This window comes from Arthrobacter sp. YD4 (assembly GCF_030410515.1).
Classification (GTDB): domain Bacteria; phylum Actinomycetota; class Actinomycetes; order Actinomycetales; family Micrococcaceae; genus Arthrobacter.
Genome location: NZ_JAUHHD010000005.1, coordinates 1 through 112462, shown reverse-complemented (window position 1 = coordinate 112462; position 112462 = coordinate 1). Strand labels below are relative to the sequence as shown.

At 70.2% G+C, this 112462-nt stretch carries 111 protein-coding genes and 1 rRNA gene (1 of these 112 cut by a window edge); 87 read left to right on the top strand and 25 right to left on the bottom strand.

The annotated features are described in order from the left end of the window. From ispG to QWJ39_RS13480, 5 genes are all read left to right on the top strand, one after another. Positions 1–845: the 3' portion of a flavodoxin-dependent (E)-4-hydroxy-3-methylbut-2-enyl-diphosphate synthase gene (ispG, locus tag QWJ39_RS13500; RefSeq protein WP_290258369.1), read on the top strand. The gene continues 322 nt to the left of window position 1, outside the view; only the last 845 of its 1167 coding nucleotides appear in the window; its start codon lies beyond the left edge, outside the window; it ends in the stop codon at positions 843–845. Continuing rightward, positions 808–1695, top strand: coding sequence for a DUF4081 domain-containing GNAT family N-acetyltransferase (locus QWJ39_RS13495; RefSeq protein ID WP_290258575.1), 888 nt, complete (start codon positions 808–810; stop codon positions 1693–1695). Before ispG ends, QWJ39_RS13495 begins: the two co-directional genes overlap by 38 nt. A gap of 490 nt (positions 1696–2185) precedes the next feature. Beyond that, positions 2186–3997, top strand: coding sequence for a proline--tRNA ligase (locus QWJ39_RS13490; protein WP_290258368.1), 1812 nt, complete (start codon positions 2186–2188; stop codon positions 3995–3997). Positions 3998–4006: 9 nt separating this feature from the next. Then, on the top strand, positions 4007–4801 hold the full coding sequence (locus QWJ39_RS13485) for a TSUP family transporter (RefSeq protein WP_290258367.1): 795 nt from the start codon (positions 4007–4009) through the stop codon (positions 4799–4801). A gap of 97 nt (positions 4802–4898) precedes the next feature. After that, a complete protein-coding gene (locus tag QWJ39_RS13480; RefSeq protein WP_290258366.1) occupies positions 4899–6347 on the top strand; it encodes a pyridoxal-dependent decarboxylase in 1449 nt (482 codons plus the stop codon). Between the two features lie 36 nt (positions 6348–6383). Here the strand turns inward: QWJ39_RS13480 and QWJ39_RS13475 are convergent, their stop codons facing one another. From QWJ39_RS13475 to QWJ39_RS13465, 3 genes are all read right to left on the bottom strand, one after another. After that, positions 6384–7421 carry an aminoglycoside phosphotransferase family protein gene (locus tag QWJ39_RS13475; protein ID WP_290258365.1) on the bottom strand — a complete coding sequence of 346 codons (1038 nt, stop codon included), beginning with the start codon at positions 7419–7421 and terminating at the stop codon, positions 6384–6386. Positions 7422–7444: 23 nt separating this feature from the next. Continuing rightward, positions 7445–8176, bottom strand: a complete 732-nt coding sequence (locus QWJ39_RS13470) for a VIT family protein (RefSeq protein ID WP_290258364.1) — start codon at positions 8174–8176, stop codon at positions 7445–7447. Between the two features lie 114 nt (positions 8177–8290). Then, a complete protein-coding gene (locus tag QWJ39_RS13465; protein WP_290258363.1) occupies positions 8291–9466 on the bottom strand; it encodes a DUF4439 domain-containing protein in 1176 nt (391 codons plus the stop codon). A 157-nt stretch (positions 9467–9623) separates the two neighbouring features. Here QWJ39_RS13465 and rimP point away from each other — a divergent pair, with 157 nt between their 5' ends. From rimP to QWJ39_RS13430, 7 genes are all read left to right on the top strand, one after another. Beyond that, a complete protein-coding gene (rimP, locus tag QWJ39_RS13460) occupies positions 9624–10238 on the top strand; it encodes a ribosome maturation factor RimP (RefSeq protein ID WP_290258362.1) in 615 nt (204 codons plus the stop codon). Then, complete coding sequence (gene nusA / locus QWJ39_RS13455; protein ID WP_290258361.1) at positions 10238–11218, top strand: transcription termination factor NusA; 981 nt, start codon at positions 10238–10240, stop codon at positions 11216–11218. Before rimP ends, nusA begins: the two co-directional genes overlap by 1 nt. 215 nt (positions 11219–11433) lie before the next feature. Further along, positions 11434–11775, top strand: coding sequence for a YlxR family protein (locus tag QWJ39_RS13450; RefSeq protein ID WP_290258360.1), 342 nt, complete (start codon positions 11434–11436; stop codon positions 11773–11775). 152 nt (positions 11776–11927) lie between these two features. Further along, positions 11928–14771 (top strand): translation initiation factor IF-2, encoded by a 2844-nt coding sequence (gene infB / locus QWJ39_RS13445; RefSeq protein WP_290258359.1) that lies wholly within the window; start codon positions 11928–11930, stop codon positions 14769–14771. Between the two features lie 356 nt (positions 14772–15127). Further along, positions 15128–15652 carry a 30S ribosome-binding factor RbfA gene (gene rbfA, locus QWJ39_RS13440; RefSeq protein ID WP_290258358.1) on the top strand — a complete coding sequence of 175 codons (525 nt, stop codon included), beginning with the start codon at positions 15128–15130 and terminating at the stop codon, positions 15650–15652. A gap of 168 nt (positions 15653–15820) precedes the next feature. Then, complete coding sequence (trxA, locus tag QWJ39_RS13435) at positions 15821–16270, top strand: thioredoxin (RefSeq protein ID WP_290258357.1); 450 nt, start codon at positions 15821–15823, stop codon at positions 16268–16270. After that, positions 16267–16614, top strand: a complete 348-nt coding sequence (locus QWJ39_RS13430) for a CU044_2847 family protein (protein ID WP_290258356.1) — start codon at positions 16267–16269, stop codon at positions 16612–16614. The genes trxA and QWJ39_RS13430 overlap by 4 nt, the downstream gene beginning before the upstream one ends. 45 nt (positions 16615–16659) lie before the next feature. Here QWJ39_RS13430 and QWJ39_RS13425 read toward each other — a convergent pair whose 3' ends face one another. Both QWJ39_RS13425 and QWJ39_RS13420 read right to left on the bottom strand, forming a co-directional pair. Beyond that, the gene (locus QWJ39_RS13425) at positions 16660–16857 is read right to left on the bottom strand and encodes a hypothetical protein (RefSeq protein ID WP_290258355.1); all 198 of its coding nucleotides are present in this window, start codon (positions 16855–16857) and stop codon (positions 16660–16662) included. A 59-nt stretch (positions 16858–16916) separates the two neighbouring features. Next, on the bottom strand, positions 16917–18125 hold the full coding sequence (locus tag QWJ39_RS13420; RefSeq protein ID WP_290258354.1) for a pyridoxal phosphate-dependent aminotransferase: 1209 nt from the start codon (positions 18123–18125) through the stop codon (positions 16917–16919). Between the two features lie 157 nt (positions 18126–18282). Here QWJ39_RS13420 and truB point away from each other — a divergent pair, with 157 nt between their 5' ends. From truB to QWJ39_RS13400, 4 genes are all read left to right on the top strand, one after another. Beyond that, entirely contained in the window at positions 18283–19203 is a 921-nt protein-coding gene (truB, locus tag QWJ39_RS13415) for a tRNA pseudouridine(55) synthase TruB (RefSeq protein WP_290258353.1), read from the top strand. Positions 19204–19205: 2 nt separating this feature from the next. After that, positions 19206–19559 (top strand): hypothetical protein, encoded by a 354-nt coding sequence (locus QWJ39_RS13410; RefSeq protein WP_290258352.1) that lies wholly within the window; start codon positions 19206–19208, stop codon positions 19557–19559. Between the two features lie 88 nt (positions 19560–19647). After that, positions 19648–20142 carry a hypothetical protein gene (locus QWJ39_RS13405; RefSeq protein ID WP_290258574.1) on the top strand — a complete coding sequence of 165 codons (495 nt, stop codon included), beginning with the start codon at positions 19648–19650 and terminating at the stop codon, positions 20140–20142. 499 nt (positions 20143–20641) lie between these two features. Further along, the gene (locus QWJ39_RS13400; RefSeq protein ID WP_290258351.1) at positions 20642–21070 is read left to right on the top strand and encodes a MarR family transcriptional regulator; all 429 of its coding nucleotides are present in this window, start codon (positions 20642–20644) and stop codon (positions 21068–21070) included. Between the two features lie 27 nt (positions 21071–21097). On the opposite strand, the gene QWJ39_RS13395 is transcribed toward QWJ39_RS13400, so the two are convergent. Next, positions 21098–21661: an NUDIX hydrolase gene (locus QWJ39_RS13395; protein ID WP_290258350.1), complete on the bottom strand. Its 564-nt coding sequence runs from the start codon at positions 21659–21661 to the stop codon at positions 21098–21100. A 439-nt stretch (positions 21662–22100) separates the two neighbouring features. Here QWJ39_RS13395 and QWJ39_RS13390 point away from each other — a divergent pair, with 439 nt between their 5' ends. After that, entirely contained in the window at positions 22101–23582 is a 1482-nt protein-coding gene (locus QWJ39_RS13390; protein ID WP_290258349.1) for an HNH endonuclease signature motif containing protein, read from the top strand. Between the two features lie 34 nt (positions 23583–23616). Here the strand turns inward: QWJ39_RS13390 and QWJ39_RS13385 are convergent, their stop codons facing one another. Beyond that, positions 23617–24039 carry a GNAT family N-acetyltransferase gene (locus QWJ39_RS13385; RefSeq protein WP_290258348.1) on the bottom strand — a complete coding sequence of 141 codons (423 nt, stop codon included), beginning with the start codon at positions 24037–24039 and terminating at the stop codon, positions 23617–23619. Positions 24040–24065: 26 nt separating this feature from the next. On the opposite strand from QWJ39_RS13385, the gene QWJ39_RS13380 reads away from it, so the two are divergent. Next, entirely contained in the window at positions 24066–24647 is a 582-nt protein-coding gene (locus QWJ39_RS13380) for an adenylate kinase (RefSeq protein WP_290258347.1), read from the top strand. 58 nt (positions 24648–24705) lie between these two features. Here the strand turns inward: QWJ39_RS13380 and QWJ39_RS13375 are convergent, their stop codons facing one another. Next, complete coding sequence (locus QWJ39_RS13375; RefSeq protein ID WP_290258346.1) at positions 24706–25134, bottom strand: hypothetical protein; 429 nt, start codon at positions 25132–25134, stop codon at positions 24706–24708. Positions 25135–25342: 208 nt separating this feature from the next. Here QWJ39_RS13375 and QWJ39_RS13370 point away from each other — a divergent pair, with 208 nt between their 5' ends. The 6 genes from QWJ39_RS13370 (at position 25343) to QWJ39_RS13345 (ending at position 33019) form a co-directional block, all read left to right on the top strand. Next, a complete protein-coding gene (locus tag QWJ39_RS13370) occupies positions 25343–26428 on the top strand; it encodes a bifunctional riboflavin kinase/FAD synthetase (RefSeq protein WP_290258345.1) in 1086 nt (361 codons plus the stop codon). A 28-nt stretch (positions 26429–26456) separates the two neighbouring features. Next, positions 26457–27311: a tryptophan 2,3-dioxygenase gene (gene kynA / locus QWJ39_RS13365; protein ID WP_290258344.1), complete on the top strand. Its 855-nt coding sequence runs from the start codon at positions 26457–26459 to the stop codon at positions 27309–27311. Beyond that, a complete protein-coding gene (kynU, locus tag QWJ39_RS13360; protein ID WP_290258343.1) occupies positions 27308–28564 on the top strand; it encodes a kynureninase in 1257 nt (418 codons plus the stop codon). Before kynA ends, kynU begins: the two co-directional genes overlap by 4 nt. A 231-nt stretch (positions 28565–28795) precedes the next feature. After that, on the top strand, positions 28796–29065 hold the full coding sequence (gene rpsO, locus QWJ39_RS13355) for a 30S ribosomal protein S15 (protein WP_290258342.1): 270 nt from the start codon (positions 28796–28798) through the stop codon (positions 29063–29065). A gap of 248 nt (positions 29066–29313) precedes the next feature. Beyond that, positions 29314–31545 (top strand): polyribonucleotide nucleotidyltransferase, encoded by a 2232-nt coding sequence (locus QWJ39_RS13350; protein WP_290258340.1) that lies wholly within the window; start codon positions 29314–29316, stop codon positions 31543–31545. Between the two features lie 130 nt (positions 31546–31675). After that, positions 31676–33019 carry a pitrilysin family protein gene (locus tag QWJ39_RS13345; protein WP_290258339.1) on the top strand — a complete coding sequence of 448 codons (1344 nt, stop codon included), beginning with the start codon at positions 31676–31678 and terminating at the stop codon, positions 33017–33019. Here the strand turns inward: QWJ39_RS13345 and QWJ39_RS13340 are convergent. Then, on the bottom strand, positions 33016–33525 hold the full coding sequence (locus tag QWJ39_RS13340; protein WP_290258338.1) for a DUF1579 domain-containing protein: 510 nt from the start codon (positions 33523–33525) through the stop codon (positions 33016–33018). The two genes, QWJ39_RS13345 and QWJ39_RS13340, sit on opposite strands and share 4 nt — an antisense overlap. Before the next feature lie 298 nt (positions 33526–33823). Between QWJ39_RS13340 and QWJ39_RS13335 the strand changes: the two genes are divergently transcribed. The 8 genes from QWJ39_RS13335 (at position 33824) to QWJ39_RS13300 (ending at position 42015) form a co-directional block, all read left to right on the top strand. After that, on the top strand, positions 33824–35017 hold the full coding sequence (locus tag QWJ39_RS13335; RefSeq protein WP_290258337.1) for a substrate-binding domain-containing protein: 1194 nt from the start codon (positions 33824–33826) through the stop codon (positions 35015–35017). An 80-nt stretch (positions 35018–35097) separates the two neighbouring features. Further along, positions 35098–35862: an ABC transporter ATP-binding protein gene (locus QWJ39_RS13330; protein ID WP_290258336.1), complete on the top strand. Its 765-nt coding sequence runs from the start codon at positions 35098–35100 to the stop codon at positions 35860–35862. Continuing rightward, complete coding sequence (locus tag QWJ39_RS13325; protein ID WP_290258335.1) at positions 35859–36665, top strand: ABC transporter ATP-binding protein; 807 nt, start codon at positions 35859–35861, stop codon at positions 36663–36665. The genes QWJ39_RS13330 and QWJ39_RS13325 overlap by 4 nt, the downstream gene beginning before the upstream one ends. Continuing rightward, positions 36662–37537, top strand: a complete 876-nt coding sequence (locus QWJ39_RS13320) for a branched-chain amino acid ABC transporter permease (RefSeq protein ID WP_290258334.1) — start codon at positions 36662–36664, stop codon at positions 37535–37537. The genes QWJ39_RS13325 and QWJ39_RS13320 overlap by 4 nt, the downstream gene beginning before the upstream one ends. Continuing rightward, positions 37534–38787 (top strand): branched-chain amino acid ABC transporter permease, encoded by a 1254-nt coding sequence (locus tag QWJ39_RS13315; protein ID WP_290258333.1) that lies wholly within the window; start codon positions 37534–37536, stop codon positions 38785–38787. The genes QWJ39_RS13320 and QWJ39_RS13315 overlap by 4 nt, the downstream gene beginning before the upstream one ends. Next, positions 38784–40433, top strand: a complete 1650-nt coding sequence (locus QWJ39_RS13310; protein WP_290258332.1) for an AMP-binding protein — start codon at positions 38784–38786, stop codon at positions 40431–40433. Before QWJ39_RS13315 ends, QWJ39_RS13310 begins: the two co-directional genes overlap by 4 nt. Further along, the gene (locus tag QWJ39_RS13305; RefSeq protein WP_290258331.1) at positions 40430–41110 is read left to right on the top strand and encodes a TetR/AcrR family transcriptional regulator; all 681 of its coding nucleotides are present in this window, start codon (positions 40430–40432) and stop codon (positions 41108–41110) included. Before QWJ39_RS13310 ends, QWJ39_RS13305 begins: the two co-directional genes overlap by 4 nt. Further along, positions 41107–42015 carry an alpha/beta hydrolase gene (locus QWJ39_RS13300; protein WP_290258330.1) on the top strand — a complete coding sequence of 303 codons (909 nt, stop codon included), beginning with the start codon at positions 41107–41109 and terminating at the stop codon, positions 42013–42015. Before QWJ39_RS13305 ends, QWJ39_RS13300 begins: the two co-directional genes overlap by 4 nt. Before the next feature lie 15 nt (positions 42016–42030). On the opposite strand, the gene QWJ39_RS13295 is transcribed toward QWJ39_RS13300, so the two are convergent. Next, positions 42031–42297 carry a MoaD/ThiS family protein gene (locus QWJ39_RS13295; RefSeq protein WP_290258329.1) on the bottom strand — a complete coding sequence of 89 codons (267 nt, stop codon included), beginning with the start codon at positions 42295–42297 and terminating at the stop codon, positions 42031–42033. Positions 42298–42304: 7 nt separating this feature from the next. Beyond that, positions 42305–43435 carry a GTP 3',8-cyclase MoaA gene (gene moaA, locus QWJ39_RS13290; protein WP_290258328.1) on the bottom strand — a complete coding sequence of 377 codons (1131 nt, stop codon included), beginning with the start codon at positions 43433–43435 and terminating at the stop codon, positions 42305–42307. Between the two features lie 142 nt (positions 43436–43577). On the opposite strand from moaA, the gene QWJ39_RS13285 reads away from it, so the two are divergent. The 7 genes from QWJ39_RS13285 (at position 43578) to QWJ39_RS13255 (ending at position 49490) form a co-directional block, all read left to right on the top strand. Beyond that, positions 43578–45254 carry a molybdopterin-dependent oxidoreductase gene (locus QWJ39_RS13285; RefSeq protein ID WP_290258327.1) on the top strand — a complete coding sequence of 559 codons (1677 nt, stop codon included), beginning with the start codon at positions 43578–43580 and terminating at the stop codon, positions 45252–45254. Positions 45255–45336: 82 nt separating this feature from the next. Then, entirely contained in the window at positions 45337–46566 is a 1230-nt protein-coding gene (gene glp / locus QWJ39_RS13280; RefSeq protein WP_290258326.1) for a gephyrin-like molybdotransferase Glp, read from the top strand. Next, positions 46554–47051, top strand: a complete 498-nt coding sequence (moaC, locus tag QWJ39_RS13275) for a cyclic pyranopterin monophosphate synthase MoaC (protein WP_290258325.1) — start codon at positions 46554–46556, stop codon at positions 47049–47051. The genes glp and moaC overlap by 13 nt, the downstream gene beginning before the upstream one ends. A gap of 65 nt (positions 47052–47116) precedes the next feature. Beyond that, positions 47117–47596 carry a MogA/MoaB family molybdenum cofactor biosynthesis protein gene (locus QWJ39_RS13270; protein WP_290258323.1) on the top strand — a complete coding sequence of 160 codons (480 nt, stop codon included), beginning with the start codon at positions 47117–47119 and terminating at the stop codon, positions 47594–47596. Continuing rightward, entirely contained in the window at positions 47586–48110 is a 525-nt protein-coding gene (locus QWJ39_RS13265; RefSeq protein WP_290258322.1) for a molybdenum cofactor biosynthesis protein MoaE, read from the top strand. Before QWJ39_RS13270 ends, QWJ39_RS13265 begins: the two co-directional genes overlap by 11 nt. A 127-nt stretch (positions 48111–48237) precedes the next feature. Beyond that, positions 48238–48996, top strand: coding sequence for a 4-hydroxy-tetrahydrodipicolinate reductase (gene dapB / locus QWJ39_RS13260; protein ID WP_290258321.1), 759 nt, complete (start codon positions 48238–48240; stop codon positions 48994–48996). Beyond that, positions 48996–49490, top strand: a complete 495-nt coding sequence (locus QWJ39_RS13255) for a hypothetical protein (protein ID WP_290258320.1) — start codon at positions 48996–48998, stop codon at positions 49488–49490. Before dapB ends, QWJ39_RS13255 begins: the two co-directional genes overlap by 1 nt. Here QWJ39_RS13255 and QWJ39_RS13250 read toward each other — a convergent pair. After that, positions 49487–50722: a heparan-alpha-glucosaminide N-acetyltransferase domain-containing protein gene (locus QWJ39_RS13250; protein ID WP_290258319.1), complete on the bottom strand. Its 1236-nt coding sequence runs from the start codon at positions 50720–50722 to the stop codon at positions 49487–49489. The genes QWJ39_RS13255 and QWJ39_RS13250 overlap by 4 nt on opposite strands. A 69-nt stretch (positions 50723–50791) precedes the next feature. Between QWJ39_RS13250 and QWJ39_RS13245 the strand changes: the two genes are divergently transcribed. The 7 genes from QWJ39_RS13245 (at position 50792) to QWJ39_RS13215 (ending at position 58808) form a co-directional block, all read left to right on the top strand. Next, positions 50792–51172, top strand: a complete 381-nt coding sequence (locus QWJ39_RS13245; protein WP_290258318.1) for a hypothetical protein — start codon at positions 50792–50794, stop codon at positions 51170–51172. A 58-nt stretch (positions 51173–51230) separates the two neighbouring features. Then, positions 51231–52139 (top strand): 4-hydroxy-tetrahydrodipicolinate synthase, encoded by a 909-nt coding sequence (gene dapA, locus QWJ39_RS13240; protein WP_290258317.1) that lies wholly within the window; start codon positions 51231–51233, stop codon positions 52137–52139. 60 nt (positions 52140–52199) lie between these two features. Further along, positions 52200–53888 carry a ribonuclease J gene (locus tag QWJ39_RS13235; RefSeq protein ID WP_290258316.1) on the top strand — a complete coding sequence of 563 codons (1689 nt, stop codon included), beginning with the start codon at positions 52200–52202 and terminating at the stop codon, positions 53886–53888. Between the two features lie 237 nt (positions 53889–54125). Beyond that, the gene (locus tag QWJ39_RS13230; RefSeq protein WP_290258315.1) at positions 54126–57035 is read left to right on the top strand and encodes a DNA translocase FtsK; all 2910 of its coding nucleotides are present in this window, start codon (positions 54126–54128) and stop codon (positions 57033–57035) included. Positions 57036–57060: 25 nt separating this feature from the next. Then, positions 57061–57699, top strand: a complete 639-nt coding sequence (gene pgsA, locus QWJ39_RS13225) for a CDP-diacylglycerol--glycerol-3-phosphate 3-phosphatidyltransferase (protein WP_290258314.1) — start codon at positions 57061–57063, stop codon at positions 57697–57699. Further along, positions 57696–58229, top strand: coding sequence for a CinA family protein (locus QWJ39_RS13220; RefSeq protein WP_290258313.1), 534 nt, complete (start codon positions 57696–57698; stop codon positions 58227–58229). Before pgsA ends, QWJ39_RS13220 begins: the two co-directional genes overlap by 4 nt. Positions 58230–58367: 138 nt before the next feature. Further along, positions 58368–58808, top strand: a complete 441-nt coding sequence (locus QWJ39_RS13215) for a helix-turn-helix transcriptional regulator (protein WP_290258312.1) — start codon at positions 58368–58370, stop codon at positions 58806–58808. A gap of 75 nt (positions 58809–58883) precedes the next feature. Here QWJ39_RS13215 and QWJ39_RS13210 read toward each other — a convergent pair whose 3' ends face one another. Beyond that, positions 58884–59405, bottom strand: coding sequence for a MarR family winged helix-turn-helix transcriptional regulator (locus QWJ39_RS13210; RefSeq protein WP_290258311.1), 522 nt, complete (start codon positions 59403–59405; stop codon positions 58884–58886). A gap of 53 nt (positions 59406–59458) precedes the next feature. On the opposite strand from QWJ39_RS13210, the gene QWJ39_RS13205 reads away from it, so the two are divergent. From QWJ39_RS13205 to QWJ39_RS13195, 3 genes are all read left to right on the top strand, one after another. Next, entirely contained in the window at positions 59459–59695 is a 237-nt protein-coding gene (locus QWJ39_RS13205; protein WP_290258310.1) for a DUF3046 domain-containing protein, read from the top strand. A gap of 252 nt (positions 59696–59947) precedes the next feature. Beyond that, entirely contained in the window at positions 59948–60997 is a 1050-nt protein-coding gene (recA, locus tag QWJ39_RS13200; protein ID WP_290258309.1) for a recombinase RecA, read from the top strand. 58 nt (positions 60998–61055) lie between these two features. Further along, a complete protein-coding gene (locus QWJ39_RS13195; RefSeq protein WP_290258308.1) occupies positions 61056–61559 on the top strand; it encodes a regulatory protein RecX in 504 nt (167 codons plus the stop codon). A gap of 24 nt (positions 61560–61583) precedes the next feature. Here QWJ39_RS13195 and QWJ39_RS13190 read toward each other — a convergent pair whose 3' ends face one another. Then, on the bottom strand, positions 61584–61856 hold the full coding sequence (locus QWJ39_RS13190; protein ID WP_290258307.1) for a helix-turn-helix transcriptional regulator: 273 nt from the start codon (positions 61854–61856) through the stop codon (positions 61584–61586). A gap of 43 nt (positions 61857–61899) precedes the next feature. Here QWJ39_RS13190 and map point away from each other — a divergent pair, with 43 nt between their 5' ends. From map to dapF, 4 genes are read left to right on the top strand one after another with little or no spacing between them, the layout of a single operon-like run. Next, positions 61900–62676 carry a type I methionyl aminopeptidase gene (gene map / locus QWJ39_RS13185; protein ID WP_290258306.1) on the top strand — a complete coding sequence of 259 codons (777 nt, stop codon included), beginning with the start codon at positions 61900–61902 and terminating at the stop codon, positions 62674–62676. Positions 62677–62710: 34 nt separating this feature from the next. After that, positions 62711–64276: a tRNA (N6-isopentenyl adenosine(37)-C2)-methylthiotransferase MiaB gene (gene miaB / locus QWJ39_RS13180; protein ID WP_290258305.1), complete on the top strand. Its 1566-nt coding sequence runs from the start codon at positions 62711–62713 to the stop codon at positions 64274–64276. Positions 64277–64280: 4 nt separating this feature from the next. Further along, a complete protein-coding gene (gene miaA, locus QWJ39_RS13175; RefSeq protein WP_290258304.1) occupies positions 64281–65237 on the top strand; it encodes a tRNA (adenosine(37)-N6)-dimethylallyltransferase MiaA in 957 nt (318 codons plus the stop codon). Further along, a complete protein-coding gene (gene dapF / locus QWJ39_RS13170) occupies positions 65230–66189 on the top strand; it encodes a diaminopimelate epimerase (RefSeq protein WP_290258303.1) in 960 nt (319 codons plus the stop codon). Before miaA ends, dapF begins: the two co-directional genes overlap by 8 nt. On the opposite strand, the gene QWJ39_RS13165 is transcribed toward dapF, so the two are convergent. Beyond that, a complete protein-coding gene (locus tag QWJ39_RS13165) occupies positions 66170–66784 on the bottom strand; it encodes a methyltransferase (RefSeq protein WP_290258302.1) in 615 nt (204 codons plus the stop codon). The two genes, dapF and QWJ39_RS13165, sit on opposite strands and share 20 nt — an antisense overlap. Before the next feature lie 496 nt (positions 66785–67280). Here QWJ39_RS13165 and hflX point away from each other — a divergent pair, with 496 nt between their 5' ends. Together hflX and QWJ39_RS13155 are read left to right on the top strand one after the other, a co-directional pair. Beyond that, complete coding sequence (hflX, locus tag QWJ39_RS13160; RefSeq protein WP_290258301.1) at positions 67281–68858, top strand: GTPase HflX; 1578 nt, start codon at positions 67281–67283, stop codon at positions 68856–68858. Further along, a complete protein-coding gene (locus tag QWJ39_RS13155; RefSeq protein WP_290258300.1) occupies positions 68851–70941 on the top strand; it encodes an ATP-dependent DNA helicase in 2091 nt (696 codons plus the stop codon). Before hflX ends, QWJ39_RS13155 begins: the two co-directional genes overlap by 8 nt. Before the next feature lie 152 nt (positions 70942–71093). On the opposite strand, the gene lexA is transcribed toward QWJ39_RS13155, so the two are convergent. Then, positions 71094–71843 carry a transcriptional repressor LexA gene (gene lexA / locus QWJ39_RS13150; RefSeq protein WP_290258299.1) on the bottom strand — a complete coding sequence of 250 codons (750 nt, stop codon included), beginning with the start codon at positions 71841–71843 and terminating at the stop codon, positions 71094–71096. A gap of 615 nt (positions 71844–72458) precedes the next feature. Between lexA and QWJ39_RS13145 the strand changes: the two genes are divergently transcribed. The 8 genes from QWJ39_RS13145 to QWJ39_RS13110 all read left to right on the top strand — a co-directional run bounded on the left by QWJ39_RS13145 (position 72459) and on the right by QWJ39_RS13110 (position 78824). Next, positions 72459–72764, top strand: coding sequence for a LysM peptidoglycan-binding domain-containing protein (locus QWJ39_RS13145; RefSeq protein ID WP_290258573.1), 306 nt, complete (start codon positions 72459–72461; stop codon positions 72762–72764). 118 nt (positions 72765–72882) lie between these two features. Beyond that, positions 72883–73992, top strand: coding sequence for a histidinol-phosphate transaminase (locus QWJ39_RS13140; protein ID WP_290258298.1), 1110 nt, complete (start codon positions 72883–72885; stop codon positions 73990–73992). Positions 73993–74162: 170 nt separating this feature from the next. Beyond that, entirely contained in the window at positions 74163–74789 is a 627-nt protein-coding gene (gene hisB, locus QWJ39_RS13135) for an imidazoleglycerol-phosphate dehydratase HisB (RefSeq protein ID WP_290258297.1), read from the top strand. Next, the gene (gene hisH / locus QWJ39_RS13130; protein ID WP_290258296.1) at positions 74786–75556 is read left to right on the top strand and encodes an imidazole glycerol phosphate synthase subunit HisH; all 771 of its coding nucleotides are present in this window, start codon (positions 74786–74788) and stop codon (positions 75554–75556) included. The genes hisB and hisH overlap by 4 nt, the downstream gene beginning before the upstream one ends. Next, entirely contained in the window at positions 75557–75715 is a 159-nt protein-coding gene (locus QWJ39_RS13125; RefSeq protein WP_290258295.1) for a hypothetical protein, read from the top strand. A gap of 43 nt (positions 75716–75758) precedes the next feature. Then, positions 75759–76505, top strand: a complete 747-nt coding sequence (gene priA, locus QWJ39_RS13120; RefSeq protein ID WP_290258294.1) for a bifunctional 1-(5-phosphoribosyl)-5-((5-phosphoribosylamino)methylideneamino)imidazole-4-carboxamide isomerase/phosphoribosylanthranilate isomerase PriA — start codon at positions 75759–75761, stop codon at positions 76503–76505. Positions 76506–76517: 12 nt separating this feature from the next. After that, positions 76518–77423 carry an SseB family protein gene (locus QWJ39_RS13115; RefSeq protein WP_290258293.1) on the top strand — a complete coding sequence of 302 codons (906 nt, stop codon included), beginning with the start codon at positions 76518–76520 and terminating at the stop codon, positions 77421–77423. A 78-nt stretch (positions 77424–77501) separates the two neighbouring features. Then, positions 77502–78824 (top strand): MFS transporter, encoded by a 1323-nt coding sequence (locus QWJ39_RS13110; protein ID WP_290258292.1) that lies wholly within the window; start codon positions 77502–77504, stop codon positions 78822–78824. Between the two features lie 90 nt (positions 78825–78914). Here the strand turns inward: QWJ39_RS13110 and QWJ39_RS13105 are convergent, their stop codons facing one another. Continuing rightward, a complete protein-coding gene (locus QWJ39_RS13105; protein WP_290258291.1) occupies positions 78915–79301 on the bottom strand; it encodes a DUF1844 domain-containing protein in 387 nt (128 codons plus the stop codon). A gap of 249 nt (positions 79302–79550) precedes the next feature. Here QWJ39_RS13105 and infC point away from each other — a divergent pair, with 249 nt between their 5' ends. The 4 genes from infC to QWJ39_RS13085 all read left to right on the top strand — a co-directional run bounded on the left by infC (position 79551) and on the right by QWJ39_RS13085 (position 82538). Further along, positions 79551–80681, top strand: coding sequence for a translation initiation factor IF-3 (infC, locus tag QWJ39_RS13100; protein WP_290258290.1), 1131 nt, complete (start codon positions 79551–79553; stop codon positions 80679–80681). A 115-nt stretch (positions 80682–80796) separates the two neighbouring features. After that, the gene (gene rpmI, locus QWJ39_RS13095) at positions 80797–80991 is read left to right on the top strand and encodes a 50S ribosomal protein L35 (protein ID WP_009358635.1); all 195 of its coding nucleotides are present in this window, start codon (positions 80797–80799) and stop codon (positions 80989–80991) included. A 118-nt stretch (positions 80992–81109) separates the two neighbouring features. Beyond that, positions 81110–81568, top strand: a complete 459-nt coding sequence (rplT, locus tag QWJ39_RS13090) for a 50S ribosomal protein L20 (RefSeq protein WP_290258288.1) — start codon at positions 81110–81112, stop codon at positions 81566–81568. Positions 81569–81638: 70 nt separating this feature from the next. Further along, on the top strand, positions 81639–82538 hold the full coding sequence (locus tag QWJ39_RS13085) for an RNA methyltransferase (protein WP_290258287.1): 900 nt from the start codon (positions 81639–81641) through the stop codon (positions 82536–82538). 117 nt (positions 82539–82655) lie between these two features. On the opposite strand, the gene QWJ39_RS13080 is transcribed toward QWJ39_RS13085, so the two are convergent. Further along, the gene (locus tag QWJ39_RS13080) at positions 82656–82922 is read right to left on the bottom strand and encodes a GlsB/YeaQ/YmgE family stress response membrane protein (RefSeq protein WP_056740672.1); all 267 of its coding nucleotides are present in this window, start codon (positions 82920–82922) and stop codon (positions 82656–82658) included. A gap of 227 nt (positions 82923–83149) precedes the next feature. Between QWJ39_RS13080 and QWJ39_RS13075 the strand changes: the two genes are divergently transcribed. After that, positions 83150–84070 (top strand): cation diffusion facilitator family transporter, encoded by a 921-nt coding sequence (locus QWJ39_RS13075; protein ID WP_290258286.1) that lies wholly within the window; start codon positions 83150–83152, stop codon positions 84068–84070. A gap of 74 nt (positions 84071–84144) precedes the next feature. Here the strand turns inward: QWJ39_RS13075 and QWJ39_RS13070 are convergent, their stop codons facing one another. Next, the gene (locus QWJ39_RS13070; protein ID WP_290258285.1) at positions 84145–85353 is read right to left on the bottom strand and encodes an MFS transporter; all 1209 of its coding nucleotides are present in this window, start codon (positions 85351–85353) and stop codon (positions 84145–84147) included. 174 nt (positions 85354–85527) lie between these two features. Between QWJ39_RS13070 and QWJ39_RS13065 the strand changes: the two genes are divergently transcribed. Further along, complete coding sequence (locus QWJ39_RS13065) at positions 85528–85962, top strand: (deoxy)nucleoside triphosphate pyrophosphohydrolase (RefSeq protein ID WP_290258284.1); 435 nt, start codon at positions 85528–85530, stop codon at positions 85960–85962. A 116-nt stretch (positions 85963–86078) separates the two neighbouring features. On the opposite strand, the gene QWJ39_RS13060 is transcribed toward QWJ39_RS13065, so the two are convergent. Then, positions 86079–87281, bottom strand: coding sequence for an Rv2578c family radical SAM protein (locus tag QWJ39_RS13060; RefSeq protein WP_290258283.1), 1203 nt, complete (start codon positions 87279–87281; stop codon positions 86079–86081). 167 nt (positions 87282–87448) lie between these two features. Here QWJ39_RS13060 and pcp point away from each other — a divergent pair, with 167 nt between their 5' ends. After that, a complete protein-coding gene (pcp, locus tag QWJ39_RS13055) occupies positions 87449–88090 on the top strand; it encodes a pyroglutamyl-peptidase I (protein WP_290258282.1) in 642 nt (213 codons plus the stop codon). A gap of 37 nt (positions 88091–88127) precedes the next feature. Here the strand turns inward: pcp and QWJ39_RS13050 are convergent, their stop codons facing one another. Then, on the bottom strand, positions 88128–88766 hold the full coding sequence (locus QWJ39_RS13050; RefSeq protein WP_290258281.1) for an SIMPL domain-containing protein: 639 nt from the start codon (positions 88764–88766) through the stop codon (positions 88128–88130). 7 nt (positions 88767–88773) lie between these two features. Beyond that, positions 88774–89349, bottom strand: coding sequence for a hypothetical protein (locus QWJ39_RS13045; protein ID WP_290258280.1), 576 nt, complete (start codon positions 89347–89349; stop codon positions 88774–88776). An 86-nt stretch (positions 89350–89435) separates the two neighbouring features. On the opposite strand from QWJ39_RS13045, the gene pheS reads away from it, so the two are divergent. Continuing rightward, a complete protein-coding gene (gene pheS, locus QWJ39_RS13040; RefSeq protein WP_290258279.1) occupies positions 89436–90497 on the top strand; it encodes a phenylalanine--tRNA ligase subunit alpha in 1062 nt (353 codons plus the stop codon). Between the two features lie 2 nt (positions 90498–90499). Continuing rightward, positions 90500–93043 carry a phenylalanine--tRNA ligase subunit beta gene (gene pheT, locus QWJ39_RS13035; protein ID WP_290258278.1) on the top strand — a complete coding sequence of 848 codons (2544 nt, stop codon included), beginning with the start codon at positions 90500–90502 and terminating at the stop codon, positions 93041–93043. Positions 93044–93169: 126 nt separating this feature from the next. On the opposite strand, the gene QWJ39_RS13030 is transcribed toward pheT, so the two are convergent. Then, positions 93170–94135 carry a quinone oxidoreductase gene (locus QWJ39_RS13030; protein ID WP_290258277.1) on the bottom strand — a complete coding sequence of 322 codons (966 nt, stop codon included), beginning with the start codon at positions 94133–94135 and terminating at the stop codon, positions 93170–93172. Positions 94136–94326: 191 nt separating this feature from the next. Between QWJ39_RS13030 and argC the strand changes: the two genes are divergently transcribed. From argC to QWJ39_RS12980, 10 genes are all read left to right on the top strand, one after another. Further along, positions 94327–95358 carry an N-acetyl-gamma-glutamyl-phosphate reductase gene (argC, locus tag QWJ39_RS13025; protein WP_290258276.1) on the top strand — a complete coding sequence of 344 codons (1032 nt, stop codon included), beginning with the start codon at positions 94327–94329 and terminating at the stop codon, positions 95356–95358. Beyond that, on the top strand, positions 95355–96521 hold the full coding sequence (gene argJ, locus QWJ39_RS13020; protein ID WP_290258275.1) for a bifunctional glutamate N-acetyltransferase/amino-acid acetyltransferase ArgJ: 1167 nt from the start codon (positions 95355–95357) through the stop codon (positions 96519–96521). The genes argC and argJ overlap by 4 nt, the downstream gene beginning before the upstream one ends. A gap of 56 nt (positions 96522–96577) precedes the next feature. Beyond that, positions 96578–97513 carry an acetylglutamate kinase gene (gene argB / locus QWJ39_RS13015; RefSeq protein ID WP_290258274.1) on the top strand — a complete coding sequence of 312 codons (936 nt, stop codon included), beginning with the start codon at positions 96578–96580 and terminating at the stop codon, positions 97511–97513. Positions 97514–97566: 53 nt separating this feature from the next. Beyond that, positions 97567–98820 (top strand): acetylornithine transaminase, encoded by a 1254-nt coding sequence (locus tag QWJ39_RS13010; RefSeq protein WP_290258572.1) that lies wholly within the window; start codon positions 97567–97569, stop codon positions 98818–98820. Positions 98821–98831: 11 nt separating this feature from the next. Further along, the gene (gene argF / locus QWJ39_RS13005; protein ID WP_290258571.1) at positions 98832–99824 is read left to right on the top strand and encodes an ornithine carbamoyltransferase; all 993 of its coding nucleotides are present in this window, start codon (positions 98832–98834) and stop codon (positions 99822–99824) included. After that, positions 99824–100354: an arginine repressor gene (locus QWJ39_RS13000; RefSeq protein ID WP_290258273.1), complete on the top strand. Its 531-nt coding sequence runs from the start codon at positions 99824–99826 to the stop codon at positions 100352–100354. The genes argF and QWJ39_RS13000 overlap by 1 nt, the downstream gene beginning before the upstream one ends. Positions 100355–100423: 69 nt before the next feature. Then, a complete protein-coding gene (locus tag QWJ39_RS12995; protein ID WP_290258272.1) occupies positions 100424–101629 on the top strand; it encodes an argininosuccinate synthase in 1206 nt (401 codons plus the stop codon). A 5-nt stretch (positions 101630–101634) separates the two neighbouring features. After that, a complete protein-coding gene (gene argH, locus QWJ39_RS12990; protein ID WP_290258271.1) occupies positions 101635–103062 on the top strand; it encodes an argininosuccinate lyase in 1428 nt (475 codons plus the stop codon). Positions 103063–103203: 141 nt separating this feature from the next. Continuing rightward, positions 103204–103725 carry a pyridoxamine 5'-phosphate oxidase family protein gene (locus QWJ39_RS12985; RefSeq protein WP_290258270.1) on the top strand — a complete coding sequence of 174 codons (522 nt, stop codon included), beginning with the start codon at positions 103204–103206 and terminating at the stop codon, positions 103723–103725. Positions 103726–103801: 76 nt separating this feature from the next. After that, entirely contained in the window at positions 103802–104542 is a 741-nt protein-coding gene (locus tag QWJ39_RS12980) for a maleylpyruvate isomerase family mycothiol-dependent enzyme (protein ID WP_290258269.1), read from the top strand. 19 nt (positions 104543–104561) lie between these two features. Here QWJ39_RS12980 and QWJ39_RS12975 read toward each other — a convergent pair whose 3' ends face one another. Next, positions 104562–105071: a methylated-DNA--[protein]-cysteine S-methyltransferase gene (locus QWJ39_RS12975; protein WP_290258268.1), complete on the bottom strand. Its 510-nt coding sequence runs from the start codon at positions 105069–105071 to the stop codon at positions 104562–104564. Then, a complete protein-coding gene (locus QWJ39_RS12970) occupies positions 105068–106597 on the bottom strand; it encodes an AlkA N-terminal domain-containing protein (RefSeq protein WP_290258266.1) in 1530 nt (509 codons plus the stop codon). The genes QWJ39_RS12975 and QWJ39_RS12970 overlap by 4 nt, the downstream gene beginning before the upstream one ends. Before the next feature lie 131 nt (positions 106598–106728). Between QWJ39_RS12970 and QWJ39_RS12965 the strand changes: the two genes are divergently transcribed. The 5 genes from QWJ39_RS12965 to QWJ39_RS12945 all read left to right on the top strand — a co-directional run. Then, positions 106729–107388 carry a DNA-3-methyladenine glycosylase gene (locus QWJ39_RS12965; RefSeq protein ID WP_290258265.1) on the top strand — a complete coding sequence of 220 codons (660 nt, stop codon included), beginning with the start codon at positions 106729–106731 and terminating at the stop codon, positions 107386–107388. A 123-nt stretch (positions 107389–107511) separates the two neighbouring features. Beyond that, positions 107512–108018 (top strand): adenine phosphoribosyltransferase, encoded by a 507-nt coding sequence (locus tag QWJ39_RS12960; RefSeq protein ID WP_290258570.1) that lies wholly within the window; start codon positions 107512–107514, stop codon positions 108016–108018. 159 nt (positions 108019–108177) lie between these two features. Beyond that, on the top strand, positions 108178–110406 hold the full coding sequence (locus QWJ39_RS12955) for an AAA family ATPase (protein ID WP_290258264.1): 2229 nt from the start codon (positions 108178–108180) through the stop codon (positions 110404–110406). Positions 110407–110437: 31 nt separating this feature from the next. After that, positions 110438–111748, top strand: coding sequence for a tyrosine--tRNA ligase (tyrS, locus tag QWJ39_RS12950; RefSeq protein WP_290258263.1), 1311 nt, complete (start codon positions 110438–110440; stop codon positions 111746–111748). A 504-nt stretch (positions 111749–112252) separates the two neighbouring features. Next, positions 112253–112462, top strand: a 16S ribosomal RNA gene (locus tag QWJ39_RS12945); the annotation flags it as partial.

Here is a 112462-nt window from a genome sequence, read left to right as displayed (position 1 = left end):
TCGAGGCCGGCTGCGCAGCGGTCCGGGTCAACCCCGGCAACATCCGCAAGTTCGATGACCAGGTCAAGGAAATCGCCCGCGCCGCCAAGGACCACGGCACCTCCATCCGGATCGGCGTCAACGCCGGCTCGCTGGAGCCCGGCATCATGAAGAAGTACGGCAAGGCCACCCCGGAGGCGCTCGTCGAGTCCGCCGTCTGGGAAGCCTCGCTGTTCGAGGAGCACGGCTTCCACGACTTCAAGATCTCGGTCAAGCACAACGACCCCGTCGTCATGGTGGCCGCCTACGAGATGCTCGCGGAAAAGGGTGACTGGCCCCTGCACCTCGGCGTGACCGAGGCCGGCCCCGCCTTCCAGGGGACCATCAAGTCCGCCACCGCCTTCGGCGCGCTGCTCTCCCGCGGTATCGGCGACACCATCCGCGTGTCCCTCTCCGCCCCGCCGGTGGAGGAGGTCAAGGTGGGCAACCAGATCCTGCAGTCGCTGAACCTGCGCCCCCGCAAGCTCGAGATCGTCTCCTGCCCGTCCTGCGGACGCGCCCAGGTGGATGTCTACACCCTCGCCGAGGAAGTCACCGCCGGCCTGGAGGGCATGGAGGTGCCGCTGCGAGTGGCCGTCATGGGCTGCGTGGTGAACGGACCCGGCGAGGCCCGCGAGGCTGACCTCGGCGTGGCGTCCGGCAACGGCAAGGGCCAGATCTTCGTCAAGGGCGAGGTCATCAAAACCGTCCCCGAGAACCAGATCGTCGAAACACTGATCGAAGAGGCTATGCGCCTCGCCGAAGAGATGGGGGAAGCCGATGGCGAAGATGCTGTCAAGGGTGGCCCCGTGGTTAGCGTTTCGTAAGGACGGTACCCAGGCCGGTGCCGCCGTCCGCCTCCTCGGCGCCGGCGACACCGGCACCCTCCGCGATCTCGCGCGGCGCGACCCCGTCGCGAACGTCTTCATCCTGTCCCACCTCGAATCCGCCGGCACCGCCGCGCCAACCGCCGGCGGCGCCAGCATCCTCGGCGTGTTCGACGGCGGGACCCTCGTCTCGGCGTGCTGGGCCGGGGCCAACCTGGTGCCGGTCGAACTGGACACCGACCTCGCGCCCCTCGTCGCGGCCGCGGCACACCGGGCCGGTCGCCGCTACGCCTCCATCTTCGGCCCCGCCGAGGCCGTACTGGCGCTGCACGCGGCCATGGAGGACCTGGGGCACACGGCCCAGGAGATCAGGGCGGACCAGCCGCTCATGACCATCAGCGGCACGCCGCTGATCGGGCCCAACCCGGCGTTGGGCTTCGGGCAGATGGCCGACTTCGACCGCATCCTCCCCGCCTGCGCCGCGATGTTCGAGGAGGAGGTGGGCTACTCGCCCTACCTCGGCGGCCGCGAGTTCTACAGCCGGCGGGTCAAGGGGCTGATCCGGGCCGGGCACTCCATGGTCCACCTCGGGCCCGACGGCGAGGTCATCTTCAAGGCCGAACTCGGCGCCGTCACATCCGCCGTCACGCAGGTCCAGGGCGTCTGGATGAACCCCACCCACCGCGGTCTGGGCCTCAGCGCCGGGTACATGGCCGCCGTCGTGCTCCTGGCCCAGCGGCTCGCGCCGGTGACCAGCCTCTACGTCAACGACTTCAACGTCCGTGCCCGGGCCAGCTACGAACGGGTGGGCTTCGAACAGGCCGGCAGCTTCGCGACGGTGCTTTTCTAAGTCCGTGCTCTTCTAAAACCGCGCTCTTCTAGGACGGTGCCGTCCACCCCGCCCGAGACACGTCATGTCACCGACTTGTGACAGAAATATAAGGGCACACTCTTGTTTTGGCGACGGGGATCACATAGGTTCTAGCTAGCCGCGCCGAGAAGGCGCGAGCGGTCTCAGGGGGAAACCACCAACTGGCCCCGCAGCCGCCCGGAAGGGCAGGCTCGAGCCAGGGTTAACAGCCTTGATAAAAGCGGCACTGGGGTCGCGGGGCCGCGCCACGACGGATGACCAGCCGGAAACGGCCAGGGGCTTCCACGCCGGGGCGCGGCCCTTCCCATTCCCTGACGCCTGCCGCCCCGGGGACCCGCGTCGTCCGGGAACCTGCCCCGGGAACCCGCGTCGTCCGGGAACCCGCCCCGCGGTGAGGCGGTAGATTGGTAGCTGGACATTTCGTGCCTCCCCGGAGGCCCCGCATTTCTCAGAAACGGATACCCCTCCAGTGGTCCTTCGACTCTCCCAGCTGTTCCTGCGCACCCTGCGTGAAGACCCCGCCGACGCCGAGGTGGCCAGCCACCGGCTGCTGGTCCGGGCCGGTTACATCCGCCGCGCGGCCCCCGGCATCTACACCTGGCTGCCGCTGGGCCTGAGCGTGCTGCGCCGGGTGGAGCAGATCATCCGCGAGGAGATGACGGCGATCGGCGCCCAGGAGGTCCACTTCCCGGCGCTGCTGCCGAAGGAGCCCTACGAGGCGACCAACCGCTGGACCGAGTACGGCGAGGGAATCTTCCGGCTCAAGGACCGCAAGGGCAACGACTACCTGCTGGCCCCCACGCACGAGGAAATGTTCACCCTGCTGGTCAAGGACCTGTACTCCTCGTACAAGGACCTGCCGCTGAGTATCTACCAGATCCAGAACAAGTACCGCGACGAGGCACGCCCCCGGGCGGGCCTGCTCCGCGGCCGCGAGTTCATCATGAAGGATTCCTACTCCTTCGACGTCGACGACGCCGGCCTGGACGCCAGCTACGCCGCGCACCGCAGCGCCTACCTGAAGATCTTCGAGCGCCTCGGCCTCGAGGTCGTCCCGGTCACCGCGACGGCCGGCGCCATGGGCGGGTCCAAGAGCGAGGAATTCCTGCACCCCACCGAGATCGGCGAGGACACGTTCGTCCGGTCCGCCGGTGGCTACGCGGCCAACGTCGAGGCCGTCACCACCGTGGTCCCCGCGGAGATCGACTTCACCAACGCCCCCGCCGCCGAGGTGCGCGACACCCCGGACACCCCCACCATCGACACCCTCGTGGCGGCCGCCAACGCCCTGTCGCCCCGCAGCGAAGCCGACGGCGGCGCCTGGACCGCCGCGGACACGCTGAAGAACGTCGTGCTCGCCGTCACCCTGCCCACCGGTGAGCGCCAGCTCGTCGTCATCGGCGTCCCCGGCGACCGCGGCGTGGACCTCAAGCGCGTCGAGGCCACCATCGGGACCTTCCTGCCGATCGCCGGTGAGATCACCCTCGAGGCCGCCAACGAGGAAGACCTCAAGAAGCAGCCGCTGCTGGTCAAGGGCTACATCGGCCCGGGCATGTCCCTGGACGCCCCGCTGCTCGGCTCTGAGGGCGCGTCAAAGCTGCTCTACCTGGTGGACCCCCGCGTCGTCAGCGGCTCCGCCTGGATCACCGGCGCCAACGAGGCCGGCAAGCACGTCTTCGGCCTGGTGGCCGGACGCGACTTCGGCTGGGACGGCGTCATCGAGGCCACCGAAGTCCGCGCCGGCGACCCCGCCCCGGACGGCTCCGGCCCGCTGGAAACCGCCCGCGGCATCGAAATGGGCCACATCTTCCAGCTCGGCCGCAAGTACGCCGAGGCCCTGGACCTCAAGGTCCTGGACCAGAACGGCAAGCAGGTCGTGGTGACCATGGGCTCCTACGGCGTGGGCGTCACCCGCGCGGTGGCGGCCCTGGCCGAATCGAACCATGACGAGAAGGGCCTGGTCTGGCCCCGCGCCGTCGCCCCGGCCGACGTGCACGTCGTCGCCGTCGGACGCGGCGAGGAGATCTTCGCCGCCGCCGAGAAGCTCGCGCTCGAACTGGAGGCCGCCGGCCTCGAGGTCATCTACGACGACCGTCCCAAGGTCTCCCCGGGCGTCAAGTTCGGCGACGCCGAACTCGTCGGCGTGCCCACCATCCTGGCCGTCGGCCGCGGCCTGGTGGACGGCGTCGTCGAGATCAAGGACCGCCGCAGCGGCAACGCCGAGAACATCGCCGTGGACCGGGCCGTCGACCACGTGGTCAACGCCGTCCGCAACGACTGACCCCCGGGGATGCTTTCGGGTCTTGAATCAATCCAGCTCACCACCCTGATCCTGGTGGTGGTTGCCGGATTCGCCGCCGGCTGGATCGACGCCGTCGTCGGCGGCGGGGGACTGATCCAGCTGCCGGTCATGCTCCTGGTGCCGGGCATCAGCCCGGTGCAGGCGCTGGCGACCAACAAGATGGGCTCCATCTTCGGCACCACCACCAGCGCGGTGACCTACTACCGCCGGGTGCGGCCGGACCTGCGCACCGCCATCCCCATGGCGGTGATCGCCCTGGCCGGCAGCTTCGGCGGGGCGATCCTGGCCGCCACCCTGCCGGCGAGCGTCTTCAAACCGATCATCGTAGCCGCGCTGGTGGCCGTGGCCCTGTTTACGGCGCTGCGGCCCAACGTTGGCGAGCTGACCAAGCTGCGCCACAACGGGCACCGCCACTACGTCATCGCCTGCCTGATCGGCGGCGTCATCGGGTTCTACGACGGCATGATCGGCCCCGGAACGGGGTCTTTCCTGATCATCGCGCTGGTGTCCGCCATGGGCTACGCCTTCCTCGAGGCCAGCGCCAAGGCCAAAATCGTCAACATGGCCACCAACGCCGGAGCCCTGCTGTTCTTCCTGCCGCACGGCTCCCTGCTCTGGGGCCTGGGTCTGGTCCTCGGCGGGGCCAACATGGCCGGCGGCTACCTCGGTGCCCGGACCGCCGTCAGCCGGGGCAGCAAGTTCATCCGGATCGTGTTCCTGGTGGTGGTGGGCGTGCTGATCATCAAGCTCGGCTCCGACGTCTGGCACGACACCCTCGGCTGAGACTTCGGCTAAGGGCTCCGTGCCGGGCTCCGGGCGCCGGGCTCCCGGGGACCGCAGGGCCCTGCCGCGGTGGCGGGGCCGGGCGTAGCATGCAGCTATGTCAGCACCCGGTGAGCGCTACCGCGACGCCCTGGCCGCCGCGGCCGGGCACGCCCGGCGGTGGCTGGAGAGCCAGCAGTCCCGTCCCATCGGCCCCGCCCGGAGCGCCGCCGAACTCGCGGCCGACTTCGGCGGCCCGCTCCCGTCCGGCGGCACCCCCGCTGTCGAGGTGGTGGACTACCTCGCGGAAAAGGCCGAACCCGGGCTGATGGCCATGCCCTCCGGCCGGTTCTTCGGCTGGGTGATCGGCGGGACGCTGCCCGCCGCCCTGGCCGCGGACTGGCTGGTCAGCGCCTGGGACCAGAACGCCGGGCTCCGTTTCGCCACCCCCGCCACCGCCGCCATCGAGGAGGCCGCGGGCCGGTGGCTGCTCGAGCTGCTGGGCCTGCCCCAGGAGTCGGGGGTGGGGTTCGCCACCGGCGCCACCATGGCCAACTTCACCGGCCTGGCCGCCGCGCGCTGGCGCCTGCTGCAGGACGCCGGTTGGGACTCCGACGCCGACGGCCTCTCCGGCGCGCCGCGGATCCGCTGCTTCGCGGGTGCCGAGCGCCACGACACCATTGACCTGGGGCTCCGCTACCTCGGGCTCGGCCGGCCCACCGCCGTGCCGGCGGACGCGGAGGGCCGGATCGACCCGGCGGCCCTGGACCGCGCCCTCGGGGCGGCGGTTGCCGAGGGTGGTCCGGGTACCAGATCCGTGCCGCTGCTGGTCTGCCTGCAGGCCGGCAACCTGCATTCGGGTGCCTTCGACCCGTTCCGGGAGGCCATCGCCGTCGCCAAGTCCCACGGCGCGTGGGTGCACGTGGACGGGGCCTTCGGTCTCTGGGCCGCCGCCGTGCCGGAACTGGCCGCCCTGACCGACGGGCTGGACAGGGCAGACTCCTGGGGGACCGATGCGCACAAGACCCTCAACGTGCCCTACGACTGCGGGATCGCGGTGGTCCGGGACGTCACCGCGCTCCGGGCGGCGATGGGCCTGCACACCAGCTACCTCATCCAGGCCGCCGACGGGGCCGCCGATCCGTTCGAGACCGTGCCGGAGCTGTCCCGGCGGGCCCGCGGCGTGCCGGTCTGGGCTGCGCTGAAGTCCCTCGGCCGCGACGGCGTCGCCGGGCAGGTCCGCGGGCTGGTGCTCCGTGCCCGCCAACTGGCCGAGGCGCTGGCCGCGCTCGAGGGCGTCGAGGTGCTCAACGACGTCGTCTACACTCAGGTCTCCCTGGCCTTCGGTGATGACGCCACCACCCGGGCGGTAACGGACCGGATCATCGCCGACGGCCGGGTCTGGATGTCCGGTTCGCGCTGGCGGGGCAGGGACATCCTGCGGATCTCGGTGAGCAACTGGAGCACCGACGACGGCGACGTGGCCACAGCTGTGGCGGCGGTCCGGGACGCGCTTGCCGCGGTCCGGGACGCCGGTGAGCAGGCGACTGAGCAGGCGGGCACCTAGCGCGGACGCCTGGCTAGGCAACCTCGTCGTTGTTGCCTAGCCGCGGGAGGGGCCGGAGGCGCCCGGGACCTGCAGGTCGGCGGGCATGGGCAGCCCGTCGAGGGTCCGCCCGGCGAGGGTGCTGGCGACCCAGAGCGAGCGCATCGGGCCGCCGTCGTTCCGTTCCTCCGTGTACCAGAGCGCATTCTCGACTTCCCGCGCCAGGGCCCATTGCCGGGCGACGTCGCCGTCGAGGCCCGCGGCGGCGCTGAACTCCTGGCAGCGCTCCAGCAGCGCCGCGGCCGGACCGGCGGCGGACAATTCGGCCAGCCGGTTCCAGAGCAGCGGCGCCACCGCGAACTCCGCCTCACCCACCAGCGGGTGCGGGTCGATGGCACGGTAATCGTCCGGATGCCCTGACCCGGCCGCTGTCCCGGGACGGGCCAGGATGTTCAGGAAGTGCAGGTCGGCGTGGACCAGGACGTCGACGCCGGAGCGCCGGCCCACCACGCCCCTGGTCTGGCAGACCTCCAGGGCGGCCTCCAGGAGCCAGCGGGGGAAGGGCCGGCCCAAGGCCTCCCAGCGCTCGGGAAACTCGTCGCTCCACCGCTCGGCCACGGCAGCGACCTGTTCGAAGCCGCGCCACGCAGGTCGGCCGTCCGGGGTGATCGAAAGCCGGCGGACCAGGCCGCCCCACACCGCGGTGGCCGCCGCCAGGGGCACCTCCTGCAGCGAACGGGTAGCCTCCAGCCGCTCCAGCACCAGCACGCCCGCCTCCGGGTCGGCGGCGATCAGCCGGACCGCGCCCCGGCCCTCCCAGAGCCCGAGGGCGAGATGTTCGGTCCGGTATTCCTCGTGCGGGTAGGCGGCCTTCAGTACACCGGGCGCGCCGTCGTTCAGCCGCACCGGGACGACCACGGCGCAGTGCCCGCTCCACGGTTCCGCGCCGGGCGCCAGGTCAAGGACCAGCGAAAACGCCTCAAGGGCGTCCGCGATCACGCCCGGTAGGGACGCCAGCCAGGCGCGGCCCTCGGCGGTCCGGGAGTATCTGCGGGTGAGGGCGGCGGGGATCGGGACGGGGCTGGGCGAAGTCACCGTCCCAGCGTAGTGTCGGCGATTCAGCCGGCGAAGCCGCTCGCGCCCAGCCAGTTGCCGATCAGGAAGGTCGCCAGCAGCGCCGCGGCGCCGCCGATCACCACGCGGATCGCGGCCTTGCCCTTGGAGCCACCGCCGATCCAGGCGCCAACGGCACCCGTGGCGGCCAGGGCGACCAGCACCGCGGCGAAGGTGAGCGGCACGCGGATGTTCTCCGGCGGCAGCAGGATCGCCAGCATCGGCAGGATGGCACCTGCCAGGAAGGCGATGGCGGACGCGAGGGCCGCGTGCCAGGGGCTGACGATGTCGGTCTCGTCGATGTTCAGTTCGGCCGCGAGGTGCGCGCCGAGCGCGTCGTGGGCTGTCAGTTCCCGTGCCACGGCGCCGGCGGTTTCGGGGCTGAGGCCCTTCGCCTGGTAGATGGCGGTGAGCTCGGCGAGCTCCTCCTCGGGCTGTTCGGCCAGTTCACGGCGTTCCTTCTCGATCAGCGCCTCCTGGCTGTCCTTTTGGCTGCTGACGGACACGTATTCACCCAGGGCCATGGAGATAGCACCTCCGACGACGCCGGCGGCACCGGCGATCAGGATGGGGCCGGAGTCGGTGGTCACGCCCGCGACGCCCACCACGATCGCGGCGACCGAGACGATCCCGTCGTTGGCACCGAGGACACCGGCGCGCAGCCAGTTAAGCCGGTGCGCGAGGTCGTTGCGGTGCGGTTCATTTTCTTGAAGGACGGGTGCCTGGCTGGTTTCCATGCGAACAGCCAACCATCAGGGCCGCAACCACTGCCAGTATCCGGAGGCTAAGCAAAGTAAGCCGCGCCTACCCTGAATCGTGGCACATCCAGGCTTATTCCCCGCCCGGCCAGCCTATTGTGCAGGCAGCGTGGGCAGTTCCGCGGGGTCCACCGACAGGCCCGGGGTCGGCTCCGGCGCGGCGCCCCAGGCGGCGGCGCGGCGGCCGGCCTCCAGCAGCCCGGACACGGCCCACTGGCGGGTGCTGCCGTCGCTGAGGCCCACCAGGTCGGCGTAGGTGGCCAGCGAGCCGGCCTCCAGCCCGCGTAGCCCGGCCGCCGGCGAGGCCAGGAACGCGGGGTCCAGCGCGTAGCCGGCCTGGCGCGGGGGAGCGGCCGCGCAGTGCTGCCGGACCAGCGCCTCGGCGGCCGCGGCGAGGTCCTCGTGGCGGGTCAGCCGGGTGGAGGCCGCGGCGGCCCCGGGGCCGTCCAGACGCGTGAGGGCCACCTGGTAGGCGTAAACGGTTTCCCGTTCGGTGCTGATCACCTCGGCGAGGGCGTTCGCCAGGTCCGCAGGCGCCGGTGACGCCGACGCGGAGGGGGCGGCAGAGGAGGAATCCGTCGCGGTCGGGCAGGCCGAGGGGGGCGGGGTCGCAGAATCGGTGGTTGGGGCGGCGGGAGCGGGGGCCAACGCCGGGGCGCCCGTCGATGCCGGGTCCGGCGTGCCGGTCGCGGCGGCCAGCGCGGAGGCCTGCAGCAGCTGGCCGGTGCCGATCGAGGCGAGCAGGCGGGCCGTCCCCGGGTCCGCTTCGGCGGCGTCGGCCAGGCGTTGCCGCCCGCTGGCGTCCAGTGCGGTGACGAGCGACGCGGCCGTCACGGGCGCGGCTGACGGGGACGCAGACGCGGGGGATTGGCCCGGGGACGCCGACGCGGTGGACGGGGACGGGGACGCGGTGGACGGGGACGGGGACGCCGCGCCGGAGGGCGCCAGAGACGGGGACGCCGAAGCGGTGGCCGACCCGGGCCGCCAGAGCGCCCTGGCCTGGGTTGTCAGGAAACTCACAGTGACGTCCGCGGCGGTCCCCGCGCCGGGGAGCCGTTCCGCGTCGGAACGGAGCTCCAGGGTGTCGGTAAGGGCGGCGGCCAGGGCCTTCTCCGACGCGGTCGGCGGAGCCGGTTCCGCGGGCTTGCCGGGGCGTACCACCAGCCCCAAAGTCAGCACCACCACGGCGAGGACGACGATCAACGCCAGCCGGGGAAGGTTGCGGGGCAGCCGGGCCCGCCGTCGTTCTCCGCTGGTCTCCTCATTCACAACAGACCATTTTGGCACGGCCCGCACGCGAGCCACGGCGGTGGGGGTCCGGAGAGGCCCGGCGGCGGTGCGGCGGCCGGAACCGGAGTGCGCCACCGGCCGCGATTGTCGCTACGCTAGTACTCACAACATCATCTAGCAGGAGGCGGGCGGCATCATGACCAACGCAGAAGCCACGACTTCGACAGGCCGGACCGGTTCGGGGAAGGCTGACGCCGCCCCCGCACACAACCTGGAGGCCGAGCGGCTCTACGCGCTCCTCGCCCCCGCGGTCCAGGCCAACCGGCTGTACCTGGAAGATGTCTCCATTCACATTGCCGGCGCCAACCGGGTGGTCCACGTCGTCGTCGACCTGCCCCAGGAGGAAACCGGCGGCGTCAGCCTCGACGTGATCGCGGAGATCTCCAAGACCCTTTCGGACATCCTGGACGAGGACCCCAGCACGGATTCCCGGCCGTACGAGCTCGAGGTGTCCTCGCCCGGCGTCGGCCGCCCGCTCACCGAAGAGCGGCACTGGCACCGCGCCCGCGGCCGGATGGTCACCGTCAACGTCATCCAGGGTGACAACGTCACCGGCCGGATCCAGTCCGTGGACAGCTCCGGCGTTACGCTGGTGCCCGAACTGGCCGTCAAGAAGGGGATGAAGCCCAAGCAGGGCGACCCCGTGAAGCTTCCTTTCGACAGGATCCGCAGTGGAAAAGTCGAGATAGAGTTCAGCCACCTCGAAGAGGCGCCGCTGGAGAACGACAATGGACCTTCCGAGGAGGCCTAATGGATATTGACATGAGCGCGCTGAGACTCCTGGAGCGTGAGCGTGAAATCCCGCTGGATCTCCTGATCCCCACCATCGAACAGGCCCTCCTGGTCGCCTACCACAAGACGCCGGGCGCCTTCGAGAAGGCCCGCGCCGAGCTGGACCGCAAGAGCGGCCACGTGACCATCTGGGCCACCGAGATCGACGACGACGGCGAACCCGTCGGCGAGTTCGAGGACACCCCGGCCGGCTTCGGCCGGATCGCCGCGAGCACCGCCCGCCAGATCATCCTCCAGCGCCTGCGCGACGCCGAGGACGACAACGTCCTGGGCCAGTTCAAGGGCCGCGAGGGCGAACTCGTCGCCGGCACCATCCAGCAGGGCAACAACCCGCACATGATCCAGGTGAACCTCGGCACGGTGGAGGCGCTGCTGCCGCCGCCCGAACAGGTCCCCGGCGAGAAGTACATCCACGGCAACCGGCTCCGCGCCTTCGTCATCGACGTGCACCGCGGCACCAAGGGCCCGTCCATCACGCTGTCCCGGTCCCACCCCGGCCTGGTCCGCAAGCTCTTCGAGCTCGAGGTCCCGGAAATCGCGGACCACTCGGTGGAGATCGTGGCGCTGGCCCGTGAAGCCGGACACCGCACCAAGATCGCGGTCAAGGCCAACATCCCGGGCGTCAACGCCAAGGGTGCCTGCATCGGCGAGATGGGCTCCCGCGTCCGCGCCGTGATGACCGAGCTGAACGAGGAAAAGATCGACATCGTCGACTACAGCGACGATCCGGCCACCTTCATAGCCAGCGCGCTCTCGCCCTCGCGGGTGAATTCGGTCACCATCACGGACGAGGCCACCCGGTCCGCCCGCGTGGTGGTCCCGGACTACCAGCTCTCCCTCGCCATCGGCAAGGAGGGCCAGAACGCCCGCCTGGCCGCCAAGCTCACCGGCTGGCGGATCGACATCGTCTCGGACGCCGCGGAGAACAAGGACAAGTAGTCCCTCCCGCATCCCCAAGTTCGGCCCCGGCGCAGCCCCTGCCCGGGGCCGAACGGCGTTTCCCCGGCCCCGCCCGTTTCGGGACAGGGGCGCCGGAGGGCTAGAATAGACAGTGACCGCGCCTTCGGGCCGGCATCCTTGTGCCCTCGGCGCGTGCGGCTTTCCCAGCGGACGTGCCCGGGCCGGCAGGTGATTACGGCAGGAAGATACTCGCAGTGGCAGAAACTCAGCAGCTCGGGAATCAGCCGCAACGTACCTGCATCGGGTGCCGAAAGAAGGGAACGCGGTCGGAACTGCTCCGGCTGGTCGCCGGCGCCGGCGGGTCAACCGCCGTCGTGGTCGACGAACGACGCCGGATGGCAGGCAGGGGTGCATGGTTGCACCCCAGCGAAAAGTGCCTGGCACTGGCGGTCAAGCGCCGTGCGTTCGGACGCGCCCTCAACGGCGCCGCCGGAACGGACGACGTCGAACGCCGGATCCTGGCAGGCACGCACGCTGCAGACACCCCGGTGGCCGCAGCAACAACCGTCCAACCTGAAAGCGGGTCAGAAAACTGATGGAAACCCGATGAGTTCCCAGCGATGAGTACGCAACGATGACAACTTTGTTGCGCTCTGCAATGGGCCTTTCAGCTGCACCCGCGGCGGAGGCCCGCAGTAAGAAGTAGACGGTTCGTGCCTGGCTCGGTGCGGACCGAGACAGGAGAAATGTGGCCAAGGTCCGCGTACATGAGCTCGCCAAAGAGCTCGGTATTACTTCCAAAGATGCAGTGACAAAACTGCAGGAACTGGGCGAATTTGTTCGCTCCGCCTCTTCCACCATTGAGGCACCGGTGGTGCGGAAACTCCGCAACGCCTTCCCCGACGCGCCTGCCGCTTCCAAGACTGAAGCGCCCGCGTCCGCCCCCAAGGCCAGCCCCGCCGCCAACCGCCCGGCCCCCGCGCCGGCTCCGGCCGCGCCCAAGGCCGAAGCTCCCGCAGCCCCCGCCGCTCCGGCGCCGTCGGCTCCCGCCCCGGCAGCCCCCGCTGCCGCTCCGGCCGCCGAGGCACCCGCCGCGCCGTCCACCGCTGCCAAGCCCGGCGCACGCCCGGCCCCCAAGGCTGAAGCGCCCGCCGCTCCGGCCCGCCAGGGTGGCTCCGCGCCGCGTCCCGGCGGTCCCCGCCCGGGCAACAACCCGTTCGCCACCTCGCAGGGCATGCCCCGCGGCCGTGGCGGCGACTCCGAACGTACCGCCCGTCCGGGCAACAACCCGTTCGCGCCGTCCCAGGGGATGCCGCGTCCGGGTGGCAGCCAGGGCGACCGCCCCGGCGGCCCCCGCCCCGCAGCCGGTGCCGGTGGACCCCGTCCGGGCGCCCCGCGCCCCGCCGGTGCTGCAGGTCCCCGTCCGGGCGCCCCGCGTCCGGCCGGTGCCCCCGGCGCCCGTCCGGGTGCCGGCGGAAACCGTCCGACCCCGGGCATGATGCCCAACCGCACCGAGCGTCCCGCACCCGCCGGTGCAGGCCGTCCCGGCGGCGGCCGCGGCCCGGGCCGTCCGGGTGCTCCCGGCACCGGCGGTCCCGGTGGCGGCGGCGCCCCGGCCGGCGGCGGCTTCGGCAAGGGTGGCCGCGGACGCGGTGGCACCCAGGGTGCCTTCGGTAAGGGCGGCGCAGGCCGCGGCAAGCAGCGCAAGTCGAAGCGCGCCAAGCGCCAGGAACTTGAGCAGATGAGCGCTCCGTCGCTGGGTGGCGTGAGCGTACCCCGCGGCGACGGCAACACCGTGGTGCGCCTGCGCCGCGGCTCGTCCATCACGGACTTCGCCGACAAGATCGAGGCAAACCCCGCCGCACTGGTGACGGTCCTCTTCCACCTGGGCGAGATGGCCACGGCCACGCAGTCCCTGGACGAAGAGACCTTCGCGCTGCTCGGCGAGGAGCTGGGCTACAAGCTGCAGGTCGTCTCGCCGGAAGACGAGGAGCGCGAGCTGCTCTCCGGCTTCGACATCGACTTCGACGCGGAGCTTGAGGCCGAGGGCGATGAGGAACTCGAGGCACGTCCTCCGGTTGTCACCGTCATGGGCCACGTCGACCACGGTAAGACCCGGCTGCTCGATGCCATCCGCAAGTCCGACGTCATGGCGGGCGAACACGGCGGCATCACCCAGCACATCGGTGCCTACCAGGTCACCCACAACCACGAGGGCACCGACCGGAAGATCACCTTCATCGATACCCCGGGCCACGAGGCGTTCACCGCCATGCGTGCCCGTGGTGCGAAGGTCACCGACATCGCCATCCTGGTGGTCGCAGCGGACGACGGCGTGATGCCGCAGACCGTTGAAGCCCTCAACCACGCCCAGGCGGCCAACGTGCCGATCGTCGTGGCCGTGAACAAGATCGACAAGGAAGGCGCCAACCCGGACAAGGTCCGCGGCCAGCTGACCGAGTACGGCCTGGTTCCGGAAGAGTACGGCGGCGACACCATGTTCGTGGAGGTCTCTGCTCGCCAGAACCTCAACATCGACGAGCTGCTCGAGGCCGTCCTGCTCACCGCGGACGCAGCCCTGGACATGCGCGCCAACCCGAACAAGGACGCCCGCGGTATCGCGATCGAAGCGAACCTGGACAAGGGCCGCGGTGCGGTTGCAACCGTCCTGGTCCAGTCCGGCACCCTGCACGTCGGCGACACCATCGTGGCAGGCACGGCCCACGGCCGCGTCCGTGCGATGTTCGACGACGACGGCAGCGCCCTGACCGAGGCCGGCCCGTCCCGCCCCGTCCAGGTGCTGGGTCTGTCCAACGTCCCGCGCGCCGGTGACACCTTCTTCGTGACCGCTGACGAGCGCACCGCCCGCCAGATCGCCGAGAAGCGTGAAGCCGCCGACCGCAACGCCGCCCTGGCCAAGCGCCGCAAGCGCATCAGCCTGGAAGACTTCGACCAGGCCGTCGCCGATGGCAAGATCGACACCCTCAACCTCATCCTCAAGGGTGACGTGTCCGGTGCCGTGGAAGCCCTCGAAGACGCGCTGCTCAAGATCGACGTCGGCGAGGGTGTCCAGCTCCGCGTCATCCACCGCGGTGTCGGTGCGATCACGCAGAACGACGTCAACCTGGCAACGGTCGACTCCGCAGTCATCATCGGCTTCAACGTCAAGCCCGCCGAGCGGGTTGCCGAACTGGCAGATCGCGAAGGCGTGGACATGCGTTTCTACTCCGTCATCTACGCAGCCATCGATGACATCGAGGCAGCCCTCAAGGGCATGCTCAAGCCGGAGTACGAAGAGGTCCAGCTGGGCACGGCCGAGGTCCGCGAGGTCTTCCGCTCGTCCAAGTTCGGCAACATCGCAGGCTCGATCGTCCGCTCCGGCATCATCCGGCGCAATGCCAAGGCCCGCATCAGCCGCGACGGCAAGATCATCGGCGACAACCTCACCGTTGAGACGCTCAAGCGCTTCAAGGACGACGCCACCGAGGTCCGCACGGACTTCGAGTGTGGTATCGGTCTTGGCTCGTACAACGACATCACCGAAGGCGACATCATCGAGACCTTCGAGATGCGCGAGAAGCCGCGCGTCTAAGGTGTCCGCCTGATGGCGAGCCAGCAGTAACAGGTGCGGGGCCGTTGGATTTTTTCCGGCGGCCCCGCCCTTTCCGCCGTTGTGGGGGCCCCGCCCCTGCGCTGGGCGGCCAACGTCTGACGCCGTTGTCCGCCCAGCTCCGGCAGCGGTCTCAGCCTTCCCAATGCTCGCAAGCTCGCATCGGGGCCCTCGGCTGCGACCTTGGGATGCCACTCCCGGGCCCCCACAACGGCTCCAAGGGCGGCGGGTAAGAGTCCCGTCCGTCGTAGACTCGCTTCAGGGCGTGGCATCAAACCGGCACTTGTACGGCGACCATTTCGGCGCCGTTGTACATCCAAAATTTTTTAGGAGTGGAAATGGCTGATCCCGCACGGGCTGCCAAGTTGGCGCAGCGGATCAAGGTTGTGGTTGCGGAGGCCTTGGGCCGACGGGTGAAGGATCCCCGGCTCGAAGGCGTGACCGTGACCGATGCGCGGGTGACCAATGACCTGCAGCACGCCACGGTGTACTACACAGTCTTCGGCGACGAGACGGCGCAGGCAGACGCCGCCAAGGGCCTCGAGAAGGCCAAAGGCGTGCTCCGCCAGGAAGTCGGCCGCAACATCACCGTCCGGCTGACTCCGACCCTGGAGTTCGTCGCCGACCAGATCCCGGTGGTGGCCTCCAACCTCGAGGAGCTGCTGCGCGAGGCGAAGAAGCGCGACGCCGAGGTGGCGGCCCTCGCGGCCGGCGCCAAGCACGCCGGCGATGCTGACCCGTACAAGAGCGACATCCCCGACGACGTCGAACTCGACGACGAGGACTTTGACGAGGACGACTTCGACGAGGAGAACCACGACCTCCGCGCTGACGGCGACATCGACGAGGACAGCAACAAGTAGTCCCGGCACGCCCCGGACCTCCGGCCGGACCCGTTCGCGGGTCCGGCCGCAGGCGTATCCGGGGCAGGCCGCCCGCCGCCCGCGGGGCCTTTGGACCCTAGGCGCTCCGGCGCCCGGAGGGTCCCATGGAACCATGACTCCGGGGCACCCGAACGACGGCGGCAGGCCATGACCACGGCGCTGGTGACGTGCCCGAACTGCGGCGCCACCAACCGCATCCCCGCCGCCGTGGCCGGCCACCCCCGCTGCGGCAAATGCCGGCAAGACCTGCCCTGGATCGTGGCCGCCGGAGACGCGGACTTCGCCGCGATCGCTGAGCAGTCATCGGTGCCGGCGCTGGTGGATTTCTGGGCCGCCTGGTGCGGACCCTGCCGCATGGTCAGCCCGGTGCTGGACCGGCTGGCGCGCGAGCGGGCCGGACGGGTCAAACTCGTCAAGGTCGATGTGGACACCTCCCCGGCCCTGTCCCGCCGCTTCGACGTGCAGGCCATCCCCACCATGCTGGTCATCATCGACGGTACGGTGGTGGCGCGCCAGGCCGGGGCGCCCCCGGCGGCCGCGCTGCGGTCCTGGCTGGACGAGGCGCTGGCCGCCCGGAACGAGGGGAGCCGGCGGTGACCGAGATCCTGCGCTACGAGGTGGGATCCGGGACCGTGCTGGTGGAGGTCGACGAGGGCAGTTTCGGCGTCGAGGGCCCGGCCCGCAACGAGATCGGCGTGCTGGAGGCCGGCCGCCGGCTCGAGGACGCCCTGGCTGCGGTCCGCCCGGCCGCCCGTGCCGCCGCGGAGGTGATGCGCGAACTCGCCCCGGAACACCTGCAACTGCAGTTCGGGGTGAAATTGGCCGGCGACGCCGGGGCGATCATCGCCCGCAACTGCGCCGAGGGACACTTCGTCGTCACCCTGTCCTTCACCGCACCGGCCGCGCCGGCGGTTCAGGACGAGAACGAGATCGTGCTCTGACCGCGGTGCTCTGATCGGGCCTGTCGCTACCGCTGGCGCGCCCCGTCAGCGCCGCCGTCGGGCGCCCAAGCGGCCCAGCAGCGGGGACCCCATGCCGAGCAGGAAACCGAAGTCGTACCAGTTGCCGGCCCGGGCAGTGTTGTAGAACGGGAATTCCTTCCATGCCCCGAAGACGTGGGCGATCAGGATGATCCAGGCCGTCAGCCCGTTCCAGATGCCCCACAACAGGTCCTGCCACCACATGCCGCCTCCGTTTTAATTGTCGTTGCCCGCCGCCGGCGGCTGGGGCGTGTCGGGTCAGGCTACTGCCTGGCCGCATCCCGCGGTAGGGACTCCGGGGCCGTGTCGTCCCCGGACCGGTCCCTGCCGGGCAGCCGCTCCAGCCCCTCGACCAGTTCCGCGGTGCCGCCGCACAGGGCGATCCGGATCCAGCCCTCGCCGATCGAACCGAACGCGGTTCCCGGGGCGAAGGCAACCCCCGACTCGGCCAGGAAACACCGCACCCAGGCCCGGACGTTGCCGCCGCTGACGTGGGACATGTCCGCCCACAGGTAGAAGGCACCCTGGGCGGTCAGGAAGGGGATGGCCTTCGCATCCAGGACCTGGGAGGCGGCGTCCCGGTTGGTCCGGTAGTGGGCACGGGCGTGGGACACGTAGTCTTGCGGGCCGGTGAGCGCGGCCAGGGCGGCGTACTGCGAGGGGGAGGCCACGCAGGAGACGATCGCCTCCATGACGTTGTTCATCTGCTGCTCCAGGCCGGGAGGGCAGATCAGCGCACCGATCCGCAGGCCCGTCAGCCCGTAGGTCTTGGAGAGCGTCAGCGACGTGAACACGCGTGCCTCGCCGGGGACGTCGCTGTCGAACCGGGCCGGGCTGACGTGCGGCACGTCGTAGGTGAAGGCCTCGTAGCATTCGTCCGAGATGATCCACAGGTCGTGCTTCCGGGCCAGTTCCACCAGCCGCCGCGTGAGGTCCTCGCTGAGCACGGCACCCAGCGGGTTCGAGGGGGAGTTGAGCACCAGCACGCGGGTCCGCGGAGTGATCAGCTCCTCGATGTCCTCGATCCGCGGCTGGAAGGCGTGGTCCGGGTACAGCGGGTAACGGACCGGGACAGCGTGCAGCAGGCTGGAGGTCATGGCGAACGTGGGGTAGCCGGGGTTGGGCACCAGGATCTCGTCGCCGGGGGAGAGCAACAGACTCATCGCGAAGTGCAGGCCCTGCTGGGCGCCGTCGACGACGTACACGCGATCCGCACCGACGTCGACGCCGTTGTGCTCCCGGAAGCGGGCGGCGAATGCCTCCCGCAGCGCGGGAATCCCGGCGTTGGGCGTGTAGTTGGTTTCGTCCCGGTCCAGGCACGCCATGCCGGCCTCGAGGACGTGACGGGGGAGCGCGAAGCCCGGCTCGCCGATGCTCAGCACGATCGCGCCGGGGGTGTGCCAGGCGGCCTCGGTGATCTCGCGGATCTGGTTGACGGGAACATCGCGGACATGGGCGGCTAGCTCTGGCATGGTTGCCATCCTAGCCGCCGGGTTGGCGACCGGGCCGGTGCCTGCCGGCTGTGGCTTCCCGGTGGCTTCCCGGTGCTGTGCTGGTGCTGCGCTGGTGCTGCGCACGGCCGACTCCCGGGCGGCGGGAGGCCGGTGTGCCGCGGATATACTGGGAGGCGTGCTTTCTGGACTGGTGATAGTAGACAAGCCGCAGGGTTGGACCAGCCACGATGTGGTTGGGCGGATGCGGCGGATCGCCGGTACCCGAAAGGTGGGCCATGCCGGCACCCTGGACCCGATGGCCACCGGCGTCCTGGTCCTGGGCGTCAACAAGGCTACCCGCCTCCTGACCTACATCGTTGGGACGTCCAAGACCTACACCGCCACCATCCGCCTGGGCGAGTCGACCATCACGGACGACGCCGAGGGCGAGGTCGTCAGCCGCACCAGCGCCGCCGGGGTCACCGAAGACGCCGTCCGTACCGGCGTCGCCGCCCTCACCGGGGAAATCCAGCAGGTCCCCAGCAGCGTGAGCGCCATCAAGGTCAACGGCGAGCGGGCCTACGCGCGCGTCCGCTCCGGCGAGGAGGTCAAACTCGCCGCCCGACCGGTCACCATCCACCGCTTCGCGATCCACGAGTTCCGGCGCAGCGCCGACGGCGCGGTGCTGGACCTGGACGTCACCGTCGAGTGCTCCTCCGGCACCTACATCCGCGCCCTCGCCCGCGACCTGGGCTCCGCCCTCGGCGTCGGCGGCCACCTCACAGCACTGCGCCGCACCCAGGTGGGACCCTACGGCCTCGACCAGGCCCACAGCCTGGAGGAGCTCGCCGAGGAGCTGGACTTGCTGGAAATGTCGCAGGCCGCGCGGGCGCTGATGCCCAACCGCGAACTCAGTGACGAGGAGACTGTCGAGCTTTCCTTCGGCCGGCGGATCGCCGCCGGTGCGCCGGCCGGTTCACCGGAGGCCGCGACGGCGGAGAATCCGGCGGCGGCCTTTGCCCCGGACGGCTCCCTCGTGGCGTTGCTTTCCGACGCCGGCAACTACGCCAAGCCCGTGCTGGTCTTCGCCCCGGACACCGGAAAGCCGGGTGCCTGAGGGTGGACGCGTATTTCTACATCATCCTGGTGGTGGGGCTGGTCTCCACCGTGCTCTGCGCCGGTGCCGGCATCCTGAAGAAGGCCCCGAACGACACGACCATTCTCTCCGTGGCCGCCGTGGAGCTGGCCCTGCTGGTCTATTTAGTGGGCTCGATCATCCGCGTGGCATCGGGCGAGCACATCGCGGGGGAGCCGTGGGAGTTCTGGGGCTACCTGTTCACGGCGCTGCTGCTGCCGGTGGGGGCCGTGTACTGGGCCATCGCCGAACGCACCCGGTGGAGCAACTTCGTGCTGGCGGCCGTGGGCGTGACCGCCCTGGTGATGGCCGCCCGGATGAATCAAATCTGGTACTGACGTGAAAGAGGCAAGGAAGAACATGGCGGCTTCAGAGCGGGGAACCGGCACCGCGGACAACGGCGGGGCAACGGACCCGTCCGGGGCCATTGGGGGCCGAGAAGCCGGCGCTGGCCGGCTCGGTGGGTTTGGCCGATCGGCGGGGGCAGGTCGGTCTAACCGGACCGCGAGGGATACCCGCAACACCGGTCCGGGGCGGCTGCTGATTGCGGTGTACGCGATCTTCGCCCTGTCCGCGACCGCGCGGGCCGGCTACCAGATCCTCACCAAGTTCTCCGAGGCGCCGCTGGCGTACCTGCTGTCCGCCTTCGCCGCGGTGGTTTACATCGTGGCGACCATTTCCCTCGCGAAGCCCGGGCCCACCTGGTTCAAGGTGTCCGTCACGGCCGTGGTGGTGGAACTGGTCGGCGTGCTGGTGGTCGGGGCCCTGAGCCTCTTCGACGCCGTGAACTTCCCGCACGAGACCGTCTGGTCCCTGTTCGGGCGGGGCTACGGGTTCATCCCGCTGCTGCTGCCGATTCTGGGCCTGATCTGGCTCTACCGCCGCCGCCCCTCGGCCCCGGTGGCTGCTTCCGCTGACTGAGGCGGTCCGCGGCATCCGGACGACGGCGGCGGCTTCGCTGCTGAAACCGCGCGCTCCGGAGTGATGCCGTTCGAGCCTGCCGACCGACGCCGGCTCCGCCGCTGGTTCCGCCCGTCCCCGACCGATGCGTACACGCGCTGGCGAGTGTGGCTGCCCTTTGAACCCCACGGCGCCGAGCCGTCGCCGGGCAGCCGAGACCGCCGTCGTCGTCCGCCATTTCCCGCGACCGTGCCCCGATCCTTCCCGCCGGAGTGCATGCTTGGCACCACGCCGCAGGCCCGCGATAATAAGTAAACTTGCGATTCATAGTAAGCATGCTTATTGTAGAACTCGGATGCGGGCAATGACGGTTTCGCTTCCTGCTGGTCAACCGAAGCGAGGGAGGCATCATGGGTACTATGAACGCCATTCCCGGAGCGACATGGGAATTTGAGGGCGCAGCCACGGGCGCAGCGCCGGTGGGCGAGGTCAGTTTGCGGCCGCTCCCGGGGTGCCTGGCATGAGCGCCGCCCCCGATTCCAGAAAATGGCGTACCGACCAGCTGCTGTCAATGGCCGCCAGGGTCGTTGAACGCCGTAAGGACAACGCCTTGGCCGCGCTGGGACTCACCCACGCCGGCGTCATTGCCCTCCAAGGCCTCGCGGCCGGACCGCTCAACCAGGAACAACTGGCGCGGCGCATTGCCGTGCAGAGCCAGACGCTGGGACGCGTCCTTGGCCGGTTGGAAGACTCCGGTCTGGTCACCCGCACCCGCGACGAACGCGACCGCCGGCAGTTCTCCGTGGCGCTGACGGACGCCGGCACCGCCGCGCTGGACGCGGCGCACAAGATCGAGCGCGAGGCACTCCCGGAGGATCTGGAGAACTGGACCCACCTGCAGCACGACCTCGGCCGCATCCTTTCGGCTTTCGAGACTCCCGGGCGCTAAGCGAGCTTTTATACTCGTTCGCCGGTTCTAGGACGCTTGCTCAAGCCGCCGGCGCAGTTCCGGCCAGGCGGCGGCAAAGCCGGGGTGCAGCTCATGCTCATCGACGTTGGCCGGCTGAATCCACTGCAGATCCAGGCTTTCCGGATCGCTGATCGCCGGGTCGAAAGGCTCGATCACTCGCGCGGCGACTGTCGTGTAGGTCCAGTAGCCGACGTCGAACACGGACGTGAACAGCACCTCCACCGCCTCCGGGGGCACCGCGGCCTCCTCTCTCGCTTCGCGAAGTGCACCGTTGACCGCGTCCTCGCCCTGGTGCAGGGCACCTCCGGGCAGGCCCCAGGTGCCGCCCTGGTCACTCCAGGTGGCACGGTGCTGCAGGAGGATGCCTTTGCCGGCGTCGTGGACCAATAGCCCGGCCGAACCGAACCTGCCCCAGAACCGCCCCTTGTCGCCCTCCACCCAGGCGTCGCCCGGATCGCGGGGGCCGTGCGGCCGGCGCGGCCCGAAGTAGGGGTTCTCCTGCTTTTCCTGCGTGTCCGGCGTGGGGGTTGGCTGCGGGGCGTCGGGCAGGGGAGCGGCTGAGCTGTCCATATCGCTAGTCTGCCACGGGGGCAGTTCGGCGTGACTCCGGGGAGGCGCACTCGAGGTCATAGGGAGTCACGCCACTGGGTTTCTTCTGCGGGTCTTTGAGGCGCGGTTAATTGTCAGAGGTCGGCGAGAGTATTGGGTCATGGACGCAACGGCTGCGCTTTCGTATCTACCGGCTCAACGGCCGACCGGTGACGGGCGCATGCGGCCCGCCTGGGTGAGGTTAATGGTCAGTGGTCGGCGGCAGGATTAACCCATGAACGCAACGGCTGCGGTTTCGTTTCTTCCGGCTCAACGGCCGACAGGTGATGGAAGCATGCGGCCCGCCTGGGCGAGATTAATTGTCAGTGGTCGGCGGCAGGATTAACCCATGAACGCAACGGCTGCGGTTTCGTTTCTACCGGTCCCCGGACCGGTAGCTGGCGGGCGCGGCGGTATTGCATTGGGGGATATCGCCGCCTCGCTCCGGGAGGTCTGCACGGCGGCGCTCGACGACGCCGGGGTGCTGGGTTTCACTGAGGCGGCGGCTTTCGCCGGGGACGTGGAGGAAATCGCCCGAGCCGTGGAATTCCTGCAGGTTGTCGCCGCAGGAGCGGTCGACCGAACGCGAACCCAGGCCGCCGCGGCCGATGCTTGTGATCGCTCCACGCCCGGGCCGGAAGGTGACGGGTATCGGCGGACCACGGACTTCCTGCGGGACCGCCTACGGATCACCACCGCCGAAGCCCACCGCCGGGTCTGCCTGGCGCAGGAAGTCCTGCCCCGTGTTGGGCTGACCGGCCAGCCGATCCCGCCCGTTCACGGGGAACTGGCCGCGGCGTTCGCGGGAGGGGAGGTCCCGTCCCGGTCCGCGACCATCATCACCCAGGCCCTGGACCGGGTCCGGCTCCTGTCCGCCCCTGCCACCGTGGCCCGGATGGAAGAAGCCCTGACCACCGTCGCGGCGGTTCACGACCCGGACTTCCTCACCCGGGTCGCCCGCCGCTGGGTCGACGGCCTCGACCAGGACGGTGCCGAGCCCACCGAGGAGCTCCTCCGCCAGTTACAGGGTGCGTTCATCCGCCGTCCCCGGCACGGTCTCCAGCACCTGGAAATCTTCGCGACCACCGACCAGTTCGAACACCTCCTCACGGTGATGAACACCGCGACCAACCCCCGCACCGCTGCGACCGTTCCCGGCGCAGTGGATGCCAGCGGGACCACCCCGGCCGCTGCCGACAAAGCCGCCGCTGAAGGCTGCATAGTTTCGCCGGAGGAGGCCTTCGCCACCGGACCGGGAGTCTCAGAGGAACGGCTGGATCTCCGGACCCGGCCCCAGCGCCTGCTCGACGGCCTGATCGGCGCCTGCAAGGCCGCCCTCGCCACCGGCGGGCTCCCCGCCGCGGGCGGATTCCGCCCTCAGGTCATGGTCACTATCGACTACAGCGACCTCCTCACCCGCCTCACTACCGCCGACGGTCGTGGCCCGCAGGACGGGTCAGCATCCGGCACCCTGGGTCTGGCCGGGACCGGGTCGCTGGCCTTCACCGGACCCGTCACCGCCGCCACCATCCGCAAGATCGCCTGCGACGCGGACATCATTCCCGTCCTCCTCGGCAGCGAGGGCCGGGTCCTGGACATCGGCCGGACCAGCAGGATCTTCCCGCCACACATCCGCAAAGCCATCACCGCCCGCGACAAGGGCTGCACCTTCCCCGGCTGCACCATCCCCGCCCCCTGGTGCGAGGCCCACCACATCGACTACTGGTCCCGCGGCGGCCTAACGAGTACAGACAACGGTGTCCTGTTGTGTTCTCACCACCATCACCTGATCCACAAAGAACAATGGACCATCCAATCCCGCGCCGGGACTCCCTGGTACATCCCGCCACCCCACCTCGACCCCCACCAAAAACCCCGACAAAACCACTACTTCAGACTGTGATTTCGGGAGATAGAGGGAGTGGCTGCAGGTGCCGCTATCGGAACAGTGTGAACACGCGCAGAGCGTGGGGCTTCGAGTCGCCGCCCTCGATGAATCCCTGCGACTCGTAGAAGGACCGTTGTTCCGGCTCGTCTTCGGTCAAAAGGACCGTTTGCCGCACGTGAGCGAACCGGTCCATGACCGCGGCCAGTAATTGTCGGCCGACACCCGAACGATGGAAGGAGGGTTGCACCAGGATGTCCTGGACGTAGCAAATAGTCTCGTCGTCGGACATAGCCCTTGCCAGACCCACCAAGGCGCCTTCTGCCCAGGCCGTGACGACAAAGGAGGACTTTCGAACGGCCCGTTCCAGCACCTCGGGTTCGTTGGTGTAGGCGGTCCAGCCCACGGAGTCGTAGAGGGCAAGCAGCTCCGACCAGGAGACAACGCGGCTCGCTGAGAGGCTGAACTCGGGCATCCGCCCAGTGTGGCATGCTGGGGCGAATGAACTCACCCACCCCGGCCCCGGGCCCCTCGCGTGTGCTTTTCTATGGTGTCACCGGGAGCGGAAAATCGTCGGCTGCCCGGGCCTATGCGGCACGCACCGGGCTTCCGGAGTTCTCCGCGGATGACGATATCGGCTGGCTGCCCGGGTGGCAGCAGCCTGGCGACGAGGAGCAACGCGAGACGGCCGCACGGATCGCCGCCTTGGACGAGTGGGTGCTGGACAGCGCCTACGGCGTGTGGCGGGATTTGATCGTTCCCCGGGCCGAACTCATCGTCGGGCTGGACTACCCCCGGTGGCTATCCCTGCTCCGCCTCGTTCGCCGGTCCATCCGACGGGTCGTCTCCAAAGAGACGGTCTGCAACGGAAACCGGGAGACGTTTCGCCGACTGTTCGCCAAGGACTCAATCATTGCCTGGCACTTCCGGTCCTTTACCCGCAAGCGGCGGGTTATGCGCTCCCTCGGCAGCGCCGGCGGCTCCGCCGAAGTGCTGATCTTCCGGCGGCCGCGGGAACTGGAGGCATGGTTGAACGGGTTGCCATCCGTACCACCGGTGGAGACGCGATCCCAGACAAGGTAGGGGAGCGTGTGGCTGCCGCGGTGCGCGAACGACGACGGGTTGCGGCTCAGGTCGGAACCTACCGGATCGGCTCGCCCGCCGCATCGACCCGGAAGTCGGCGATCACCTGACGGGTGGTGGTATCGATGATGACCACCGAGTCCTTCGGCCATGACGGGTCCGGGGTGACGATGTAATCGACGTCGCTAATCTTCGTGGGGCGGCCGGCCTCGTTGATGCTTCGGTTGAAGGCGTCCACCACCTGGTTGGTTCGGGTATTGATGGCGACCGTCTCCGCAGGTAGGCCATGGGCGTCACCGCTGGCCGGGGTCGAGTTCCACCAGCCTTCGTAACCGCCCACCGGACCAGGGGCCCGCCCGGCGTCCGTCGGACCTGCGGCCGCCGAACCGGCCTGCGCCGGCCCAGGCTGCACGGCGCCCGTGGGCTGCGCTGCGCACCCGCTCAGCGTCCCGGCGAGTATCGCCACCAGTGTCAAGGCGCCCGTCATTCCATATTTCATCTGTCCCCCAATTCGATGCCATGTCACTCCGTCGGCGTTAGGGGGACGCTACCACGGCGCCGATAGCGGGGGCCGGGTTCGGGGACCCACCCGGCGTCGGGGGCGCCGGATGAATGCGGGTAACCTAGGAGAGTTCCGGAGCCGGCCCTATCCCTCCGGGAAAAGTGTTTTGGCAGGCAGCAAAAAGGCGAGGTAGATGGTCCACATCTGGAACGATCCGTCCGAGGTCCCCACGGACTTCGGCCCGACCGTCGTCACGATCGGCAACTTCGACGGCGTGCACCGCGGTCACCAGCAGGTGCTCTCCCAGCTCATCCGCACCGCCCGCCTGAACCACGCCCGCGCCGTCGTCATCACCTTCGACCCGCACCCCGCCCAGGTACACCGGCCGGAGTCCGCACCCGAGCTGATCATGGGCCTCGAAGACAAGCTCGTCGCGCTCGGCGAGGTGGGCCTGGATGCCGTCCTGGTGATGAAGTACTCGCTGGAACTGGCCAGCCTCACGCCCGAAGAATTCGTCTCCTCCATCATCGTCGACACACTCAAGGCCAGCCACGTCGTCATCGGCCACGACACCCGCTTCGGCCGCGGCAACTCCGGGGACCTGGACACCATGAAGGATCTGGGGGAGAAGCTCGGCTTCGAAGTCCAGGTCATCAGCGAGTTCGGCGCCGAAGGCTTCCCGCTGCACGGCGCCGGAGGAGATAGTGCCGGAACGCACGGTGCCGAAACGCACGACGCCGGAACGCACAATGCAGGAACAGGCGACGCCGGAACCCCCGGAGACGCGGCCGAACACGGCGTCGGCGACCGCCGCTGCTCCTCCACCTGGGTCCGCGAAGCGCTGCGCGAGGGCGACGTCGCCACGGCCGCCGCCGTCCTCGGCCGCCCGCACCGGATGCGCGGCACGGTGGTGCACGGCGCCGCCCGCGGCCGCGACCTGGGCTTCCCCACCGCGAACCTCGCCGCCGACGCCACCGGCTACATCCCCGCCGACGGCATCTACGCCGGCTGGCTGGTGGATGAGGCCGGTACCCGCTGGCCCGCGGCGATCTCCGTAGGTTCCAACCCCACCTTCGACGGCGTCAGCCGCCAGGTGGAGGCGCACGTCATTGACCGGCCCCAGGAAGCCGTGGAGGACTTCGATCTGTACGACCAGACAGTCGTCGTCGAATTCGTGGCCCGGCTGCGCGGCATGGTCGCGTACCGTGGGCCGGAGGCTCTGATCGAGCAGATGCGGCTGGACGTCGTCCAGACCCACCAGATCCTGTTCGCCGGCTGAAACCCTGCCGGCGGGGAAGGCACCAGACGTGACACTTGAGAAGAACACCCGGGAGCTGGACAAGGACATCGTCCGCGACTTCAGCACCCGGATGAGCTACGCCTCGTACCTGCAGCTCCCCACGCTGCTCAGCGCGCAACAGCCGGTCAGCCAGCCGGAGCACCACGACGAGCTGCTGTTCATCATCCAGCACCAGACCACGGAGCTGTGGCTGAAACTCGTGCTGCACGAACTGCGCAGCGCCGCCGCGTGGCTCCGGAGCGACGACCTCGGCTCCGCCCTCAAAGCCATCGCCCGGGTCAAGCACATCCAGAAGACCCTCACCGAGCAGTGGTCCGTCCTGGCCACCCTGACGCCCACCGAGTACTCCCAGTTCCGCGGCTTCCTGGGCAACTCCTCCGGGTTCCAATCCAGCCAGTACCGGGCCGTGGAATTCCTGCTGGGAAACAAGAACCGCAAGATGCTGCCGGTCTTCGAATCGGACCCAGAGGCGCACGCGATGCTCCAGGAGCTGCTCGAGGCCCCCAGCATCTACGACGATTTCCTCGCCTACCTCAAGCGCCAGGGCTTCGACGTGCCCGAGTCGGTGCTGAACCGGGACGTCACCCGGGCGCACGAGTTCTCCGCCGAGCTGGTGCCGGTGTTCAAGTACATCTACGAAAACGCGGCGGACAACTGGGGCGCCTACGAGGCCTGCGAGGAACTCGTAGACCTGGAGGACAACTTCCAGCTCTGGCGCTTCCGCCACCTCCGCACGGTGCAGCGGACCATCGGCATGAAGTCCGGCACCGGCGGCTCCAGCGGCGCCGCATTCCTGCAGAAGGCCCTGGAGCTGACCTTCTTCCCCGAACTTTTCGCCGTACGAACGGAGATCGGCCAGTGAGCGAGAACCAGCAGGTACACAGCGGCGCCGACCCGTTGTGGCAGCGCGCCCTCGACCTCGACGCAGCCGATCCGCTGGCCGCCTACCGGGACCAGTTCATCGGCGCGGAATCCGAGCTGTCCTACCTGGACGGCAACTCCCTGGGCCGGCCGCTCAAGCGCACCGTCACGGACATCTCCGCGTTCATCGAACAGGGCTGGGGCGGCCGGCTGATCCGTGGCTGGGACGAGGAATGGCTGGACCTTCCACAGGCCATCGGCGACCAGCTGGGCCGGGCCGCGCTCGGCGCCGCCCCGGGGCAAACCATCATCGCCGACTCCACCACCGTGGTGCTCTACAAGCTCATCCGGGCCGCCCTCGCCGCCGTCACGGACCCGGCCCGCACCGAGATCGTGCTGGACACCGAGAACTTCCCCACGGACCGGTACCTGGTGGAGGGGATCGCCCGCGAGGAAAACCTGACGATCCGCTGGATCAAGGCGGACCAGGCCTCCGGCGTCACCGAGGAACAGGTGCGTGCCGCCACCGGCCCCGCCACCGCCGTCGTGGTCCTGAGCCAGATCGCCTACCGCTCCGGCCACCTGGCGGACCTGCCCGGGATCACGGCCGCCATCCACGACGTCGGCGCGTTGGTGGTTTGGGACCTCTGCCACTCCGCCGGCTCGGTGGAGATCGCCCTGGACGCCGCGGACGTGGACTTCGCCGCCGGCTGCACCTACAAGTACCTCAACGGGGGACCGGGATCGCCCGCGTTCGCGTACGTCAACGCCCGGCACCTGCCCGGCCTGCAGCAGCCCATCTGGGGCTGGATGGGCCGCAAGGACGCCTTCGAAATGGGTCCCGGCTATGAGGCGGCCCCGGGCATCCGCGGTTTTCTCAGCGGCACTCCCGCGATCTTCGGCATGCTCGCCATGCGTGGAACCCTGGACCTGATCGAGGATGCCGGGATGCCGGCGATCCGGCGCAAGTCCGAGCTGCTGACCGCCTATGCCCTGGAGCTCTTCGACGCCTGGCTGGAACCCTCCGGCGTGAAGCTCTCCACCCCCAGGGACCCGGCGCGGCGCGGCAGCCACATCACCGTGGACCACCCGGCGTTCCGGGAAATGACCGCAACGCTGTGGAAGCAGGACGTCATCCCGGACTTCCGCGCCCCGCACGGCATCCGGCTGGGCCTTTCCCCGCTGAGCACCTCGTTCGCCGAGCTCTACCGCGGCGTGCTGGCCATCCGCGGGCTGCTCGCCGACGCCGCCTGATCGCCGCAGGTCGACGCCGCCTGATCGCCGCAGGTCGACGCCGGCGCGACACCGGCGCAGGGCCGGTTTAGACAACGTCCGCGGCGTGCCCGTAAACTAAACGGTGGGTCCGGCTGCAGTCCGTGGTTGCTGGGCCCTGCCGCGTGATACCGCTTTGGTGGAAATACGCGTCCGGCATCCCCGGCAGTGAATTACTGATTCGGGCCTCACGGCACATCTCAAGGAGTTATTGTGGCACTTGAAGCCGCTGTAAAGCAGTCCATCATGAAGGATTTCGCAACGTCCGAGGGCGACACCGGTTCGCCGGAGGTCCAGGTTGCAGTCCTGACCCAGCGGATCAAGGATCTGACTGAGCACATGAAGGTGCACAAGCACGACTACCACACCCAGCGCGGTCTGCTGGCCATGGTTGGTCGCCGCAAGCGCATGCTCACCTACCTCAAGAACACTGACATCAACCGCTACCGTGCGCTCATCGAGCGCCTCGGCCTGCGCCGCTAGTCAGCTTTAGGGGCGGCCCCTTTCCGTGCGGAAAGGGGCCGCCTTCTTCAAAAAAACTCAACAGGAGGATCAACCGCATCACGCATTCGCGGTCCTCGGTAGTGACCTCCGGGAAGGGCTTCAAGGAACCGAAGCCCGGGCCCGTGGGTCTCGATCGATGACCGGGTGCAGTGCAGTCCAGGTAGACAGATGCCGGACTGGGTTGATGCGGCTGGACTCCGTGACACAAGAAACGGAGGTGACTCTCTATGGAGGGTCCCGAAATCCAGTTCTCGGAAGCCGTCATTGACAATGGCCGCTTCGGCAAGCGGGTCATCCGCTTCGAAACCGGCCGCCTTGCCAAGCAGGCCGCCGGTGCCGCGATGGTCTACATCGACGAAGAAACCGCTCTGCTGTCGGCCACCACGGCCGGCAAGCACCCGCGTGAAGGCTTTGACTTCTTCCCGCTGACCGTCGACGTCGAAGAGCGCATGTACGCCGCCGGCCGCATCCCGGGCTCGTTCTTCCGCCGCGAAGGCCGCCCGTCCACCGAAGCGATCCTGGCCTGCCGCCTGATGGACCGCCCGCTGCGCCCGGCCTTCATCAAGGGCCTGCGCAACGAGGTCCAGATCGTCGTTACCGTGCTCTCCATCAACCCGGACGAGCTCTACGACGTCGTCGCGATCAACGCGTCCTCGATGTCCACCCAGCTCTCCGGCCTGCCGTTCTCCGGCCCGATCGGCGGCGTCCGCGTTGCCCTCGTCGCCGACGAGCAGGGCTCCCAGTGGGTTGCCTTCCCGAAGCACTCCCAGCTGGAGAACTCGGTCTTCAACATGGTCGTCGCCGGCCGCGTTGCAGGTGACGACGTCGCGATCATGATGGTCGAGGCCGAGGCCACCGACAACTCCTGGAACCTGATCAAGGAACAGGGCGCCACCGCCCCGACCGAAGAGGTCGTGGCCGAGGGCCTCGAGGCTGCCAAGCCGTTCATCAAGGCTCTCTGCGACGCCCAGTCCGACCTTGCCGCCCGGGCCGCCAAGCCCACGGTCGAGTTCCCGGTCTTCCTGGACTACGAGGACGACACCTACGCCGCCGTCGAGTCCGCCGCCGCCGAGAAGCTTGCCGCGGTCTTCCAGATCGCCGACAAGCAGGAACGCGATGCCGCCTCCGACGCGCTCAAGGACGAGGTCCTCTCCTCCCTGGCCGGCCAGTTCGAGGGCCGCGAGAAGGAACTCTCCGCAGCCTTCCGCTCCGTCACCAAGCAGGTCGTGCGCCAGCGCATCCTCAAGGACCAGGTCCGTATCGACGGCCGTGGCCTGACGGACATCCGCCAGCTCACCGCCGAGGTCGAGGTCCTGCCCCGCGTCCACGGTTCGGCCATCTTCGAGCGCGGCGAGACCCAGATCATGGGTGTCACCACGCTGAACATGCTGAAGATGGAACAGCAGATCGACTCGCTGTCGCCGGTGACGCGCAAGCGCTACATGCACAACTACAACTTCCCGCCGTACTCCACCGGTGAGACCGGCCGCGTCGGTTCGCCGAAGCGCCGCGAAATCGGCCACGGTGCCCTGGCAGAGCGCGCCATCGTGCCCGTGCTGCCGTCCCGCGAGGAGTTCCCCTACGCCATCCGCCAGGTCTCCGAGGCTCTCGGATCCAACGGTTCGACGTCGATGGGCTCCGTCTGCGCCTCCACCCTGTCGCTGCTGAACGCCGGTGTGCCCCTGAAGGCCGCCGTCGCCGGTATCGCCATGGGCCTGGTCTCCGACCAGGTTGACGGCCAGACCCGCTACGCCGCCCTGACCGACATCCTCGGCGCCGAAGATGCCTTCGGCGACATGGACTTCAAGGTCGCCGGTACCTCCGAGTTCGTCACGGCCATCCAGCTGGACACCAAGCTCGACGGCATCCCGGCCTCCGTGCTGGCAGCGGCCCTCAAGCAGGCCCGCGAAGCCCGCCTCCACATCCTGGACGTCCTGAACTCCGCGATCGACACCCCGGACGAGCTTTCCGAGTTCGCTCCGCGCGTCATTGCGGTCAAGATCCCGGTGGACAAGATCGGCGAGGTCATCGGCCCGAAGGGCAAGATGATCAACCAGATCCAGGAGGACACCGGCGCGGATATCTCCATCGAGGACGACGGCACCGTCTACATCGGCGCCACCAACGGCCCGTCCGCGGACGCCGCCCGTTCCGCGATCAACGCCATCGCCAACCCGCAGGTCCCGGAAATCGGTGAGCGCTACCTGGGTACGGTCGTCAAGACCACCACCTTCGGCGCCTTCGTTTCCCTGACCCCGGGCAAGGACGGTCTGCTGCACATCTCCGAGCTGCGCAAGATCGCCGGTGGCAAGCGCGTGGACAACGTCGAGGACGTCGTCTCCGTCGGCCAGAAGATCCAGGTGGAAATCACCAAGATCGATGACCGCGGCAAGCTCTCCCTCTCGCCCGTCGTGGCCGAGGAAGAGGGCGCCGACGCCGCCGCGGAGTCCGCGGAGTAGTCCCTCCCGATCAACGGCCGCGGGGCCGGTGGATTCGTCCACCGGCCCCGCTGCCGTTAACTGCCGCCGCCGCGGGTAGGATGGCAGGCAGATTTGGCACCCTTCCAGCACGGTTTTTTGAAAGGCCTTAATGACTCTCGTCCCGCTGCCGCTCGAGCAGAACCAGCACGCCGACACCCTGATCCACGGGGCCGACGGCGGTTCGGAGGTGCGGCGTTCGGTGCTCCCCGGCGGCGTCCGGGTGCTGACCGAGGCGATGCCCGGCCAGCGCTCCGCCACGATCGGTTTCTGGGTCGGCGTCGGATCCCGGGACGAGGCCCCCGGCCAGCACGGCTCCACCCACTTCCTGGAACACCTCCTCTTCAAGGGCACCCGGAAGCGCACCGCCCTGGAGATCGCCTCCGCCTTCGACGAGGTGGGCGGCGAATCCAACGCGGCCACCGCCAAGGAAAGCACCTGCTACTTCGCCCGGGTCCTCGACACGGACCTGCCGATGGCGATCGACGTCATCGCCGACATGATCACCGGCGCCGTCCTCGACCCGCAGGAGATGGAGCAGGAACGCGACGTCATCCTCGAGGAGATCGCGATGGACAGCGACGACCCCACCGACGTCGCCCACGAGCACTTTGTCGCCGCGGTCCTCGGTTCCCACCCGCTCGGCCGCCCCATCGGCGGCACTCCCGAGGCCATCCGCGCCGTTGCCCGCGACTCGGTCTGGGACCACTACCGGCGCTACTACCGCCCGGACGAGCTCGTCATCACCGCCGCCGGGGGACTCGACCACGACGTCGTCTGCCGCCTCGTGGTGGACGCCCTGGAGACCGCCGGCTGGGACCTCGAGGCCGACGCCGCCCCGGTGCAGCGCCGCGCGACCGAACGCGCCGTGATCACCGGCACCGCCGGCCTGCACGTGGTCAAGCGCCCCGTGGAGCAGGCCAACATCATCGTGGGCTGCCCCTCGCTGGTGGCCACCGATGACCGCCGCTTCGTCATGAGCGTCCTCAACGCCGTCCTCGGCGGCGGCATGTCCTCCCGCCTGTTCCAGGAGGTCCGCGAGAAGCGCGGCCTGGTCTACTCGACGTACTCCTTCGCCTCCTCCTACGCCGACGCCGGGTACTTCGGCATGTACGCCGGCTGCACCCCCACGAAGGTCCGCCAGGTGCTGGACCTGCTGGGCGCCGAGCTGGACAAGCTCGCCGAGGGCGGCATCACCGAAGAGGAGCTGCGCAAGGCCGTGGGCCAGCTCAGCGGCGGGATCGTCCTGGCGCTGGAGGACACCGGTTCGCGGATGTCCCGCCTGGGCCGGGCCGAACTGGTCTCCGGCGAATACCAGGACATCGACGAGACCCTGCGGCAGATCCAGGCCGTCACCGCCGCCGAGGTCCAGGAACTCGCCCGCGAACTCGCCGCCGCCCCTCGGACCGTCACCGTGGTGGGACCCTTCGAGGAAACCGAGACCTTCGGGCTCTAAACCGGCGCCGCCGCCGGGACCCGGCGGCACACCGTCGTCATGAACGGGGTGAATTCCCCGGCGGCTCCCAGCCGCAGACCGGCGGAGTGGATGAGCTCGCCATCGCGCACCTGCAGCGTGTGCCGGGCCGTGCCCCGGGCGCTGCGCCGCTCGATGGTCAGCACGCCGTCGTCCCAGCCCGCCCGCGCCGGCGCCCCGAGGGCCGGGCCCCCCAGGGGCAGGCCCACGACGCCGGCGCGTGCGCCGTGCAGCTCGTACAGGAGCGCCCCGGGATGGCGTGGATCCTCGGTGAGCACCCCCGTGACGGTGGCGACGCCGCCGTCGGCCTCGGCGTGCCGGAACGCCACCGTGACCGCCAGCCCACCCGCCGCCCGCGCGAACTCCACCTCCGCCGCCGCGCTCCTTGCCGGACCCCACGCGGTGGCCTCCCAGCGGGTGGTGCCGCTCCAGCGCCCCAGGAAATCAGCCAGGGCGCCGAGCGTGGCGCCCGTCAACCGTCGGTTCATGCCGCACGCACCTCCCCGGTCCTTCCAATGGGACCGCGCTGCGACCGCGCTGCGGCCCCGGGATCATCTTCACGCGGGCCGCACCGGGAGTAAAGGGCGGCCGCGGGGAGCCGGTGAGGCGCAGTTGGTCGAAGCGGGGGAGAGTCAACTTCGTTGCCATTTCGTTGCACAGCCGGCGCCGGAATCCGTTGACAGCGTGTGAGTCGCGCCATAGATTGACTGTAATCTGAATCACCTTTCAGGTTGGACTCAGATCTCTCCTGCCCCCACTCCTCGGATTTCCACCGAAAGGCATCCCGTGAAGGACACAAAGAAGTTCCTGATGGCAGCCGTGATGGCCTCCGGCCTGGCCCTGAGCGCCTGCGCGCCCACCGCCGGCTCGGCAGCCCCCGCGGGCTCCGGCAAGGCCGCCGAGCCCGTCAATGTCGGCATCATCTACTCCAAGACCGGGGCCCTGGCGGCCTACGGCGCCACCTACTACCAGGGTCTGCAGGCCGGCATCGACTACGCCACCGGCGGCAGCGGCGAGGTCAACGGCGCCAAGATCAACCTGACCTACACCGACGACGCCGGGGACCCGGACAAAGCGGTCGCGGCCGCCAAGGACATGATCGGCAAGGGCTACAAGATCATCGGCGGCACCGCCTCCTCCGGCATCGCCGTCAAGCTCGCCGAACAGGCCCAGCAGAACAAGGTCCTCTACATCTCCGGCCCCGCCGCCACCGACGCGATCCAGGGCGTCAACAAGTACACCTTCCGCTCCGGCCGGCAGAGCCTGCAGGACGTCGCCACCGCGGGCACCTTCATCGACACCAAGGGCAAGAAGGTCGTCGTCTTCGCCCAGGACAACGCCTTCGGCCAGGGCAACGTCGCCGCGGTCAAGGCCGTGCTCGGGGCCAAGGGCGCCAACGTCAGCTCCGTGCTGGTTCCGGAGAACCAGGAACTGACGCCGTTCGCGCGCCAGCTGCTGGACGCCAAGGCGGACCTGGTCTTCGTCGCCTGGGCCGGCGCCACCACCGGCACCATGTGGCAGGCCCTGAGCCAGCAGGGCGTCTTCGACTCCGCCCCCGTGGTCACCGGCCTCGGCGACGCCTCCAGCTTCAACGCCTACGGCCCGGCGAGCTCCAAGATCAGCTTCCTCAACCACTACTTCCCGGGCGCCTCAGGCACCGACGTCGAGAAGAAGATGATCGCCGGCGTCGAGAAGGCCGGCGGCAAGGCCGACCTCTTCACCCCGGACGGCTTCGTCGCGGGCCAGCTGATCGTCCAGGCCATCAAGCAGGGCGGCGGCACCGACCCCGACGCCATGGTCAAGGCCCTCGAGGGCTACAGCTTCGACGGACCCAAGGGCAAGGAAACGGTCCGTGCCTCGGACCACGCCCTGATCCAGGACATGTACCAGGCCAAGCTCGTCCAGAAGGACGGCGCCTGGACCCCGCAGCTGATCAAGGCCGTGCCCGGCGACACCGTCGCCCCGCCGGAGAAGAAGTAGCCAGCGGCGGCCGGGCCGGGCGCGGAGAATTCCGCCCCGGCCCGGCCGCACCGGCCTTCGAGCCAGAACAAAGGACCCGTATGACTACCCCAGCCACGCCCGCCCTTGAGGCGGACGGCCTCGGCCTGCAGATCGGCGGCGCCCGCATCCTCCAGGACGTCGGCTTCACCGTCAACGCCGGCGAGATGATCGGCGTGATCGGCCCCAACGGCGCCGGCAAGACCACCCTCTTCAACCTGATCTCCGGCGTGCTGCGCCCCACCGCGGGCAGCATTGCCCTGAACGGACGGCCGATCACCAACGAGCCGATCCACCGCCGCGCGAGGGCGGGGCTGGGCCGGACCTTCCAGACCTCCAACCTCTTCCCCCGGCTCTCCGTCCTGGAGAATGTCCGGCTCGCCGCGCAGGCCAAGCTCGGCGGAAGCCTGAACATCCTGCGCTTCCCCGGCTCCTCGGACGAGGCCACCCGGATCGCCCTGGGCACCATCGCCGAGGTGGGACTCAGCGGCCAGCTCACGACGGCGGCCGGGGACCTCTCGCACGGCGAGAAGCGCAAGGTGGAGATCGCCGTGCTGCTGGCGACGGATCCCGCCGTCGTCCTCCTCGATGAGCCGATGGCCGGGGTGGCGTCGGGGGACGTCCCGTCCCTCACCGCCATCATCCGGGGGATGCACCGGGACCGCGGCTGCACGGTCATGATGGTCGAGCACCACATGGACGTGGTGCTGGGCCTGGTGGACCGGGTGGCCGTGATGCACCACGGCAGCCTGCTGGCCTTGGACAGCCCCGATGCCGTCATGGCCAACCCCACCGTGCAAAGCGCCTACCTCGGAGAACCAGTATGAGCCCCGCCGCGGACCCCCGCCCCGAAACCCCGGGCGCCGCCCCAGGCCCCGTCACGCCGATCCTCACCGTGGACCGCCTCAGCGCCAAGATCGCCGGCCAGCAGGTGGTGGAGGACGTCTCGTTCTCCGTCCCGCCCGCCGGGATCACCGCGCTGCTGGGCCGCAACGGCGTCGGCAAGACCAGCACCATCAAGGCCATCATCGGCCTGATCGATCGCTCCGGGGCAGTCACGCTCGACGGCGAACGGATCGACAAGGACCCCACCTACCGGATCATCCAGCGCGGCGTCGGCTACGTCCCCGAGGACCGCGAGGTGTTCTCCAAGCTCACGGTCGCCGAGAACCTGCGCCTGGCCGAACGCGACGCCGCGCCGCGCCGCCAGCTGGTCGAGGAGCTCTTCCCGGACCTGCTGGCCCGCGCCGGCCAGATGGCCGGGACGCTCTCCGGCGGCCAGCAGCAGATGGTCTCGCTGGCCCGCGCCCTGCTGAACACGAACAAGGTCCTGCTGGTCGACGAACCCACCAAGGGCCTGGCCCCCAAGATCGTCGGCGAGGTCGCCGAGACCCTGGCCGAGGCCGCCCGGACCGTGCCGATCCTGTTGGTGGAACAGAACCTCCAGGTGGTCCGCCAGCTCGCCGGCGACGCCGTCGTCCTCTCCGGCGGCCGCGTGGTCCACACCGGCCCGGCACAGGAATTCCTCGACGACGCCGCCCTGATCCAGCGCCACCTCGGCGTCTCCAACGACCCGCACCCGGGTGCGGACCAGGCCTCCCACGCTGCCGTGAAAGGCGCCGCCCAGTGAGTACCGTCATCCTCCTGCTCTTCACCGGCCTCGGCCTCGGGGCGCTGTACTTCCTCGTCGCCGCCGGCCTGTCCCTGATCTACGGCCTGATGGGCGTGCTCAACTTCGCCCACGGGGCCTTCCTGACCCTCGGCGCCTTCACCGGCTGGGAGATCGCCCGCCGCGCCGGATCCGATAACTGGGGGATCTTCCTGGTCTCCCTGCTGATCGGTGCCGCCGCCGGCGCCGCGTTCGCGGCCTTCACCGAGTTCGTCCTGATCCGGCGCCTCTACCAGCGCCACATCGAACAGGTCCTGGTCACCCTTGGCCTCTCGCTGGCCACCGTCGCCCTGTTCGACGGCATCTGGGGGACCGACCCTGTCTTCATCCAGGGACCGGCCTGGTTCAAGGACACCACCGACATCCTGGGCGCCCGCGTCCCCAACGACCGGTTCGTCTGCATCCTCGCGGCGGTCCTGGTGCTGCTGGCCCTGGTCTTCTTCCTGAAGAAGACCCGCTACGGCATGATCATCCGCGCCGGCGTCGAGAACCGCTCCATGGTCACCGCCCTGGGCATCGACGTCCGCAAGGCCTTCACCCTGGTCTTCACCATCGGCGGCGCCGCCGCCGGACTGGGCGGCGTCCTCGCCTCGCACTACTTCGGCTACGTCTCACCGATGCTCGGCGGCTCGCTGCTGATCTTCGCCTTCATCGTCACGGTGATCGGCGGGCTCGGCTCGCTGACCGGCGCGGCCATCGCCGCCGTCGCCGTCGCCGTCCTGCAGCAGTTCGCCAACTTCTACCTCGGCGGCACCGGCGACTTCGTCGTGGTGCTGGCCCTCGGCGTCGTACTGCTCGTCCGCCCCACCGGCCTGCTTGGGAGAACCGCATGACCACCACCGGCAGCAACACCGAGACCACCACCGGCGGCGACGCCGGGACCACCGCCGGGACCGGCGCAGTCCGCCGGTCCCGCCGCCAGGGCGCCACCCACGACGACGGCGCACGCACCGCGGGCACGCCCGGCGCCGGCCGCGGCAGGGGAGGCCGCCCCGTCACCGGCCGCCGGATTGCCGGCTGGGCCGCGGGCCTGGCCGGGGTACTGCTCCTGGTCCTCCTGCCGCTGCTCAACCTGTCCCTGCCCGGGATCCTGCCCGGTCCCAGCTACACCCCGGGATCGCTGCAGCTGCTGGCCATGAGCATGCTGATGGCCGCGGCCGCGCTGACCTACCACCTGCTCCTCGGCGTCGCGGGGCTGCTCTCCTTCGGCCACGCCCTCTATTTCGGCGCCGGCGTCTACGGGCTCGCGATCATCCTGAAGAACCTGGAGATTCCGCTGCTGCCGGCCATGGGGCTGACCCTGCTGATCGTGATCGTGCTGGCGCATGTGGTGGGCAGCATCAGCCTCCGCGTCGGCGGCATCCCGTTCGCCATGGTCACCCTCGCCTTCGCCCAGGCCGGCTCGGTGATCGTCGGCCGCAACCCGGACGGCCGGACCGGCGGCGACGAGGGCCTGACCCTGCGCACGGACAACCTGCCCGAGGCCCTGGTGGGCGTGGTGAACACCCGGAACCTCTACTGGCTGGCGCTGGCCGTGCTGGTGGTTGTCTTCATCATCGTCTCCTGGGTGCAGTCCTCCCGGGCCGGCCACACCGCCGCCGCGGTCCGCGAGAACGAACTCCGTGTCCGCGTCCTGGGCCTGCAGCCGTACCTGGTGAAGCTGCTGATCTTCGTGGTCTCCGCGATCCTCGTGGGTGTGATTGGCATGGTGTTCCTGCTGCTGCAAAGCGGCGCGGTGCCCCGGGCCATCTCCTCGGACCTGACCATCACCCTGCTGGTCATGGTGGTACTCGGCGGCGTGGGCTCACGCTGGGGCGCCGTGATCGGCGGCGTCTTCTACACCATCCTGGACCAGCGGCTCACCGCGCTGGCCAACTCCGAGGCCGTCAAGGGCCTTCCGGACATCCTGCGGGTACCGTTGTCTGAACCGCTGTTCATCCTCGGCACGCTGTTCATCCTGGTGGTGCTCTTCCTCCCGGGCGGCATCGCCGGGACCGCGGAGCGGCTGGCGCAACGGCGCCGCGGCCGGGCCGGCAACGGCACCACCGAGACGCCGCGGGAAATTCTGGAGGACGCAGCATGACCACCGACACGGCTTCCGCCGCGGTCCACATCGCAGGCTCTGTTCGCGGGGACGGGCTCCACACCCTGGGCCGCTGGACCACCGACCGCAGCCACGCCACCCCGCACCGGGTCGCGATCGATGACCGGGGCTGCGCCCTGACCTACCTCGAACTGGAGCGCCGCGCCGCGGCCCTGGCCGAGGGGTTCCGCGAAGCCGGGTACCGGGTGGGGGACCGGGTGGCGAGCCTCACCGGCAACAGCACCGACCACGTGGTGGCGTTCTTCGCCTGCGCCAAGGCCGGCCTGGTGCTGGTGCCCCTGTCCTGGCGGCTCTCGCCCCGGGAACTGGCCGTGCAGCTGGAACTCGCCGAACCGCACCTGCTGCTCGTCGAGGCGGACCTGGACTCCCTGGGCGCCGCCGCCTGCGCCCTGCTGGCGCACCGGCCACGGACCGCAGCGCTGGGTCCGGGCGGGGTGGAGAAGTCCGTCCCGCCGCCTACCCGGGTCACCCCGGCGCCGGCCGAGCTGCCGCGGCAGTCCGTGCAGGACGACGACGCCCTGCTGATGATCTTCACCTCCGGCACCGAGGGGCCCAGCAAGGCCGCCGTGCTGACCCACGCCAACTGCTTCTGGAACAACCTCTCGCTCTCCCGCACCCTGGACATGGGCAGCAGTGACGTGGTCCTGGCCGTCCTCCCTCAGTTCCACGTGGGCGGCTGGAACATCCAGCCGCTGCTGGCCTGGTGGGTGGGGGCCACGGTGGTGCTGGAGCGCGGCTTCGATCCCGGCCGGGTGCTGCAGCTGATCGACGAACGCGGCGTCACCATGCTGATGGGCGTGCCCACCCAGTACCTGATGCTGGCCGAGCACCCCGACTTCGCCGCCGCGGAACTCGGCGGCCTCCGGCACGCCGTCGTCGGCGGGGCGCCCATGCCCGCGCCACTGCTGCGGATCTGGCACCGCAAGGGGGTGGCGCTGAGCCAGGGCTACGGCCTTACCGAGGCGTCCCCAAACGTGCTCTGCCTGCCCAACCAGGACGCCGAGCGGATGGTCGGCTACTCCGGCAAGCCCTACCCGCACGTCGAGGTGGCGGTCGCCGATCCCACCACCGGGGAGATCCTCGACGGCGCGGCCGCCGGCGAGCTCCTGGTGGGTGGCCCCGGCGTCTTCGCCGGCTACTTCCGCGACCCGGCCGCGACGGCGGCGGTCCTCGCCGGCGGCTGGCTGCACACCGGTGACCTGGTCGAGCGCGACGCCGACGGGTACATCAAGGTGGTGGACCGGCTCAAGGACATCTACATCTCCGGCGGCGAGAACGTCTCGCCCTCCGAGGTGGAGGCCGTCCTCCTGGCCCACCCGGCGGTGGCGCAGGCCGCCGTCGTCGGCGTTGAAGATCCCCGCTGGGGCGAGACCGGGCAGGCGTTCGTGGTGGTCCGGCCCGGGATGGCCACCGACGAGCAGGACCTGCTGGACCACTGCGCCGGCCAGCTGGCCCGCTTTAAGGTCCCGTCGCGGGTGGAACTGGTCGCCGGGCTGCCGCGCACGGCGCTGAACAAGGTGCTGCGCGCCCGGCTCCGGCAGGATCTCGCCGACCGTCACTCGGACGGCGCCACCCCGACCACCGCATCAACCACCACTGCATCGACCCCCGGAGGCCGGCGATGAGCACCGCACCCCGCACCGCCCGCGGCACCCGCACTCGCGCCAAGCTGCTCGAAGCCGCCGAGGCCGTGTTCGCCTCGGTGGGCTACCACGACGCCTCGATCGTCAAGATCACCGAGGCCGCCGGCGTCGGACTCGGCACCTTCTACCTCTACTTCGACGGGAAGCAGACGATTTTCGACGAGGTGGTGGAGGACCTCAACCGCCGGGTCCGGCACGCCATGACCGACGCCGCCCGCAGCGCCGGTAACCGGATCGACGCCGAACGGGCCGGCTTCCGGGCGTTCTTCCGCTTCACCGCCGAGCACCCCGCGCTGTACCGGATCATCCGCCAGGCCGAGTTCGTCTCGCCCGGCGCCCTCCGCCTGCACTACACCCGGATCGTCAACGGCTACATCGAGGGCCTGAAGTCAGCCCAGCTCGCGGGGGAGGTCCGGGACATGGACCCCACCGTCGCGGCCTGGGCGTTGATGGGCATCGGCGAGCTGATCGGCATGCGCTGGGTGCTCTGGGACGAGGAAGGCGCCGAACCGGCCGCCGGCGCCAGGCCCGAGATTCCCGAGCACGTCTTCGAGGAAATGATGCAGTTCATCGAACGCGGGCTGGCCCCGAACCCCGGCCTTCCCGCCCCCACTACCGCCGCGAACCCCACCCCGCCCCAGGAAGGGACGAACCCATGACCCAGACCACCAGCCAGCAGACCTACCGGACCGTCGAGGTCCCCGTGCGCGGCGGCACCATGCACACCGCCATCTGGGGCCCGGAGGACAGCTCCGACGCCCCGACCATCCTGGCCGTCCACGGCGTCACCGCCTCGCACAAGTGCTGGGCGTACCTGGCCGAGGCGCTGCCCGACGTGCGGATCATCGCCCCGGACCTGCGCGGCCGCGGCCGCAGCAACGCCCTGCCCGCCCCGTACGGCATGACCTCGCACGCGGAGGACCTCACCGCTGTGCTGGCCGAACTCGCCCCCGGCCCCGTCGTCGTGGTGGGCCACTCCATGGGCGGCTTCGCCTCCGTGGTCCTCTCGGACTTGTCCCCGGAGCGGGTCCGGTCCCTGGTGCTGGTGGACGGCGGCCTGCCGCTGCAGGTCCCTGAGGGGCTCTCCGACGCCGAGATCGTCTCCTCCATCCTGGGCCCGGCGGCGGAGCGGCTCAACGCCACCTTCACCAGCCGCGAGGTCTACCGCTCCTTCTGGCGCAAGCACCCGGCCTTCGCCTCCGACTGGGGCCCGTTCGTGGACGACTACGTGGACTACGACCTCACCGGCGAGGCCCCGGAACTGAAGCCGGCCACACGGTACGAGGCGATGGCGGAGGACACCGCGGACCTGCACCGGGGCTCCTCGCTGCTGAAGGCGCTGGCGGACCTCACGGTGTCGACCCAGGTGCTGCGGGCGCCGCGCGGGCTGCTCAACGAACCCGCCGGCTTGTACGCGCCGGGCTACCTCGAGACCTGGGCGGAGAAGCTGCCGTCCCTGCAGGTCCGGGATGTCCCGGACGTGAACCACTACACAATCATCATGGGCGAGCGCGGCGCGGCCGCCGTGGCGGACACCGTCCGGGCCGCCCTCGCGGGGGAGTAGTTTCCCGGCGGGTTCCTAGCCGCCGGCGAACGGCGGCAGGACGTCGACGACGTCGTCCGGGGCCAGCGCCGTGGCGTGGTCCCGGACGGCCACCTCGTTGAGCAGGAAGCTGGAACGGGACAGCAGCCGGGCCAGCGGGGGAGTGCCGGCGGGCGGGACCGGACGGTCGACGGCGAGCACGGCTTCGAGCAGGCCGGCAACGTCGGCGCCCTCGGGCAGCTGGAAAGTTTCCTCGTCGACGCCGGCGGCGGCGCGCGCGGCAGCGAAGTAACGGACGATCACGGGTGCGTCAGCCTCCGATGGCGCTCATGCTGCGGTCCGGCTGCACGAAGTCGGGGGCGTCGAGGCCCACGTGATCCATGCCGTGGGCCTTGGGCTTGGCCCACATGGCGTCCTGCCAGCGTTCGGCGAGCTGTTCGTCGGTGGCGCCGCTGCGCAGCAGCCCCAACAGGTCCGTCTCCTCGTGCGAGAAGAGGCAGCTCATGATCTTGCCCTCGGCGGTGATCCGGGTGCGCCGGCAGTCCGCGCAGAACGGCTCGGTGACCGAGGCGATAATTCCCACGGTGCCCAGGACGGGTCCCTCCGCGGTGTCCGTGCCGGGGACCCGGGCGCGGACCTCGAAGCGTTCGGCCGGGGCGCCGTCGCGTTCCCGCGGGTCGGCGGACAGGACATAGTCCACGGACAGCAGGTCCCGGATCTCGGCGGCGGTGATCATGTTCCGTCGGGTCCAGCCATGGTCCGCGTCCAGGGGCATCTGTTCGATGAAGCGGAGCTCGTAACCGCGGCCCAGCGCCCAGGCCAGCAGTGAGGGGGCCTCGGCGTCGTTGATGCCGCGCATCAGGACAGCGTTCAGTTTCACCGGTCCGAGGCCCACGGCCCAGGCGGCGTCGACGCCCGCGAGCACCTTGATCAGGAACGGACGCCGGGTCAGCTGGGTGAAGGTCTCCTCGTGGAGCGAGTCCAGGGAGACGTTGATCCGGGTCAGGCCGGCGTCCTTCAACGCCTGGGCCTTCTTGTCCAGTCCGACGGCGTTGGTGGTCATGGAGATCGGCAGGTCCGGGTGAGCGTGGCGGAGGGAGCTGATGATGTCCAGCAGGTCCGCGCGGACCAGGGGTTCGCCGCCGGTGAGCCGGAGTTCGCGGACGCCCAGGCTGTCCACGCCGATCCTCACGATCCGGACGATCTCCTCGGCGCTCATCACGGCCGCCTTGGACAGCCATTCCAGGCCCTCGGCGGGCATGCAGTAGCTGCAGCGGAGGTTGCACTTGTCCGTCAGCGACAGGCGCATGTCCGTGGCGACGCGGCCGTAGCGGTCCACCAGGCCCGCGGGCAGCCCGGCCGGGCGTCCGGCCGGCTGCGGCGCCTTCGGACCGGAGCCACCCTCCGCGCGGGGCTGGGGCATGCCAAGCTGAACAGTCATAGTGTCAGGCTACGCCACCTGCGCCGGGGCATCACCGCCCGGCAGCCGCGAATCCATCCAGTGAACGCAGCCGTGAACCCAGCGGGCGGACCCAGCCCGTGAACCCGGCGGCGAATCTCCCCGGCGAATCTATGCTGGGAGGATGAATACCCCGCAGCCGGTGGCGCAGCGACCGGGACCGCCCGGGCCGAAATCCGTGGGCCCGCGCGTGTCCCGCTGGGCGGCGGCCTCCGGGTTGGCCGCGGTGGGAGCCGGCGTGGCCGCCGGGGAGCTCGCGGCCGGGTTGCTGAGCCCCTCGGTCTCTCCCGTGACAGCGGTGGGCGGCGCCGTGATCGACGCCGTCCCGCCCGGCGTCAAGGAGTGGGCCATCTCCCTGTTCGGCACCGCCGACAAACTCGCCCTGCTCACCGGCATGGGCCTGGCGATCGCCGTGCTGGCCGCCGTCGCCGGGGTCCTGGAACTGCGCCGCCGCTTCGCCGGGGCGGCCGTCGTCGCGGTGTTCGGACTGGCCGGACTCGCGGCGGTGCTGGGCCGGCCGGAGGCGGACGGGGCTGCCGTGCCCGCCCCGCTGCTGGCCGCCGCTGTCGCCGTCGTGCTGCTGCGCTGGCTGATCGGCGCCCTCCGTGACTGGCGGACGACGGCGGAGGAGACGCGCGGTGCCACGGCGCCGGATAGAGCGTTAGAGCCGGAGACGCCGCCGGAGACACTCCCAGCGGCACTGCCGGCCCCGGACACCGGGAAGGAACCGGCCACCCGACGCCGGTTCCTGCGCAACTTCTCCATCACGGCGGGCGTCGCGGCCCTCGGCGGCGTGCTCGCCGGCACGCTCCGCGGCGCCACCGCCGCCGTCACCGGCTACCGCAGCACCCTGGCGCTTCCCGCCCCCGCCTCGGCCGCCCCGCCCGTTCCCGCCGGCGCGGACCAGCAACTGCCAGGCCAGGGCCCGCTGGTGACCCCGGCGGACGATTTCTACCGGATCGACACCGCCCTGCGCGTCCCTGTGGTGGATCCCCGGACCTGGAAGCTCACGGTCACCGGGATGGTGGACCGGCCAGTGGAACTCGACTTCCAGGCGCTGCTCGCCAAACCCCTGATCGAACGGCACATCACCATCGCCTGCGTGTCCAACGAGGTGGGCGGGGACCTTATCGGCAACGCCCGGTGGCTGGGCTGGCCGGTCCGCGAGCTGCTGGCACAGGCCGGACCGCAACAGGGCGCGGACATGGTGCTCTCGCGCAGCGTGGACGGCTGGACCGCCGGGTCGCCGCTGGAGGCCCTCACGGACAACCGGGACGCGATCCTGGCTATCGGCATGAACGGTGCGCCGCTGCCGCTGGAACACGGCTTCCCGGTGCGCCTTGTCGTCCCCGGCCTCTACGGCTACGTCTCGGCCACCAAGTGGCTCACCGAGCTGAAGGTCACCCGCTTCGCCGCCGACGAGGGCTACTGGACCCCGCGCGGCTGGAGCGAGCGCGGGCCGATCAAGACCTCGTCCCGGATCGACGTGCCCCGCGCGGGCCGGAAGGTCCCGGCCGGGACGGTGACCTTCGGCGGGGTGGCCTGGGCCCAGCACCGGGGGATCCGCGCCGTGGAGGTGCGGGTGAACCGCGGCGACTGGAAGGCCGCCGAGCTGGCCCCCGGCATCTCCGCTGACACCTGGCGGCAATGGAGACTGGCCCTGCCGCTGGGGCCGGGCAGCTACGAGGTGCAGGTCCGCGCCACGGACGCCACGGGAGCCGTCCAGGTGGAGGCACAGGCCCCCGTCGCGCCGGACGGAGCCACCGGATACCACACGGTTACAGTTGACGTGACCTCCTAACCGGAGCGCCGCCAGACCCCTGCCACACCAGAACCCCAGTCCGCCGAGAAACCCAGCCCGCCGAGCCGAAGGACACGCACCCATGCACTCCCGACCCCAGCCCGCCAAGGCGGGACCGGCCAGCGTCGAGGCGCACCGGGATAAGGTCCGCGCACTGCTGGCAGGCCTCGCCGTCCGCACCGACACCGTGCCGCTGGCCGACGCGCTGGGCCGCGGACTGGCCCGAAACATTACCGCGCCGCTGGACCTCCCGCCGTTCGCCAACTCCCAAATGGACGGATACGCCGTGCGCAGCGCGGACCTGGCCGAGGGCGGCACCGAGCTGCGCGTCACCGACCCGGTGCCCGCAGGCGCCCAACCCGCCGCCCTGGCCGCCGGGACCGCGGCCCCGATCATGACCGGGGCAATGATCCCGCCGGGTGCGGACGCCGTCGTACCGATCGAAGCGGCCGAGCCGGACGTCTTCCCCGAACCCGGCAGCCCCGCCACCGTCCGGCTGCCCGCCACGGCCACAGGAACCTACGTCCGCGCCGCCGGCAGCGACATCGCCGCCGGGACGCGGGCACTGGCCGCCGGCACCTACCTGGGCCCCGGGCAGCTGGGACTGCTCGCCGCCCTGGGCCTCGCCGAGGCACCGGTGCACGCCGCCCCGACGGTGCTGCTGGTCACCACCGGCGACGAGGTGGTGGCCCCGGGCACGCCGCTGGAGGCCGGCAAGATCTACGACGCCAACTCCACCCTGCTCGACTCCGGGCTACGGCAGGCCGGCCTGGCCGTCACCCGCGCCGGCATCACCGCGGACGACCCGGCCGCCCTCGAGCGGCTGCTCCGCGCCCACGCGCCCTCGGTGGACCTCATCATCACCACCGGCGGCGTCAGCAAGGGCGCCTACGAGGTGGTCCGGCAGGCCCTGGAGGGCCACGGCGTCGAATTCGGCTCCGTCGCCATGCAGCCGGGCGGACCCCAGGGGCTGGGCACCTTCGACGGCGTCCCGGTGCTGTGCTTCCCCGGCAACCCGGTCAGCTGCCTGGTCTCCTTCGAGATGTTCCTCCGTCCCGTCCTCACCGGGCTGCTCGGCAGTCCCGCGGGCCGGACGGCCGTCCGCGCCCGGCTGGCCGCCCCGCTGACCTCGCCCGCGGCCAAGCACCAGGTCCGGCGGGGGACCCTTACCCCGGACGGCACCGTGCACCTGGAGGGCGGCCCCGGCTCACACTTGGTGCACGCCCTGGCCCTCTCCAACGCCCTGGTGCACGTCCCGGCCGGTACCCCGGAGCTCGCCGCCGACGATGAGGTGGAAGTATGGGTGCTGTGAACGACGCAGAACTCTCCCCGCCCGCGCTGACCCATCTCCGCCGGGACGGCACCGCCCAGATGGTCGATGTCTCCACCAAGGCCGAGACCACCCGCGAGGCCACCGCCACCGCCACCGTGCACAGCACCGCGGAGGTCCTCGCGCTCCTGGGGTCCGGGGACCTCCCCAAGGGCGACGCGCTCGCCGTCGCCCGGGTCGCCGGCATCATGGCCGCCAAGAAGACGCCGGAGCTTATCCCGCTGTGCCACCCGCTGCCCATCAGCAAGGTCACGGTGGACTTCGAGCTCGGCACGGACACCGTCACCGTCTTCGCCACCGTGAAGACCCGCGGCGTGACCGGGGTGGAGATGGAGGCCCTCACCGCGGTCTCCGTCGCCGCCCTGAGCGTCTACGACATGATCAAGGCCGTCGACAAGCACGCCGTGCTCAACGACATCAAGGTCCTGGCCAAGAGCGGCGGCAAGAGCGGGGACTGGACCCTGTGAGCAGCCACGAACCCCACTCCCACGGGGAACCACGCACGCAAGGGGAACCCCATACCCACGGCGAGGTGACCGGCCGGAAGGCCGGGATCGTGATCGCCTCCACCCGCGCCGCGGCCGGGGTCTACGAGGACCTCACCGGCCCCGTCATCGCGGACTGGCTGACCGAGCACGGCTTCGAGACGTACCCGCCTCTGGTGGTTCCCGACGGCGAACCGGTCGGCGCCGCCCTGCGCGCCCTGCTCAGCCAGCGCCCCGCGGTGATCATCACCAGCGGGGGGACCGGCCTCAGCCCCACCGACGCCACTCCGGAACAGACCCTGCCGCTGCTGGACCGCGAGATCCCCGGCATCATGGAGGGGCTGCGGGCCGTCGGCGCCGCCAAGACACCCACAGCGCTGCTCAGCTGCGGCCACGCCGGCGTCGCGGGCACCACCTTCATCGTCAACCTGCCCGGATCGCCCAAGGGCGTGATGGACGGCCTTGGCGTCCTCGACCCGATCCTCGGGCACCTCTGCGACCAGCTGGAAGGCACCCATGGGCACTGACGCCACCAACCCCGACGCCACCAACCCCGACGCCACCACAGCCGCCACCACAGCCGTCGGCGGCGCCACGTTCGACATCGTCCACGCCGTCCTCAGCGCCGAGCCCATCTCCGTCGACCAGGCCATCGCCGCCGTGGAGTCGGACACGGCCGGCGCCGTCGTCAGCTTCAGCGGCGTCGTCCGCAACCACGACGGCGGCAAGCCGGTGGACAGGCTGAGCTACAGTGCGCACCCCACCGCCCACCAGGTGATGGCCGACGTCGTCGCCGGGCTCGTCGCCGAACACGCCGCCGCCGGCACGGAGTCCAAGCCGGTCCGGATCTGGGCCGCGCACCGCACGGGCATGCTGGAGATCGGCGACCCGGCCCTGGTCTGCGCCGTCTCCGCCGCGCACCGCGGGCAGGCCTTCGCCGTCTGCGCCGAACTGGTGGACCGGATCAAGGAACAGGTGCCGATCTGGAAGGAACAGTTCTTCAGCGACGGCACCGTCGAATGGGTAGGCGCGGGGGAGTAACGCCTCCGGCGGCGTGTGCCCGCCGACGCCCGCAGCCAGCCGCCCGCGGCGCGTGCCCCGTTACGCGGGGCCGGTCCGGGCGGTAACGGTTCAGGCCGGCCAGCGCCCCGGCGGTAGGGTTGAGCACATGACCGAACAACTCGCCGTCGCCGTCCTTGGCGCCAACGGACGCATGGGCGCGGAGGCCGTCAAGGCCATCGACGCCGCCGAAGACCTCACCCTCGTTGCCGCCCTCGGCCGGGGCGATTCCCTCGAAACCCTCACGGAGGCCGGCGCACAGATCGTCGTCGACCTGACCGTTCCCGAGAGCACCGAGGCGAACGTCCGCTTCGCCGTCGACCACGGGATGCACGCCGTCGTCGGCACCACCGGCTGGGACGCCGGGCGCCTGGACCGGCTCACCGCCCTCCTCGCCGGCCGGCCGGAGACCGGGGTGCTGATCGCCCCCAACTTCGCGCTGGGCTCGGTCCTGGCCTCCGCCTTCGCCGCCAAGGCCTCCCGCTACTTCGAATCGGTCGAGATTATCGAACTTCACCACCCGGACAAGGTGGACGCCCCCTCCGGCACCGCCGTGCGCACGGCACAGCTCATCGCCGCCGAGCGCGACGCCGCCGGCGTGGCCCCCAGCCCCGACGCCACCACCAGCGAGCGCCCCGGCGCCCGCGGCTGCGACGTCGACGGCGTCCGGGTCCACAGCGTCCGGCTCCGCGGCCTGGTGGCCCACCAGGAGGTCCTGCTCGGCGGGCCCGGCGAGCAGCTGACCTTCCGCCACGACTCGTTCGATCGCGCCTCCTTCATGCCCGGCGTGCTGCTGGGTGTCCGCAATGTCGCGGCGCACCCGGGCCTCACCGTGGGCCTGGACGGCTACCTGGACCTGGGCCTCTGATGGCAAACGTCCTGGCCGCCTTCAAGGCAAACCGCACCAAGATCTGGGTGGGCGCGGTGACGCTCCTGCTCGTCTTTTACCTGGTGGTCTCGCTGCAGCGCTCGGTGCTGCTGCTCGGCGACCCCAACCTGGTGGCCAAGGCCCTGGGCCTGGCCTACCTGCTGCTGCCCATCATCGGGGCCTGGGCGCTGGTGCGGGAACTGCTCTTCGGCGCCCGCACCGAACGCCTGGCCAAGATCCTCGAGGCCGAGGGCGGCCTGCCGGAGGACACCCTGCCGCGCACCCCCGCCGGGCGGATCATCCGCGAGGCCGCGGACGCCGAATTTGAGAAGTACCGCGTCGAGGCGGAAGCCGCGCCGGATGACTGGCGGTCCTGGTTCCGGCTCAGCTGCGCCTACGACGCCGCCGGCGACCGGAAGCGCGCCCGCGCGGCCATGCGCGACGCCGTCCGCCTTTACCGCGACGGCGGGAACACCGCGGACCGACCGGCCTAGCGGCCCGCGAGGGTTCGGCCCCGGCCCAGCAGGTTCGCGCCGTGGCCGGCCCACTCCAGCGGCCCCCGCCAGGACAGTGTCGCGAAGACCCAGCCCAGCGCCAGGACCGCCAGCGCCTGCGCCCAGAAGACGCCATCGGGGCTCCACCCGGACGGCAACGGGTGGCCGTGCAGGGACGCCATGACGCACACGTGTGCCGTGTACAGGCTGAGCGTCATCGCACCGGCGCCGCGCAGGGGGCGGAGCAGGTCCAGCTCCAACCAGTCCGCCAGCCGGGCCAGCAGCAGGCAGACGCCCAGCACGGCGGCCGCGACCCCGGAGGTGTGCAGCAGGTCCAGGCTGGTGCCCGAGTGCGGGGCGGCGGTGGCCAGCCACCAAGCCGAGCCAGACTGGTCCACGCCGGCGAGGTTGACCTGCAGCAGGGACGCCAGCGGATAGTCGGGGTCACCGATGGCCGCCTGCAGCGCCGCCCGGCCGCCCCGGTCCTCCATCAGCACCCCGGCGAACCACTTCGCGAAGACGGCGGCGACCGTCCCGGCGGCCACCAGGCTGACCTGCAGACCGACCCGGCCCAAAGGCAGCCGGCCGAGCGCGAGTCCGATCAACAGGTACGTCAGCCACTGCACCACCGGGTAGTAGCCGGTGAGCAACAGGTCGCCGGCCACCCGGGCGGGCTCCGCGAGATCCGCCCAGCCGGGGTTGTGCCCCAGTTGCAGCGGCGGCTCCGGTGCCAGCAGCCACGGGCGCAGCAGGTAGGCGAGCACCGGGCTGGCCAGCAGCCACCCGGTGGCGAACGCGAACAGGCGCCCCGGCCGCAGCCCGAGGAAGGGCAGGATGCAGAGGAACAGGACGGCGTAATGCACCAGGATGACGGCGATGTTCACCTCGAGGGCCCCCAGGGTGAGCCCGACGGCGGCCACCACCAGGGCCCGCAGGGCCACCCCGCGCCGCGCCGCCCAGAGCTCGCGCCCGGCGTAAGGCTGCTCCTTGCCTGTGGACAGCGCCAGGCCCACCCCGGCCAGGACCGCGAACAACGCCGCAGCCCGGCCCGAGAACGCCAGGCCCACCCAGGTGGGGGTGAGTGCCGCGTCGGCCTCGAAGGTGGGCAGGGCGTGGGTGGCCATCATCCCCAGCAGCGCCAGGCCCCGGGCGGCGTCGACGCCGGTCAGGCGGGGCGTCCGGGGCGTCCCGCCGGCGGTCCTGGAACGGGGAGCGGTACCGCGGGAGGTCATGGCTCGATCGTCTCACGAGGGCCGGTCGCGACCCTTGTGTTCGAATATATGTTCGAATAAGATAGCGGCATGAACCATCCACCAGAACCGCAGCCGGCCGGGTTCGGGCCGTCCTCCGGGGTCCTCAAGGCCATGAGCCCCGGCGTCGTCGATTTCCTGTTCCGCCGGCTGGTGGCCGGGGAAGCCGCGGAGGACCTCACCTGGCACAACGAGGGAACCGCCCTGTCCGCCCAGCAACCCGGCGCCGAACTGGCACGCCGGCTCGCCGAGACCGATGTCGAGGCGCTCACGCCGATCGAGCTCTTCCACTACGTCCGCGCGGCGCAGCGGCTGGCCGCGTGGGCGGAGTCGCTGCGGGAGCAGGCGGTGGGCCGCTACTGCGCCGCGCCTGGCAACGCGGGCGGCGCCGCAGCGGGTGCCGCGCCGGGTGCCGCGCCCGAACGGGGATGATGCGCGTCACGTTGCCTTTATTGTCCTAACACTGCGGGGACAAGGTAACGTTTTTGCCATGGCTGACTCTGACATTCGCTCTTACACGTTTGGAACCCTCGTGACCGCCATGGTCACGCCGTTCACGAACGATGGTGACGTCGATTATCAGAAGTCCGCCGAACTGGCCTCCAAGCTCGTCGACGACGGCAACGACGCCCTCGTCATCTCCGGCACTACCGGCGAGACCTCCACCCTGGAGGACGACGAAAAGGAAAAGCTGTTCCGCGTCATCGTCGAGGCGGTGGGGGACCGGGCCAAGGTCATCGCCGGTACCGGCACCAACCACACCTCGCACTCGATCGAGATGGCCAAGCGGGCCGCCAAGGCCGGCGCCCACGGCCAGCTGATCGTCACCCCGTATTACAACAAGCCCAGCCAGGCCGGCATCCAGGCGCACATCGAGGCTGTCGCCGACGCGGCGGACCTGCCCGTCATGGTCTACGATATCCCCGGCCGCGCCGGCGTCCCGATCCTTCCCGAGACCATGATCCGGCTGGCGGACCACCCCCGGATCGTCGCCCTCAAGGACGCCAAGGCCGACTTCGCCGCCGTCACCAAGGTGCTGGCCAACACGGACCTTGACGTCTACTCCGGCGACGACGGCCTCACCCTGCCCTGGATGGCCGCCGGCGCCGTCGGGCTTGTCAGTGTTTCCGCGCACGTCGCGACCCGGCAGTTCCGGGCCATGATCGACGCCGCGCTTGCGGGCGACTTTGCCACCGCCCGCACCCTACATTTCGAACTGGACCCCGTGGTCCGTGCAGTGATGACCCACATTCAGGGCGCTGTAGCTGCGAAGCAAGTTCTCAAGTGGCAGGGAGTCCTGCCCAACTCGGTTGTCCGTTTGCCCCTCGTGGAGCCGGGCGAAGCCGAGATCGAAACAATCCGCGAGGACTTGGCGGAGGCCGGGCTCGTCTACGCCTGATCCGGCCCCGCGCCGCATCACGCCCCGACCTGCCATGCCCCGCCTGGAAAGTAGTGCACTATGACCCAAACCGCCCTCCCCGGCCTCGTCACGCCGCCGAAACTGGCCGCCAACACCCTGCGGATCGTCCCGCTGGGCGGCCTCGGCGAGATCGGCCGCAACATGACGGTCTTCGAAATCGGCGGCAAGCTGCTGATCGTTGACTGCGGCGTCCTCTTCCCCGAGGAGACCCAGCCCGGCGTGGACCTGATCCTCCCGGACTTCTCCTACATCGAGAAGCGCCTGGACGATGTCGTCGCCGTTATCCTCACCCACGGCCACGAGGACCACATCGGCGCCGTCCCGTACCTGCTGCGCCTGCGCAACGACATCCCCCTCGTCGGCTCGCAGCTGACCCTGGCGCTGATCGAGGCCAAGCTGCAGGAACACCGGATCAAGCCGACCACCATGATCGTCAACGAGGGCCAGGTCGAGAAGTTCGGCCCCTTCGAGTGCGAGTTCGTGGCCGTCAACCACTCCATCCCGGACGCCCTCGCGGTCTTCCTGCGCACCGCCGGGGGCACCGTGCTGCACACCGGTGACTTCAAGATGGACCAGCTGCCCCTCGATGGCCGCATCACCGACCTGCGCCACTTCGCAAAGCTCGGCGAGGAAGGCGTGGACCTGTTCCTCTCGGACTCCACCAATGCCGACGTTCCCGGCTTCACCACCGCGGAAAAGGAGATCGGCCCCACCCTGGACCGCCTCTTCGGCCAGGCGTCCAAGCGCATCATCGTCGCTTCCTTCTCCTCGCACGTGCACCGCGTCCAGCAGGTGCTCGACGCCGCGGCCAACCACAACCGCAAGGTCGCCTTCGTCGGCCGGTCCATGGTCCGCAACATGGCCATCGCCGCCAAGCTCGGCTACCTCGAGGTGCCCGCCGGCATCCTGGTGGACATCAAGAACATTGACAACCTGCCGGACAACCGCGTGGTGCTGATGTCCACCGGTTCCCAAGGCGAGCCGATGGCCGCGCTGTCCCGCATGGCCAACGGCGACCACCGCGTCGTCGTCGGACAGGGCGACACCGTCATCCTTGCCTCCAGCCTGATCCCGGGCAACGAGAACGCCGTCTTCCGCATCATCAACGGCCTGCTCAAGCTCGGCGCGGACGTGATCCACAAGGGCAACGCCAAGGTGCACGTCTCCGGCCACGCCGCCGCCGGCGAGCTGCTCTACTGCTACAACATCCTCGAGCCGCTGAACGCCATGCCGGTTCACGGCGAGACCCGGCACCTGATCGCCAACGGCAAGATCGCCCTGGACTCCGGCGTGCCGGAGGAAAGCATCCTGCTGGCCGACAACGGCACCGTGATCGACCTGCGCGATCACGAGGCGGACATCGTCGGCCAGGTCGAGGTCGGCTTCGTCTACGTCGACGGCTCCAGCGTTGGCGAGGTCACCGAGGCGGACCTCAAGGACCGCCAGACGCTCGGCGACGAGGGCTTCATCTCGATCGTCACCGTCATCCACCGCGCCACCGGCAAGGTCGTCTCCGGCCCGGAGATCCACGCCCGCGGCGTCGCGGAGGACGACTCGGTCTTCGACGAGATCATCCCGAAGATCAACGCCGCGCTCGAGGACGCCGTCAAGAACCGCGACCACACCACGCAGCAGCTGCAGCAGGTTGTCCGCCGGGTTATCGGTACCTGGGTCAACCGCAAGCTGCGCCGCAAGCCGATGATCATCCCGGTGGTCCTCGAGGCGTAGGCCCCGGCAGCACCAGCAGCACCCGAACGGCTCCTCCCGCCGGTTCCGCCCCCGCGCGGCCCGGCCGGGGGAGCCGTCCGGCGTTAACCGGCCCCGCCGCGCCGTGAGGCCGCCAGGGACGGGGGCGCGCCGTGAGCCCGCCGGGCAGGGGGAACGCCGGGCCGGGGAGCGCCAACATGGCCCGCTCCGCCCCGGAAATCCGGGGCATCCGGCCGGTCCTCGGGTACCGTGGCAGGTATGGCGACACGAACTACTTCCGCGCCTAGAGGCAACTCAAGCGGCAGCCCGCGGGGCAAATCAGGCACATCTTCGGCCAAAGGCTCCGGCGCAGCCGCGTCCAAATCCCGCACGCAGGGGACGGCCCGCACCCGGCAGATGGCCGCCGTCGAGCCGCACCAGCCCTGGCTGGTCCGCGTCGTCGCTGGCGCCTGGCTCGGCGTCGGGCACGTCCTGGGCGCCGGGATCCGCCGCATCGGCTCCGACGTCAGCGACCTCCACCCCGAGGACCGCCGCGACGGCGCCGCCCTGTTCAACTTGGTCCTCGGCGTCTTCGTGGCAACCTTCGCCTGGTGGGGCTTCCGCGGCTGGCTCCCGGACCTGGTCTACGGGATCGTCAACGGCACGTTCGGCTGGATGACCCTGCTCCTGCCGCTGATGCTGTTCGTCTGCGCCTTCCGGCTCTTCCGCCAGCCGGTGGACGGCCGCGGCAACAACCGCGTCGGTATCGGCTTCCTCATCATGACCTTCGCCGGCTGCGGCCTCGCCCACATCATCGGCGGCCAGCCCGGCGTCGCCGAGGGCTTCGACGGCCTCCGCCGCGCCGGCGGCATGCTCGGCTACCTCGCCGCCGCGCCGCTGGCCACCATCCACCCCGCCGTCCCGGTGGCCCTCTACAGCCTGCTCGCGTTCACCTCCCTGCTGATCGTCACGGCCACACCGTTCGGCGCCATTCCCTCCCGGATCCGCGGCGCCTACGAACACCTCATGGGCATCGATCTCCGGGACGAGCCGGAGACCAACTCCCACGACCGCAGCTACCTCTACGAGAACGACGCCCCCGCGCCGAAGAAGAAGCGCAAGCGGCTCTTCGGCAAGGACCAGGACGCCGCCGACGCCCGCCTCGAGGGCTACGTCGGCGACGAGGCCTTCGAGCACGCCGTCGTCGACGACGAACCCGACGACGCCCACGACGACGGCGGCCGCCGCGGCCGGAAGGCACCCGCCGTCGCGCCCGGCGTGCGCCGGCCCACCCAGGCCGAGATCGCCGTCGAGAAGATCAAGGCCGCCCAGGGCCTGGGCGCCGCGGCGGACGGCGCCACTCCGGAGAACGCCACCGAAGCGATCCCGCAAATCACCCCCGGCATGATCGCCGCCGGGTCCGTCACCGCGGGCGCCGCCGCCGCGCCCAAGGTCCCGGCCAACCCCGTCGCCCCCGCACCGCAGCCCACCCCGATCCCGCAGCGGACCGAGCAGCTCTCCCTCGCCGGGGACGTCACCTACACGCTGCCGGCCTCGGACTTCCTGACCCCGGGCTCCATCCCCAAGGAGCGCACGGAGGCCAACGACGCCGTCGTCGCCGCCCTGACCGACACCCTGACCCAGTTCAACGTGGACGCCACCGTGACCGGCTTCAGCCGCGGCCCCACCGTCACCCGGTACGAGATCGAACTCTCGCCCGGCACCAAGGTCGAACGCGTCACGGCCCTGTCCAAGAACATCTCCTACGCGGTGGCCAGCTCCGACGTCCGGATCCTCAGCCCCATCCCGGGCAAGTCCGCGATCGGCATCGAGATCCCCAACACGGACCGCGAGACCGTCTCGTTGGGCGATGTCCTCCGCAGCCAGAACGCCCGCCGCACGGACCACCCGATGGTGATGGGCGTCGGCAAGGACGTCGAGGGCGGCTACGTCGTGGCCAACCTCGCCAAGATGCCCCACTTGCTCGTGGCCGGTGCCACCGGTGCCGGTAAGTCCTCGTTCGTGAACTCGATGATCACTTCGATCCTGATGCGCGCCACCCCGGACGAGGTGCGCATGGTTATGGTGGACCCCAAGCGCGTGGAACTGACCGCCTACGAGGGCGTCCCGCACCTGATCACCCCCATCATCACCAACCCCAAGAAGGCCGCCGAGGCGCTGCAGTGGGTGGTCCGCGAGATGGACGCCCGCTACGACGACCTGGCCAACTACGGCTTCAAGCACATTGACGACTTCAACAAGGCCGTCCGCGCCGGGAAGGTCCACCCGCCCGTGGACTCCAAGCGCGTCATCCGCCCTTACCCGTACCTGCTGGTGATCGTGGACGAGCTCGCCGACCTGATGATGGTCGCCCCGCGCGACGTCGAAGACTCGATCGTACGCATCACCCAGCTGGCCCGCGCCGCCGGCATCCACCTGGTGCTCGCCACGCAGCGGCCCTCGGTGGACGTCGTCACCGGCCTGATCAAGGCCAACGTCCCGTCCCGGATGGCGTTCGCCACCTCCTCGGTCACCGACTCCCGCGTCGTCCTCGACCAGCCCGGCGCGGAGAAGCTGATCGGCCAGGGCGACGCCCTCTTCCTGCCGATGGGCGCCTCCAAGGCCATGCGCGTCCAGGGCGCCTGGGTCACCGAATCCGAGATCCACAAGGTGGTCGAGCACGTCAAGGGCCAGCTGCAGGCCGTCTACCGCGAGGACGTCGCCCCCGAGGCGGAAAAGAAGCAGATCGACGACGACATCGGAGACGACCTCGAGGTGCTGCTGCAGGCCACCGAACTGGTGGTCACCACGCAGTTCGGCTCCACTTCGATGCTGCAGCGCAAGCTCCGCGTCGGCTTCGCCAAGGCCGGCCGGCTCATGGACCTGCTCGAATCCAGGGGAGTGGTGGGACCCTCCGAGGGTTCCAAGGCCCGCGACGTGCTGGTCAAGCCGGACGACCTCGCGGCCGTGCTGGCGGCCATGAAGGGCCAGGAGGCCCCGGCCGCGGCCGACTCGCAGACCGCCGCGCTGAGCGACAACGCCAACGCCAACGTCGCCCAGGGCGGCTACGCCGAGGACCTCGTGGCGGCGGACTTGGACAACCGCGCCCAAAGCGTCGACTACTACGACGGCGCGGACGGCGGCGAGGACGAGGGCTCCGAGGACGCCTGGTCGCTCACCGGCCGGTAACCGGTGCAGACGGTAGCCTAAGAGAGTGACTAGCGCCGAGAACAACCCCGGGTCCGCCCCGCAGATCTGGAACCTGCCCAACATCCTGACGATGCTGCGGATCGCGCTGGTGCCCTTCTTCATCTGGTGCCTCGTTGCGGATGCCCCGGGCCTGCACGCCGGCAACGGGCCGTGGCGCTGGGCCGCCGTCGCCGTCTTCGCCGTCGCCATCTATACGGACAAGCTCGACGGCGATATCGCCCGCAGCCGCGGCCTGGTCACCGACTTCGGCAAGATCGCGGACCCCATCGCCGACAAGCTGCTGATCGGCTCGGCCCTGGTGATGCTCTCCCTGCTGGGTGAACTGCCCTGGTGGGTGACCGCCCTGATCCTGATCCGCGAGTGGGGCATCACCGCCCTGCGCTTCTTCGTTATCCGCTACGGCGTGATTCCCGCCTCCCGCGGCGGCAAGCTCAAGACCGTCGTGCAGACCGCGGCGATCTTCCTCTACGTCGTCCCGCTCGCCGCGATCGCCCCGTGGCTGGGCGTGCTGGGCTTCATCGTGATGCTCGCGGCCCTCGCCATCACCGTCTGGACCGGCGCCGAGTACGTCATCGAGGCCATGAAGCTCCGCGCCCGCGGCATCAAGGCGCAGCAGCAGAAGATCCAGGAGGGCACCCCGTGACCGGCCCTGAAGCCCACCTGAACCTGCACCCGGGAGCCCACCCCAACCTGCACCGCCTCGCCGGCGAAGCCGTGGAGCGGTCCGTTGCCGCCGGCCTGACGGTAGCCACGGCCGAGTCCCTCACGGCCGGCATGGTCGCCGCCGTCCTCGCCGACACGCCCGGCGCCTCCGCGATGCTCCGCGGCGGCGTGGTCGCCTACGCCAACGAGGTCAAGGCCGCGGTGCTCGGGGTCCCGGAGGCCCTCCTCGAGACGGCCGGATCGGTCGACGGGGACGTGGCCGCCGCCATGGCCGCGGGCGCCCGCCGCGCGTGCGGCGCCGACGTCGGCGTCTCCACCACCGGCGTCGCCGGCCCCGACGCCCACGACGGCAAACCCGTGGGCACCGTCTTCATCGGCGTCGCCACCGCGGAGGGCGCGGCGTCGTACCCCTACCGTTTCGAGGGCAGCCGTCAGGAGATCCGGGCGCTCTCCTGCGGCGCCGCACTCGAACGGCTGCTCGACGCCGTCGGCGGTGCTACCGGACCGTAAAGTAACGGGGAACAAAACGTGATTTCGAATAGTTGTTACATTGTGTCGCCACCGAAGAAGGGCGGCGCATAGGATGAAGTCACCGAGACGTTCGCACCGAAACGGCGAACCGACCAACGAGGGAGCAAGGCGATACAGATGGTAAAGCAGCCCGTATCCGTAAACGGCGTTGTCCGCTGGAAGGATGTGGGCCTCGCCGATCAGGCTAAGAGCGAACAGAAGGAGCGCAAGATGGTTGTACTTCGTCACGAAATTGGCGACGTCCTGCGCGACGTCCGCCAGCGCCAGGGCCGTACCCTCCGCGAAGTCTCGCACAGTGCCCGAGTATCCCTGGGCTACCTGAGCGAAGTGGAGCGCGGCCAGAAGGAAGCCTCCTCGGAGCTGCTCTCCTCGATCTGCACGGCCCTCGATGTCCCGCTTTCCAGCATGCTCCGCGAGGTCAGCGACCGTGTCGCCGTGGCCGAGGGCGTGGCAGTGCCGGACACCGTTCCGCAGGAATTCTCCCAGCGGTACGGCCGTGATTTGGACAGTGAACTGAACGACGAACTGGGAACCGGACTGCTCTCGGGCGCCCGCTAAACCCAGCGTCACCCAAAGCATAGAAAAGGTCCCCGGCGGTGTGCCGGGGACCTTTTGCGTACCGCCGCAGGTCTCTTAGAGGTCTTCGTCGCGCGGGAAGCCATCCCGTTCGTAGCTGGCATTGAGCCGGGCCATGTACCCGGCGAAAGCCGCCAGGTCCCCGGCCGGCCACTCCGCCAGCCGGTCCCGGAACACCTCGCGCCGGGCGTCCTGCACCAGGTGCATCTTTTCTTCGCCCAGGGCCGTCAGGCTGATCGCTTGCGCCCGGCCGTCCAGCGGGTCCGCCGCCTTGGACACCAGGCCGAGGCCCTCCAGGAACGCCACCTGGCGGCTGACCGACGGCTTGCCCACGCCCAGCCAGGCCGCCAGCTCGGTCAGGCGGATCGGCCCCCGGGCCCGAAGCACCGAGAGCAGGCCGTACGCGGCGGGTTCCATATCCGGGTGCACCTCGCGGGAGAGCCGCTGCGAGACGGAACGGGCGCGCCGCCACAGCAGGCTCAGCTGGTGTTCCACCTCGGCGATGGACTCGTCGGGGGAGGCCGCGCCGGCCCCGGAACCCTGCTCCGGCGTGGTCGCGGCGTGGTCAATGGTGCTCATAGCAACCATTCTAGGGTCCGCCCCGGGCTCGGCTTCCGTGAGAGACTTGTGCGGTGCGAATCAGCGACTTCTGGCGGCTCATGGACGACGAGTTCGGTGCCGGCTACTCCCGCGTCCTCAGCAGTTCCCTGGTCCTGGCCGGCGTCGGAGGACGCACCGCGGACCAGGCGCTGAGCGCCGGCATCCCGCCCAAACAGGTGTGGCTGGCCATGTGTGACGTCCAGGACGTGCCCGCGGAGCGCCGGCTCGGCCGCGACATCAAACCCCGCGACCAGGGCCCGCTGAACTAAACCACGGCGACGTCGGCCCGGGAACCGGTCCGGTGAACCATGCCCGGACCGTGGGCGCCTGGCCTCCCGCGGTGCCTGACACGCCGTGGGATTGTTCGAATATCTGTTCGGGTCGGGCTATGCTTTTTTCAGAGCGTTTTCCACATACGCGACGACGGCGGCAACTTTGTCAGTGGCTGCCCCTAACGTCGGTGATGACAGCAACGGCCGTGACGGCCACTCTCCAATGAGAAAGTTTTTGAGGTGTGAATCATGGCCGCAGCCCCGGATCGCCAGAAGGCGCTCGACGCAGCACTCGCCCAGATTGACAAGCAGTTCGGCAAGGGCTCGGTCATGCGCCTGGGCGACGAAGTCCGCGCCCCCATCGAGGTCATTCCCACCGGCTCCATCGCCCTGGATGTCGCCCTTGGCATTGGCGGCCTGCCCCGCGGCCGCGTCGTAGAGATCTACGGCCCCGAATCCTCCGGTAAGACCACCGTGGCGCTGCACGCCGTCGCCAACGCCCAGCGCCAGGGCGGCATCGCGGCCTTCATCGATGCCGAACACGCCCTGGACCCGGAATACGCTGCCAAGCTGGGCGTGGACACGGACGCGCTGCTCGTCTCGCAGCCTGACACCGGTGAGCAGGCCCTGGAAATCATGGACATGCTGGTGGGTTCCGGCTCGCTGGACATCGTCGTGATCGACTCCGTCGCCGCGCTGGTGCCCCGCGCCGAAATCGAAGGCGACATGGGCGACAGCCACGTCGGCCTGCAGGCCCGCCTGATGAGCCAGGCCCTGCGTAAGATCACCGGCCGGTTGAGCCAGACCAAGACCACCGCCATTTTCATCAACCAGCTCCGCGAGAAGATCGGTGTCTTCTTCGGCTCCCCGGAAACCACCACCGGTGGTAAGGCGCTGAAGTTCTACGCCTCTATCCGCATCGACGTCCGCCGGATCCAGACCCTCAAGGAGGGCGCGGACTCGGTCGGCAACCGGACCAAGGCCAAGATCGTCAAGAACAAGATGGCCCCGCCCTTCAAGATCGCCGAATTCGACATCATCTACGGCCAGGGCATCTCCCGCGAGGGCGGCATCATCGACATGGGTGTCGAGCACGGCCTGATCAAGAAGTCCGGTTCCTGGTTCACCTACGACGGTGACCAGCTGGGCCAGGGCATGGAGAACTCCCGCCGATTCCTCCGTGACAACCCGGAGCTGGCAGCGGAGCTGGAGCGCCTGATCAAGGAAAAGCTCGGCGTCGGCGTCAAGGCAGCCGACGCGGAAGAGTCGCCGAAGCTGAAGGCCGTTGACGGGTTCTAGGCCACGGGCTTCTCAACGACCGGCGCCGGAGCTGGACGCCGACGCGGACCCCGCGTCGGTGGCCCGCACCATCATCCTGCGCCAGCTGACCGGCTCCGCCAAGAGCCGGCACCAGCTCGAGCGCAAACTCGCCGAGCGGAACATTCCCGAGGACGTGGCCGAGGCCGTGCTGGACCGCTTCGAGGCGGTCCGGCTGGTGGACGACGCGGAATTCGCCCGGATGTGGGTCAGGAGCCGCTCGGAAAACCGGAAGCTCGCCAGGGGAGCCCTGCGCCGGGAACTGGCCGAGAAGGGCGTCGCGGAGGACGCGGCGGCCGAGGCGCTCGCCCAGGTGACCGACGAGCAGGAAGACGCGGCTGCCCGGCAACTGGTGGAGCGGAAGCTGCGGTCCCTGCGCGGCCTCGAGGACCGGGCGGAACGGGACAAGGCCGTCCGGCGTCTGGCATCCATGCTCGCCCGGAAGGGCTACCAGCCGGGACAGGCGTTCCGGATCGTCAACGAGGTCATCGACGCGTCGCTGCAGGACGGCGGCGCGGGCGACGTGCCGCCCTTGGATGACTGAGCTTGGCCCTGGATTAGTCCGGCCCTAGGACGCCACTCGTCGTGTCTCGTCATCGGCATCCCTGACGCCCTCCCACAGCCGGTCCAGGGACAGCCCGAGAGCCTCGGCCAATGCAGCGATCGTCGGGAACGCCGGGGTGGCGATCCGGCCGGTCTCGATCTTGCGCAGGGTCTCGGGGGAGACCCCGGCGGCCAGGGCCACGTCCAGCATCGACCGGTCGCCGCGGGCCTCGCGTAGCAGCGTGCCCAGGCGCTGGCCGCGGCGGACCTCGTCCGGGGAGAGCGGGAGTCTGACCATGGGAACCAGTGTACCGGGATAATATGGCCGGTATAGTTATTGGATGATCGAGATTCTCAACGCCGCCGAACTGGACCGGGCCCGCGGGTCCGGCGCCCTCGTCGCAGGCATCCTGCAGACCGTCAAGAGCCGCACCACCGTCGGCACCAACCTGCTGGACATTGATCGTTGGACCAAGGACCTCATCGCCGCTGCCGGCGCCGAATCCTGCTACGTCGACTACGCGCCCTCCTTCGGCCGCGGACCGTTCGGCCACTACATCTGCACGGCCGTGAACGACGCCGTCCTGCACGGATTGCCCCAGGACTACTGCCTGGCCGACGGCGACCTGCTCACCCTGGACCTCGCCGTCGCCAGGAACGGCATCGCCGCGGACTCCGCCATCAGCTTCCTCGTCGGCGACACGCAGCCTGCCGCGAGCGTCGCGATGATCCAGACCACCGAACGCGCCTTGGCCGCCGGCATCGCGGCGGCGAAGCCGGGCGCCCGGATCGGTGACCTCTCGGCCGCTATCGGCGGCGTCCTCACCGCGGCAGGCTACCCGGTCAACACCGAATTCGGCGGCCACGGCATCGGCTCCACCATGCACCAGGACCCGCACGTGCCCAACACCGGCCGGCCCGGCCGCGGGTTCACCCTCCGGCCGGGGCTGCTGCTCGCGCTGGAGCCCTGGGTCATGGAGGACACGGCCACCCTGGTCACCGACGCCGACGGCTGGACACTTCGCAGCGCCACCGGCTGCCGGACCGCCCACAGCGAACACACCATCGCCATCACGGAGGACGGGGCCGAGATCCTCACCCTCGCTCCGCCCGCGTAGTCCGCGCCCCGGGCGGAGCCGGTACCCTTAACGGGTGAGTTTGACCATTCCCTCCCCAGCCGACAGCCCCTCGACGCACGCCGATTCCTCGGCGTCGGATGCGGCAGCGTCCGCGCCCGCCCGCACCTACCAGGTGCGGACCTTTGGGTGCCAGATGAACGTGCACGACTCCGAGCGTATGTCCGGCCTGCTGGAGGCCGCCGGCTACGTCCGCTCCGAGGGCGAGCTGGCCGACGTCGTGGTCTTCAACACCTGCGCCGTGCGTGAGAACGCGGACAACAAGCTCTACGGCAACCTCGGCATCCTCCGCCCGGTCAAGGATGCGAACCCGGGCATGCAGATCGCCGTCGGCGGCTGCCTGGCACAAAAGGACCGCGAGACCATCCTGAAGAAGGCGCCGTGGGTCGACGCGGTGTTCGGCACCCACAACGTCGGCGCGCTGCCGGCCCTGCTGGACCGGGCCCGCCACAACGACGAGGCACAGCTGGAAATCCTGGAATCCCTCGACGTCTTCCCCTCCACGCTGCCCACCAAGCGCGACTCGGTGTACGCCGGGTGGGTCTCCATCTCCGTCGGCTGCAACAACACCTGCACCTTCTGCATCGTCCCGGCCCTGCGCGGCAAGGAAAAGGACCGCCGCCCCGGCGACATCCTCGCCGAAATCCAGGCCCTCGTGGACGACGGCGCCATCGAGGTCACCCTGCTGGGCCAGAACGTGAACTCCTACGGCGTCGAATTCGGCGACCGCCAGGCCTTCTCCAAGCTGCTGCGCGCCTGCGGGGAGATCCCCGGCCTGGAGCGCGTCCGGTTCACCAGCCCGCACCCCGCCGCCTTTACCGACGACGTCATCGAGGCGATGGCGGAGACCCCCAACGTCATGCCGCAGCTGCACATGCCGCTGCAGTCCGGCTCGGACAAGGTACTCAAGGACATGAAGCGCTCCTACCGCTCCACGAAGTTCCTGGGCATCCTCGACAAGGTCCGGGACAAGATCCCGCACGCCGCGATCTCCACCGACATCATCGTCGGCTTCCCGGGGGAGACTGAGGAGGACTTCCAGGCCACCTTGGACGTCGTGGAACGCTCCCGCTTCGCCACCGCCTTTACCTTCCAGTACTCCAAGCGGCCCGGCACTCCCGCCGCCGACCTGCCCGAACAGCTGCCCAAGGCCGTGGTGCAGGAACGCTTCGAACGGCTCACCGCCCTGCAGGACCGGATCGCCGCCGAGGAAAACGCCCGCCAGGTGGGCCGCCGGGTCGAGGTTATGGTCACCGCCCAGCAGGGTCGGAAGGCGGGGGAGACCCACCGCCTCTCGGGCCGCGCGCAGGACCAGCGCCTGGTGCACTTCTCCGTGCCCGACGGCGCCGAAACCCCCCGCCCCGGCGACCTCGTCACCGTGACCGTCACCGGGGCCGCATCCTTCCACCTCATCGCCGACCCCGCGTCGCCCGAGGACTACCAGCTGCGCCGCTCCCGCGCCGGCGACGCCTGGGACCGGTCCCAGGCCGACTCCTGCGGTGCACCCGCCCCCGCCGCGGCCGGCGGCGGCAAGGCCGGGGTGTCCCTCGGCATGCCCGCGCTGCCCGTGCGCGGCCGCTGACGCCGTGACCGGGGCCGAACTGTCCGCCGCGCCGCCGCCGGTGATCGCCGTCGTCGGCCCCACCGGCTCGGGGAAATCCGACCTGGCCGTCGCCCTCGCGCTGGCGCTTGACGGCGAGGTGGTCAACGCGGACGCCATGCAGTTCTACCGCGGCATGGACATCGGCACCGCCAAGATCACCGACGCCGAGCGGCGAGGCGTCCCGCACCACCTGCTCGACATCATGGACGTCACCGAGGAAGCCAGCGTCTCGGACTTCCAGCGGCAGGCCCGGGAGGCCATCGACGGCATCCACGCCCGCGGGAAACGCGCCATCCTCGCCGGCGGGTCCGGGCTGTACGTCCGGGCCGCCCTGGACGTCCTGGACTTCCCCGGCACCGACCCGGCCGTCCGTGCCCGCCTCGAGGCCGAGGAGGCGGCGGAAGGCCTGGCCCCGCTCCGGGCCCGGCTGGAGCAGGTGGACCCGGTCTCGGCCGGGCGTCTGGGCGACGCCCGGCGGGTCATCCGTGCCCTCGAGGTGTACGAACTGACCGGCCGGCCCTTCAGCTCCTTCATGCCGGACCGCACCTACCACCGCCCGGCCGTCCAAATTGGCCTCCAGGTGGACCGGGAGCAGCTCCGGGAGCGCCTCGCCGCCCGCGTGCACGCCATGGTGGACCGCGGCCTGCTCGAGGAGGTGCGACGGCTGGACCGCGAGGGCCTGCGCCATGGCAGGACGGCCTCCCGCGCCCTCGGCTACGCCCAGTTCCTCAAGGTTCTCGACGGCGAATCCGACGTCGCGCACGCCGCCGAAGACACCATCGCCGCCACCCGGAAGTTCGCCCGCCGCCAGCTCACCTGGTTCCGCGCCGACCAGCGGATCGCCTGGCTCGACTGGCAGGACCCGGACCTCGTGGCGAAGGCAACGCAGCTGGCGTTGGTCCCGGCGGGAGGCGGCCCGGTAGCCTTGGACCATGGATGACATTCTCGCCGGAACCGCCGCCTCAACGGCCCACGCCGCCGACACCACAGCACTGGCCGGGCTCGCCTTCTCCAAGGGCCACGGCACCGGCAACGACTTCGTCCTGATCGCGGACCCGCACGGGGCCCTGGAAGTGACCGCCGAGCACGTCGCGGCCCTCTGTGACCGGCACCGCGGCATCGGCGGCGACGGGCTGATCCGCGCCGTCCCCTCTCGGTTCCTGCCCGAGGGCGCCGAGCTGCTCGCGGAGCACCCGGAGGCGGAGTGGTTCATGGACTACCGCAACGGTGACGGATCGCTCTCCGAAATGTGCGGCAACGGGGTCCGGGTCTTCGTCCACTTCCTGGTCCAGCAGGGCCTCGTGGACCTGCCCGCCGGGGAATCCCTCGTGATCGGCACCCGCGCCGGTATCAAGACCGTCGTCCGCACCGCCTCCGGCTACGCCGTGGACATGGGCCCCTGGGAATTCATCTTCCCCGGCGAGGCCACGGCCCGGGCCATGGACTCCCTCGTCAGCGCCCACGGCCTCGACGTCGCCCGCCCCGCCCTCTCGGTCAGCATGGGCAACCCGCACACCGTCGTCGCCCTCGCCGAACAGGCGGAACTGGACGCCACCGAACTCTTCGCCGCACCGCGCGTCGACCCGGAGCCGCCACACGGAACCAACGTCGAGTTCGTCGTCCCCGCCGAGCCGCTGGTCCACGACGGCGTCGGCGCCATCAGCATGCGCGTCCACGAACGCGGCGTGGGCGAGACCCTCTCCTGCGGCACCGGCGCCTGCGCGGCCGCCGTCGCGATCCGGCACTGGGCCGGTCAGGGCGCGCCGGACGCCTGGAACGTCACGGTGCCCGGCGGCGTCGTCGGCGTGAAGTTCTTCGTCGCCCCGGACGGCCACGAGCACGTCGAGCTCAGCGGCCCGGCCGTGATCGTCGCTAGCGGGACGCTTTCCTGACCCGAAGGATCCGGAACGACTTCGAGGTGCTCTCCCGGGTCACCGTGAAGCTGCTGTCCAGCTCCGTGTCCAGCCAGCGCTGCAGCGAATCCGAGCCGAGGTTCTTCTGCACCACCAGCCACGCCGACCCGCCCGGCGCCAGCCGCGGCAGCCAGAGCAGCAGCAGGGAATGCAGCTCGTCCTTGCCGATCCGGATGGGCGGGTTGGACCAGATGGTGTCGAAGCGCAGCTCCGGGTCCACCTCGCCGGGGGTGCTGGCCGTGACGTTCTCCAGGCCCAGCAGTGCCGCGTTTTCGTTGGTCAGAGCCACGCAGCGTTCGTTGACGTCCACGGCGTAGACGTGCGCGTGCGGGGCCTTCAGCGCCATCGTCAGCGCAATCGGACCCCAGCCGCAGCCGATGTCCAGCAGGTTCCCCTGCGGGGCGGGGGCCGGGACGTCCGCCAGCAGCACCGCGGTGCCCTTGTCGACGCCGTCGGGACTGAAGATTCCGCTGGAGGTCTGCAGCTGCCGCGGCGTGCCGGCCAGTTCCACGGTGAGGGGCTTGCGGGTGAACGGCCCGGCCGGCTGGGCGCTGAAATAGTGTGCAGACTCCATAACGTGCCAGAGTAGTTGGCCGTCCGCGGGCTTGGGAAACCGGAAAGGTGCGCTCTGGTAAACTTGGAGGCATGTTCCTGATCTTCGAATAGCCGGCCACCAGGCAACCGGCACGGGCGCCCCGCCTCAGCGGGTGATCCGCCCTCCAGTGACGCAGGCCCCGCCCTCCGCTGGACCCCTCCGGCCGCGGCGACCCGCGGCCTGTTCCGGTACTCATTCCAGCAACGCCGGAAACTCCACGCCTCGAAGATCCCACCGCACGGCCCCGCCGTCGCCCGCGGAACCGACCGGCGTGCAGCACCGCCCGTGAGGAAACCTTTCCAGGACCCACGGACCCCACCCGCCGCTCCGCCGAGGAGCCCGCCCGTCCGCGGCACCGCCGCCGCAGGACACCCAGGAGGCACGGATGACCCCACATCGTCAGCCCAGCGCGAATTCCGCAGCGCACCGCACCGATCAGCATTATTCTGAAATGGCAGACCCTTCAAAGGAGACCATGACCAGTCAGCCCAACACCGGACCCGATTCAGCAGCCCAGGACATGAGTCCTGCCGAGATCCAGGCTGTGATCGACCGGATTCTTTCCAAGGATTCCCCCGCCAGGGACACCGGCGCCGCCAACGCGGACATCGCCGAACCCCGCGCGGTCCTGGGCCGGGCCCAGGCCATCTCCGGCCTGGCCACCGAGCACGGCAGCTACGACGGCGACCAGCAGGACCTCGAGGAGCGCCGCGCCCTGCGCCGCACCGCCGGGCTCTCCACCGAACTCGAAGACGTCACCGAGGTCGAATACCGGCAGCTCCGGCTGGAGCGCGTGGTGCTGGCCGGCCTCTGGTCCGAGGGCACCCTGGCCGACGCCGAGAACTCCCTCCGCGAACTCGCCGCGCTGGCCGAGACGGCCGGCTCCGAGGTGCTCGACGGGCTGGTCCAGCGCCGGGCAAAGCCGGACCCGGGAACCTTCCTGGGCTCGGGCAAGGCCCAGGAGCTCAAGGACATCGTGATGTCCACCGGTGCGGACACCGTGGTGGTCGACGCCGAACTGGCGCCCTCCCAGCGGCGTGCGCTCGAGGATATCGTCAAGGTCAAGGTGATCGACCGGACCGCGCTGATCCTGGACATCTTCGCCCAGCACGCCAAGAGCCGCGAGGGTAAGGCCCAGGTGGAACTGGCCCAGCTCGAGTACCTGCTTCCCCGCCTCCGCGGCTGGGGCGAGTCGATGTCCCGCCAGGCCGGTGGCCAGGTGGGCGGCGCCGGCGCCGGCATGGGCTCCCGTGGCCCCGGTGAGACGAAGATCGAACTGGACCGCCGGCGGATCCGCACCCGGATGGCCAAGCTGCGCCGCGAAATCGCGGCCATGAAGCCGGCGCGTGAGACCAAGCGGGCCAACCGCCGTCGTAACGCCGTCCCGTCCGTCGCGATCGCCGGCTACACCAACGCCGGGAAGTCCTCGCTGCTGAACCGGCTGACCGACGCCGGCGTGCTGGTGGAGAACGCCCTGTTCGCCACCCTGGACCCCACCGTGCGCAAGGCCGAGACCTCCGACGGCCTGGGTTACACCCTGGCCGACACCGTGGGCTTCGTCCGCTCGCTGCCCACGCAGCTGGTGGAGGCGTTCCGGTCCACCCTGGAGGAGGTCGCCGACTCGGATCTGATCCTGCACGTGGTGGACGTCTCGCACCCGGACCCCGAGGGCCAGATCGCGGCCGTCCGGTCCGTCTTCAGCGAGGTCGACGCCCGCAAGGTGCCCGAGATCATCGTCCTGAACAAGGCCGACGCCGCGGACCCGTTCGTGGTGGAGCGCCTGAAGCAGCGCGAACCGCGCCACGTGGTGGTCTCCGCCCGCACCGGCGAGGGCATCCCCGAGCTGCTGCGGGCCGTCAGCGAAGGCATCCCGCGGCCCAGCGTGAAGCTGGAACTGATGATCCCGTACAGCCGCGGCGACGTGCTCAGCAAGCTGCACGAGACCGAGGCGGAGATCGTCAGCCTGGACCACGAGGAGACCGGCACGCGCGCCGTCGTCATGGTGCGCGAAGGCCTGGCGGCCGAGCTGGATCCCTTCGTCCGCAATGACTGAACCGGCCGTGGCGGAAGCGGACAGCGACGCACGCCCGGCCCCCAGCGACGCCACCGGCGAGGAGCTCGTGATCGAGCTCCTCGACCGGGCTGTCGCGGCGATGGGCGGGCAGAGCCGTGACGGCCAGCACGAAATGGCCCGCCAGGTGGCCCGCGCCATCGACACAGGCGACCACCTGCTGGTCCAGGCCGGCACCGGCACCGGAAAGTCCCTGGCGTACCTGATCCCGCTCATCGCCCACTCGCTGGACAGCGACAAGCCAACCCTGGTCTCCACGGCCACCCTGGCCCTGCAGACCCAGATCGTCGGCCGGGACCTGCCGCGGCTGCTCAAGGCCATCACCCCTGCCCTGAAGCGGCCCGTCAAGATTGCCCTGGTCAAGGGCCGGTCCAACTACGTGTGCCGGCACAAGCTCGAGGGTGGGTTCCCGTCCGAGGAACCCGCCGAGGGCCAGCTCTTCTCCCTGGGTGAGGACACCTCGGTCCCGCATTTCGCCGCCGCCATGGGCGGTCCGGCCTCGCAGCTGGGCCGGGAAGTGGTCCGGCTCCGGGAATGGGCCGAGGACACGGCCACCGGCGACCGCGACGAACTGCTCCCCGGCGTGACCGACCGCGCCTGGCGGCAGGTGTCCGTCACCGCCATGGAATGCCTCGGCGCGCAGAAGTGCCCGCTGGCCGCCGAATGCTTCAGCGAACTGGCGCGCCAGGACGCGGCGGACGCCGACGTCGTGGTCACCAACCACGCCATGCTGGCCGTGAGCGCCTTCGAGGGCCTGACCGTGCTGCCCGAATACGACGTCGTCGTGGTGGACGAGGCGCACGAACTCCAGGACCGGGTCACCGGGGCTGTCTCCGGCCAGCTCTCCGTGGCCATGGTCCACGCCGCCGCCTCGGGCGCCCGCAAGCACACCGGCATCACCGTGGACGCGCTGAACAACGCCGCCGCGAACCTTGAGCTCGCCGTTGCTGGGGTTCCCGGCGGACTGATGCCCAACGGCCTGAACAGCGAACAGCTCGACTGCGTGGACCAGCTCCGGGACGCCTGCCGTGCGGCGCTCTCCGACTCCAAGGGAGACGGCTCCACCACGGCCGACGGCGGCCGGCAGCTGGCGCGCTCCCGGCTGATGGTGATCCTGGAGCTCTGCGAACGCCTGCTCGCGGCCCGCGAGAACCGCGAGGTGGTGTGGTTCTCGCGGCAGAGCACCTTCGACCCGCAGCAGGGCTACTCGCAGCCGGACGATTCGGCGCCCGTGCTGATCAACATCGCCCCGCTCAGCGTGGCCGGGCGGCTGCGGGAGGGCCTGTTCGCGGACCACACCGTGGTGCTGACCTCGGCCACCCTCGCCATCGGCTCGGCCTTCGAACCGGCCGCGGGGGGGCTGGGCCTGGTGGGCCCCGGCGCCCCGAGCTGGACCGGCGTCGACGTCGGGTCGCCGTTCGAATACCCCAAACAGGGCATCCTCTACGTCGCCAAGCACCTGCCCAAACCGGGCCGGGGGACCGCGCCCGAGGCCCTGGACGAGCTCGAGAAGCTGATCCGCGCCTCCGGCGGCGGCGCGCTCTGCCTCTTCTCCTCCCGGCGCGCCGCGGAGGAGGCCGCCGACGCGCTCCGGCCGCGGCTGGGCCTCAGCATCCTCTGCCAGGGCGAATCCACCATGACCGCGCTGGTCAAGCAGTTCGCGGACGAACCGGACACCTGCCTCTTCGGCACCATGTCCCTGTGGCAGGGCGTTGACGTGCCCGGCAACTCCTGCCGGCTGGTGGTGATCGACCGGATCCCGTTCCCGCGGCCGGACGATCCGCTGATGACGGCCCGCTCCCGGGCCGTGGCGCAGGCCGGGGGCAACGGCTTCATGAGCGTCTCGGCCACGCACGCGGCGATCCGGCTGGCGCAGGGCGCGGGCCGGTTGATCCGGTCGACGTCGGACCGCGGCGTGGTGGCGGTGCTGGACTCACGGCTGTCCACCGAGCGTTACGGCGGCTTCCTCCGGGCCGCGCTGCCGCCGTTCTGGGCCACGACGGACCCGGCGGTGGCCGTGGCGTCGCTGGAGCGGCTCGCGAAAGAAGCCGCGCAGGGGTCGTAGGCCCCCGGTGCCGGGGCGTGGCGGCGCTCGGGCCTCGGAGTTCGGCCGGGGCGTGGCGGCGCTCGGGCCTCGGCGTTCGGCCGGGGTGTGGCGGCCTCAGGTCCGGGCGTTCAGCGCGTTCAGCCGGTCCCTGGCTGGCGGCATTGCCCGCGCTACAGGGAGCGGAGGACCGAGACGACCTTGCCCATGATGACGGCGTGGTCGCCCAGGATCGGTTCGTACTGGGTGTTCTGCGGCAGCAGCCAGGTGTGGCCGTCGCGCTGCCGGAACGTCTTGACCGTGGCTTCGTCATCGAGGAGGGCGGCCACGATGTCGCCATTGACGGCGTCGTTCTGCCGGCGAACCACCACCCAGTCCCCGTCGCAGATCGCGGCGTCGATCATGGAATCGCCCGCGACCTTGAGCATGAACAGCTCACCGTGGCCCACGAGCTGGCGCGGCAGGGGGAGGACGTCCTCCACCACCTGGTCGGCCAGGATCGGGCCACCGGCGGCGATCCGGCCCACAAACGGGACCATCGCCGTGTCCGTGGCGCTGGCCAGTTCCGACACCGCGAGTCCGCCGACTGCCTTCAGCCCGCGGGGCTGTTCGACGCCGGAAATCGGGGTGGACCCCTCGTCCAGGGTCAGCGGCATCAGGACTTCCATGGCGCGGGGACGCTTGGGGTCCCGGCGCAGGTAGCCCAGCTTCTCCAGCTGGGAGAGCTGGTGGGTCACACTGGAGAGGCTGGCCAGCCCCACCGTGTCCCCAATCTCGCGCATCGACGGCGGATAGCCGTTGTCCGTCACGGACCGCTGGATGGTTTCGAGGATCTTCTTCTGACGGACGGTGAGGCTCTTGGGCGCCCGGGCAGGCTGGGCGCCGCGCCGGGTTGCCCTCCCGCCGGTGGCTTGTGCTGCCATGGTCGCCGTGCCTTCCGTTCGTGGTGCGGATCCGTGGCCGGCGGACCGAGTGAAGCGGCCCGATTGCTGCGAATCCTAAAAATGTCAGTGCCTGCCGTTTGACTGCTCTTGATCACCGCTGGCGGGTGTTCGACAGGTTTCAGACTGCAGGTGCGGAGTGCGGGTCCCTTGAGGGACCGGTTCCGTGCTTCAAAAATAGGTCAGCCGCCGGTGTTTTTCAAACATTTGTTCTAGCGAGTCTCGACAGAGTTCGTTCATAGGTGCTAAAAAGAGAACAGCAAGATTCGAAGATGTGTTCGAAGATTGCGAGTGGAGAACCACGGCCGGTTTCGGCTTTGTGTTCGAAGCGAATGATGGTTCAGCCGGTTGGCGGCAGGTACGAGGAGTACGCCGGGCGGCAACGACAAGTCCAGGAGGGCTCAGTTCATGTCAGCAAGAAGCGCTTTCGCCGGTTCGCAGTTTTCCGACGCCGGAAGGCCGGCACTGTATCTCGTGCCGGATACTGCCACGGCCTTCTCCGGGGCGGTGGCTCCGTTCGCGGCCCCGGCCGACGCTTACGCCACCGCCGGGAGCGCGTCAGCTGTACGCCGAGCAGACTCTTCGGCCCAGGCTCCCTTGCGGCTGACCCGGCGGGGACGCTTCGTCTTCTTCGGACTGCCCTTGATCCTGCTCGCGGCCCTGCTGCTGTCCCTGGCCGGCTTCCTGACCGCGCCGGCGAAGGCCGCCGACTCCCCGGCATCGCTGGCGACCACCCCGACGGTCACCGTGACCGTGCAGCCCGGGGAGTCCCTGTGGACCATCGCCGGCACCGTCGACCCGAAACGGGATCCGCGGGACGTGGTCGCCGAGATCGTGCAGCTGAACAACCTCGACGCCGCACCGGTCCTGCCCGGCCAGCAGCTCTTCGTTCCGACCCCCTGAGCTGAATCCCCCGGGACGGAGCGTCCGCCGTCCTCGCGATGGCCATTCGCCGGCCGCGGGATGGGCCGTCGTTGGTCACGGTTTCGGGCCAGACAGTCCCCTCACTTAAACTGGGGACGTGACTGACCAGCTTGAGCGACTCAACCGACTTCCCCTCCGGACCAACCTGCGGGGCCTGCGCCCCTATGGTGCTCCCCAGCTGGACGTTCCGATTCTCCTGAACGTCAACGAGAACACCCATGGTGTTCCCGCCGACGTGCGGGCAGCGATCGCGGAGGCCGTCACCGAGGCGGCTGCCGGGCTCAACCGCTATCCGGACCGGGAGTTCACCGAACTCCGCGGGGCGCTGGCCGAATACCTTGGCCACGGGCTGGACGCAATGAACATCTGGGCCGCCAACGGTTCCAATGAGGTGCTGCAGCAGATTCTCCAGGCCTTCGGCGGTCCGGGCCGCAACGCCCTCGGTTTCCCTCCCACGTACTCCATGTACCCGCTGCTCGCTGCCGGAACGGACACCGGCTACGTCGCCGGCGTCCGCGGCGAGGGCTACAGCCTGACCGCCGAGTCCGCCGCCCGGCAGGTCCGCGAGCTGCAGCCGAACATCGTCTTCCTCTGCTCGCCCAACAACCCCACCGGCACGGGCCTTGGCCTTGATGTCGTCGAAGCCGTCTACGAGGCGGGGGAGGCCAGCCAGGCCATCATCATCGTCGACGAGGCGTACCACGAGTTCGCCCACGAGGGCACCCCGAGCGCCCTGACCCTGCTGCCGGGCCGGGAACGGCTGATCGTCTCCCGCACCATGAGCAAGGCCTTCGCCCTCGCCGGTGCCCGGATCGGCTATATGGCCGCGGCGCCCGAGGTCACCGACGCGCTGCGCCTGGTGCGCCTGCCGTACCATCTCTCCGCCATCACCCAGGCCACCGCCCTCGCCGCCCTCCGGCACCGCGAGGCGCTGATGGCCGACGTCGAGGACATCAAGCGGCAGCGCGACCGGATCGTCACCGAGCTGACCCGAATGGGCCTTACCCCGGCGTCGTCGGACTCGAACTACGTCTTCTTCGGCGGGCTCACGGACCCACACCGGGTCTGGCAGGAACTACTCGACGCCGGCGTTCTGGTCCGCGACGTCGGCATCCCCGGCCATCTCCGGGTCACCGCCGGAACCGAGGCGGAGACCACCGCCTTCCTGGAGGCCCTCGAACGGATCCTCACCGCCCACCGCGGCTGAGCCCGCGTCCACCCCCACCTTCCGCACCGCCGGGTCAGCCCCGCCGGCCCGGCGCGACCGCCCCTGCGACCGCTGGGCGTCCCGGGCGTGCCGGGCCCTAGACTTGATCCAGGACCCGCGCGCCGCCGTCACAGGCCGGGCGACCGCCACCTAGCCAAAAGGACACCCATATGAGCACCACCGGATCAGCCGCTGCCCGGGCCCGGACCGCCCGCCTGGAACGGACCACCAGCGAATCCTCCGTCCTGGTCGAGATCGACCTGGACGGCACCGGCGTCTCGGACATCAGCACCTCGGTGCCGTTCTACGACCACATGCTGACCGCCCTGAGCAAGCACTCGCTGATCGACATGACCGTCAAGGCCACCGGTGACACCCACATCGACGTGCACCACACCGTCGAAGATGTCGCCATCACCTTCGGCGAGGTCCTCAAGACCGCACTGGGCACCAAGGCCGGGATCCGCCGCTTCGGCGAGGCCACCGTGCCCCTCGACGAGGCCCTCGCACACGCCGTCGTGGACGTCTCCGGCCGTCCCTACCTGGTCCACGCCGGCGAACCCGCCGGGCAGGAATACCACCTGATCGGCGGCCACTTCACCGGCTCGCTGACCCGCCACGTCTTCGAGGCCATCACGCTGCACGCCGGAATCTGCCTGCACATGAACGTCACCGCCGGCCGCGACCCGCACCACATCGTCGAGGCCCAGTTCAAGGCGTTCGCCCGGGCGCTCCGTGCCGCCGTCGAGCCGGACCCCCGCGTCGAGGGCATTCCCTCCACCAAGGGTGCACTGTGACCGGGAAGGTGCTGCGCGACGGCGCCATCATCGATCCGGAGGCCGGCCGCAAGCCCGCCTCCCCGGAGGGCAAGCCCACCGTCACCGTCCTGGACTACGGCTCCGGCAACGTCCGCTCCGCCGTGCGCGCCCTCGAGCGCGCCGGCGCCGAGGTCATCCTCAGCTCCAAGCCCGAGGACGTCCTCAACGCCGACGGCCTGGTGGTCCCCGGCGTCGGCGCCTTCGAAACCGTCATGAACGAACTGAAGGCCGTCGATGCCATCCGGATGATCGGCCGCCGCGTCGCCGGCGGCCGGCCGGTGCTGGCCATCTGCGTCGGCCTCCAGGTCCTCTTCGAGGCCGGCGTGGAGCACGGCACGGTCGCCGAAGGCATGGGGGAGTGGCCAGGCAAGGTCGAGCTGCTGCCCGCCGACGTCGTCCCGCACATGGGCTGGAACACCGTCGACGTGCCGGAGGGCTCGCTGCTGTTCGACGGGGTGGAGAAGGAACGCTTCTACTTCGTGCACTCCTACGGCGTCCAGCACTGGGACTTCGACGTGATCCAGCCGCGGATGGCAGCACCGCTGGTGACCTGGTCCGACCACGGCGCCCCGTTCATCGCGGCGGTGGAGAACGGCCCGCTCTGCGCCACCCAGTTCCACCCGGAGAAGTCCGGGGACGCGGGCGCCCGCCTGCTGCGCAACTGGGTCGGGAGCCTGCGCCCCGCCCGCAACGCCGGCACAGGCACCACTGCGGAAGCCCCGGCAACCCCGGAAGCGACCGCCTGAATGTGGTCCCTGGTACTGATGGGCCTCGCCGGGCTGCTGGTGGGCGGAGCGCTCTCCTTCCGCCAGCAGAAGAGCCCGCTCTGGGTCCAGATCGTCTTCTACATCTTGGCCGGCATGTCCCTGCTGGCCGCCTACCTGCTGACCCTGCCCGGCGCCTGACGCCCCGCGCCGCCCCCGCCACCTACCTTGTGAGGACTTCACGATGACCACCGAAAACCCGCTGCCGATCCTGGAACTGCTCCCCGCCGTCGATGTTGTCAATGGCCAGGCCGTGCGCCTGGTCCAGGGCGAGGCCGGCAGCGAAACAAGCTATGGCACCCCCCTGGAAGCGGCCCTGAACTGGCAGGAACAGGGCGCCGAGTGGGTCCACCTGGTGGACCTGGACGCTGCCTTCGGCCGCGGTTCGAACGCGGAGCTGCTGCGCGAGGTGGTCGGCCGGCTGGACATCAAGGTGGAACTCTCCGGTGGCCTGCGCGATGACGAATCCCTCGAACGCGCCCTGGACCTCGGCGTCGGCCGCGTCAACCTCGGCACCGCCGCGCTGGAGAACCCGGAGTGGACCGACCGGGTGATCGAACGCTTCGGCGACAAGATCGCCGTCGGCCTCGACGTGCGCGGCACCACCCTCGCCGGCCGCGGCTGGACCAAGGAGGGCGGCGACCTCTGGGAGGTCCTCGGCCGCCTCGAAGAAGCCGGCTGCGCCCGCTACGTCGTCACCGACGTCACCAAGGACGGCACCCTGCAGGGCCCCAACGTGGAACTGCTGCGCCAGATGGTCGAGAAGACCGGCAAGCCCGTCGTCGCCTCCGGCGGCATCTCCAGCCTCGAGGACCTCAAGGTCCTCCGCTCCCTGGTCCCGCTCGGGGTCGAGGGCGCGATCATTGGCAAGGCGCTCTACAACGGCAACTTCACCCTGCCCGAGGCCCTCGACGTCGCCGGCCGCCGCTAGGCCGGTCCCTTCATGCCGCAGGAACCAGTGCCGCAGGAACCCCAGCCCGGCCACCGCGCCCTCCCCGGCCACATCGCCGCCGCCCTCGCCGGCGCCGGGGGAGCGACGGACTCCGCCGGGCAGCCCTGGGCAGGCCGCAGCCTGTCCGGCGACGGAGCGACCATCCATAACTTCGAGGACGACGACGGCACGGCCGACGCCGGCTACCTCGCCGCCGTCGCCGCCCTCGCGGCAGGCACCGGGGACGAAGCCGGCGTCGTCGCGGCCCTCGCCACGGCCCGGGTCTTCGTGCCGATCGTCGCCAGCCTCGCGGAGGAGGGCGACGCCGTGGCCGGGGCCCACGGGACCGAGCTGCACGGGGACAAGCAGGCCGACATGGCGCTGGTGACCCTCAAGGCGCCGGACGGCCGCACCGCCCTGCCGGTCTTCACCTCCGCGGAGAACCTCACCGCCTGGCACCCCGAGGCCCGCCCGGTGGCCGTCTACGCCGCCCGCGCCGCGCTCTCCGCCGTCGCCGAGCATGCCGAACTGCTGGTCCTGGACCCCGGCTCGGCCGCCACGTTCGTGGTGCGCCGCCCGGCCGTATGGGCGCTGGCCAAGCAGCACGGCTGGGTCCCCAGCTACCGGGACCAGGCGGTGGCCGACGCCGTCGCCGCCTCCGCGGCCGGGGTAAGGGCGCTGCGCGGGGTCGAACTGCGCCCCGGCGGGGGAGTGGCCTCGGCGCAGGCCGACGGGACGCAGCTGCCCGGCGGCGGTGCCGGGCCGGAACTGCGCGTGGTGCTGTACCTTGAAGACGGGCTCAGTGCCGCCGAGGTGCAATCCCTGGTGGCCGGCCTGAACGAGGACTGGGCCCGGAATGAAGCTTTCGCCGAGCGGGTTGACTCGATCGAAATCAAGCTGCAGCGCGCAGCACCCTGACCGGCGGCCCGCCTCTCCCGCGGTGCCGGTCACGGGCCGCGCCACCGAGAGAAATGCAAGGCAAAGGAACGCCGTCCCGTGAACTTCGCGCTTTACCGTGAGCTGCTGGCAGTGCGGCCCATCAGGAACCTACTGATTGTCGGGATGGTGGCCCGCATCCCGCACTCGGCCGCGGGCGTGCTCCTGACCCTGCACATCGTCCTCACCCTGGGCCAGGGCTACGCCGCGGCCGGGACCGCCGCCGCCGTCATGACCATCGGCATCGCCGTCGGCGCCCCGTGGCGCGGCCGCCGGGTGGATACCGTGGGTCTGCGCCGGGCACTGATCCCGTCCGTCCTCTCGGAGACGGTGATCTGGACCATCGCCCCGCACGTCAGCTACCAGTTGCTGTTGCCCCTGGTGTTCGTCGGCGGCCTCTTGACCCTGCCGATCTTCAGCGTGGTCCGGCAGTCCCTGGGCATCCTGGCCACCGGGGACCAGCGCCGCACCGCGTTCGCCCTGGACGCCATTAGCACCGAACTGGTCTTCATGATCGGTCCGGCCGCCGGCGCGATCGTCGCCACCGCCGGCTACTCCGTGCTGGGCCTCGGCATCGTGGGCGTCGCCACCTCACTCTCCGGGCTCTTCCTGATGTGGATGAACCCGCCCACGCGGTCCGTCGCCACCGACGCCGAGCCCGAGGCCGCCTTCGAGGCGGACCAGCAGCAGGGCGCCGAGGCCGCCGTCGTCGCGGCCGCCCCCGCGCACCTGCAGGAGGCAGCGGCGGAACTGGCTCCCCTCGCCGCCGCCGAGCACCGCCGTCAGGACCGGCTGGGGCTGCGGCACAAGGTGCGGCACAACTTCGCCTGGTTCACTGCCTCGGTCGCCGCAGTCTTCGCCGTCGCCGCCGGCTCCGGCATGGTCCTCAGCGGCACCGACGTCGGCATCGTCGCCGCCTTGCAGACCGGCGGCCACCAGGCCGAGATCGGCCTCGTCTTCCTGTTTTGGTGCGCCGCCTCGGTGATCGGCGGCGTGGTCTACGGCGCCATGCACCGGCCCGTTTCCCCGGTGCTCCTGCTGCTCGGCATGTCCGCCCTGACCCTGCCGATGGCGTTCGCGCACGACACCTGGGCCCTGGCGTTCCTGTCCCTGCTGCCGGGCGTGCTCTGCGCCCCGGTACTCTCGGCCGCCTCGGAGAAGGTGGCCGACCTGGTTGACGAGGAACGACGTGGCGAGGCGATGGGCTGGTACGGCTCGGCCCTGACCGGCGGTGTGGCGCTCGGCGCTCCGCTGGCCGGGCTCTTCATCGACGGCGTGGGCGCCGGGGCGGGCTTCGTCTCGGTCGGCGCGGCCGGGGTGCTGCTCTGCCTCGTGGGTCTGGTGCTCCAGCGCCGGCGCAGGCGCCGGCTCGCCGCCGTCTGACGAGGGCCCAGTGCCTCCCGGCCTTAACGACGACGGCGGGCGGACCGCACTGGTCCGCCCGCCGTCGTCGTTACCGCCGTGTGTTTGTGGTCAGTTGACCGCGCCGGTGTACTTCTCGCCCGGGCCCTTGCCGGGCGCGTCCGGAATGACGGACTCCTCGCGGAAGGCCAGCTGCAGGGAGCGCAGGCCGTCGCGCAACGGTCCGGCGTGCTGGGAGCCGATCTCCGGTGCCGCCGCGGTGACCAGGCCCGCCAGTGCGGTGATGAGCTTGCGGGCCTCGTCGAGGTCCTTGAGTTCTTCGGCATTGTCCTCGGCGGCGAGGCCGAGCTTCACGGCGGCGGCACTCATCAGGTGCACGGCGGCGGTGGTGATGACCTCGATCGCGGGGACCTCGGAAATGTCGCGGATCTGCTGGGAGACGTCCGCCTGCTCGCCCGCCGGCTGGAAGACGTGCGAATTACGTTCTGGTGTACTCATGCTGGTAAGCTTGTCACAGACCGACTGGATGTCGTTATTTTGCCGGAATCGCACAGATTCCAGTGAAGACGGCGTCCAGTTTGCAAGCGGAGATCTCTCCCACCCGCGTCAGCCGCGCGAATTCCTTCGGGAGTCAAGGTTGCCGGGTACCTGGTCGGGCGCTTGACCCACGCACTGCGTGCCGGACAAGCGCATGTTGCCCCACCGGGCGGCAGTTCCGATCTTCGAGGCCTTCGATTGCTACCGGCAATGGGAGGCCTTCTTCTTTTGCCGGAGAAGTACCCCCACGATCACAGGAGCTTTAACATTAGCGAGCCAAGAATCAATGAGCGTATCCGCGTCCCCGAGGTGCGGCTGGTCGGCCCTGCAGGTGAACAGGTAGGAGTCGTCCGTATTGAGGATGCCCTGCGTCTGGCTGCCGAGGCTGATCTGGATCTCGTTGAAGTTGCACCGCAGGCCAAGCCTCCGGTGTGCAAGCTGATGGACTTCGGCAAGTACAAGTACGAAGCCGCCGTCAAGGCACGCGAGGCCCGGAAGAATCAGACCAACACGGTGCTGAAGGAAATCCGTTTCCGCCTCAAGATCGACAAGCACGACTACGAGACCAAGCGTGGACACGCGCTGCGGTTCCTCGGCGCCGGCGACAAGGTCAAGGCCATGATCCAGTTCCGCGGCCGTGAGCAGCAGCGCCCCGAGATGGGCATCCGCCTGCTGCAGCGTTTCGCCGAGGACGTCGCCGAGGTGGGCGTGGTGGAATCCAGCCCCCGCATCGACGGCCGCAACATGGTCATGGTGGTCGGCCCGCTCAAGAACAAGGCCGAAGCCAAGGCGGAAGCCCGCCGCGCCACCCAGCGCGCCGAGGCTAAGGCCGAGAATGAGGCCAAGGCTGCGCGGGTCAACACCAACGGCGGCGAAGCCCCCCTGACGCAGTCCCTCGCGGACCTGCTGCCGGAGGGCTACCAGGTCCGGACCGAGGCTGCGGAACCCGTAGAGGCACCCGCTGCCGAGGCGCCGGCCCCCAAGGCTGAGGCTGCCACGGAAGCCGCTCCGAGGGCCGAAGCCGCCAAGGCTGAGACCCCGAAGGCTGCGGCTCCGAAGGCGGAGGCCCCGAAGGCGGAAGCTCCCAAGGCTGCGGCTCCGAAGACGGAAGCCCCGAAGGCGGAAGCTCCCAAGGCCGCGGCTCCGAAGGCACCCGCTCCGAAGGCTGCGGCACCCAAGGCTCCGGCCGCGAAGCCGGCCGCCGAGGCATCCGCCGCGAAGCCCGCTCCGAAGCCTGTTGCCACGCCCAAGCCGGTAGCACGGCCCGCGGCTCCCAAGCCGGCGGCACGGCCCGCGGCCCCCAAGGCCGCGCCGAAGCCTGGCAGCAAGAAGACCAACTGATTCACGGCCGCCGGACCGCAAGGTCCGGTGGCAGTCAACCAGCACGCCGCCCCGAGGGGCGGCTGCCCGAAAGACTGCAGACCCGTTCTGCGGATACGTAAGGAGATCGGTTCCCATGCCGAAGATGAAGACCCACAGCGGTGCTAAGAAGCGCTTCAAGCTGACCGGTAGCGGCAAGCTGCGTCGCCAGCAGGCCAATCGCCGCCACTACCTCGAGCACAAGTCCTCCAGGCTGACCCGCCGCCTCGCCGGCGACAAGATCGTCTTCAAGGGCGACGCCAAGGTCATCCGGAAGATGCTCGGCATCTAAGTTCCAAGTACCCGGACCGATTGCCGCCGGCAACGGTCCACCTACCACTAAGGCTTCTCAGGCCAGCCGGGATTTCCGGCAGTAGACGCTTGGGATCAGATTTTGAAGGAGTACGCACGTGGCACGTGTGAAGAGGGCGGTAAACGCCCACAAGAAGCGCCGGGTTGTTCTTGAACGCGCAAAGGGTTACCGCGGTCAGCGTTCGCGCTTGTACCGCAAGGCCAAGGAACAGCTGCTGCACTCGTTCGTGTACAGCTACGGCGACCGCAAGAAGAAGAAGGGCGACTTCCGCCGCCTGTGGATCCAGCGCATCAACGCTGCATCCCGCGCCAACGGCCTGACCTACAACCGCCTGATCCAGGGCCTGAAGGCCGCTGAGGTCGAGGTTGACCGCCGCATGCTGGCCGAGCTGGCCGTCTCCGACGCCACCGCCTTCGCCGCGCTGGTCCAGGTCGCCAAGGACTCGCTGCCCGCCGACACCTCCGCGCCGGCCGTGCAGGCCGAGGCTGCCGCCGCCCCCAAGGCTGCGAAGAAGCCGGCTGCCAAGAAGACCGCCGCCGAGAAGGCTGCCAAGTAGTACCGGAGCTCCGCTCCGAGCCTCGCGGCTCAGTTCAGGAACCGCTCTTCGGAGCAACTAAGGTTCTTATATGAACGAAACCGGGCGCCCGCACGCTGAACCACTGTCCAATCCCCGAGCCGATCGGGTCAGGAAGGTGGCGCAGCTTGCCGGGCGCCCGGCGCGTTTAAAGCGCCGGGAGTTCCTGGCCGAAGGCCCGCAGGCGGTCCGCGAGGCCCTGACCCTGCACCAGCAGCGGCTCGCCGACGGCAGGGACGGCGTCGTCCTTGAGGTCTACGCCAGCGAGGACTGCCTGGACCGGCACCCGGAACTCGAAACCCTCGCGGAGGGCACACGGGCGTTCCTCGCCACCGATGAGGTTCTGGCGGCCATGGCGGACACGGTCACCCCGCAGGGCATCCTGGCCGTCTGCCGCTTCCTCGACGTCGAACTGGCCGACGTCCTCGACGCCGAACCCCGCCTCCTGGCCGTCCTGTGCGAGGTCCGGGACCCCGGCAACGCCGGTACTGCGCTTCGTGCCGCCGACGCCGCCGGAGCGGACGCCGTCATTCTCAGCTCCTCCAGCGTGGACATTTACAACCCCAAGGCGGTGCGGTCCACCGCGGGCTCGATCTTCCACCTCCCTGTGGTCCTCGGCGCAGACATCGCCGAGACCGTCGCAGCCTGCACGGCACGCGGCATCGGAGTCCTCGCAGCGGATGGCTACGGACAGCTGAACCTGGACCGGCTGCAGGACGAGAGCGCCGCCCGGCGGCTCGGCGGCGCGGACACGGGATCGGACTACGACCTGGCCCACCCCACCGCCTGGCTGTTCGGCAACGAGGCCCAGGGCCTGTCCGAGGAGCAACTGGCGCTGGCCGGCCACCGGGTCGCGGTGCCTGTCTACGGGACGGCGGAGAGCCTCAACCTCGGGACCGCCGCCACCGTCTGCCTGTACGCGAGTGCGCGCTCCCAGCGCGCCACCGGCTGACGAGACGTCTTCTAACTCCCACGACGCGAACAAACGACGGCGGGGGCCCACCGTGTGGTGGGCCCCCGCCGTCGTATGTGTCCCGCGGGGCTCACTGGCCCGGGCGGGGGATGAGAATTACGTAGTCCGGTTCCGACCGGTGATGGCGCCGTAGATTCCGGCGACGACGAGGCCGCCGACGATGGCCAGGATCCAGGAGCCGAGGTTCCAGAATTCCATCTTGCCGCCGCCGAAGAGCAGGTCGCCGATCCAGCCGCCGACAATGGCACCAACCACACCGAGAACGAGGCTGGTGACCCAGCCGCCGCCAACCCGGCCAGGCATGATTGCCTTAACGATTGCACCTACAATGAGTCCGAGAATGATCCAGCCTAGAAAGCCCATGTCTCCTCCTACATATTCGTCGGCATTCACCTTAGGAATCCCGATTATGGCTTCAAGCTAACACACGGCCCACGGCCTGTCAGCAGTCCCACCCTCAATCGTTATGTGCCCTCTTTGGCCCCGCCGGCACGCGGAATCCGGGTCCCTCCCGGTACGGTTGACCCCTGGAGTCCGGCTCCTCGAAAACGCCCGGCGGCGCCGATCATTTGTCTAAAGGAGAACGGCCCGTGGCTGCTAACGGCGGTACCAAGGCGATTGTGGCGGCGCTGACCGCCAACCTCACGATCGCCGTCCTGAAATTCGTCGCCTTCCTCCTGACGATGTCCTCGTCGATGCTGGCGGAGGCGATCCACTCCGTCGCCGACTCCGGCAACCAGCTGCTGCTGCTCCTGGGCGGCAAGCGCGCCACCAAGCAGGCCAGCCCGGAGCACCCCTTCGGCTACGGACGGGAACGCTACATCTACGCCTTCATCGTCGCCATCGTGCTCTTCAGCGTCGGCGGCCTGTTCGCGCTGTACGAGGCGTGGGGCAAGCTGCAGCACCCGCACGGCATCGAGGGCGGGTTCTGGTGGGTTCCGCTGGCCGTTCTCCTCGGCGCCATCATCGCGGAGTCGTTCTCCTTCCGCACGGCCATCCGCGAGTCCAACCCCCTGCGCGGCAACCAGAGCTGGATCCGCTTCATCCGCAATGCCAAGCAGCCCGAGTTGCCCGTGATCCTGCTGGAGGACTTCGGCGCGCTGCTCGGCCTGCTCTTTGCCCTCCTGGGCGTGGGGCTGACCCTCATCACCGGCAACGGCATCTGGGACGCCCTGGGCACCGGCATGATCGGCCTGCTGCTGGTGGCGATCGCCGCGGTTCTGGCGATCGAAACCAAGTCGCTGCTGCTGGGCGAGTCAGCCACGAAGGCGGACGTCGCGAAGATCCGCGGCGCGATCGAGTCAGATGGCACCGGCATCATCCACCTCAAGACCATGCACCTGGGACCCGAGGAACTCCTGGTCGCGGCCAAGATCAGCGTCGGCGCGGCGGACTCCGGCCGTGAGATTGCCGCCGCGATCGACGCCGCCGAGGCCCGGATCCGAGAGGCGGTCCCCACCGCCCGGTTGATCTACCTGGAACCGGACCTGCAGCGCGGCGCGGCCGTCTAGGCCGCGCCGCACCACGGAATCACCGGTCCGCCGGCGGGCCGCCGGGAGGGAGCGGGGCCGAACGGCGGTCGCGGTTACCGGACCAGCGGCCTCCGGCGTCCCACGGCCCCGCTGAGGATGGCAACGCCGAGGCCCAGCAAGGCCAGCACGGCGCCGACCAGGGCGGGGGCCACGTAGCCCCAGCCCCAGGCGATGACCAGGCCGCCGAGGAAGGCGCCGAGGGCGTTGGCCACGTTCAGGGCGGCGTGGTTCAGCGAGGAGGCAAGCGACGGCGCGTCGGGGGAGGCGTCCAGCAAACGGGTCTGCAGCGCCGGGACCAGCATGGAACCCGCGCCGCCGACGACGAAGACCATCAGGTACGCGGACCACGGCCAGTGCACCGCTACGGCGTACACCACCAGGGCCACGGCGACGCCGGGGAGTACCCAGTAGATGGTGCCCATGACGGACTTGTCGGCGATGCGTCCGCCGACAATGTTGCCCACCACCATGCCGACACCGTAGAGCGCGACGACCAGAGGCAGCCATTCGGCCGGGATCCCGGCGACGTCGGTCATCGTGTGGGCGATATAGGTGTAGGTCGCGAAGAAGCCGCCGAAGCCCACGACGCCGATCAGCACCGCCAGCCAGACCTGCAGCCGCTTGAGGGATGCGAGTTCCCGGCGGATGCTCGCGTCAGCGTGGGGTGCCTGGTACGGGACAAACTTCCACAGCATGGCCATGGTGGCGATCCCGATGATGCCGACCAGGAGGAACAGCAGCCGCCAGCCGAAGTTCTGGCCCAGCCAGGTGCCGAACGGGACGCCGATGACGTTGGAGACCGTCAGGCCGGCCATCACCATCGAAATGGCCCAGCCGCGGCGGGTGGGGGCAACCAGAGAGGAGGCGATCACCGCGGCGACGCCGAAGAACGCGCCGTGCGGCAGGCCGGCCGCGAAGCGGGACACCAGCATGGTGCCGTAATCGGGGGCGATGACCGAGCTGAGGTTCGCGAGGCTGAAGAACAGCATCAGGCCCAGGGCCAGATACTTGCGGGGGAGCTTCGCGCCGACGGCGGCGAGCAGCGGGGCGCCGACCACGACGCCGAGCGCATAGGCGGAGATCAGGTGCCCGGCCTCCGGGGTGCTGATGCCCAGACCGTGCTCGACCTCCTTGAGCAGGCCCATCATCGTGAATTCCGTGGTGCCGATGCCGAAGCCGCCCATGGCCAGCGAAATGATGGCGAGGGTCAGGTTGTAGGAACCGGTCCGGGGTGTGGTGGGGGCGTCGTTAGTTAAAGTCATCCATCTGCTTTTCGATCAGTGAGTGGTCAGTGCCCGGCCGTGGCCGTGGATCAGGGGTTTGCGCAGTTCCGTGAGTGCCAACGCGTGGCGGGCGGCCCGCTATTCCGGATCCGGACTGCGCGGCCGTTCCATTCTCTCCCGGGGCGGGGGTGCGGCGGCACCTAGACTGGGGTCGTGACTGAACTCATCAACGTCGTCGGCGGTGCGATCGTCGATTCCCTGGCCCGGCCCCGGACCCTGCTGGTGGCGAGGCGGACCGCGCCGCCCCGTTTCGCGTGCATGTGGGAGTTCCCCGGCGGCAAGGTGGACCCGGGGGAGACGTCGGAGCAGGCGCTGCACCGGGAACTGTCCGAGGAGCTCGGTGTCCGGGTGGTACTGGGACCTGAATTACCCGCACCCGGGCCGGAGGGCTGGCCGTTGAACCCGACGGCGGTGATGCGGGTTTGGTTCGCCGAACTCGACGGCGGAACCCCGCAGCCGCTGCAGGACCACGACGAACTCCTTTGGGTGCCCCTGGCCGACCCGGAACAGGTGCTGGCGCTGCCTTGGATCCCCGCGGACCTGCCGATCGTCGAGGCGCTCCTCGCGGCCGTCGGCGCGCGGGCCTAAACCCACTAGCCTCAACCAACTAGCCGCGACCCGCCAGGCCCAGCTCGCCAAGCCCAACTCGCAAGACCTACCCTCTATCCGCAGCCCGGACGCCGCCCTACACGGGTAACCGGACCTCAGAACAGCGTGGGCTGGGCGGCCACCGGTTCGGCGGCCGACTCCCCGGTACCGGAGTGACCGACGCTGCCCGCGGTGCCCCGTCCATGCCTGATGCGCGCCGAGCCCGGCAGGCTGCCCGCCGGGTACCGGGCCTCCTCGTCGCGCGGGTCCTGGTCGATGTCCTCGTGACTGAAACCCGTGGAGCCGATGAAGCCGTGGCGGGCCTTGAAGAAACGGACCCGGCCGGCCAGCCAGGCGCGGTATTCCTTGGACGCGTAGGACCCGCCGCCGTACAGCCGGCGGTACTTTCCGGCGAGTTGGGGGTGTTCCCTGGCGATCCACTGCATGAACCATTCCCGGGTCCCGGGCTTGAGGTACAGGGCCCCGGCGCTGACTCCCGTGGCCCCGGCCGCCGCCAGCGAACCGAAAAGGGAGTCGAGGGCCTCATCCGAGTCGGACAACCACGGCAGGATCGGCATGGCCATCACGCCGCAGGGCAGGCCGGCCTCGCGCAGCCGGGAAATCAGCTTCAACCGGGCCCGGGGACCGGGTGTTCCGGGTTCCACCGCCTCGGACAACTGCTCGTCCGTCATGGCCAGGGAAATGCCCACGCCCACGGGTACCTGGGTGGCCGCGTGCTTCAGCAGCGGGATGTCGCGGGCCAGCAGGGTGCCCTTGGTGAGGATGGAGAGGGGCGTGCCGGAGTCGGCAAGGGCCCGGATGATGCCGGGCATCAACTGGTAGCGGCCCTCGGCGCGCTGGTAGGGGTCTGTGTTGGTACCCAAAGCCACCTGGTGCCGTTGCCACGACGGTTTCGCCAGCTCACGGCGCAGCACCTCCGCGGCGTTGACCTTGACCACCACCTGGCTGTCGAAGTCCAGGCCCGCGTCGAAGTCGAGGTAGGTGTGGGTCTTCCGCGCGAAGCAGTAGACGCAGGCGTGGCTGCAGCCGCGGTAGGGGTTGATGGTCCATTCGAAGGGCATCCGGGAACCGGCGGCCACCTTGTTGAGCACCGATTTGGCGGTGACCTCGTGGAAGGTGACCCCGGCAAACTCCGGGGTGGTGACGGACCGGACCAGGCCCGCCAGCGGCAGCAGCGCCGGTGCGGGCAGCGGAGCCGTCTGGCCGTCGGGGGCCTGCGTCCCGGTCCTGGGCGTCTCTGCATTGAGTGCCTCTGCATCGACTGCTTGTGCATTGAGTGCCTGTGCGTCCCACCTCATGACCTCATTCGAATATATGTTCGATATTAAGTCAAGGCTGCCCGTCCCGTCCTACCCCGCCCCGTCTCACCCCGTCCCGGGCAAGCACCGACCCGGCTGCGCCGGCCGGCGGTCACCACCGGTCACTGTCCCTCCGGGGCCGCCGCGACGATTGCTAGGCTGGCCCCATGATCCTCCTGACTGGCTTTGAACCCTTCGGCGGCGAAACGACCAACCCCTCCTGGACGGCGGTGCGGCATGCGGCCGGCGTGCTGCGGGCCGAGGGCCTGGAGGTGGCCACCGTGGAACTGCCGTGCGTCTTCGGCGATTCGCTGGCGGCACTGGACGCGGCGCTCCGGGAGCACCGCCCGGACCTGGTGGTATGTGCCGGGCAGGCGGGCGGCCGGACCGGCATCTCCCTGGAGCGCGTCGCCATCAACTGTGACGATGCGCGGATCCCGGACAACGCCGGGAACGCGCCGGTGGACGAACCCGTCCTCCCGGATGCCCCCGCCGTCTACTTCGGCACCCTGCCGGTCAAGGCCGCGCTGCAGGAGCTGCGCCGCCGCGGAATTCCCTCCGAGGTGTCGCAGACGGCGGGAACCTACGTCTGCAACCACGTCTTCTTCGGCCTGATGCACGCCCTCCGCGGCGAGCCCGGCATCCGCGGCGGATTCGTTCACGTTCCCTTCGGCCCGGATCAGGTGCAGGCCGGAAGCGGCGCGGCCTCCCTGCCGCTGGAGCAGATGGGGGAGGCGCTCGCCGTCGTCGTCCGGACGTCCCTGGCGACCACCACCGACCTCAAGCTGGCCGCCGGCGCCATCCACTGACGCGGAGGAACCACACCTGATATCGCGCTGCGGCTTCTCAGTCGAGAAGCTCCCAGACGACGCGGACGGCGGCGGTGACCGAGGCGCTGCCTGCCTCCACCGCGACGGGCTGGGCCGCGGCCGTGCGCTGCAGCGGCACCGGCGGCAGCGCGGGCGGGGACGCCGGATTCTCGGTCACGGAGAGGACCTTGCCCAGCCGCGCCCCTGCCAGGGCGGCGAACTGCCCGGCCCGCGTCAGCGCGTCCTCCCAGGCCATCTCCCGGGCCTCGGACTCGAGGGCGGCCGGATCCGCGAAGCCGAGGTCGATCCCGTGCAGCCGGGCGTCGTCGGCCCCGGCCCGCACCGCGTCGGCGACGACTGCCGCGGAACCGGCCAGGTCGCGGAGCCGGACCCGGAGCGTCCCGGTCGCCAGGTAGCCCGTCACGCGCTGGCCCTGGCCCTCCTGCCAGGTGACCTCGGCGCGCAGGGACAGGCCGGTGCTGGTGATGTCCCGATCCGTCACGCCGTGGCCCCGCAGTGCATCCGTGATGGCGGTCGCGACCGCACCGGCGTCCCGGTAGGCAGCCTCCACGCCCGGGCGGCGGGACTCGACGCCGATCGAGAGGGTCAGCAGGTCCGGCGCGGACTCGGCGGTGCCGGTGCCCGTCACGGACAGGGTCCTGGGGGAGTCGGTCATGGTGGTCTCACTTTCCGCCGTCGCGGCCTGAGAGGCCGCGGTTGTTGGGTTCGTCGCGGAAGTCGGGGGAACGCCGCCATCCGCGGGGCCGCGCGTGGACGTGTTCCGGGTAGCCGCCGGCGGCCAGGCCCGCGTGCCGTTCGAAGGGGTTGGCCGTGCCGGGGTTTCCGGCACGCCACAGGGACCAGCCGGCCGCGGCGAAGTACAGGGGAAGGAACGGGATTCCGCAGCACAGCGCGTACTGGGTGCTGTGCCGTTCCTCGTGGCCCAGCAGCCCGGGGAAGCCCGCCCCGTCAGGGAAGCAAGGGGAAGGGGAGGACGAAGAAGAGGAGGATGACGAAGGGCAGGAAGGCGGGGGAGATTCGCCGCCGAAGACCCGGTCCGCGTCGGCCCGAAACAGCACGACATTGCCCACCGTGAATGCCGCCGCGTAGGGCAGTTTCCACCGGTAGCCCGCGGCGAGGATCAGGCCGCGCGGTCCGGACGCCACATGGCAGCGGGCACCCGCGGCCAGCAGCAGGCCCAGCAGGGTGCTGCCGTTGAGCACGTTGGCCAGCTGCCGCAGCCTCGCTCCGGTCCCCATGGGGCCATGCTAGACCCCGGCCGGGGCTCCGGCGCCGTCAACTAGACTGGTTCAGACACCACCCGACTCGTAGCGAAGAACAGTAGATGACTGACACCTTGCCGGGCGCCGCCGTCCCGAACCCTCTGGATGAAGCCGCCATCAACGCCGCCGTAGAGCAGGCCGTCGCCGCCATTGCCGCGGCCTCCACCCTCGAAGAGCTCAAGGCCGCCCGCCTTGCGCACACGGGCGAGAAGTCCGCCCTGAGCCTGGCCAATCGCGAAATCGGCGGCCTGCTCAAGGATCAGAAGGCCGCCGCCGGCAAGCTGATGGGAGCCTCCCGCGGACGGATCAACAAGGCGCTCGCGGACCGCACCGCGGAACTCGAGGCCGAAAACGACGCCCGCATCCTGGTCGAGGAGACCGTCGACGTCACGGCCGCCCCACGCCGTCGTCGTGCCGGTGCCCGCCACCCGCTCTCCACCCTCCAGGACCGCGTCGCTGACATCTTCGTCGGCATGGGCTGGGAGATCGCGGAGGGCCCCGAGGTTGAATCCGAGTGGTTCAACTTCGACGCGCTGAACTTCAAGCCGGACCACCCGGCCCGCGAAATGCAGGACACCTTCTTCGTCGAGCCGCCCGAGGCGCACCTTCTCATGCGCACCCACACCTCCCCGGTGCAGGTCCGCTCCATGCTCGAGCGCGAGGTCCCGATCTACGTCCTCTGCCCCGGCAAGGTGTTCCGCACCGACGAGCTGGACGCCACTCACACCCCGGTGTTCCACCAGTTCGAGGGCCTCGCCATCGACAAGAAGCTGTCCATGGCGGACCTGCGCGGCACCCTGGAGCACTTCGCCCGGCAGATGTTCGGCGACGAGGCCCAGATCCGGCTGCGCCCCAACTACTTCCCGTTCACCGAGCCCTCCGCCGAGCTCGACATCTGGCACCCCGGCGCCAAGGGCGGCCCCCGCTGGATCGAGTGGGGCGGCTGCGGCATGGTCAACCCGAACGTGCTCCGCGCGGCCGGCATCGACCCGGACGTCTATTCAGGTTTTGCCTTCGGCATGGGCATCGAGCGGACCCTCATGTTCCGCAACGAGGTCGGCGACATGCGCGACATGATCGAAGGCGATGTACGTTTCAGCGAGCACTTCGGGATGGAGATTTAACAGTGCGTATCCCCCTTTCCTGGCTGCGTGAATTCGCGGCCGTTCCTGCCGGTGCGAGCGCCGAGGAAGTCATGGCCGACCTCGTGAAGGTCGGCTTCGAAGAAGAGGCCGTGCACCGGCCCACCGACACCCTGCAGGGTCCCATCGTCGTCGGCCAGGTGCTGTCCCTGGTCAAGGAACCCCAGTCCAACGGCAAGACCATCAACTGGTGCCAGGTCCGCGTGGTCCCCGAGGGTCAGCAGCAGACCCTCACCGGCGAGGGCATCGACCCCTCCGGCGTGCAGGGCATCATCTGCGGCGCGCACAACTTCGTCGAGGGCGACAAGGTGGTGGTCACCCTTCCGGGCGCCGTGCTGCCCGGCGACTTCCGCATCTCCGCGCGCAAAACCTACGGCCACCTCTCCGCCGGCATGATCGCCTCCGTGCGGGAACTCGGCATCGGCGATGACCACGACGGCATCCTGGTGCTCTCCCGCATCGGGCTTGACCCGGAAATCGGCACCGACGCGATGGAACTGCTCGGCCTCTACGACCAGGCCGCGGAAATCAACGTCACCCCGGACAGGGGCTACGCGTTCTCGATCCGCGGCGTGGCCCGTGAATACGCCCACGCCACCGGAACGCCGTTCACGGACCCGGCGTCGAAGGTCACCGCCCCGGCGGAACTTTCCGGCGGCTTCGACATCAAGCTCAACGACGACGCCCCGATCTACGGAAATGCCGGCTGCGACCGGTTCGTGGCCCGCACCGTCCGCGGTGTCGACGCCACGAAGCCGACCCCGCCGTGGATGGTCTCCCGGCTGCGGCTCGCCGGCATCCGGTCCATCTCGCTGCCGGTGGACATCTCCAACTACGTGATGCTCGAGCTGGGTCAGCCCACGCACTGCTACGACCTGGACACCCTCACCGGCGGCATCGTCGTCCGCCGCGCGGCCCAGGGCGAGAAGATCACCACCCTCGACGACAAGGAGCGCACGCTCGACGCCGAGGACCTGCTGATCACGGACGGTTCCGGCGCGATCGGCATCGCCGGCGTGATGGGCGGCGCGGCGACCGAGGTCTCCGACGCCACCACCAACATCCTGGTCGAGTCCGCACACTTCGACGAGGTGTCGATCGCCCGGTCCCGCCGCCGCCACAAGCTCCCGTCCGAGGCGTCCAAGCGCTTCGAGCGCGGCGTCGACTGGTACGTCGCCCCGGTGGCCGCCCAGCGCGTGGTCGACCTGCTGGTGGAGCTCGCCGGCGGAACGGCCGACGCCGAGGGCACCGACGTGGGCACCGCGCCGGACTCCGTCACCGTGGACCTCCCGGCAACCTTCGCCTCGGAGCGGATCGGCATCGACTTCACCGAGGAGCAGATCCTCACCTCGCTCCGGGACCTCGGCGCCGACGTCCGCACCACCGACGACGGGTACGCCGTCACGGCCCCGAGTTGGCGGACGGACCTGGAGACCAAGGAAGACCTGTCCGAGGAAATCGCGCGGCTGGTGGGTTACGACAAGATCCCCGCCACGCTGCCGGTGGCCCCGCCGGGCCGCGGCCTGACCCGCGTGCAGCAGCAGCGCCGCCGCCTGGTCCAGGCCCTCGCCGACGCCGGCCTCACCGAGGTGCTGGCCTACCCGTTCGTCTCCAAGGCCGCCAACGACACCTTCGGCACCCCGGTTGCCGGGGCGGACCGGAAGGCGCTTAAGCTGGCCAACCCGATCAGCGAGGAACAGGGCTTCCTGCGCACCTCGATCCTGCCCGGCCTGATCGAGGTGGCGAAGCGGAACCACTCCCGCGGCTTCCGTGACCTGGCTCTCTACGAGACCGGCCTGGTCTTCCTGCCGGGGGAGACCCTCGGCACCGCCTCGATCCCGCCGCTGGGCGCCCGCCCCGCCGAGGAGGTCCTCGACGGACTGTTCGACGGCGTCCCGGACCAGCCGCTGCACCTGGCGGCCGTGCTGACCGGCCACGACAGCCCGGCCGCCCCGGCCCACACCCCGCGGGCCTGGGACTACGCCGACGCGCTGGACATCGCCCGGCTGGCCGGCGACGTCCTCGGCGTCGAACTGGTCGTCAGCCAGGGCAGCCACCAGGCATTCCACCCCGGCCGGGCCGCGCAGCTGGCGCTGCGCACCGGCGAGGTGATCGGCTACGCCGGCGAACTGCACCCCAAGCTGCTCGCGGCGCACGACATGCCCGCCCGCTCGGTGGCGCTGGAACTGAACGCGGACGCCCTGTTCGAGGCGGCCGCCGACGTGATCGTCGCCCGGCCCATCTCCGGCTACCCGGTGGCCACCCAGGACGTCGCCCTCGTGGTGGCGGCCGATGTGCCCGCCGGGGACGTGCTGGAGGCGCTCCGCGAGGGCGCCGGCGATCTGCTGGAAGAGGTGTCCCTGTTCGACGTCTACGCCGGTAAGGGCATCGAGGACGGCAAGAAGTCCCTGGCCTTCAACCTGCGCTTCCGCGCAGACGACCGCACCCTGACCGCGGACGAGGCCTCGGCCGCCCGTGATCTGGCCGTGGCCGCCGCACACGAACGCTTCGGCGCCGTCCAGCGGTAACAGGGCGCAGCGCTAAAGGGGTCCTGGGCTAACAGGATCCGTCGGTACGAACCGGCACCACGAAAAAGCTCCCCGCAACCTGCCGGTTGCGGGGAGCTTTTCTCGTTGCGGACGTGACGCTGGCCGTTATGGGACCAGCAGGACCTTGCCGGTGGTGCGCCGCTGTTCCAGGTCCGTGTGCGCGGACGCCGCGTCGGCCAGGTCGTACTTCGCGCCGATCCGCACCTTGAGGCTGCCGTCGGCGACGGCGGCGAAGAGCTCGTCCGAGCGCCAACGGCGTTCCTTCGCGTCCCGCAGGTAGTGGACGATGGTGGGCCGGGTGAGGTAGAGCGAGCCGCCGGAGTTCAGCCGCTGCGGATCCACCGCCGGGACCGGGCCGGAGGCGGCGCCGAAGAGCACCAGGGTGCCGCGGACCCTGAGCGCCGCGAGCGAATCGTCGAAGGTGTCCTTGCCGACGCCGTCGTACACCACGTGCACGCCTTCGCCGTTGGTGAGTTCCCGCACCTTGGCCCCGAATCCCTCGTACCGCAGCACGTGGTCTGCGCCGGCTTCGCGGGCCAGGGCCTCCTTCTCGTCGGTGGAAACGGTGGTGATGACCCGCGCGCCCTTGGCTTTGAGCAGCTGGATCAGCAGCAGGCCCACGCCGCCGGCGCCGGCGTGCAGCAGCACGGTCTGGCCGGACTGCACCTCGAAGGTCGAGTTGATCAGGTAGTGCGCGGTGATGCCCTGGAGCGGCAGGGCGGCGGCGGTGAAGTCGTCGACGCCGTCGGGCACCGGCAGCGCCTTGTCCGCGTCCACCAGCGCGTACCCGGAGTAGCAGGCTACGCCCTCGGCGGTGGCGACGCGGTCGCCCGCGGAGAAGCCGGTCACGCCGTCGCCGGTTTCCTCGACGGTGCCGGAGGCCTCGGAGCCGGGGATGAAGGGGTAGTCCACCTTGTAGACGCCGCTGCGCTTGTAGGTGTCGATGAAGTTCACCCCGACCGCGGCAACCTTGATCAGCAGCTGGCCGGGGCCGGGGACGGGCCGGTCGATGGGGGAGAGCTCAAGGACTTCCGGGCCGCCGGCCTGCCGGGCGACAATAGCGTGCGTCATGTGACTCCTTCGTGTGGGCCTTCCGGGCAGGGCGGTCCGTGCCCGGGGTGCTGTGACCATCCTAGGGACCGGCCCGGGCTCCGCCCAGCATCCATGACGGGGAAGAGGGCACGGTAGGGTCCAGACGTCGGCCCGCGAGAGCATGCATAAATATCAGCAGCGATGCATAGTCTTGCTGTATGCTGGGGGCTATGACTATTTCTGTTGCCGTCTCCGGGGCCAGCGGTTACGCCGGCGGCGAGGTGCTCAGGCTGCTTGCCGGCCACCCGGACGTCACCATCGGGGCTATCACGGCGCACAGCAACGCCGGTTCCAGACTAGGCGAACTCCAGCCGCATCTCCATGGTTTGGCGGACCGGATCCTCGAAGACACCACGGTGGAGAACCTCGCCGGGCACGACGTCGTCTTCCTCGCCCTGCCGCACGGCGCCTCCGCGGCGATCGCCGCGCAGCTGCCCGCGGGCACGGTCGTGATCGACGCGGGTGCGGACCACCGGCTCCAGGACGCGGCGGCGTGGGAGAAGTTCTACGGCTCCCCGCACGCCGGCACCTGGCCCTACGGCCTGCCCGAGCTGCCGGGCCAGCGGGAGGCCCTGCGCGGCGCCACCCGCATCGCCGTGCCCGGCTGCTACCCGACGTCGGCGCTGCTGGCGTTGACGCCCGGCTTCAGCAGCCACCTGCTGCAGGCCGACGACGTCGTCATCGTCGCCGCCTCCGGAACCTCCGGGGCCGGCAAGGCCGCCAAGGTGAACCTGATCGGCTCCGAGGTCATGGGCTCCATGAGCCCCTACGGCGTCGGCGGCGGCCACCGCCACACGCCCGAGATTGAGCAGGGCCTCTCCAATGCGCTGAACTCGCCCGTGACGGTGTCCTTCACGCCCACCCTCGCGCCAATGAGCCGGGGCATCCTCACCACCGCCACCGCCAAGGTGCGGCCGGGCGTCACGGCCGAGGAGCTCCGCCGGGCCTGGGCCGCGGCCTACGACGAGGAGCCCTTCGTCCACCTGCTGCCCGGGGGCCAGTGGCCCACCACCAAGTCCGTCCAGGGCTCCAACCACGCCGCCATGCAGCTGGCCTTCGACGAGCGGATCGGCCGCGTGATCGTCACCTGCGCGATCGACAACCTCACCAAGGGCACCGCCGGCGGCGCCGTCCAGTCCATGAACATCGCCCTCGGCCTGGTGGAAACCGCCGGCCTCAACCTGCAGGGAGTCGCACCGTGAGCATCACCGCACCGAAGGGTTTCCGCGCCGCCGGCGTCAAGGCCGGCCTCAAGGCATCCGGTAACCCCGACCTGGCCCTGGTGGTCAACGACGGCCCGGCCAAGGCCGCCGCCGCGGTCTTCACCTCCAACCGCGTCGCCGCCGCCCCCGTGCACTGGTCCCGCGAGGTCATCAAGGACGGCCGCGTCGACGCCGTCATCCTCAACTCCGGCGGCGCCAACGCCTGCACCGGCCCGCAGGGCTTCCAGAACACCCACACCACCGCCGAAAAGACCGCCGAGGCCCTCGGCGCCTCGGCGACGGACGTTTTCGTCTGCTCCACCGGCCTGATCGGCGAACAGCTGCCGATGGACAAGCTTGTCCCCGCGATCGGCACCGCCGCCGCCGAACTGAGCGCCGACGGCGGCCCGGCTGCCGCCACCGCCATCATGACCACCGACTCGGTCTCCAAGCAGGCACTCTTCACCGGCACCGACGCCGAGGGCCGGGAGTTCACCATCGGCGGCATGGCCAAGGGCGCCGGCATGCTGGCCCCGGGCCTGGCGACCATGCTCGTGGTCCTCACCACCGACGCCGAGGTCCAGCCCGAACTGCTCGACGTCGTGCTGCGCGACGCCACCCGCGTCACCTTCGACCGGACGGACTCGGACGGCTGCATGTCCACCAACGACACCGTGGTGCTGCTCGCCTCCGGCGCCTCCGGCTCGGTTCCCTCCGCCGCGGCGTTCGGCGCGGGCCTGACCCGGGTGTGCGCGGACCTCGCCCGCCAGCTGATCGGCGACGCCGAGGGCTCCAGCCACGACATCGCCATCCGCACCTTCAACGCCGCGAACGAACGCGACGCCGAGGTGGTCAGCCGCGCCGTCGCCCGCTCCAACCTCTTCAAGACCGCGATCTTCGGCAAGGACCCCAACTGGGGCCGCGTGCTCTCCGCCGTCGGCACCACGGACGCCGCCTTCGAACCGGACCAGCTCAACGTCGCGATGAACGGCGTGCAGATCTGCCGCAACGGCAGCATCGGCGAGGACCGCTCCCTGGTGGACCTGGAACCGCGCGAGGTCCTGGTCGAGATCGACCTGCAGGCCGGTGAGGCCGAGGCCACCATCTGGACCAACGACCTGACCCACGACTACGTCCACGAGAACAGCGCCTACTCCAGCTGACCGGCCGCCGGACACCACCCGACGAACACCCCACCACCCGGAAGGGACCACCGACCATGAGCACCGAAGCCCGCGAGACCACCTCCATGGCGGACGCGCAGGACAAGGCCGGCACGCTGATCGAGGCGCTGCCCTGGATCCAGCGCTTCGCCGGCACCACCATGGTGATCAAATACGGCGGCAACGCCATGGTCAACGACGAGCTGCGCCGCGCCTTCGCCGAGGACGTGGTTTTCTTGCACCACGTCGGCATCCACCCGGTGGTGGTGCACGGCGGCGGCCCGCAGATCAACGCGATGCTCGGCCGGCTCGGGATCGAATCCGAGTTCAAGGGCGGGCTGCGCGTCACCACGCCCGAGGCCATGGACGTGGTCCGGATGGTCCTCACCGGCCAGGTGGGCCGGGAACTGGTGGGCCTGATCAACTCCCACGGCCCCTACGCCGTCGGCATGTCCGGCGAGGACGGCGGCCTGCTGCAGGCCGTCCGGACCGGCACCGTCGTCGACGGCGAGGACGTGGACCTGGGCCTGGTGGGCGAGGTGGTCGGCGTGAACCCCGAGGGCATCCTGGACATCATCGCCGCCGGCCGGATTCCCGTCATCTCCACCGTCGCCCCCGAAATCGAGGCGGACGGCTCCACCACCGGGCAGGTCCTGAACGTCAACGCGGACACCGCGGCCGCGGCCGTCGCCTCCGCCCTGGGCGCCTCCAAGCTGGTCATCCTGACCGACGTCGAGGGCCTCTACGCGAAATGGCCGGACAAGTCCTCGCTGATCTCCTCGCTGACCGCCTCCGAGCTGCGCGGGATGCTGCCGCGCCTGGAGTCCGGCATGATCCCGAAGATGGCGGCCTGCCTGAAGGCGGTCGACGACGGCGTCGAGCGCGCCCACATCGTCGACGGGCGGCTGGCCCACTCGATGCTCCTGGAAACCTTTACGACCGCCGGCATCGGCACCCAGGTCGTCCCCGATGAGGAAGTGAACTCAAAGTGAGCAGCACCGAACTGAGCCATTCGGCTGAAGGCCGCAGCAGCGATGGGGGCCCCATCGCTGCGGAGGCCGCCGCAACCACCATCGTTCCGAGCAGCAATGGAGCAGACTGGCTTTCGCGCTACTCGTCCTCGCTGCTGGGCGTCTTCGGGGCGCCCCAGCGGGTGCTGGTGCGCGGCGCGGGTTGCCTGGTCTGGGACGCCGATGGCAAGGAATACCTGGACCTGCTCGGCGGCATCGCCGTCAACGCCCTCGGCCACGCCCACCCCTTCGTCACCTCGGTGATTTCCAGCCAGCTCTCCACCCTGGGCCATGTCTCCAATTTCTTCACCAGCCCCACCCAGGTGGCCCTGGCCGAGAAGCTGCTGGAGATCGCCAAGGCCCCCGCCGGGTCCAAGGTCTTCTTCGCGAACTCCGGCACCGAGGCAGTCGAGGCCGCGTTCAAGCTCGCCCGCCGCAACACGGGCGCCGGTCCGGACAGCGGCGAGGCCCCGCGCACCAAGATCATCGCGCTGGAGGGCGCCTTCCACGGCCGGACCATGGGCGCGCTGGCGCTGACCTACAAGGAGGCCTACCGGGCCCCCTTCGCGCCCCTGCCCGGCGGCGTCGTCCACGTCCCGTTCGGCGACATCGACGCCCTGCTGGCCGAGATCGACGAGACCACGGCCGCCGTCATCCTCGAACCCATCCAGGGTGAGGCCGGCGTCCGGCCCCTGCCCGCCGGCTACCTCAAGGCCGCCCGCGAGGCCACCAGCGCCGCCGGCGCGCTGCTGATCCTGGACGAGGTCCAGACCGGCATCGGCCGGACCGGGAAGTGGCTGGCCAGCGAGGACGCCGGGATCGTGCCCGACGCCGTGACCCTCGCCAAGGGACTCGGCGGCGGCTTCCCGATCGGGGCCCTCATCACCTACGGCCCGGAGGTCTCCGCGCTGCTCACCGCCGGCCAACACGGCACCACCTTTGGCGGCAACCCCGTAGCCACCGCTGCCGCCCTGGCCACCCTGCACGTGCTGGAGAACCAGCAGGTGCTCGCCCACGTCCGGGAGGTGGGGGAACGCCTGCGCGCCGGCCTCGCCGGGATCGACGGCGTCATCGAGGTCCGCGGCGAAGGGCTGCTCATCGGCTTCGACCTCGACGCCGACGTCGCCCCCGCCGTCGTCGCCGCCGCCCTGGACGCCGGGTTCATCATCAACAGCCCCGGCCCGCACACCATCCGCCTGGCCCCGCCGCTGATCCTCACCGAGGCGCAGGCGGACAGCTTCCTGGCCGCACTGCCGGCCCTCCTCCAGACCGCAAAGGACGCCCAGTGACTGCGACTGCCATGTCAAAGCCGAAGACCCGCCACTTCCTCAAGGACACGGACCTGACCCCGGCCGAACAGGCCGAGGTGCTGGACCTGGCCGTCCGGATGAAGGCCGCCCCGTACAGCGTGCAGCCCTACGCCGCCGAGGCCAGCGGCCGGAAGACCGTCGCCGTCATCTTCGACAAGACCTCCACCCGTACCCGGGTTTCCTTCGCCACCGGCGTCGCGGACATGGGCGGCAACGCGCTGATCATCAACCCCGGCGAGGCCCAGATCGGCCACAAGGAATCCGTCGAGGACACCGCAAAGGTCCTCGAACGCATGGTCTCCACGATCGTATGGCGCACCGGAGCGCACCAGGGACTGGTCGCCATGGCCGCGAACTCCGCCGTCCCCGTCATCAACGCCCTGTGCGATGACTACCACCCGTGCCAGCTCCTGGCCGACCTGCTGACCATCAAGGAGCACAAGGGCTCCCTCGCCGGCCTGACCATGAGCTACCTCGGCGACGCGGCCAACAACATGGCCAACTCCTACCTGCTGGCCGGCGTCACCGCCGGCATGCACGTTCGGATCAGCGGCCCGGAGGGCTACCTGCCGGCGCCGGAGATCGTCGCCGCCGCCGAGGAACGCGCCGCCGGGACCGGCGGCTCCGTTCTCATCACGGCCGACGCCGCCGAGGCCCTGCGCGGCGCCGACGTCGTCGCCACCGACACCTGGGTCTCCATGGGCCAGGAGGACGAGAAGGAAGCCCGGATGCAGCTGTTCCGGGACTACTCCGTCGACGAGGACGCCATGACCCTCGCCGCGCCCGACGCCGTCGTGCTGCACTGCCTGCCCGCCTACCGCGGCTACGAGATCTCCGCCGGCGTGATCGACGGCCCGCAGTCAGTGGTCTGGGACGAAGCCGAAAACCGGCTGCACGCCCAGAAAGCCCTGATGGCCTGGCTGATGCACCGCTCCGGCCTCGCCGTCGTCGAGGGCCTGGCACCGGTCGACGGGGCGGACTGATGTCCGTCCAGCCCGCCGCGCAGGGCGCCAGCCCGGCCACCAAAACGGCCCGCCAGGCCCGGATCGCCGCGATCCTGACCGGCGAATCCGTCCGATCCCAGGCCGAGCTGGCGGCCCTGCTGGCGGACGACGGCGTGCAGGTCACCCAGGCCACCCTGTCCCGGGACCTGGTGGAACTCGGCGCCGTCCGGGTCCGCGGCAAGGAAGGTGTCCTGGTCTACGCCGTCCCCGGCGAGGGCGGCGAACGCGGCGCCAAGAGTGGCGTTACCCAGGAAATCCTGGACGCGCGCCTCGCCCGGCTCTGCGGCGAACTGCTGGTCACCGCCGAGGCCTCCGGAAACCTCGTGGTGCTCCGGACCCCGCCGGGAGCCGCGAACTTCCTCGCCCTGGCGATCGACCACTCGGTGATGCCGTCCATCCTGGGCACCATCGCCGGGGACGACACCGTCCTGCTGGTCACCCGCGACCCGGCCGGCGGGGCCGACGTCGCCGCCCGCTTCCTCGCCATGGCCGACGAAACCGGCCAATAGACCGGCCGTCCGTGGCGCACACTTGTACCAACGACCCAACAGAATTCCCCAACATAAGGAGCATTTGAAGTGACTGAGCGTATTGTGCTGGCCTACTCCGGTGGCCTCGATACTTCCGTGGCCATCGGCTGGATCGGTGAAGCGACCGGCGCCGAGGTCATCGCCGTGGCGGTCGACGTCGGACAGGGCGGCGAGTCGCTGGAGACCATCCGCCAGCGCGCCCTCGGCTGCGGCGCCGTCGAGGCCTACGTGGCCGACGCCTCCGACGAGTTCGCCAACGAATACTGCATGCCCACCCTCAAGGCGAACGCCCTGTACCAGGGCCACTACCCGCTGGTCTCCGCGATCTCCCGCCCGGTAATCGTCAAGCACCTGGTCAAGGCCGCCCGTGAATTCGGCGCCACCACCGTGGCCCACGGCTGCACCGGCAAGGGCAACGACCAGGTCCGCTTCGAGGTCGGCATCCAGACCCTCGGCCCCGACCTAAAGTGCATCGCCCCGGTCCGCGACCTGGCGCTCACCCGCGACAAGGCCATCGCCTTCGCCGAGGAAAAGGGCCTGCCAATCGAGACCACCAAGAAGAACCCGTACTCGATCGACCAGAACGTCTGGGGCCGCGCCGTCGAGACCGGCTACCTCGAGGACATCTGGAACGGTCCCACCAAGGACATCTACGACTACACCGCCACCCCGGAGTTCCCCCCGGCCCCGGATGAGGTCATCATCTCCTTCGAAGCCGGCATCCCGGTCGCGATCGACGGCGTCAAGGTCACCCCGCTGCAGGCCATCCAGGAACTGAACCGCCGCGCCGGCGCCCAGGGCGTGGGCCGCATCGACGTCGTCGAGGACCGCCTCGTCGGCATCAAGTCCCGCGAAATCTACGAGGCCCCCGGCGCCATGGCGCTGATCACCGCGCACAAGCACCTCGAGGACGTCACGATCGAGCGCGAGCAGGCCCGCTTCAAGGCCACTGTCGGCCAGCGCTGGTCCGAGCTGGTCTACGACGGCCAGTGGTTCTCCCCGCTCAAGCGCTCCCTGGACGCCTTCATCGAGGACACCCAGAAGTACGTCTCCGGCGACATCCGCATGACCCTGCACGGCGGCCAGGCCGTCGTCACCGGCCGCCGCTCGGACACCTCGCTGTACGACTTCGACCTCGCCACCTACGACACCGGCGACACCTTCGACCAGTCCATGGCGCGCGGCTTCATCGAGCTGTGGGGCATGTCCGCCAAGGTCGCCTCCGGCCGCGACATCCGCGTCGCCGGAAAGTAGCCCCTGTGGCTGAGCAAAAGTCGGAAGCCACGAACACCGGCGCGCTGTGGGGCGGCCGGTTCGCCGGCGGCCCCGCGGACGCCCTCGCCGCGCTGAGCAAGTCCACGCACTTCGACTGGCGGCTGGCCCGCTACGACATCGCCGGGTCCAAGGCGCACGCCCGCGTGCTGCACAAGGCCGGGCTGCTCGACGACGGCGAGCTGGCCGGCATGCTGGACGCCCTGGACCGGCTGGACGCGGACGTCGCCTCCGGCGCGTACACCCCGGCCGAATCCGACGAGGACGTGCACGGTTCGCTCGAACGCGGCCTGATCGAGCGGGCCGGGCCCCAGCTGGGCGGCAAGCTTCGCGCCGGCCGGTCCCGCAACGACCAGGTGGCCACCCTGGGCCGGATGTTCCTGCGCGACCACGCCCGGATCATCGCCCGCGGCGTGCTCGCCACGATCGACGCGCTGGTGGACCAGGCCAAGGCCCACCACGGCGTGGCGATGCCGGGACGGACGCACCTCCAGCACGCCCAGCCGGTGCTGCTCAGCCACCACCTGCTGGCCCACGCCTGGGCGCTGCTGCGCGACGTGCAGCGGCTCGCCGACTGGGACAAACGCGCCGGCGTGTCGCCCTACGGCTCCGGCGCCTTGGCCGGGTCCTCGCTGGGCCTGGATCCTGAGGCCGTCGCCGCGGACCTGGGCTTCTTCTCCGCGGCGCACAACTCGATCGATGGCACCGCAGCGCGCGACGTTTTCGCCGAGTTCGCCTGGGTCTCCGCCATGATCGGGGTGGACCTGTCCCGGGTCTCGGAGGAAGTGATCCTCTGGGCCACCAAGGAGTTCTCCTTCGTGACCCTGGATGATTCCTACTCCACCGGCTCCTCGATCATGCCGCAGAAGAAGAACCCGGACGTGGCCGAGCTGGCCCGCGGCAAGGCCGGCCGCCTGATCGGCGACCTGACCGGGCTGCTGGCCACCCTTAAGGGCCTGCCGCTGGCGTACAACCGGGACCTGCAGGAGGACAAGGAACCGGTCTTCGACGCCGCCGACACCCTGGAGCTGCTGCTCCCGGCCGTCTCCGGCATGATCGCGACCCTGACGTTCAACACCGAGCGGATGGAGTCCCTGGCACCCCAGGGCTTCGCGCTGGCCACGGACATCGCCGAATGGCTGGTCCGCCAGGGCGTGCCGTTCCGCGAGGCGCACGAGCTCTCCGGTGCCGCCGTCAAGCAGGCCGAAAGCCGCGGCGTCGAACTCTGGGACCTGACCGACGAGGAATACGCGGCCATCTCGGAGCACCTCACGCCGGAGGTCCGCACGGTCCTGTCCACGGAGGGGTCGCTGAACAGCCGCAACTCCCAGGGCGGCACCGCCCCGGCCGCCGTCGAACGCCAGCTGCAGTCGCTCGAGGCCGAGCTGGAAGGCGTGCGCGCCTACGCCGGCTAGCTCCTCCGGACGCTCCCTCACTTCTGGCAGCGTTTCCACCGACGCTCCTGCACCCGTTGCAGGAGCGTCGGTGGATTTCCTGCCAAAGGTGAGGGAGCGTTCTGCGTTGGCCGCCGGAGCTTCCCGCTCTAGCATGGCGGAATGAGCGAATCCTTCCGGCGCATGCTGCGCGCCCTGCCAGACTTCCCGGCCGAGCTTCCCGACTTCGATCCGCAGCTGGCCCCGGAGGACCCGGAGCAGCTGTTCCGGCAGTGGTTCGACGAGGCCCTGGCCGCCGGGGTGCCGCAGCCCAACGCCTGCAGCCTGGCCACCGCCGACGCGCAGGGCCGCCCCTCGGCCAGGATGCTGATCCTCAAGGACATCGACGACGCCGGCTGGCACTTCGCCACCTCCCGTGAGTCCCGCAAGGGCCGGGAACTGGCCGAAAACCCCAACGCCGCGCTCAACTTCTTCTGGCAGCCGCTGGGACGCCAGGTCCGCGTCGCCGGCGAGGTCCTGGAACTCTCCGCCGAGGCCTCCGCCGCCGACTGGGACGCCCGGCCCGGAGCCGACGGCAGCACCAACCCTGCCTGGCAGCTGTACGCGCTACGGCCCAGGGAGCTGGAATTCTGGCAGGCCCGCCATGACCGGCGGCACATCCGGCACCGCTACGGCCCGTTCTAACCGGCGCGAATCCCGTCCGCGACGCAGGACACCGGTTAATCCGGATTAATCAAAGTGCTCCGTTAGGATGGGCGCCATGACTTCCATCACCCCCGAAAACCTTCTGGCAGAACTTCGCCGCGCCGCCGACGTCGTGACCGGAGTCTCCGCCGGACTGGACGACGCCGCGGTGGCCGCGCCGTCGGAACTGCCCGGCTGGACCCGCGGCCACGTCCTGGCCCACATCACCGGGATCGCCAACGCCATGGCCCGCCAGGTGGAGCACGCCACCCGCGGGGAACGCGTCGAGCTTTACGACGGCGGCTTCGAAGGCCGCAACCGGGCCATTGAACTGGCCGCCGGCCACGGCGCGGACCAGCACCGCGCCGCCGTGGGCGCGGCCATCGACCGGGCGCTGGCCGCCTTCGGTTCTCTCGACGAGGCGGGCTGGCGGGCGCCCATCACGTTCTGGGACGGCGTCGTCCTCGACGGCGGCCTGGCGCTCTGGCGCGAGCTGACCATCCACGCCACGGACCTTGGGACGGGCCGCGGCCCGGAGACCTGGAGCCGGCCGTTCTGTGAGCACCTCTTCGACTTCCTGACCGCGCGGGTGCCCGAGGGGCAGCGGTTCGTGCTGCAGCCGCTCGGCCTGCCCTCGGTGGCCATCGGCGCGCCGGGCGGCCGCTCCACCGCCATCAACGGGATGCTGACCGACATCGCGGCCTGGCTGGCCGGGCGAACCCCCACCCTGGGCAGCCTGCGCGCCACCGCGGCGGCCGACGGCGTCGCCCTTCCGGCCCTGCTGCCCTGGCCGGCGGGAGTCCCCGTCACGAAGTAGCAGGCAGGGTACGGGGCACCTAATCGCGGGGCGCCTGCCCGGCCTCGCGTGCCAGCAGGCTTTCCTTGACGGGCAGGCCCCAGCGGAAGCCGCCCAGGGTCCCGTCGGTGCGGATGACCCGGTGGCAGGGGACGAAGAGCGCGGCGGCATTGAACGCGCAGGCGCTGGCCGCGGCCCGGACCGCCTTGGCGTTGCCGGCGAGTTCCGCGTACTCGGTATAGGTCACCGGGTGTCCGGCGGCGACGGTGCGGAGCATGTCCCAGGCGTGGGCGCGGAAGGGCCCCGATTTCTGCAGCACCGGCACCGCCATGGCAGCCTCCGGGCTGCCGGCGTAGAACTCCTCGACCGCCGCCGAGATCGCGCCCAGGCCGGACACATCCTGGTATTCGGTGGGCCGCAGCGTCGGGTGGATCTGGCCGGTCAGGGCGCCCGGTTCCGCCGTCCAGCCCGAGGCCAGGACGGCGCCGTCGCGGGCGATGATGGTGAAGGGACCGTCCGGGGTGGACAGTGTCAGGAGCCGGGCCGTCATGTCGTTGCTTTCTTTCGTGGCTTGGTGGAGGTTCGAGCTGCGGCCTGCGCCGCTGCCGCCGCGCGCCAGAGGTGCATGGTGGCGTAGGAACGCCAGGGGCTGACCTCGCTGAAATCGGGGGACAGGGTCGGGGAGCCCGGGACGGATCCGGTTCCGGTGCCGCCCGCCGCGAGCGACCGGACGCCGTTGCGGACGGCGGCGTCGTTGGCCAGGAACACGTCCGGGGCGCCGAGCACGCGCATGGACACGTACCCCACCGTCCAGGGGCCGACGCCGGCCAGCGGCAGGAGCTTCGAGCGCAGGCTCTCCGGGTTGTCGCCGTAGCCGAAGTCCAGGCTGCCGTCCGCCATGGCCGCCGCGGCCCCGAGAATCGAGTCGATCCGCCGCCGTGGTCCGCGCAGCAGCTCCCGGCCGCCCCCGGCGATTTCCGCCGCGGTGGGAAACATCCGGTCCAGCCCGTCCCCGGGGACTGTGCTGTCCTGCCCGCAGGCGGACAGCTGCGCCAGGGCGGTGCGGGCCGCCGCGACGGTGATCTGCTGGCCGATCATGGCGCGGACCAGCAGTTCCTGCGGATCGATCGCGCCCGGCATCCGCATCCCCGGCGCCTCTGCCACCGAGCCCCGCATCCGGGGGTCCGCCCCCAGGGCGGAGTCGATCGCCGACGGGTCCGCGTCGAGATCCAGCAGCCGGCGGACACGGCTGAGCAGGGCCGGCAGGTCCCGCAGGTCCACCGCCCCGATGGTGAGCCGGAGTGGCCGGCCCCGCTCCTCCGCGGCGTACTCCACCCGGAACCGGGCGTCCCCGTGGGCCAGCCGCAGGGTGCGGGCGTAGGACCGGTCCGTGCCCTCCTCGATCCCAGGGAGGGCACGGACGGCCAGGAAACCGAAAACCCCGGGGTCGAACGGCGCCCGGTACGGCAGGCTCAGGGTCAGGGCCGTCGAGCCCGGTGCCGGGCGGGCCGGACCGTGATGGCGGGCGGTGGCGCGCAGCGCCGACGGCGTCATGGCGAACACCTCCGCGATGGTGTCGTTGAACTGCCGGACGCTGCTGAAACCGGCGGCGAACGCGACGTCGGTGGCCTTCATCGGCGTCGAGACCAGCAGCGTCCTGGCCGTCTGCGCGCGGCTGGCCCGGGCCAGGGCCAGCGGGCCGGCGCCGAGTTCGTGGCTGAGGATCCGGTTCAGCTGCCGGGCCGAGTAGCCCAGCCGGGCGGCGAGGCCCTCGACCCCGTCCCGGTCGATCACGCCGTCGTTGATCAGCCGCATCGCGCGGGCGGCGACGTCGGTGCGCACGTTCCAGGCCGGGGTGCCCGGGACCGCCTCGGGCAGGCAGCGCTTGCAGGCGCGGTAGCCCGCCTCGTGGGCGGCCGCGGACGTCTCGTAGAAGGTGACGTTGCCAGCCTTGGGCGTCCGGGCAGGGCACGATGGACGGCAGTAGATGCCCGTGGTGCGGACCGCCGTGTAGAACTGCCCGTCGAACCGGGTGTCCCGCGCGTCGATCGCCCTGTAGCGCTGCCAAAAATCCATTCCTCCATCCTGCCAGCCGCCGGACGGCCAAGCTAGCGGAAATCGGACACGGGCGTGAGGCCTCCCGGCAGTGTCCGGCCGGGGCCGTCCGGCAGACCCGGCCCGGGGGACGTGTTTGCTACGGTCTGAGCATGGACTCCTCGCTGACGCCCGCGGCCGTGCGCGCCCTGTTGTCCGGGGACGCCCGGACCGTCGCGCCGCTGCTGCTCGGCGCCGTCCTGACCCACGAGAGCCATGCCGGGCACGTGGCCGTTCGGATCACTGAGGTGGAGGCCTACCTCGGCCCGGAGGACTCACTGCACCCGGACCCGGGTTCGCACACGTTCCGGGGACAGACCCGGCGCAACGCCCCGATGTTCGGCCCGGCCGGTCACCTCTACGTCTACTTCACCTACGGCATGCACCACTGCACGAACATCGTCTGCGGCCCCGAGGGCACGGCGTCCGCCCTGCTGCTGCGCGCCGGCGAGGTGGTTACGGGGGAGGAGCTGGCCCGTTCGCGGCGGCCGACGTCGAAGAGCCCCGCGGACCTGGCCAGCGGACCCGCCCGGCTCGCCACGGCGCTGGGACTGACGACGGCGGACAGCGGCCGGGACGCGCTGGCCGAGCCCTTCCGTCTCGAACTGCCCGCCGGTCCGGCCGCGGGCATCAGCTCCGGGCCGCGCGTCGGCGTCTCCGGGGCGGGCGGCACCAGCGACTATCCGTGGCGGTTCTGGCTCAGCGGGGACCCGACCGTGTCCCGCTACAAAGCCGCGAAACCCCGGCCCCGCGGCTCGGCTACCGGCCGGTAGAATTATTCGGTGAATTCCACCGAGCAGCACACCAGTACGTCCACCGGCGCCAGCGCAACCGGCACCGCCGAGACCGGCCCCGCCGTCGACGGCACGACCGCGTCTGGCACCACCGTCGAACACCTGATCGACAGCCTCTGCGCCACCGTGCCGGACTATCCCAAGCCCGGCATCACCTTCAAGGACCTGACCCCCGTCTTTGCCGACCCCGCCGCGTTCAAGGCCGTCGTCGACGCCCTGGTCCGGCCCTTTCTCGGCACCTTCGACGCCGTCGCCGGGGTCGAAGCCCGCGGATTCCTGCTGGCCGCCGCCGCCGCGTACGCCACCGACACCGGCGTCATCACCGTCCGCAAGGCCGGGAAACTGCCCCGCGCCGTGGTGTCGGAGGACTATGCGCTGGAATACGGCACCGCCACCCTCGAACTGCACACCACCGACCTTGCACCGGGCAGCCGTGTCCTCATCCTGGATGACGTGCTGGCCACCGGGGGGACCCTTGGCGCCGCGGCGCGGCTGTTCGAACGCTGCGGCATCACCGTCGCCGGCGTCGGCGTCGTGATGGAGCTCGAGGACCTGGCCGGCCGGGCCGCGCTGGGACAGCAGCAGATCCACTCCCTGCTGCGGCTCTAGCCACGCCGCAGGGGGAGCCGCCCGGGTCACTGGACGGGCGCGGCCGCGTCGGTAGAATGCCTGCAAAGTCCGGCCGGAAGAAAACCGACATATTTCGGGAGAGATTGCCGAAATTGCCGTAGAATGGTTGGTCTGTCTTTTTCGATAGGGGAACGTTCCATGCACGACGCTGATTTGGCCCACGAGCGCGACTACGTGGCCGGCCTGTACGCCCGGTTGGATGAACTGCGGGCGGAAAAGCGGGCCCAGCTGGCCCAGGTCCGGCGCGCGGGCGCCGTCGGCACCATGCAGAACGTCTCCGAGCGCGACGCGTTCGCCGCCCTGTACGAGGACCGCCTCGCCCAGCTTGACGCCGTCGACGACCGGCTGGTCTTCGGCCGCCTCGACCTCGACTCCGGCGAGGAGCAATACATCGGCCGCATCGGCCTGACCACCGAGGACCTGCAGCGGCTGATGGTCGACTGGCGTGCCCCCGAGGCCGGCCACTTCTACCAGGCCACCGCGTTCGACCGGCAGGGCGTCCGCCGCCGCCGGCACCTGATCCTGCAGGGCCGGGAGGTCAAGGCGATCGAGGATGACGTCCTCGACGCCGACATGCTCGCCGACGACGACTCGCTCCAGGGGGAGGGTGCGTTGCTTGCGGCGCTGAACTCCAAGCGCACCGGCCGGATGTCCGACATCGTCAGCACCATCCAGTCCGAGCAGGACCGCATCATCCGCTCCTCGATCTCGGGCGCCCTCGTGGTTCAGGGCGGTCCCGGCACCGGCAAGACCGCCGTCGCCCTCCACCGCGCCGCCTACCTGCTCTATACGCACCGGGACCGGCTGAAGACCGCAGGCGTGCTGCTGGTCGGCCCGTCGTCGTCGTTCATGAACTACATCGAACGCGTGCTGCCCTCCCTGGGCGAGACCGGCGTCGTGATGGCGAGCCTGGGCCGGCTGATGCCCGGCATCCACGCCGTCGCGGAAGAGGATTCCGACGTCGCCGCGCTCAAGGGCCGCCTGGACATGGCCGGGGTGATCGCGAACGCGGTCGCCAACCGGCAGCGGATCGTCCCCGCCAACCGCACCCTCGAGGTGGACGGCCGCAAGCTCGTGCTCACCCCGCGGCAGGTCCGCCGCGCCCGGGACAAGGCCCGCGCCACCGGCAAGCCGCACAACGAGGCGCGCGTGACGTTCGTCAAAATCCTGCTGCGCGAGCTGACCGAGCAGATGACCGAGCTGGTCGAAGCCGGCAGTATCGGCAACAACGCGGACCGCTCATACCTGGCCGAGGACGTCCGCTCCGCCCGCGACGTGCGCGTGGCCCTGAACCTGTGCTGGATGCCGATGACGCCGGAGAAGCTCGTCAGCGAACTCTTCTCCAAGCCCGCCATCCTCGAGGCCTGCGCCCCCAACCTCACCGCTGAGGAGCGGGCCCTGCTGCTCCGCCCCGCGGACGCGCCCTGGACCGAGGCCGACGTGCCGCTGCTGGACGAGGCCGCCGAGCTCCTCGGCGAACTCGACCCGGCGGCCGGACGCGGACTGGCCCAGCAGGAGCACGACCGGGCCCGGGACCTGGCCAACGCCAAGCAGACCCTGGTCAACATGGAGGCGGCCGGCGTGGACGCCCTGTTCACCGCCGAGGAGCTGGCCGACCAGAACCAGGAACGCGAGGCCCGGCTCACCGCGGCCGAGCGCGCCACCACCGACCGCACGTGGGCCTTCGGGCACATCGTGGTGGACGAGGCGCAGGAACTCTCGCCCATGCAGTGGAGGCTGCTGGTCCGCCGCTGCCCGCTGAAGTCCTTCACGATCGTCGGCGACATCGCCCAGACCAGCTCCGTCGCCGGGGCCAAGTCCTGGCAGAGCGCACTGGCACCCCTGTTCGGGGAGCGCTGGCAGCTCGAGGAGCTCACGGTCAACTACCGCACCCCGGCCCAGATCGCCGAGGCCGCGGCCAGGATGGCCAACGCCGCCGGTCTGGTCGTATCCGCGCCCAAGGCCGTCCGCGAGGGCCGCTGGGCCCCGGTGATTGACCAGGTCGCCCCGGGTGCCGTGGTGGAGCGGCTGGTAGAGGTCCTGCCCGAGGAGATCGACGCCCTCGAAGGCGGCCTGCTGGCGGTTATCGCCGACGGCGCGCTGCTCGGCGAGGCGACGGCGGCGCTGCGGTCCGTCTACGGCCGCCGGATCGGCACCGGGGCGGGCAGCTACGAGCAGGACATCGTGGTGATCAGCCCCCGTGAGGCCAAGGGCCTGGAGTTCGACGGCGTCGTGGTGCTGGAGCCCTCGGCGATGCTCAACCACGAGCACGGCCGGGTGGGGGACCTCTACGTCGCCATGACCCGGCCCACGCAGCGGCTGCGGCTGATCGCGGCCGCCGGGGTTCCCGCCGGTATCGAGGAGTAGGCAGGGGCGCGCCCCTGCTACCTTTGATTCCGTGTCCCAGCAAATTGATCTTCAGTCCCAGCAGAACGACCCGGGTTTCGCCAACATCTGGCAGGAGCTCACCTGGCGCGGCCTCGTCCACGTCTCGACCGACGAGGCCGAGCTGGAGAAGCTCCTCGCCGGCGATCCGATAACGTACTACTGCGGCTTCGATCCCACCGCGCCGAGCCTGCACCTGGGGAACCTGGTCCAGCTGTTGGTGATGCGCCGGCTCCAGCTGGCCGGACACAAGCCGCTGGGCCTGGTGGGCGGCTCCACCGGTCTGATCGGCGACCCGCGGCAGACCGCGGAACGGGTGCTCAACACCCCGGAAACCGTCGCCGAATGGGTCGGCCGGCTGCAGGGCCAGGTGCAGCGCTTCCTCAGCTTCGAGGGGGAGAACGCCGCCCGAATGGTGAACAACCTCGACTGGACCGCGCCCCTGAGCGCCATCGACTTCCTCCGCGGCATCGGCAAGCACTTCCGCGTCGGCACGATGATCAAGAAGGACATCGTCGCCACCCGGCTGAACTCGGAAGAGGGCATCAGCTACACCGAGTTCAGCTACCAGATCCTGCAGGGCATGGACTACCTCCAACTGTTCCGCGACTACGGCTGCATGCTGCAGACCGGCGGCTCGGACCAGTGGGGCAACCTCACCAGCGGCACGGAACTGATCCGCAAGGTGGAGGGCAAGCACGTCCACGCCCTCGGCACGCCGCTGATCACCAACTCCGACGGCACCAAATTCGGTAAGAGCGAGGGCAACGCCATCTGGCTGGATGCGGAGATGTGCAGCCCGTACGCCTTCTACCAGTTCTGGCTCAACACGGCCGACGCCGACGTCGCCGCCCGGCTCAAGGTCTTCACGTTCCTCAGCCGCGCCGAGATTGAGGCGTTGGAGGCTTCCGTGGCCGAGCGTCCGTTCGCCCGGGAGGGCCAGCGGAAGCTCGCCTACGAGGTCACCTCCCTGGTGCACGGCGTCGAGGCGACCGAAAAGGTCATCGCCGCCTCCGCCGCCGTCTTCGGCGGCGGCCAGCTGGCCGGGCTCGACGTCGACACCCTGCGCGCGGCGACGGCCGAACTCCCGTCCGCCACGGTGCCGGCCTCGGGCCTGGGCATCATCGACCTGCTGGTCGCCACCGGACTGGCCGAGAGCAAGTCGGCGGCCCGGCGCACCGTGGGGGAGGGCGGCGCCTACGTGAACAACGTCAAGGTCACCGATCCCGATGCCGTGGTGTCCGACGCCGAACTGCTCCACGGCCGCTACCTGCTGCTGCGCCGCGGCAAGAAGAACCTCGCCACGGTGGAGGTTTCCCGCTAACCGCTACGGCCGCCGGTTGCTCCTGCACGCTCCTCTCCAGACGTCCATCCCCCGCGGGATTTGCACGTCCGGAGGGGAGCGTGTAGTGTTTTCTGAGTCGCCGCCGCTGAGTGGTGACCAACCCCCAACATTGAGAAGCAATTCTTCCGGCGCTGGACGCTGTGAATCGAAATTGCTCCTCTTTTGCTGGGCGGATTCACTTTTACAGTTGAATTCCGGATGAAAATACGGATTTGCAAAGTAGAAATGAATGAAATAAGCTGTAAACATCGCAGCGAAGAAATGCGAAACAAAAGAAATTGTTTCAAAAAGTATTCGAATGCTTCTGTTGTTTGAGAACTCAATAGTGTGCCAAGTTTGTTGATACCGATTGTTTTATTGATTGGTTGAAATTGCCGAATCGTGCCGCCCCTGTGGTGTGGTTTGGTGTTTTTGGCTGGTTTCAAATTTTGTGCAGCCTTCGTATCCCGTTTTCCCGGGGTTGTTGGTTGTGTCTGTTTGTTTTCAACGGAGAGTTTGATCCTGGCTCAGGATGAACGCTGGCGGCGTGCTTAACACATGCAAGTCGAACGATGATCCGGTGCTTGCACCGGGGATTAGTGGCGAACGGGTGAGTAACACGTGAGTAACCTGCCCTTAACTCTGGGATAAGCCTGGGAAACTGGGTCTAATACCGGATATGACTCCTCATCGCATGGTGGGGGGTGGAAAGCT

What these genes read in the sequence shown, in the direction of transcription:
- argB (WP_290258274.1), top strand. Translation starts at nt 96,578, where the DNA reads ATGAGCACCGAAGCCCGCGAGACCACCTCCATGGCGGACGCGCAGGAC.
- QWJ39_RS13470 (WP_290258364.1), bottom strand. Translation starts at nt 8,176, where the DNA reads ATGGAAACCAGCCAGGCACCCGTCCTTCAAGAAAATGAACCGCACCGC.
- QWJ39_RS13045 (WP_290258280.1), bottom strand. Translation starts at nt 89,349, where the DNA reads ATGGGGACCGGAGCGAGGCTGCGGCAGCTGGCCAACGTGCTCAACGGC.
- QWJ39_RS13315 (WP_290258333.1), top strand. Translation starts at nt 37,534, where the DNA reads ATGACCACCACCGGCAGCAACACCGAGACCACCACCGGCGGCGACGCC.
- QWJ39_RS13000 (WP_290258273.1), top strand. Translation starts at nt 99,824, where the DNA reads ATGTCCGTCCAGCCCGCCGCGCAGGGCGCCAGCCCGGCCACCAAAACG.
- argF (WP_290258571.1), top strand. Translation starts at nt 98,832, where the DNA reads ATGTCAAAGCCGAAGACCCGCCACTTCCTCAAGGACACGGACCTGACC.
- QWJ39_RS13190 (WP_290258307.1), bottom strand. Translation starts at nt 61,856, where the DNA reads ATGGTCAGACTCCCGCTCTCCCCGGACGAGGTCCGCCGCGGCCAGCGC.
- QWJ39_RS13245 (WP_290258318.1), top strand. Translation starts at nt 50,792, where the DNA reads ATGAACCATCCACCAGAACCGCAGCCGGCCGGGTTCGGGCCGTCCTCC.
- QWJ39_RS13080 (WP_056740672.1), bottom strand. Translation starts at nt 82,922, where the DNA reads ATGGGCTTTCTAGGCTGGATCATTCTCGGACTCATTGTAGGTGCAATC.
- pheS (WP_290258279.1), top strand. Translation starts at nt 89,436, where the DNA reads ATGACTGACACCTTGCCGGGCGCCGCCGTCCCGAACCCTCTGGATGAA.
- QWJ39_RS13250 (WP_290258319.1), bottom strand. Translation starts at nt 50,722, where the DNA reads ATGACCTCCCGCGGTACCGCTCCCCGTTCCAGGACCGCCGGCGGGACG.
- pcp (WP_290258282.1), top strand. Translation starts at nt 87,449, where the DNA reads ATGATCCTCCTGACTGGCTTTGAACCCTTCGGCGGCGAAACGACCAAC.
- QWJ39_RS13285 (WP_290258327.1), top strand. Translation starts at nt 43,578, where the DNA reads ATGAATACCCCGCAGCCGGTGGCGCAGCGACCGGGACCGCCCGGGCCG.
- QWJ39_RS13420 (WP_290258354.1), bottom strand. Translation starts at nt 18,125, where the DNA reads ATGCCAGAGCTAGCCGCCCATGTCCGCGATGTTCCCGTCAACCAGATC.
- moaC (WP_290258325.1), top strand. Translation starts at nt 46,554, where the DNA reads ATGGGTGCTGTGAACGACGCAGAACTCTCCCCGCCCGCGCTGACCCAT.
- dapA (WP_290258317.1), top strand. Translation starts at nt 51,231, where the DNA reads ATGGCTGACTCTGACATTCGCTCTTACACGTTTGGAACCCTCGTGACC.
- QWJ39_RS13050 (WP_290258281.1), bottom strand. Translation starts at nt 88,766, where the DNA reads ATGACCGACTCCCCCAGGACCCTGTCCGTGACGGGCACCGGCACCGCC.
- QWJ39_RS13230 (WP_290258315.1), top strand. Translation starts at nt 54,126, where the DNA reads ATGGCGACACGAACTACTTCCGCGCCTAGAGGCAACTCAAGCGGCAGC.
- QWJ39_RS12965 (WP_290258265.1), top strand. Translation starts at nt 106,729, where the DNA reads ATGGACTCCTCGCTGACGCCCGCGGCCGTGCGCGCCCTGTTGTCCGGG.
- infC (WP_290258290.1), top strand. Translation starts at nt 79,551, where the DNA reads ATGGGAGGCCTTCTTCTTTTGCCGGAGAAGTACCCCCACGATCACAGG.
- QWJ39_RS13060 (WP_290258283.1), bottom strand. Translation starts at nt 87,281, where the DNA reads ATGAGGTGGGACGCACAGGCACTCAATGCACAAGCAGTCGATGCAGAG.
- QWJ39_RS13105 (WP_290258291.1), bottom strand. Translation starts at nt 79,301, where the DNA reads ATGAGTACACCAGAACGTAATTCGCACGTCTTCCAGCCGGCGGGCGAG.
- dapB (WP_290258321.1), top strand. Translation starts at nt 48,238, where the DNA reads ATGACCGAACAACTCGCCGTCGCCGTCCTTGGCGCCAACGGACGCATG.
- QWJ39_RS13325 (WP_290258335.1), top strand. Translation starts at nt 35,859, where the DNA reads ATGAGCCCCGCCGCGGACCCCCGCCCCGAAACCCCGGGCGCCGCCCCA.
- recA (WP_290258309.1), top strand. Translation starts at nt 59,948, where the DNA reads ATGGCCGCAGCCCCGGATCGCCAGAAGGCGCTCGACGCAGCACTCGCC.
- QWJ39_RS13070 (WP_290258285.1), bottom strand. Translation starts at nt 85,353, where the DNA reads ATGACTTTAACTAACGACGCCCCCACCACACCCCGGACCGGTTCCTAC.
- priA (WP_290258294.1), top strand. Translation starts at nt 75,759, where the DNA reads ATGACCACCGAAAACCCGCTGCCGATCCTGGAACTGCTCCCCGCCGTC.
- QWJ39_RS12975 (WP_290258268.1), bottom strand. Translation starts at nt 105,071, where the DNA reads ATGACGGCCCGGCTCCTGACACTGTCCACCCCGGACGGTCCCTTCACC.
- QWJ39_RS13255 (WP_290258320.1), top strand. Translation starts at nt 48,996, where the DNA reads ATGGCAAACGTCCTGGCCGCCTTCAAGGCAAACCGCACCAAGATCTGG.
- QWJ39_RS13370 (WP_290258345.1), top strand. Translation starts at nt 25,343, where the DNA reads ATGGTCCACATCTGGAACGATCCGTCCGAGGTCCCCACGGACTTCGGC.
- QWJ39_RS13425 (WP_290258355.1), bottom strand. Translation starts at nt 16,857, where the DNA reads ATGTGGTGGCAGGACCTGTTGTGGGGCATCTGGAACGGGCTGACGGCC.
- QWJ39_RS13375 (WP_290258346.1), bottom strand. Translation starts at nt 25,134, where the DNA reads ATGACGGGCGCCTTGACACTGGTGGCGATACTCGCCGGGACGCTGAGC.
- QWJ39_RS13115 (WP_290258293.1), top strand. Translation starts at nt 76,518, where the DNA reads ATGCCGCAGGAACCAGTGCCGCAGGAACCCCAGCCCGGCCACCGCGCC.
- QWJ39_RS13395 (WP_290258350.1), bottom strand. Translation starts at nt 21,661, where the DNA reads ATGGACAGCTCAGCCGCTCCCCTGCCCGACGCCCCGCAGCCAACCCCC.
- QWJ39_RS12955 (WP_290258264.1), top strand. Translation starts at nt 108,178, where the DNA reads ATGCACGACGCTGATTTGGCCCACGAGCGCGACTACGTGGCCGGCCTG.
- QWJ39_RS13165 (WP_290258302.1), bottom strand. Translation starts at nt 66,784, where the DNA reads ATGGAGTCTGCACACTATTTCAGCGCCCAGCCGGCCGGGCCGTTCACC.
- rimP (WP_290258362.1), top strand. Translation starts at nt 9,624, where the DNA reads ATGACCAACGCAGAAGCCACGACTTCGACAGGCCGGACCGGTTCGGGG.
- QWJ39_RS13305 (WP_290258331.1), top strand. Translation starts at nt 40,430, where the DNA reads ATGAGCACCGCACCCCGCACCGCCCGCGGCACCCGCACTCGCGCCAAG.
- QWJ39_RS12985 (WP_290258270.1), top strand. Translation starts at nt 103,204, where the DNA reads ATGAGCGAATCCTTCCGGCGCATGCTGCGCGCCCTGCCAGACTTCCCG.
- rbfA (WP_290258358.1), top strand. Translation starts at nt 15,128, where the DNA reads ATGGCTGATCCCGCACGGGCTGCCAAGTTGGCGCAGCGGATCAAGGTT.
- QWJ39_RS13085 (WP_290258287.1), top strand. Translation starts at nt 81,639, where the DNA reads ATGAACGAAACCGGGCGCCCGCACGCTGAACCACTGTCCAATCCCCGA.
- QWJ39_RS13210 (WP_290258311.1), bottom strand. Translation starts at nt 59,405, where the DNA reads ATGAGCACCATTGACCACGCCGCGACCACGCCGGAGCAGGGTTCCGGG.
- QWJ39_RS13330 (WP_290258336.1), top strand. Translation starts at nt 35,098, where the DNA reads ATGACTACCCCAGCCACGCCCGCCCTTGAGGCGGACGGCCTCGGCCTG.
- hflX (WP_290258301.1), top strand. Translation starts at nt 67,281, where the DNA reads ATGACCAGTCAGCCCAACACCGGACCCGATTCAGCAGCCCAGGACATG.
- dapF (WP_290258303.1), top strand. Translation starts at nt 65,230, where the DNA reads ATGGATGACATTCTCGCCGGAACCGCCGCCTCAACGGCCCACGCCGCC.
- nusA (WP_290258361.1), top strand. Translation starts at nt 10,238, where the DNA reads ATGGATATTGACATGAGCGCGCTGAGACTCCTGGAGCGTGAGCGTGAA.
- moaA (WP_290258328.1), bottom strand. Translation starts at nt 43,435, where the DNA reads ATGACTGTTCAGCTTGGCATGCCCCAGCCCCGCGCGGAGGGTGGCTCC.
- QWJ39_RS13380 (WP_290258347.1), top strand. Translation starts at nt 24,066, where the DNA reads ATGAACTCACCCACCCCGGCCCCGGGCCCCTCGCGTGTGCTTTTCTAT.
- QWJ39_RS13495 (WP_290258575.1), top strand. Translation starts at nt 808, where the DNA reads ATGCTGTCAAGGGTGGCCCCGTGGTTAGCGTTTCGTAAGGACGGTACC.
- QWJ39_RS13480 (WP_290258366.1), top strand. Translation starts at nt 4,899, where the DNA reads ATGTCAGCACCCGGTGAGCGCTACCGCGACGCCCTGGCCGCCGCGGCC.
- hisB (WP_290258297.1), top strand. Translation starts at nt 74,163, where the DNA reads ATGAGCACCACCGGATCAGCCGCTGCCCGGGCCCGGACCGCCCGCCTG.
- trxA (WP_290258357.1), top strand. Translation starts at nt 15,821, where the DNA reads ATGACCACGGCGCTGGTGACGTGCCCGAACTGCGGCGCCACCAACCGC.
- QWJ39_RS13030 (WP_290258277.1), bottom strand. Translation starts at nt 94,135, where the DNA reads ATGACGCACGCTATTGTCGCCCGGCAGGCCGGCGGCCCGGAAGTCCTT.
- lexA (WP_290258299.1), bottom strand. Translation starts at nt 71,843, where the DNA reads ATGGCAGCACAAGCCACCGGCGGGAGGGCAACCCGGCGCGGCGCCCAG.
- QWJ39_RS13155 (WP_290258300.1), top strand. Translation starts at nt 68,851, where the DNA reads ATGACTGAACCGGCCGTGGCGGAAGCGGACAGCGACGCACGCCCGGCC.
- QWJ39_RS13235 (WP_290258316.1), top strand. Translation starts at nt 52,200, where the DNA reads ATGACCCAAACCGCCCTCCCCGGCCTCGTCACGCCGCCGAAACTGGCC.
- QWJ39_RS13300 (WP_290258330.1), top strand. Translation starts at nt 41,107, where the DNA reads ATGACCCAGACCACCAGCCAGCAGACCTACCGGACCGTCGAGGTCCCC.
- rpmI (WP_009358635.1), top strand. Translation starts at nt 80,797, where the DNA reads ATGCCGAAGATGAAGACCCACAGCGGTGCTAAGAAGCGCTTCAAGCTG.
- QWJ39_RS13400 (WP_290258351.1), top strand. Translation starts at nt 20,642, where the DNA reads ATGAGCGCCGCCCCCGATTCCAGAAAATGGCGTACCGACCAGCTGCTG.
- QWJ39_RS13340 (WP_290258338.1), bottom strand. Translation starts at nt 33,525, where the DNA reads ATGAACCGACGGTTGACGGGCGCCACGCTCGGCGCCCTGGCTGATTTC.
- argC (WP_290258276.1), top strand. Translation starts at nt 94,327, where the DNA reads ATGACTATTTCTGTTGCCGTCTCCGGGGCCAGCGGTTACGCCGGCGGC.
- QWJ39_RS13265 (WP_290258322.1), top strand. Translation starts at nt 47,586, where the DNA reads ATGGGCACTGACGCCACCAACCCCGACGCCACCAACCCCGACGCCACC.
- QWJ39_RS13385 (WP_290258348.1), bottom strand. Translation starts at nt 24,039, where the DNA reads ATGCCCGAGTTCAGCCTCTCAGCGAGCCGCGTTGTCTCCTGGTCGGAG.
- QWJ39_RS13215 (WP_290258312.1), top strand. Translation starts at nt 58,368, where the DNA reads ATGGTAAAGCAGCCCGTATCCGTAAACGGCGTTGTCCGCTGGAAGGAT.
- QWJ39_RS13345 (WP_290258339.1), top strand. Translation starts at nt 31,676, where the DNA reads ATGACTCTCGTCCCGCTGCCGCTCGAGCAGAACCAGCACGCCGACACC.
- QWJ39_RS13125 (WP_290258295.1), top strand. Translation starts at nt 75,557, where the DNA reads ATGTGGTCCCTGGTACTGATGGGCCTCGCCGGGCTGCTGGTGGGCGGA.
- QWJ39_RS13310 (WP_290258332.1), top strand. Translation starts at nt 38,784, where the DNA reads ATGACCACCGACACGGCTTCCGCCGCGGTCCACATCGCAGGCTCTGTT.
- glp (WP_290258326.1), top strand. Translation starts at nt 45,337, where the DNA reads ATGCACTCCCGACCCCAGCCCGCCAAGGCGGGACCGGCCAGCGTCGAG.
- QWJ39_RS13350 (WP_290258340.1), top strand. Translation starts at nt 29,314, where the DNA reads ATGGAGGGTCCCGAAATCCAGTTCTCGGAAGCCGTCATTGACAATGGC.
- map (WP_290258306.1), top strand. Translation starts at nt 61,900, where the DNA reads ATGATCGAGATTCTCAACGCCGCCGAACTGGACCGGGCCCGCGGGTCC.
- QWJ39_RS13485 (WP_290258367.1), top strand. Translation starts at nt 4,007, where the DNA reads ATGCTTTCGGGTCTTGAATCAATCCAGCTCACCACCCTGATCCTGGTG.
- QWJ39_RS12970 (WP_290258266.1), bottom strand. Translation starts at nt 106,597, where the DNA reads ATGGATTTTTGGCAGCGCTACAGGGCGATCGACGCGCGGGACACCCGG.
- QWJ39_RS12980 (WP_290258269.1), top strand. Translation starts at nt 103,802, where the DNA reads ATGACTTCCATCACCCCCGAAAACCTTCTGGCAGAACTTCGCCGCGCC.